Source organism: Sphingobacterium bambusae, assembly GCF_033955345.1.
Lineage (GTDB): Bacteria > Bacteroidota > Bacteroidia > Sphingobacteriales > Sphingobacteriaceae > Sphingobacterium > Sphingobacterium bambusae.
Map to the genome: position 1 here is coordinate 3,862,941 of NZ_CP138332.1, position 115,343 is coordinate 3,978,283.

Genomic DNA, 115,343 nt, shown 5'->3' on the forward strand with positions numbered 1-115,343 from the left:
TTGTGGCGGAATTATTATCAGAAAAACGGTAGTATTGTAAACGCATTTCAGGACAACGAAGAAGTTGTAAAGCTATATCAGGACAATGATTAAAAATGTGTAAACCTATTTCAGGACAAGTCAATAGAGCAAGCGGAAGTTGGGCAGTGACCCTACTTTCTGCCCCTATGCGCTGCAAACGGGGTTTTGAGTATCCTCCGGGGATACTCTGATGTGCTGGCGACAACCTAGCACTTGATTTTGGTATACTTTCAATTATACCGATTAGCTTGCTAAACAATCAGTTAGCTAATTAGGGGTTTGGCCAGCGGCATATCTTAGTAACTGCCAATAGGCCAAGTATCTTAGCACAGAGCAATATATTTTTGTTAGATTTGGTTATGGCATCACCGTATTTCAAAGCAAGAAGACCATTTGACTTTCGGCCACATCCCTATGAGATCGGAAACATCCTCGGTGCAAAGAAAGGATTTGAGGACAACCATTTCCTCGCTAAAGTCTATGATCTTGACACCGCAGATTATCGTCCTCTTTACGATTTTCACTTACAGCACTTCCAAAATACTGCGAAGGGAACAGAGGCCGTCTATTTTAGGCATATCTGGCAACTCGCCGAAGGACGTATAGCATACTTTAAAAGCCGGAACCCATTTTCTTCCGATCGGGAGAATCATGAGTATCGGATAGCAAAGCTGCATGATTTTATGGAATTTCTTCGATCCATCGACCAGTGGAACGTGCGTCCATTGGAGGAGATCATCGTAGAGCAGAACACTGCCCTTGAAAAACAGCAAAATGAAATCCAGCGCTTGCGGGAGAAGATAGCCGAGCTTGAGCAGTATAATGTGAGCCAAAAGATCATGGTGCAGGATAACCATCTTTCAACCTTTGTCGACCTGCTACAACAGCTTGCTGATCTGGAACTCCCTAACGGTCGTAAGCTTCTAAGAAGCGATCACCAAAGTCCGTTCTATAAGATGCTATGTCGGTACTTTAGTTATGACGGCAAGGACATCCCGATCAATACCGCCCGCAATTATTTCATCAGGAAAGACGCAAAAGATGCAAAAAAAGGTGTGGTCATTCCTGAGGAGAAAAAACTGTTCCAAATCGTGATGCGTCACACCGATAGCTGACCCGCTCAATCTTTGGACATGACCAACCGATCGAGATGGTCATCGGTTTGCCCTGTATTGTATCCAATTTTGTGCTGTAAACGACGCATGGGCATGATGCAAGTCTGTGCATGCGGGAAAAGCACACGATATGGATGTACACGTATTATCAAACCAAGAGCTGGAGCGCTTCAAGCGGGAACTGCTCGATGAAATCAGGTCAATGCTTAGCCAACGCACTGATGAATCTACTGCAAAACAATGGCTGCGCAGTGCCGAGGTCCGCAAGATGCTGGGCATCTCACCGGGCACGCTCCAAAACCTGCGGGTGAACGGAACATTGCCCTACCGCAAGATCGGCGGAAGCATGTTCTATGCTAGACAGGACATTGAACGGATGATGAAAGGAGGTTCTGTCAATGGCTAGGCGCACGGAAAATCCCAAACTTCTTTTTGGTCAATTTTTTAAAAGGCTAGCGGACGACGACCGCCTGCTTCCCTCGCACTCGGGACTGGTGATGGCACTGTATTATGAGGGTGGACTGCTTCCACTGGATAGTTTTCGAGCCAGTAGGCGAAAGCTTATGCGCGCATCGAGGATACGTTCGACCTCCACCTACCACAAATGTCTAGGTGAGCTGGTGCAATACGGATACATCGAGTACGAGCCCTCTTGGCATCCCAAAGAGGCCAGTAGGTTTCGGTTCATCCTTTCGGGGGAAGGGCAGCAGGATGGCTAGGATCGATACCAATGTCAAATCCATCCGCTATCCGGTGCCTTGTGATGAAAAACTAACACTTCTTGCCCGTAAGCTGAAACGTACAAAACGGCAACTGTTTATTGAAATGGTGGATTATTTCTACCGTAGCAAAAAAGATCCTGCCGACATGAACGATGAAATGCTCAAGAGTGATCTTTCAAGGATGGGCAATCGCTTAGTAGGCTTCTTTCGCACACAGGAATCAGAGCTACTTGTTCCGATACATGGTATGACGGAGGAAGTTTTAGGAAAGACGGCAGCGGTTAAGGGCGAACTGAAAAGGATCAAAGAAGAACATGCGGATCTAGCGAAATTGCTGCGCGAGAATACAAAGCATGCTGGCGAACAGCTTAAACTGCTAACGTCCATTTTCGACGGGCTGGCAAATAAGGAAGAGATGAGGGCGGGTTTCCGTAGAATCATGGAAGGGTATATTAAAGAGCGGGAAGCGCTTGGCTGGTCGCCGTCCAGTGGTAAAAAGGACGAGCTAGTGCGTCGTTTCCGTCAACAGATAGATAAATTATAGACGGGGCGAACTTATGTTTATCAACATTAGCGCTTCGGAGACTGGAAACAACAAGGGCAGCAGCAGCGCATTGGTGCAGTATCTAGAGAAGGAAAACAAAGGACGCCACAAAAGTGAACATGAAGCCTGGTTCAATGGCGGTGATCGCTCTATCCAGCCGCATCAGGTACGCATGGCGATTGACGGAAACATCTCCAAGCTTGGAAAGAACGATAGTAAGTTTTTCCTGATAAACCTCAGTCCGAGTAGCAAGGAGCTTGCCCATCTGCTAGCCGTCTATGGAGAGGATGGATTAAGGGAACAGCTTAAATCCTTTGCCGAGCGAATGATGGACGAGTACGCCCGTAATTTTAAACGTGCGGGTGTTAAAAGTTCCGCTGACCTGCTCTGGTTTGCCAAGGTGGAAAACCACCGGTATTACCGCCATACCGATAAAGCGGTAAAAGAGGGAATCAGGAAGGTTGGGGATATCAAGGAAGGAGTACAGACCCATGTTCAGATCATCGTCAGCCGGAAGGATATTACAGGCCGTATCAAGCTAAGCCCGCAGAATAACTCCAAGGGTAGTAATGCAGCACACTCCGCAAAGTTGGGACAGTTCGATAGAAAGGCTTTCAAGCAGTCGGGAGAAGATGTCTTTGATGCCATGTTCGGTTTCCAGCGTAATCTAAAGGATACGGTGGCTTATGCTTCGGTCATGAAGAACGGAAGTATTGCGGATAAACTGGATATGTTTGCCAGTTATGACTTATGGAAGCATTCCGATGCAAACGATCAGCAAATCCGGCAACCAGAAAGGGATGATCTATCTTCAAGGTCAACTGCAACGGGTAACATGCAGAGAGAAGAAGGTTCAAGAAGTGTGTTTTCGGACTTCGGGTTGAACATTCAGGTAGATCAGATCGTGCCGGAGGAGGAAAAGCGAAAACGTAGGATCAATAAACGATAATAGTCCTATTTCTTTATTTATCCAAAACAAAACGGTGCGACTTCTTGCAAGCGCACCGTTCTATTTTACTTATCAGGATAAACCTATTTTTCTTCCTTTAGTTTCTTAACCTCCAAGGTTAGATCCAATACTGCTCGGCTTAGCTCCGCAATGGACTGCGTTTTGGCTCGATCTTCCTCAATAAATTTTTCTAGTAATGCCATCATCTTATCAGCACCATCATTGTTGAACGTCGGTTGTGAATGTTGACTAGAATTCGTTGAATTATCATTAAAGACATGAGAATGTTGAATGTTATAAATAACGTTTTCATCCTTAAAGGATTTGACAAAATCTGGCGTAACACCCAACGCTAATGCCAATTCCTCCAATAGGGGCTCGTCAAGTGCGATCATATTTTCAAAATCGGAAATGCGCTGCTGGGAATACCTGCTGCGGCACATCTGTCCGAAAGCTTCCTGTTTGATCCCCTGAATCTCGCGAATACGCTTGATGTTATGGCCTATATGCATCCTGTCGTCTTTTTCCCTAAAAGTAGTGTTCATGGTCGATGAAAATTAAGGTCTGGTATCTTACCGGTAAATCGGTGCATAACCACACCAGTTAAGTAGCAATATTCAAATAACTTTGGTATAAAGTTACACAATATCACGGCAAAAGCCAAAGCTCCATGAACAGAAGACTGGTATCCTGATCAAATCTAAAGGTGGAATGTGGATCGCACAGGAAATAAACGTAGGTTGATCGGCTCTCGGACATGGCACGCCCAGCGGATGTTTCGGATATAAAACTAAAACGCCATGCAGCACCTCGAGCAAGATCAAAGCTACATCACTCGCCTAAGCGAAAGGGAAATCCTTGATCCCTTTGCTGTGCTCCATGCTGAGTTCTGCGAGCACCCTACCGTGATCACGTACCTTGATAAGCTTTTCGATATGGTTACCATTACGGTAAGAAAAGGCTACTGGCGAATGTACGATAGTCCCGCCACTCTCTACCGAAGCTACCTCAGCATCGTAAGAGTTCTGGAAGCGGGCTGGTTGATCTCCAAAATAATGTCGGGCTATAAGGATATAGCAAAAAAATCCCTTCCCTTCGAGTTTCGCTACCGCGATAGTAGCTTTGGTAAATACCATGACGATAATGCGCAATATACCTTTTTCCGAGGGTGCAAACATACTTCTTGAAGGACTCTATAAGGAGGAGAACGCCCTTTTTGGTTACCGAGCCGATCTATACCGTATGTTCTTTGAAGGACTTGAGCCTAGCGAATATATGTGGTTTGGGGAATTCGACCGCCTTTCTTCGTGCCTGCTCGACGAATTGGAGGCGCTAATCTGTCTGCTTCATCATTTGTATAGCAGTGGCTACTATCGAATTATTTCTAAAAGCAACAAGAAGTTGCTGGAAGAAGAATTGCTGTCTGTTCAAGAACGGCAGGCTCGATACCTCTACCAAAAGTCGTTTAATCTTCACAAACTGAAAACGGAATCTTCCTCCAAGCAGGAACTTTATGATCCTTTGGCAGCAGTGCGCAGCGCGCTTGCCAAGAAAGATTACTGGAAAACTCATGGCGAGCCGGGCAACATGTTGCTGAGATTTGATGATCTGTTATTCTTGTTGGAATATTTTCATGATTACCTGTCCCGATCAAAGATCAGGGGAATGGACATGAATGACAACTGGAATTATCCGGATCGTTTCCACTCGGAAATATACCATCATACGGGTAGGAATCTGGCCAATCCACTTCGCTATCTTAATGAGCAGTTTTCCCAAAGAAATCTTGAGCAGTGGCGATCGCTGCTGGACGCTTGCCTTGATGCTGTATTGGACAATGCTATTCCAGATTCAAGGGAAATAGGGCATTACAGTGAGCTTCTTGAGTTTCTTTCCGTACTGATTGCCCTAATCGACATAATAGAATACGAACCTTATAACGATCCGCAGGAATATGAAGAAAATAACTATTGACGCCCAAAGTACTGCCGATCTACAACAGATCATCTCCATGCTAACAGCACGATGCAAGATCGATCGCATATTTATGAATGTGTACACTGTTGTAAGAAATCCATCCTATGAGCTGGTTGTGCTGCTTTCCAACAGTGAGCATAAAACGAGCGGAGAGCTTGATCCGCAGATCAGCGCCCTGCTGCGTGATTTTCCAAGATTTGCCCATGTCAGCTTTACAGCCTATCAGGTGAAGAGTCGGCTGATCGAGGGTAACCTGTTTCTTCATTGCTGCTGTAGTCCCGAGAAATTGGTCTACAGAAATCCTGCTTCCAAATTTCAGCTCTATCCCGAGAAACACGCTATGCAAGAAACGCTGGAAAACGTGGCTGCTCTTTTTGACCGTGAGAACCATAAGGTTAGCGAGTTCATTGAAGGCTACCGATATTTTCTGCAACGCGGCTCGCTCACGCATGCGGGATTTATGATGCATCAGGCTTTCGAGCTACGTTATCGCTGCATGGAGGTGCTCATTATGGGCAAGGAGCGCGTTACCCATTCTGTCCGCTCGCACCACCGCCACCTATTGGTCAGATCGGTAGCGCTTGGTGCTGTTTTTACCGAGGGGCACGATAGGGATGAGCAGCTCCTTGACCAGTTGGACAGTTTTTACAAGGCTTCGCGCTATGAAGATGATCTTGAAGTTGATGCAGGGTTATTGGAAGAGCTGAGATCAAGGATGGACAGCTTTATGCAGATCAGTGAAGATATGTACAGGCGGATGGTTACGGAATATAGCGAACCGATGAAGAAACTATCCGTAAATAATGAAGAGGAAAGAGTAATAGGAAATAGGGACGATCAAAATTTAGAAAAAGCTGTGCAGATTGACACGCCTATGGAAGTACCTGCGGTCGATCTAGATGAAACAGCGTCCGCTGTGGTACAACTGCTCGCAAGCTCCATAGATAGCCTGCAATACATCTACCTTTTTGGCCATCGGTATCAGCGATTTACCGAAAAGGGCATAAATGTTAGTGTGCAAAGAGATCAAAAGCATTATGATCTGCTAATCGTTTCGGGGAGCGATATACGGCCGCAGGTAGGGAAGCTTACAACCGATGTCTTGGCCATGCTAGGCGCAACGGTACAAATCCTTGCATTTACCAAGGCGCAGGTCAGCGAAGAGCTAAAGAAGAACAGTCCATTTTTTCATCAGGTTATCCGGCATGCTTCGCCAATCTTTCAGCAGGTAGGCGAGTTAGCCGATTGGCTATTTCACGATAGACTTGGCGTTCGGTCGGACGAGGAAGTGAAGGAGGCGCTGAGCCGATACTGGGACAGGGAAGCAAACGCAAACGGCTTCTACAATGGGGGACATGCTATCGACTGTCTAGAGGAGAGTGGTGTCAAGGTGCTTTTATACAATCAATCCATTCAGCAGATATGCCTTGGTCTTTTAGAATACTATTTTGGATATATACCATACTCGTACAGCTTTAAACACATCTATACGCTTTGCTCTAGTTTCTGGCCGTTTCTTCGGAATGTCTTTCCACGGTCATCGGCAGAAGAAACAATCCTTTTCGATGATCTGTGCAATGTGGTAAAGGATACGCTGTATCGCGGTCGATCCGAGATAGGATGGGAAGAGCTGAGACGCTACGATAGTCGTTGCAACCATATTGTAGAGACCTGTAGCGATATGGTTCGTGAAGAACTGAAAAAGTAAGCGAAACTAAGCTACAATTACAGAGTGAAAAGCAATCTTAAAAACCGAAGGGCATCGAGCCTTTCGGTTTTTTTGTTACAAGCAACGGATTAAGCGCAAAGTTACTTCGCCAGCTTGGCATGCGCCCTCCCTCCAAAATCCAGCGCACACAATAAAAATCTCACAAAATGGGTATCCGCAGAAAGAGCGGAACCTCCTTCGCTTCGCCATTTTGATCGATTTTTCTTTTTGCATGGCAAGCTCTTGTCTCGTCAAGGGTTGGCGTTAATCAATTTTTTGTTCCATTTAAATTTTTATGCCATGAAAAACAGATCAATCGCCAACGAACTACGTGTTTCCTACTACAGAAATGAAAAACTATTGGTAGAAGACTTCAAACACGTTAACAGCTCCAAGCTAATGGATAAGGTATTCCGAAAGATATGGAATACGGATGAACTGGATGTGCGGGAAAGCTTTTACGCAATTTTCTTTAACAATAGGCTTGATGTTGTTGGTTACCGGAAGATTGCAGATGGAGGATTGGATAGTATTATGATTGATATTAGACTACTCATGTCCTCGGGACTGCTGTGCAATGCACTCAGGTTCGCGGTAGCTCATAACCATCCATCAGGAACGCTGAGGCCAAGCGGAGCCGATAGGGCGCTGACAAGAACGATAATTGAAGCGGGCAGTATCTTGAGTATGGAGCTTCTAGACCATATCATACTTACGACAGAGAGCTATTACTCTTTTAGGGATGAGGGAGACTTTTAATTTCGATTTCTGTCCGTGGTATCGGTAAGAGCAATTATCTAGAGTACTACACTTCCATAAAGTCTCTTTAAAATTTAATTGCTACATAGCTGTTCATCCTGAACTTTTACCTACATTTGTGCTACTGATATTAATTAACCTTATGAAATACTTTCTTATTCTACTCTGCACAATCAGCTCTGGAAATGTAATCGCACAGCGTCTCTCTGTTACAGACACTCTTCTTTATGAAAAGATGGTCGATAAGGCTCAAGCTAAAAGTTTTAAAAATGGAATGGACGTATCTGTCTATATTGCCTCAGATAAAAATATCTATGCCGAAGGTGACACGCTAGTGTTAGGTAAACCTATTGGTGAAGGTAAGAGTGCTTTTAGCAAAAAGAGAAACTACGAGTATATTTTTTATGGAAAACCCGCTGGGGCAGCTTTGACCGGTATAAGGAATGTTGAAGAAAACTTTGAGGGGTATAAGGTAACCATTGAAAAAATACAATTGAACAAGGGGGCATTGGGTCTGGAAAACTACGTTTTTATCTATGCAAAGCCTTTAGCAAATACAGATTTTACGATACTTTTCGATAAACACGTAACTATTACGATGCTGGATAACGCCATTAATAAGGGAGAGATTAAACCATTGCGTTCCACAAGACCATTGACTCGTGACGAGGCTGTAGAGTTGCTCAAGAAGAAGAAAGAGGAATATGATTTGGATGTAATTTCTAAGGAAGAGTATGAATCTTTCCGCGAGAAACTTGTTCCCCTGATCAGATCATCAAAATAGTACATGCCTACTTCTGTTTACCAAATGAAAGATCCTATCCAAAGTCTGAACAATGCCAAAGATTTAATGGTGAATGCCCTGAGTAAACTAAAAAGTGACGATTTGAGAGATACGGTAACGATTGAAATTGCATGTGAAAAGCTTGCAGCATTTGACTTGGGTTGTCAGGGGACTGAAGAGTCCAGTAAAATTTTTCGAACACTACATAATAACGGATGCAATGATTTGCCTGCGGTCTATTGGTTTGAAATTATCTCAGAACATTCGGCGCAGCAAATTCGAGAACAATATTCAGTTCTAAAAGAAAGCATTGGCACAAGAACGATCCCATCTTTTAATAAAAGATATGATAAAACCTCTAAGATATTGTATGTTGGCAAGGGAAAGCAGAACATCTCCGGTCGAATGTTTTTGCATCTTGGCTACGAGAAACAAAAGATTAACTTACAAGGCTTACAGCTTTGTCACTGGGATTATAGCGGGGTTTTGAAAGGGTTAACACTTCGTTTAAACATTGTTTACTTCCCGAAAGATTTTAGAGAAATTGTCCCTTATTTCGAGAGATCTCTAGCTAAAGATATATTACCGCTAATTGGAAGACACTTGTAAAATGTCTATCAAAATTGATCTAATTTGAAACATCAATAGAACACAGTAAAATGGAACAAAATCAATATGCAACAGAACAACCTGAAGATTTGATATAATCAAAAGGTTTAAAGCGCTAGTCCAATATCACAAAACCTTTTTTCTTTAAAGAAGGTGCAGACCAGCTTACAGTAGATGTAAATCGTCAGAAAGAGTGGACAGGCTATTTTTTTTAACTTAAAAAGTGTTTTCTTCAAAAAATCATCAGATTATGTACGTCGTTAATCTAATGTCTCTAATCTAGTTTATAGACGTACCTTTATATCACAAATAAACTTTCTAAATTATGACAGATAGCAAATACAAATTTACAGTAAATACCTCAAAAAGTGGAGTCCTAAATATAGCATTAACGGAGGGGCAAGCACTATTTGTTCTTGGAGCGAATGGTGTTGGAAAATCCACTTTAATGCATAATCTTTTTGCACAAAATTTTAATCACACTAGAAGAATTTTAGCCCATCGACAAACTTGGTTTCATTCAAATGCTATGGATATGACCGCCTCAAGTAAAAAGCAAAATGAAGCTTATATGAAGAGTTCCGACCAAAATCCAGATTCAAGATGGAAGGATGAATATTCTACTATAAGGTCATCAATTTCTATATTTGATTTGATTAATTCAGAAAATATTAGGGCTAGAGGTATTGCTGATGCGGTTGATCAAGATAATTTGACAAATGCAAAAGCCCTTTCAAATGCTCAAGCCCCATTGCAAGCGATAAATGAACTTTTAGCGTTATCTAATATATCTATTAAGATAACTCTGGGAAAAGACGAACAATTATTTGCTTCAAAAAATGGGGGTGAACCTTACAGTATTGCAGAGCTATCCGATGGAGAAAGAAATGCCCTGTTAATATGTTCAGACGTTTTAACAACGGAACCAAATCAACTTATTATTTTGGATGAACCGGAAAGACATTTACACCGCTCAATAATTTCTCCGTTATTATCTTCTTTATTCCAAAAGAGGAAAGATTGTGTTTTCGTGATTTCTACACACGACGTATTCTTGCCAATAGACCATTCAGAGGCAAGCGTATTATTATTAAGAAGTTGCCAGTGGGATGGAAAATATATAAAAGATTGGGACGCCGATTTGATTTCTGAAGCAGATGAGGTTCCTATTTCTGTTAAACGAGAAATACTTGGCTCTAAGAGGAATATTCTATTTGTTGAAGGCGAGTATGATAGCTTGGATAGGCAAATCTATTCATTAATTTATCCAAATGTTACAATTATACCACAGGGTAGTTGTACCCAAGTTGAGCGTGCAGTTGAGGGAATAAAAGGAACGGAGAACTTACATTGGATTAACTCTTATGGTCTAATCGATGCCGATGATAGAACAGAGGAGCAAATTAAAAATTTGTTCGATAAAGGAATTGTAGCGCTAAATTGCTATTCTGTAGAGGCTCTTTATTATAATTTAGAAATAATAAAAAGAATTGCAAAAAGATTTTCAGATGTATTGGGGCAAGATGAAGGCATTCTTTTGCAAAATGCGACATCAGGAATCATTGACGAACTTAAAAAACATAAAATACGGCTTTGTTCTAGGCTTTGCGAGAAACAAGTTAGAAATAACGCAATGTCAGGATTGCCCAACCATAAAAATATTCAAGAAAACGATTATTTTGAGATTAAGATTAGTCTAAGAGAAATTCGCGAAAAGGAAGAGGCATACTTTGATAAATTAGTATCCGAAGACAATTTAAACGGTTTAATTTCGCGTTATCCAATTCGAGAAACACCTGTATTGACAAAAATTACAGCAGGGCTGGGTATGAATAGAGATAAATACGAAAGTGCTGTAAGAAAACTAATAGTTGATGATGAGGGAACAAGAGAATTTTTTAAAGTATTGCTTCAGCCTTTGACGATATTGATTGATAAAGAATGAAAATTGATCCTCATGTATTTTGAATAATTATTTGTTCCAAAAGCTTATTGGATTGAAATATTTTTGGTATTTTAATACTGGAGCTCCAAAACCCAATCCCGAATGAGCATCTTCCATTTTTTACCTTTATGTTGTCAATCTAAATTTTATCAAATTCTTTCATTTTAATTTTGGATTTTCTTAAATTTGATCAATCATCCATCAAAGTAAATGAGAGTAAACAGGTGAGCGGTTCTTTAGATTTTTTTTATTTTATTGATATTTAGATATTTGCGAATGGTAGGTTGCGTCCTGCCACCCCCACAAAAAAAGCTCGACGAAAGTCGGGCTTTTTTTGTGGGCGGTAGATTCGAACCGTGGTTCGATCCGTTGGAGCTTCAGGGTTTGAGTTTGGGGGCTGAGGGGCTGAAGCAATCCTGCCACCCCGACAACACTTACGATAAGTAAATGTCAAAAACCCGCAAATCTCACTATTAAGCGGTTTTTTTTCGAAGCAGAGTCCTGCAAACAATATCAATAAAAATGTGAGCAATTAAGTAAGTCCACCTAGTGCTAAAATCCCCCAAGGCGGCTTTCGCCTCATGTCGCACACAGTCGCTATGTGGACAGCTTGAAACAAGCGACTTGGCAAAATAGCTCCTCTTTCGTATCTTAGATATGGCTAAGCTACTTCGCCAAGTCGCTGTGTCGTTATGCGGTAGCTTAAAAGACAACGCCATGAAAATGAAATTTTACATATTGACAATTTTAGCCTTCAGCTTTTTTTCTTGTTCTACAGACAAAAAGCAGACAATAGAAGATTCAAATAGTATGCTTAAACTTTATAAACGAATTGACAACCAACTTTACTATTGGGAGACTTGGGACAAAAATGAAAAAAGCGCGATAGTTCATTGGGGAATTGTTGGACAAACTGGACAAAATAGAGAAGTTAAAAGCGGACTTTTTTCAGATTTTCGTAAAGCTGTTCAAAAAGAAATTGACGAGAAACTAAAAGAAGGTTATGCAGAATTTGACGAAGACAATTACGCATTTTTAGATATAGAATACAAGGTTGACGGCTTTGGAACTGAAAAAGACTTGGACAAGCGACACCGACTTGAAGAAAAAATGGACGAAGTTTTAGGTTGGACAGGACTTGGTCATACTGACGGTTGAAGCATCGGAAGCGGAACAATGGAAGTTGGTTGTATTGTGGTTGACTTTGAGATTGCTAAAAAAGTAATTGAAGAAAAACTGAAAGACACCGAATTTGGCGACTATTCAAGAATAATAAAAATGAACAATGAATAAAAGCCGACCGCATGACATCGCATTGGCAATAGGCGGGCTGAGCGACTTCGTATCAGCGGAAGTGCAAAATTCAACTTCTGTTTTTCGTGTCAAGTTTAGTGCTAAAAATCCCGCCTGAACGCACAGTCCGAAAATGTTCACGGTCATTGTAGAGCGACACAAATTAAACAATAAAAAATATTGAAATTGGAAATAGCACAAGGAATTATTATACCAGTTGTTGCAGACTTTGTTTTAAATCCTGACGTTTTTTATGGGGACGAATTAACAGGAATTTATTTTCAGACAGAGGACGAACAATATGGACGAATAACATTTGAAAACTTAGATGCTTTAAAAATTTGTAGAGGAGAAAATTTGCCGTTTGTTAACAATTGGGAAGATGGACAAAAATATCCTTGGATATATAAAATTGAAAATTCAAACTGGCTAAAAGAACGTTTCGACTACGAGGATGAAAACTATGGTAGCTCTTACGAATTTGGTAGGAACGTGAACGAAATGCTCACAGACTTTTCGCACTATGTTTTCAAATTCCATGACCAATTTGTTGAAGTCATAGCAAGAGGATTTTGGTTTGAGCAAGACAAAACAAGTTTATTTAAAAGAGAACTTCAATTTGGACACCCATTTTTAAACTTGCCAAACAATAGTATGGAGAAATTTATTTCACACAATTTGACTTGCCAAGTAATAATGAACTCAACTCCTCAGGACAAACTTGTTGCAGACGCTAAATTTTGCTCGCAAAAGCTAATTGAATTTGCACTAGAACTTGATGGAGAAGCATCGGTGAACAATTCGCTAATATTATCATATAGAAGTGGAAAACTAATCAGCAGTTTAAGAGGATATTTTGGAAAGCAAATTGTCGAATTTGACGGTGTTGCAAAACTAGCAGACGTCCAACCCTATATTGAAAAGTACATTGGAGAAGTTTATGATAGAAGAAAAGCAATGGGGAAATAAACAATGAACAGCTAACACGGTTTTTGCGTCAGGCGGGCTGACGTACAAACTTGGAGCTTCTATTGAACTCTAATTATAAATTGAAACTTTGTGCTCTGAATCCCGCCACTTCGCCAAGCGCGCAACCGCTAGCACCGATTTTAGGACGACAGAAAGTAATGAAGGAACAAGAAATCATAAAAGCAATTAATAAGATTGAAGGAATTGGCGGGATGACCGTTAACGAACGACTTTATGTTTGCGGGCTTATGGACGAATTCGAAAACGCATTAATTAAAGATAAAGCGAAGAAAATATTAGAACTTTTGGGTGTTGACAAACCCTCAATTGATAAAATAGTAAAATAATGGAGCTATCGAACAACAACGCCAAGACTTTATTGCTTGACACACATCAAGACATTGAAGAATATGCGGACACTTTGGTTACTAATATTCTTGACAAAAGGGAGTTTAATTTTTTGACTTATCCTCCAAATTGTGGTTTGACAGAATTGGAAATTGAGGAACTAAAAAAGCTCGATAATAATGAAAATTTAAAAAATGCTTTAAGGAAAGTTATTGCGGACAATTCAGCAGGTATTGTCTTCAATATGCTAAACTTATTTGACGGAACTGGTTTTCCAAAAAACGACAATGAAGATTGGACTGGATTAAAAGTCATAGACGAAGAACCTGCTAAAAAATCCGAACCAGTTGACGACTGGTTACATGACAAATTTTATGAAACTTATTGGGACTGGAAAAAAGTAAGAGGCAACAAAAATTGGAAACTGGACACATACGAAGAATAGAAAATGGTGCTAATAAGGGTTGCCAAAAGCGAGGCTGAACGGTTTCGATTGAATATTTGTACAAGGTTTAACTTTGGTTCCTCATTGAGCTTTTGTGCTAAAAATCCCTACCATCGCCAATACATAAAACGTTAGCAGCAACCTTAACAGAAACAAGATGGACAACGAAAGAGCAAAATATATTATAGGTTACTTTTCCAACTTACTGTCAAGTGTGGAGCGAATGGCTATTAAGCATACCACTTCAACCTATAAAATTAACAACTCAACTTCTGACAATACTTCCTTGACAAAAGTTTACAGAGAAAGAGGCTGGTTGACATCCGACCAAAACGTTCTTGACCTGCTTAAAGACGGTTATGACAATTTTGAGTTAAATGTGGCAAATAGAATTTTAAACCAAGACAGCGATAAGGTATTTTTCAATAACTGCCCGAAATGTAATAAGCTTGCAAGGACACCTTACGCTAGACAATGCCGACATTGTGGACACAGCTGGCACGAATTGACGGTTGCTCAATTTAAACTCAATAGTTCCTTTCAGTTGACAGGTCGACAATTTTTCCTTTTAGGCGAGGTAACAAAAGGAGAAATTAAGCAAGGACAATTTATGGACTTGACAATGTTGGGGCTGAATAAGAAGCCGAAAATTGAAGCTGTTGAATTTACTCTAAAACGACAAGACGGAAAAGTTTGGGAGGACATTGGACTTGGGACAAACGACCTAACAGAAAATGATAAAGAGTATCTAAAAAATATAGGTTCCTTTGGGACACCATTTGACATAATTAAAGAGCGATGAGAACGATCGTTGCTAACAGGGGGGGGCAAAAGTGGGGATTTCTGCTCCGCAGACAGTTTTATAATTGGACAGATGAATGAACGTGTCAGTAAACTTCGACCGCCAATGAAGCGTGAATCAATTGCCTTCACTTCCAAAAAAAATAGAAAAAGAATGCTGTTTAACATGGATGTTAGATAACAAAGCGTTATAAGTCCCAAAGAGTAGCGTAGCTATTATGGGTGCGGAGTTATCTGTATCCGTTAACTTTGTCGTCCTTTTTGTTTATATCTTCGTATTCTAATATAACAATTAATGGATAAGAGGTTTACCGATATCATACAACTTATACAGCAATCGCGGAACAATGCGATAAAGGCGGTTAATATCGAGCTTATTACCTTATATTGGAATATAGGGACATACGTCAAACAAAAATTGTCTGTTGCCGAATGGGTGTAAAACGGTAAATGAATTAGCGGATTTCATTCAGAAAAATAATCCCGAGTGGAAAGGCTTTAACCGTGCGGGACTTTACAGAATGATACAATTCTATGAAACCTATGCCGAAACCAAATTTGTCGCCACAGCGCAGGTACAAATACAACACGCTGGAAAAACAAGAAACTAAAATTGTCGCCACAGTGGGGCGACGATTACAATAATGCTTCCAAATCTACTCGAACAAATTTAAGATGCACATTTTTCTGGACGGCAAATTCGAACCGCTTCCGTAAATCTACGATTTGTGGAAATATTATAGTAACTTTAAGCAACGCAACGGAAAATGCAACAGCGTATAATAACGTCTTTTGGAGCGATCTCCTACGGACTCTATGCCAGGACGTTGTGCGTTAGTGGCGATATAAAATGACTATAGCAAAACACATAACGACAATTTTAATAGGACTGACTTTTGCATGTTGTAACAATTCGGTAAAGAGTGTTGATACTAACAATTTACATTCCGTAGGCACAATAAAACAAGTCTCCGACATCGAAAGTTCTACTAATTATCTAAATAATTCCGTCTTTATCGGACAAAAAATAAATGACTTTCTTTCCTCGGTTCAACAACTGTATGATGTAAAAAAAGAAACTATTTTCTTGGAAGGTGATGGTTTTGATATTTACAACGTGTATGAGAACGGACAAGTATTATTTGCCGTTGAGCCAGACATTGATAAACCAGACATTGCGTGGAGAATGCGGATATATAGTAGAGAAATCAAAACTGAAAAGGGAATTGGAGTTGGCTCTACGCTTGCCGATATAAAAGCGAATTATCAAATTGAAAACATTGGAACGGAGGAAGGTTTAAATGTTCAAGTAGAAGATATTACCGTTGGTTTTCTTTTAGACGATTCGAACGGCCAGTGGGATATTATGGAAAACGAAAAAGTATTTAAAGAAATACCTATTCGAGAAATAATAATTTGGGGTACCCAAAGCTACTTGACATTAGATAAAAAAGTAAAACAAACTAACTAATTAGCAGATTAGTTCAAGTTCCAATTGAAATGTTCGATTATTTGGCCTTTAAAATTCCTTTAGCAATTTTTACAGTAACCTACTTAACGAACATAGCAATTAATGCAAAAGAAAAGACTGTTGGTAACTACTAACCATTAGTTTTGCCGAACAGGTAAGCGATGAAAAAACTGTTGAACGAATACGTATTTTGACTTATACGGCAGCATTTTTAGGTATAAAAGCTATACAAGCCTGTGGAGAACCTGCTTTTTATCTTAGAACTGCTTAGCCGATATAAATGTTTTGCAGACACGCCGGCGCAATTGCAGGCACTAGCTGATTCATGTTGCGCATGGTGGGAAGACCCCATAGCCAATGTGATCTTCCTCGATATTCACTTTATTGTCCAAAGTTCTAAAAGTCAGAAAATTTGAGAATTAGCTTTGAAGTCAGTAAAAGTCTTGCCATCATAACGATACACTCCATGTAAAGTTCCAAACAAAATAGCTTCATCATTCGCTTCCATAATTCCGAAAATCATTTCTTCATTAGTCTTTATTAGTTCAGGAAGCACCTCGTTATCCTGTAGGGAATTCTTGTTATAGCGGGAAATTGTCCATGAGCTATCGTTATTATTGGTCGGTAAGTCATTTACTAACTTTTTTTTAATGGCACTGTTTGCACTAATCCAGATGTTACCAGTTTTGTCTTCGTAAATATAGCCGACAAAACTTGTTGTATAACGTATAAATATCCCTCCGTTATAGCGCCAAAGCCCATCCTGACCACCTAGCCAAATATTGCCCAATTTATCTTCGATGATGGTGCGAACATTTGTAAAAGGCGTACCATTGTGGGTTAAAATAGTACCTGTCTTCCCATCATAAATATAAACACCAGCCTGTGTGGCCACCCAGAATTTCCCAGTTTTGTCTTCCATGATCCAGTTGACATTATTGCTGGGGAGGCCATCTTTTGTTGTAAAATTTCGAAAAGACTTTCCATCGAAACGGCTTGCCCCGCTTTCCGTGCTGAACCAAATAATCCCGTTTCTATCTTCATAGATTTCAGTAACCCGATCATTAGCTAGCCCATTTTTAGTAGTAAAATTACGAAAGGATTTGCCATCGTAGTAAAAAACACCCGAGCCGACAGAGGAGAACCAAAAATTTCCACTTCTATCTTCTAGAACCGAAAAAAAGCGAGCTGAAGTGACGCGATTTGTGATATTTGTAAATGATGTTCCATCATATCGAAAAATTCCGTCAAATGCAGCAATCCAAATATTTCCCTTTCTATCCTGCTTTATATTGCGGGTGATATTGTTTGGTGCGATGGGGATGCCATGCTTTTTTCTAGAAATAATGTCGTCTTTTGGTAGGTCTGTTTTATTTTGCCCTGTACAAGAAGTGTAAACAATAAGACTCAATAACAGGATGTAAATATTTGCGTAGATTTTCATATCTTAAACAGTTAATTCAGCGAAATTACGTTGATATATTTTAGGCCTGCGAATCAGCGGTGTAAATAAAAATGTAAACTTTGTAAATATTTCCGCATCATTATGTTTTATCATAAAAATTCCCTCTCTGGGAAACACAAATACATATTCGGATTTACATTCCTCATATTTATGGCGGTCGGTTGCTTGGCTTTTAGTATGAAAGGAATTGACGACTTTGATAGCGCTAAAAGGGAAGTTTTACTCCGAGGGATTGGGCACGAAGTGCTATTACAAACGGGGGACAGTACGTCGCGATTACTTCCTATAGAAAAGGTTGCTGAAGATGAATACCAAATTAGGTTTGAAAACGAAATTGCCTTTCAACCAGAAACTCTCGTAAATACTACAAGGCATTTGTTGGCCAAAGCTCGATTTGTAAACGATTACATTGTTAACGTTGTGAATTGTAGCAACGGCAGTGTTACTTATGGATTTGCTATATCTGGGGATAGGAGAGATGATATTGTACCATGCATAGGAAGAGAGCAACCAAGGGCGTGTTACATAATTCACATTAAGTTCCAACCGACAGGAATGAATACCGGAAAGCACATATATCTTTTAGGAGGACTACCATTTTTGGCTTGTGTTGGTTTTATTTTTGTAAGATCTGTTAAATCTCAAAGAATCTTATCTAACAATCATGCTTCCAAGATATTCACTTTTGGTTCAGTTGTTTTCGATGCGGAGAAGCAGCAATTAATAAAAAATGACGAGCCCATAGAGCTGACTGGAACAGAAACACGTCTGCTACTTATTTTTGCTTTGTCTCCTAACGAGACCATTGAAAGAAGCCGTCTCCAAAAAGAGATTTGGGAAGATAATGGTGTTATCGTGGGACGTAGCTTAGATATGTTCATTTCAAAACTTAGAAAAAAAATGAAATTTGACCCCGCTATAAAAATTGTAGTTGTACGAGGCAAAGGCTATAAGCTTGAAACTACCTCTAAAAGTTGAGCGCCATTTTAACACGTGTTTTTGTATAATATTGTCCGTTATCGCTGTTTTTAAGGATCACTAGTAAATGTTGAGCATATGAATTTCATAAAGAAATTATTGAATTTGAAACAGTCTTTACAATTTAAAGAAGACGATAAGGGGATTCACCAGCTTGGCGGAGATGTACCTTCCTCGTTCAAAATTCCTGATAACGAGTTTTTTGGCGGCTTTCAATATTTGGGATGCATAAATAATGCTGACAAATATTTTTCATGGTTGCCGTTTCCATTGCATTTAATTTGTCCAATTTTTACGGACTTTGACTATGTTTTCTTAGATTACACAAATCCAAATGAACCAAAACTTATTTACCCGACAAACTCGGCAGAAATAACAACTGCTTATGATGAATTGACTAAAGATTCTTATGTAATTTATAATAAGGCGAACTTTTCACTGGCACTATTTGACGGGGTAAATGATGAAAATGAATTTGAAATTGTGGCTCTTGCAGGTAGACCTTACTGGACACAATCCGCTGAGGCACCTAATTGCCCCAAATCAAAAAGAAAAATGCGGTTTGTTTGTCAACTTATGAGTAATGGGCCGATTACAGCTAGAGAGAAAAATTTTGAAGGAGAAAGTCCGTATTACGAAAAGCTATTTAAAGAATTGAACTTTTGGTGTGACGGAGATTTGAAGATATTCTTTGAGCCGAATTCGAAAGTCGCTTGTTATTTTATACAAAATACATAATACAGTCAACAGCAGTAATGAGTTGTAGGTGTAATTTGATATTTAAAAGATTGTAGCCCTAAATAATATTCCAAAACTTTATCGATTACGGGAACTATTATTTCGGTTGCTTCTAAATCCTGATTTTATAGTAAATAAAAGCATTCTAATAACGTTAAAAAAACCTAAATAAGGTAAAAAACCGAACGGCTCATCACGCATCTCTTTCAGTTTTGTTTCCGATTTCGGAAATAAAAACAGATATTTAGGAAATACTGCAGTATTAAATCCTAAACATTAAACCCGTCTATGAATAGAGTTGAAGCGTGGTACACCGTAGATTCCGAACAAGAGATTGATTCGCCGGCCTTACTCATTTTTCCAGAACGTATTCGTCACAATATACAACTTGCCATAGCGATGATTGGGGATGTGAAACGTCTTCGTCCGCATGTTAAAACCCATAAAAGCAAACACATCACCCAATTACAGCAGGAAGCAGGCATTCAGAAATTCAAATGTGCGACAATCGCGGAAGCGCAAATGCTTGCAGATTGTGGTGCGGAAGATGTTTTGTTAGCCTATCCTGTGCAAGGTCCGAAAGTTGCAAGACTGCTGCGTCTTATACAGCAGTATCCGCAAACGCGCTTTTCAACCTTGATCGATGCGGTTTCTTCGGCTAAGGAAATTGCGCGCATGGCAAACGAGTTGAACCTTTCTGTGGATGTTTTTGTAGATCTCGATTTGGGCATGGGACGCACAGGAATATTACTCGGCGACGAGGCACTGGCTTTATACCGTTTTGCGGCAAGCACGGAAGGATTGAACTGTCGTGGTTTTCACGGCTATGATGGTCATGTTCGTGATTTGGAACTTGAAAAGCGAAAAATACGTTGTGAGCATTCATTAAAGTCAATTTTGAAGATGACTGCGGTATTGCAAGCAGAAGGAATTGCAAAACCCGAGCTTGTGATGGGAGGTTCGCCTACTTTTCCGGTGTATGTTGATTATCCGGAAGTAGAATGCAGTCCGGGCACGTTCGTGCTATGGGATAAGGGGTATACGGATTTATTGCCAGAGCAGCATTTTCTACCAGCCGCCGTATTATTAGCGCGTGTTGTCTCTATTCCCGCAGAAAATCATCTCTGTTTGGATCTGGGCTATAAAGCCGTTGCTTCCGAAAACCCCTTGGAAAATAGGTTTTTCTTTTTGAATGCAACCGGTATCATTGCTGTAGGTCAGAGCGAAGAACACCTCGTTGTTCGTCATCGCGCCGAAGAGATATATGCTATTGGCGACATTTTTTACGCCTTACCGGTACATGTTTGTCCGACGGTAGCTTTATACGATGAGCTGTATGTTGTGAACGATGGTCAATTGACAGCAACTTGGCAAGTAGATGCTCGCGGCAGGTAATTGTCAAACACAAAAACGCATACTAACTTTTTTCACTAACACACATTTCTTTCGCAGCCTAAACCGTGAAAGAGCAAAAACAACCCTAATAACGATTATTTTATGAAGAGACTATTTTTTATTTGTTTATCCATCTTTTTTCTATCGCCTTGTTTTGCACAAAATGATTTGGTAACCGATGATGAATCGAGTAGCTACAATCTTAACAAACCCGAACGCATGGAGTGGCTGCGAAATACTGGAGCCGGATTATTTGTCCATTTTAGTGTGGATGCGCAATTAGGCATTGTTATCAGTCACGCCTTGGTGGGTGCATCAAAAGAATTTGAGCATAAATTTTTTGAGGAGTTACCTAAAACGTTTAACCCATCTCGTTTTGACCCGCAGGAGCTTGCCATTTTAGCAAAACTTGCCGGCATGAAATATATTGTGTTTACCACAAAGCACCACAGCGGTTTTTGCATGTGGGATACAAAAACTACCGCTTTTAATATTATGAATACGCCCTATGGGAAAGACTTGCTAAAAGAATATGTCGATGCGACGCGAGCAGCAGGTTTGGGCGTTGGCTATTATTTCTCTCCGGAAGATTTCCTGTTCCTACGTGAACATCAAATTCCGATTAATAGACCGGCTCAGCCCTTGACACCGGAACTAGCCAAAGCCTATGATGCATACACAAGACAACAGTGCGAAGAACTCTTGACCAATTATGGGAAAATTGACGTTTTGTTTATCGATGGTGATCCGAAAGAAGTTGTAAAAGAAGTGAGTTGGCGCTTGCAGCCGGATATCTTGATTACGCGCGGAGCCATCAAAACACCGGAGCAAGTGTTGCCGGGAACGCAAATTGATGAACCCTGGTTATCGTGTATTACGATGGGAACGGCTTGGCAATATCAACCAACCAACGATCGCTACAAATCGGGTACCGAATTGCTGCAATTGTTAATTGAAGCCCGAGCGAAAGGAGGATCCTTGTTGTTAAATGTCGGGCCTAAGCCCAATGGGGAACTTCCTATCGAACAAGAAGAGCGCTTACGCGAAATGGCAGCTTGGCATTTCGTGAACCGGGAAGCTATGGATAGCGTACGTGGGTGGGTGGTTAGTCATGAGCAAAATATTTGGTTTACCGCAAAGAACGATAGGAAAACGCTGTACGCGATTGTCACAGAGGCACAGGACTGGAAAGAAGGAACACGGCAGAAATTTTTAATTCAATCGGCAAAAGCAACAGCGAAAACATCGGTAAGTGTTTTAGGGCAGAATAGTGAGGTGATCGAATATAAAAGCGATGACGTAACATGTTATTTTGAACAGACGGCTCAAGGTCTTCAGGTTTCGGTGGTTAAAGCGCAGCGCCTTTATGATGATCACCGTTGGCCAAATCCCGTCGTTATTAAAATCGATGGCGTAGAACCTGTGATCGATCGTGCTGTAAATGTGGAAACGGGAGCAAGCGAAACAACTGCAACAGGAGTAAAACTGGAAGGTATGGTGCATGATTTCGATGGGAAAGCAAGTAAAGCTTACTTTTATTACCGTCCTTATGCCGGCCAAGTGGAAACATTATATGCAGGCAAATGGTTGAAGACCAAAGAGGTCGCCATTGCCAAAGATGGAAAGTTTCAAATTGTCGCTCCTGAACTGAAAAAAGGGCAACAATATGAATACAAAGCCGTCGCTATTCAATCTGGATTATCTGTGGAAGCCGAAAGTAAAATTTATAGAGGTAATTAATGGAGAAATTTATCTGTTTAATCTATTGTCTCGCTACCCTTGGTTTCTTAAGTGCGCAGGAAGCCCGGATTTTGCCTAAGCCGGAGCAATTCTCGCAAGGAAAAGCGTACCTAGATTTTGGTAATACGCTTACCTTTGATTACGCAAAAGCCAATCTATCTGCGGACGCGATCCGTCACTTAGAAAACAGTCTTCCAAAAGCTATGGACCTGCATGTCGAAAATTACAAGGAGGCGCAGATCATTCAGTTAGTTATAGATACCAATCGTTTTGCGACAAAAGAAGCCTATAGCTTGCGCGTTGACTCAATAGGAATCCTGCTTACTGCTTCCGGCGAAGCCGGACTATTTTACGGCATACAGACCTTTGTACAGTCCATAGCAGCCGTAGATGGCGAGCAAGCGAAATGGCGTATTCCGCATATGAAGGTAGAAGATCAACCACGTTTCGACTACCGAGGTGCCATGTTGGATGTTAGTCGGCATTTTTTTAGTATCGATCAATTGAAGCAGTGGCTGGATATATTGGCCTATTTTAAAATCAATACCTTTCATTGGCATTTGACGGATGACCAAGGCTGGCGCATAGAAATTAAGAAGTATCCGGAACTGCAAAAGAAGGCAGCCTATCGCAACGGAACGTTGATTGGTCACAAAAAAGAACTCCCACATCGTTTCGACGGGAAACGTTACGGCGGCTATTATAGCCAAGAAGAAGTAAAAGACTTGGTGGCCTATGCACGCTCCAAGCAAATTACCGTTATTCCGGAGATTGAAATGCCCGGACATGCACGCGCAGCACTGTCGGCTTATCCACAGTTAGGTTGTACCGGAGGCCCGTATGAAACCGCCATGTTTTGGGGTATTTTTGATGATGTCTACTGTGCAGGGAAAGAAGAAACGTTCGCCTTTTTAGAAGATGTGTTGTCTGAAGTCATTCCATTATTTCCCGGTCAATATATTCACATCGGAGGCGATGAATGTTTGAAAGATAAATGGCGTGTTTGTCCGCATTGTCAAAAGCGGATCGAGCAAGAGCATTTAAAAGACGAATTTGCATTGCAAAGTTACTTTATGCAACGCATCTCCGATTTTGTCAACAGCAAGGGCAAACGCATTATCGGATGGGATGAAATTCTAGAAGGCGGCTTGGTGAAAGATGCAACGATTATGAGTTGGACAGGAGAAGAAGGGGGGATTCATGCGGCAAAAGCAGGGCATGACGCGATTATGAGTCCGGAAAAATATGTCTACTTGGATTATTATCAATCGTTAGCGCCCGAAGAACCGCTTGCAGCAGGGGGCTACACATCGTTAGAAAAGATTTATACCTATCAACCTGTTTCAGCGGTGCTATCTGCGGAAGAAGCAAAGCATATCATAGGTGTACAGGCAAATCTTTGGAGCGAGTATCTGGATAGCGAAGACCAAGTCGAATATATGCTATTTCCGCGCATACTTGCGCTTGCAGAAATCGCTTGGACAGGCGGTAAGCAGAAAGATTTTGCGGATTTTGTAACACGCGTACAAAGCTTTTATCCGTTTTTTAAAGCCGCTGATATTCACTATGCGGATGTGCTCTCCGATGTAGAGGATAGCATAGCTGTTGATGGGAAAGGGCGGCTAAGCGTACAGCTTAAGACCGCAGATCCCGATCTTGAAATTCGGTATAGCACAAAAGGGACCGATTACAGTCAGTTTAGGCCCTATAAAAAAGCGGTGAGCATGAGCAAAGCCTGTACACTGTATGCACAGACTTTTCGCGCAGGGCAGCCTGTTGGACGTTTGCATACACGGAAGATTAATTACAGTTTAAGCACGGGACGCACCGTTGTTTTGGCAAGCGAAACCCATGGCAACTATAAAGTCAATCCAGCGGTGCTCAGCGATGGAAAGCAAGGTACGAGCCGTTACAATGACGGCGCTTGGATTGGGGCTTCAGGCGGTGATGTTCAGGCTACCGTGGACTTGGGACGTGTTTGTGCAGTTTCTGAGGTAGAAACGTATTTCCTTAACTATGTTTGGCAAAAGATGTGGTTGCCAACGACGGTGCAGATTTTGGTTTCTAGGAATGGAAAAGATTACGAAACAATATTCGAGGGAAAGCCGCAAGGTTCCAATGGAATTAATGCATTTAAGGCTAGTTTTAGAAAGACAAAAGCACGTTTTGTACAAATTAAAGCTGTAAATCAAGGGAAGATTCCAGCCGGTTATTATGGAGCGGGAGGGAAGCCTTGGTTACTGCTAGATGAATTGTCGGTTTATTAAACGAGAAGCATATGACTATATTGATACTGTTTGCCTGTATTGCCTTGCTGATTATCTTAATTAGTTACGCACGGCTACACACTTTTATCTCTTTTCTATTGGTGTCTATTTTGGCTGGTTTTCTTTTGGGATTGCCAACAGAAAAAATTGCTCCGGCTATAGAAAAAGGGATCGGCGATATCTTGGGCGGCTTATTGATCCTCATCACCTTTGGAGCCATGTTTGGTAAGGTGGTTGCCGAAAGCGGCGCAGCACAGCGTATTGCGGAAGTGATGATGAAGCTCTTTGGCGAAAAGAACATGCAGTGGGCAATGGTGTGTATTGGTTTCGTGATCGGGATACCGTTGTTTTACGGAATCGGCTTCGTCTTGATGGTGCCGTTGATCTTTACCGTTGTCTATCGTTATAAATTGCCGGCCGTGTATATCGGTCTGCCTATGTTGGCAGCATTGTCCGTTACGCATGGTTTTTTACCGCCACATCCCTCTCCGGCAGCGTTGGTTGTTCAATTTGGCGCCGATATGGGGCTTACGCTGGCTTATGGTTTTACGTTAGCTATTCCCGCAATTGTTCTTGCCGGGCCTGTTTTTTCAAAATACCTGAAAAAGATGCCTAGCGAACCTTTGGCAACATTCACGGCAAAAAGTATACCGTCGGAAGCCTTACCCGGAACGTTCAATAGCTTCTTTACAGCCTTGCTGCCCGTGTTGTTATTATTGTTAGTAACCGGAGCAAGCATGCTTTGGGGCGATCAGGCGCAATTCGCAACCGTTTTGTCATTTATTGGCGCGCCGTCGGTTGTATTGCTAATTGCCTTTGGATATGCCTTAGTGACCCTCGGCCTATTACGCAAGACCGATATGGCTACCTTGATGCAATATTGTGTGGAGGCGTTAAAAGATGTGACCCCCATCTTATTAATCATTGCCGGATCGGGCGCTTTGAAGGAGATTTTAACAGCAACATCCGTCGATCAGGAAATTGCGGATAAATTACAAGGGTTACCATTAGATCCGTTAATTTTGGGTTGGTTGATGGCCGCGCTCATCCGGGCTTGTGTAGGCTCTGCAACAGTCGCCGGATTGACGACGGCCAGTATGGTTATTCCGCTGATGGAGCAGGCCGGAACAAATCCTAACCTGATGGTGTTAGCGATCGGTGCCGGAAGTCTGGCTTTTTCACATGTGAATGATGCCGGATTTTGGATGTTTAAAGAGTATTTCAACCTTACGGTGAAAAATACCTTTCTCAGTTGGTCCATTATGGAATCGCTGGTGGCTATTATCGGCTTGATCGGTGTACTCATCATCAACTATTTTTTAATTTAAAAACATATTACAAGAACATACAACTATGGAAAATTTAAATGCAGATGAACGTTTTGAAAAATTAGGATTGTCGTTGCCACCAGCGCCAGCGCCACTAGGTGTGTACAAGCCTTACCTTATCGACGGGAAATATCTTTACCTCTCCGGACACGGGCCTGTGCAAGATGATAAAAGCTTGATTATCGGACGAATCGGTGAGGCGTTCAATCAAGAAGAGGGGAAATTGGCTGCACGTCAGGTTGGCTTGACGATGTTATCGACCATCAAAACGAATTTGGGAAGCTTAACGAAGGTGAAACGCGTGATCAAAGTATTGGGGATGGTAAACTGTACTGCAGATTTTGAAAGACATCCGTTTATTATCAACGGTTGCAGTGAACTGTTTGCACAGGTGTGGGGCGAAGAAAACGGAATTGGCGTGCGTAGTGCTGTTGGTTTTGGCAGCTTGCCAGATAATATTCCTGTAGAGATCGAAGCCTTATTCGAGTTAGTATAATTATCTCTTGGCTATGTTTATCATTGATGCACATCTTGACCTCAGCATGAATGCTTTGGAATGGAATCGCGATTTAACGCAGCCTGTTCACGCTATAAACGCCCGCGAATCCGGTTTGACCGATAAACCGGATCGCGCTAAGGCGGTGGTTTCCCTACCGGATTTGCGTCGTGGCAAGATCGGTTTGGTGGTGGCGACGCAAATCGCCCGTTACGTGACCCCCGACAATACATTGCCGGGTTGGCATTCGCCGGAACAGGCTTGGGCGCAAACGCAAGGACAACTCGCTTGGTACAAAGCGATGGAAAAAAAAGGAGAAATGGTGCAGGTTAGCGATCTGCAAACGCTAAATCAACATATCGCCCTTTGGGAAGATGACAGCGTAGCCGATGCAGACAAACCGATTGGCTATATCCTCAGTTTAGAAGGTGCGGATTCTTTCGTTACGCTGGATAATCTTCACGAAGCTTACGCCAGTGGCTTGCGTGCTGTTGGACCTGCGCATTACGGTCCGGGGCGTTATGCACAAGGCACTGATGCGACAGGTTTCCTAGGCGAGCAAGGGAAAGCATTGCTGCGAGAAATGGAACAGCTTGGCGTTATCTTGGATGCTACACATCTTTGTGATGATAGTTTTTGGGAAGCTCTCGATCATTTTAATGGAGCGGTGTGGGCAAGCCATAACAATTGCCGCACTTTGGTCAATCATAATCGTCAATACAGCGATGAGCAAATTCTCGCATTGATTGATCGCGGTGCTGTAATTGGTGGTGCCTTGGATGCTTGGATGATGGTACCTAACTGGAAACGCGGCATCTCTACGCCGAAAGAGATGCATTGCAATCTGGAAGTCTTAGTCGATCACCTCGATCATATTTGTCAGCTTGCCGGAAATGCCAAGCATATTGGTATCGGTTCTGATCTTGATGGAGCCTTTGGCCGTGAGCAATGCCCGTATGATCTAGAGACCATTGCCGATTTACAGATCCTCGTCGATCTGCTAGCTCGAAGGGGTTACACGCCTGCAGATATTGAAGGCATTATGCACAAGAATTGGCTTGATTTCTTAAGGAACACTTGGAAAAGTTAGTGCGTTTTTTCTATGCATAACAAATGAAAAGTTGTTTATAAAACAAAGGGTTATCTTGTTGTAGATAGCCTTTTTGTTTTATATTGATGACCAATTAAAACGGTAAGCCGTAGAAAGTAGTACAGCTGATGCTGGCCAATAATTGAAGGTTTTAATTGCTCATCTCGTAGAAGGTCAAAACGACGCTCAGTTATTCCTAGCCAAAAGAACGAAAATAGCCATGCCGCACACTAGAATAGCGAAATTTATGGAAGCAAGTCCGTACCGAGTTTTATACAACAAATAGAAGGCTTCGAAGAGCAGATACAATCCTTCGAGAAACAAAATCGTTACGGCAATAAACAACCACAATTTGATATCCATGCCGCTGTTACCACCACCTGTGTTGGCCTGCAGATTCTGAAAAGCTAAAATAAGGAGGCCAACTAGGCCGATTAACACGCGAGGTAAAGTATGTAAAAGCATTGCGTTATCATAGAAAATCTAGAATCTTTACACTTAAAACTTCAGGGCATGCAAGGCACCACGACCTTCCTTAACCATCGGCACGATCGTCGGGCATATGATAAGCTTTTCCTTCGGGTCGAAAACACCTTTCCCACCTATCTGCCATTGTTGGTTTTTCGCGAGCAGGAACGCTAATCTTTCATTAACTGTCAACCCCGACAGCGTATAGTAATCGATATGTTCAACTTCTTTGCCCTTGGTTTCCCGAAATATACCATCGATCTTGACGCCGTTTTGCTTTTCATAGATGTCGATAAATGCAACATTTTGTGCCGAAAGGACATGCTTTTCATCTCTCGGGCAGCATACCGACCCATACTGCTCTTTTCGGTAAACCGTCAAGGTGTCTTTGGAAGTAGCGGCGTCTTTATAGCTAAATTGTGGATGTTCATCGCCCGAAATGTAATAGTCATCGATTTCGGTTTTTCCGTCCACACGCCTGAAACGGTAGTAGAAGTTAGACGTCGCCGGCTCCAATACGATGCCATTCTTCAGCGCATCCTCCGTTACCTTGCTGTAAAGCTCCCAATCGGGGATGATCAAAATAAAGGCATCTAATTCTGGGAAAAAGCCGTCCGGATTTTTAAACAAATCTAGCGGAATGTGTGCGCTGATAAAAAATACCGGTACCACATCTTTTGAAAAAGGAAGAGACTGGTTGATTAGATAAAAGCCATCTTGCTCTGCCGTGTTCTCATCATCAATCATCATTACCTCTGTAAATTCACTGCCTAGCCAGTCTGGGCGTGGCGTGCTTTTAAGCGGCGGCTGATAGGCGTTGGAACTGCAGCTGTAGATGACACAACTGCTGAGCAATATAAGCGTGATAATAGCGATCTTTACCATAAGACAAAATTGGTGTTAGCGATAACAGCTGATATACATTTAGCGCTTTCCGACATTCGGATGATTCGGGTTTTTGCCGGAAGCACCGCTAAAGATCATGGCTAAGCCCGTAATGCCTAGCAAGATAATGAGCGCGGAAAAAGCGATTTTGGCCACTTGGCTATAATCTACCGGAAACCAAGCCCAAAGGTAGTTTAGACTCAGCAAGCAGACGGCTAACAGCGACAGTATGAAAAGAGCGATAATGAAATATTTCATATGCTTTGTAGTTACAAGTTTTCTAAATATTCTTTTTTCTTCTGATCGAATTCTTCCTGCGTAATAATACGCTCATCTAACAGCAATTTAAGCTTTTGTAGCTGCTCGATAGGGTCAGCTGTTTTGGCAGGTGAAGTGACATCGTCTATCGATTTGCTGAACAAATTACCCATGCTGAGTCCCGCACCCAAAGCGGCTCCTGCGCCTGCAACACCGTTTTCATTTCTTGCAGCGTCGCGTAGTGCCCGTAGTTTTTCCAGTTGCGCGTAGCTGAGTCCTCCTTCGGCGGCAGCCATGGCATCTACCGTCACGTCGGCAACGCGGCCAATTCGTTCTTCAGTTTCCGCATCAAAACTATTGCCCTCCAATCGAAAGTCTGTGATGCGCAGCCCTAGCTTTTCAAATTCCGAGATAAGCTGCGCATGTATTTCCGTGGTGATTTTTTGAAGCTGCGTGTCTATTTCCGTATAGGGTAATTTTTGCGTCGCTAGATAGGTGATCAACAGTTGGGGAATGCGCGACTGGATGGTATCGCGGAAAGTATCTGTGCGCAATTCGTTCGTCGAGCCGACTATTTCGGTAAACAGCTTGTGTGGGTTGTCGAGCTGATAGGAAAAGTTTCCGAAGGCACTCATTTTCACCGGAATTTTGTAGACGCTATCTACGTATTTTATCGGTGATGAAGTTCCCCAACTTTGGTTTAGCACCGCTGCTTTTCGGTAAAAAAACAGGCCTACCTTATGCTCACTTTCAAAAAGTTGCATCACCTTAAGCAAGGACGTGATAAAAGGCAGATTATCCGTTTGGATCGTGTAGGTTCCGGGCTGATCCAGTACGTCGGTTACTTTTCCTTCGTACACCAAGATACAGCCCTGGCCGGGCGCAACGATCAGCTTGCTGGCATTTTTAATTTCATCTGTTTTGGCAGGATACCGCCATAGTAGGATATCCGTTTGCTGTGGATTCCACTCGATGACGGTGGAAAGCTGTTTCTTAAAAAAATTAAATATGGACATGAGGCGTTCTATTTAAGTTTAAAATGATCTAATTCAATCTCTTTGACGGGCTTACCATCCTTGTCGTTAAGTAAAATGAATTTACGAATGCGGGGTGATCCAAAATTATATACATACAGACCAATTCCATCTTTATACAGACTGATATCGTCAAATTCAGCTTTTACCGCTTCCGGTTTGTAGGTCCAACGTATTTCTCCTGTTTCCGTGTCTATTTTTTGGAGCAAGGGAACATTCTCTGGGTTGGCATTTGGAAGCACCTTGATGTATAGCCTATTTTCCTCTTGGTACATGATATGGGGATCAAAATACGTTCTTCCCGGCGTGAGATCTTTATAGCTGCTTACTCTTTTATCATGATAGCTGAAGAGTGATTTGTATGTGGAAAACTTATCTCTATCGTGATCTGTAATGTCATTCCATTCAGCCCTATACGGAAGCCGGATGGGATAGCCTGTTTTTTCTTTATAAGCGTATTTTATCAGCTGGATCGGCTCCTTAGGGTAAGCAGAGCTTTCTTCGGAGAATACATAGTAATTCTTTTCTTTTGCATCGTTGGGTAGTGTGCTCAGTTTCTCTGCGTCAGCGTATCGCTGATCTCGATCGGCATAGATTCTATTGGCGATGGGGAAATAATCATATTCTTTACCATCATTGGCCATAATCTGGAAGCCGTCGCCATAGAGCTCTCCCAGAAACTTTATAGTTGCCAATCCTGAAGCAAGTTCCGGCTTACTCAGCAACATCTTCTCGGTAACATCCAGCAACTGGTTATTTTTCTTGTCCAGTAAAAACAACCTATTGATTTTGTCGGCAATAAAGTATATCGAACTGTCTCCGAACTGTCTAAAATCCAATGTAGGATATTCATTCCAGTTTGTTGCAGGCTTCTGTTCATTCACCATGCGATCGTCTATAGGATCATAAAAGAGAAACATAACTTCCGTTTTTTTATCGCCATAAACCCCGTAAGTTCTTTCTACTGAGAATAGTATCTTGGGTCTGCCGTCAGATCCCGTATACACCATTTGATCCCAAGGGCGATCGCTGTATTTATTGTCGTCATTGACGGTAGGACTGGAATTGGGGCTAAAGAGAAATTGAGAGAAAAGCAGGAAGAATGCCAACACAGCAGCAACAATAGCAATTGTAATATTCTTCTTGTTAAGCTCTTTGTTTCCGACGGTTCCCGTATTCCGATGGTTGTGGTTGACGTTGATATTAATGTCGTCGTTATCCAAAAAATACTCGGTATCGCAGTGGTTGCAGATGTAATGATCTTCCTTGATGGATTGCTTTTTGACACTTCCACATTGCGGACATTTTAAAGCGGTTACTCGTTTTGCCATAGGTGTAAATTGCTATTAAAGCGCTAACAAAGACTAATTATAAGGGAATCGATCCAGTAAAACGCAAAGCAGTTACAATCCGTAAAAGGAGCTTTTATATTCGCCAACTCTTAGTAGCTTTTGCCTTTCTTTCTTGTTGCGAACAAGCCTTCTTTTAACGGCACAGGTTGAACAGTTTGATCGCGTTTGCGGGTATGCTTATGGAAGCTTGATGAGTGAAGGTTTTTTGTCTAGCACGCGGTAGCGATATTTATTGCCATTTTTGTCGATAAAGTCATAGTTAAGGCCTTCCGTTTTTGGTGCTTTCTGAAACGACGGCGCATCCACATCGTTCAAGATACGATCTCCAACGTATACATGCTGGGCATCCTTGGCTACCGCATAATGCAGCACCTCAAACGTCGAAGGATCTGCATCTGGTAGCTGCATTTCGTTGTGAAAAACATGGACGGCATCTTTTGCCCAAAAGTGCAAGGGCGAGGACTTCTCCAAAACTTCAAAAGTTTTATAGTTCACATTGGCAGCGCCAAATGGTCTACCTTTATAGATAATTTGCGCATCTACACGTAAGGTTGATGGATGCAGCACCTCGACATCCTTGGCGGGGAAAATCTCCATTTCCCGCAGTCCGATCTGTCGGTCTCGCTCATAATACAATAACCTGTTTCGATCTAGCAGTAGATAATGCTCGGTGAGAAGTGTAGCTTTGGCAAAGCGGTATGTTAAGGGGAGCAACGATTTGCTGGCTATGACGTAAGCGCGGGCGCTGTCTTCTGCAAAATAACGGCTTCGTATGGAGAATGTTTGATAATCTAACTCGACAGGCACATTTAGATAGAAATAATGCGCTTTGTCTTTTGCCCAATAGCCTTCGCTTTCATCTATCTTTTCGTAGCTCTCTGGGTCGGCTTCCGGAATTACTGTCAACTGCTGTTTAGCACAGGTTGCGCTTACTCCAACAAGATTGTTGCTATAGTACACATGGTTTTTATCCATTGGTATGTTGTTTTTTAAACGGAATGTGGCCAAATCCACCATAGGTTGTGGACATCCTTGGTAGAAGATGTTTGATTTGTCGCGAGCGTAAAGACCTTCGATCACGGCGAAGCTTGCGATATCTGCATCCATCGCTCGTGAACCACGTTCAAATGCGTTTCCGCCGGGAATAAAATAGAGCTTATCGCCTTTTGAGTAATAGTGATCCGATAATGTACTGACTTGTTTTTTGCAAGCTAATAGACCAAATAGCATAAAACAGCTGGTAATTATTTTAAAAATTACATGCATTCCCATTTCCTCATTCTTGAAAATACGTTTTAAATTTCTGCGCTTGCACATCGTAAACGATTGCTAGCACAATATCTTCCGCCGTTAGCACAATACCTGCTCGCGGTGCAGGCACAAACTCGCGGCTGTTCATGTAGATCTTCGCATCTTTCTTAAATGATCGAATACGCATTTTGTCGGCGTAGTTCTCTGCAAAAGCGATGTAGGGCTGTTGCGTGATTTTGTTCATGCAGAGAATCAGCAATCTGCTGATCTGCTTTTCATTATTATCCACGATGACGGCAATATCTTCCATACCATCTTCGTCAAAATCGCCAAATGCAACGGCAGATTTCGCGCGCGCTTCATTCTGCGTCAAGCTGTAGGTATTTCCATCGCTGTAATTGTCGTCCACTAAGATTTTCTTGACGCCTGAGGACAACGTGGCAAAGGGCGCTAAAGAGAAGTTGCTTCTGTACTTCTCGAACCGATAATCCTCGATCAGCAGATCGGCCTGCAATTTTTTCAATGATTGTTTTTTTTGATCTCCGGTTCCAACCATCAGTACGGCCTTGAACGCTTCGTCCGACTGGCTATCGTCTACCCACACTTTTCTGCCAAATGTTAAGCTTAGGGCCGCCAGATCTTTGGAGGATCCAATAATTCGATAGGCGCGCCAAGGTTCATTGTCACCATCATAAGCGATTGGTAATTTTTTAGGGACAATTAAAGAATCTTCCTTCGGCAAGCTATCGTTCTCGCTAGTGTTCTGCGGATTTTTATCGTCATGTTTGGTCGAGTCGGGCTTTACCGTAAGCGCTGTCGAAACGGCATGTTGCTTCCTAAATTCAAAGAAGCCATAGGCTGCTAAGCCAAGCAGCGCGATCGCCAAAATAGCGTATATCAGCAATTTTGATCCGCTGTTATTTGTTGTTTCTTTCTTCATAATGGGTACTTTCCTTGTCTACATCTTCCTGCTGAATCATCTCCAACGTTTTGTTTTTGATCGTATCGTTCGGAATTCTTACCACAAATTTCTTTAATAAAGGGACTGCAAGCTTTTGTTCCTCTACATTGGGGAAGTTTGCCCGAAAAGCATCCAACATATTCATGAGTAACACTTTTATGCCCGGAATGGCCTTGAATTCCGCATCGCTATAGGTCGTTTTGCCGGCAAAAAGACCATCGAAATAAGCCAATAACTTCGTGGTTTCGCCAGTTTTTTCCACGTGGCCCCGTTTTTTGTATGCCGCTAGGTACAGATGTAGTGCCGATAAAAATTGAAGCTGTTTAATCTCCACTTCCGTATCACCTAAATCCTTATTTTCTAAATAGCTTGTGCTAAGTTGGTAGGTGTTTTCATAATTATGCAGTGCATGAAAATTGAATCGTATCTCGTCATAGATGTTCGGATCGTTTACCCAAGCGCGAAACACCTTGTTGCACGTTGTGCAGTCAAGTTTATACGTTGTACAATAATTGTCTGCACGCGTGAATGCATGGAGCATATCCTGGCGGAACATGACCATAGGATGCAAGTGCTTTACCCGCACGACCTGACCGATGATCTGATCTTGCTTATCGGTATCGCTCGTAGCACTTAATAAGTGGAGCGAGGCATGTAAAAAATTGTTTCGCTCATCTTTAATAATCAAGGGTACAAAATCGTCACGCTGATTGTAATGGTCGAAAAACGCGACATAATGACGAACGGCATCTTCGAAGTTTTGTTTTCCATAGTAGGAGCGCGCATAAAGTGTTTCGAAAGCATAGTGCAGTGCACCAGTTTCCGCATCGTCCATCAATTTCAGGCAATTGTCATAGCGGCTCAAATTCTGCGCCATGGAAGCCGCATTCCACAAGCGGCTTTGCGATGTGTTGTCCATGTAATAGGCCTTCACTGCCGTCTCAAAAGCTTTTTCATCATCGTTGAGATGTGAATAGGCCGCCGAAAGATTGGAATAGTACATCGCCATTTTTGGCTTATCGTTTACATCGCCATACAAAGTCGCTAAGCGCATCTTCTCTCTTGCCTGTTCATATTTCTGTTGGTGGTAGTAGCTTAATCCACATTGTGTGAGCAGGTAGGTATTTTTATAGTCTTTTTCCAGTAACTCTTCGTACAGCTGCGCGGCTTTTTCATATTCCTTGTCCACGTAGCACAATAGGGCCTTGCTGGTTTTGGCTTCTGTTTCATTTTCCTGCGCATGCACATACAGGCCACAGAGTAGCAGGTAGAACATGCTCATCAACTTCATAATAGAAATCACTTTTTTCATTTCGGTTCCTTTCCGCTCAACTTGAAAATTAAACCATATTTTATGGAAAGTGTTTTTTGTTTATGATTCGCAAACGCATATTTACAATATGGGTGTTGACGGTGGGCGTCGCACACTTTGCTTTTTTGTTTGCTCGCCCGCTGTTATCCGCTAGAAATGCTTAATAATTTTATAACATCAAATTCATCCTACTCCCCACCGTTTTTCGATAATTTTGCTGCGATTTTCCATATTAACCGATAGCAAAAGCAGCTAAGATGGCACAAAACGTAAACGAGAAAGAGGATATCCACCAGTTGATAAGAGGTGACAAGAAAGCCTTTGATCGCTTGTATCAGCAATATCATAAGGCCGTTCATGCAAACATTTTGAAATTGATTAAAGATTCCGGTATTGCTGAAGACATCCTTCAAGACGTTTTTCTGTCACTATGGCAAAACAGATTTAAATTTGATGGTAAAGAATCGGTCGGGGGTTGGCTGTTTGTGGTTAGCTATAATCGATCATTAAACATGCTGCGCAGTAAACTAAAGGAATCTATAGAGTATGTAGACAGTTATCCTGCGGAGCCGGTGGCAAGCAACGATGCGATGGAAACAGAGGCCAACCACCTATTACAGCTAACGCTGCTCGAAGAAGCGGTGGATAATCTTCCTGCTAGGAAAAAAGAAGTTTTCAAACTTTGCCGCTATGAGGGGCGCTCGAAAGCGGATGTTGCAGAGCTGCTAGGCATAAGCCAACAATCCGTGGCCGACTACCTTAAACAGTCCAACGTAGCCATACGTGAATATGTCAATCAGCGGTATCCCCGTTACGCAGCCCATACCTTGGGCATGTTGCTGTATTTTTTGACCTAATAATTTCTTTGTTTTTTATTAACAATAAGTTAATCTAAAAAGGCATCACCATTCCCCTTTGTCTGGGTATTTATCCTAGATGAAGGAACAAATAGGTAAACGGATTGCGAGCTTTTGGAAAGGGGTGCTCTCAAAAAAAGAGGAGCAGAGCCTGCTTGAGGATATACGGGTAAACGAAAGCGAAATACAGGAAGATCTCCAAAGAGTCTTTGGTGCCGATCCGAAAGAAGATGAACGCCTGAGCGAGGAAGCATATCAAAAATTGCTTGACAAGATTTATGATAGGATGGATGCTCCTGTGCATATGGAGCGGCCGGCAGCTAGACTACGCAACTGGTCCATTGCAGCGGCGATGCTGTTAGCGGTTTCGTTGGGCTTATATACCTTTGTCAGCCAAGAAGAACGTCTCGTTCATCATGCGCATCGCACAGCTTCTACCTCCAACGATACCTTAAAACTTGTTAATGACCTGCAACACGACCAACAGGCAGTCCTATCAGATGGTTCCACCGTTATCCTATCCTCCGGAAGCTCGCTGAGCTATACCAAAACTTATGGCGTATCCAATCGGACACTACACTTAAAAGGACGTGGACGTTTTAAAGTTGCCCACGATACTACTCGTCCTTTCGTGGTATGGGCAAATGGGTATACAACGACGGCACTTGGAACAGATTTCACGGTAGACACACGGCAGGATGATAGGCTCGATATTTATTTGCAATCTGGTAAGATCGTTGTTGAGGCCACGCCGGCGGCCAAACTGTCTATGGAGAAGAAATACCTGCTACCGGGAGATAACTTACAAATTCTGACGGAGGTTGGTGAGGTTATCATGAGCAATCCACAGCAAAGATCTTTACCAATCAAGAAAACAGTCCCTGCGCAGCGAGCCGCTGTGGAGGAGGTAATGTCCTTCCAAGATACACCACTCTTGGCAGTTTTTGATTCTATAGGGCGCAAAAAAGAAGTGCGCATTTCCTCCAATGCAGACGAGCTGGCAGGACTTACATTCACTGGTGAATTTAAAAGCAGCGAATCGGTAACCTCCATTATAGGCATTGTATGTCAGATGAACGGACTCCATTTTACGGAGACAACCGACGGTGGCATCATCGTATCCAAGGAGGTTGAACCTTTGCCTTCACCATTAAAAGAACAGAGTAATAAAACAAACAAATAGAGAGATGAAAAAAAGAAACATTGTCAGGAATGTTAGATTAGCCCTGAGCGGTCTCGCGCTGTTCGTCGCAGCCACCGCTTGGGCACAGTCTAGTGGGCAGCTGCGTGGAACCATCATGGATAACCGCGGGGTAGCCATACCGGGCGCAACCATACAACTTCTTGATGGAAATGGAAAAGCCGTAGCTCAGGTTTCTACGGATGTTAAAGGTATGTTTACCTTTGGAGACGTCCAAACTACAGGAAATTACCGCCTCAAAGTAAGTATGATGGGCTACCAGCCCTACGAGACGGCAGCAAAGCAAATGAAGGAAGGAGAGAGCAACTCCATGCTTATCCGTTTGAATGAGGAATCCTCTGAACTTAGTGAAGTTGTTGTTGTAGGTTATGGACAACAGCGTCGAGGAGATCTGACGACGGCGGTAAGTTCGCTACCGAACGTGAGCACGCAGGTAGATCGCCCCGTGACCAACCTCGGCGATATGATGCAGGGAAATGTGGCAGGAGTCACCGTCATGTCTGCAGGTGGCGATCCATCACAAAATCCGAAAGTGCTTATTAGGGGTATGAACACCTTGAACGATAACGAGCCTTTATATGTGGTCGATGGTATGCCTTATTACGGTGGACCTATCAATCCGAACGACATTGAGTCCGTGAATATCTTGAAAGATGCTGCTGCGGCGGCCATATATGGGGCTCAGGCTTCTTCTGGAGTAATCGTGATCACCACAAAAAGTGGTAAATCGGGTACGCCGAAGTTGAATGTAGACCTTTACCGCGGCTGGCAAAATGCAAGCAATCTGCCTTCTGCTTTAAACGCAGAACAATATGCCAATGCCTATAATACAGCCTATGCAAATGATGGCCTTGCACTGCCTCCTGCACATAATGCGCAGCAAAACCCATGGGGACAGGTAACGCGTACCAACTGGATGGAGGAAATCTTTCAGACAGGCGATATCTTGAACGCGAACGTACAGCTTTCCGGGGGAGGAGATAAGGCTACATATAGCTCGTCTTTTGGCTATCACGACAAAGAAGGTTTGTTGCTCAATACCGGTTACAAGCGTTTTACCTATCGGATAAAGTCCAATTTTGACCTTACCGACCGTATTGCTGTTGGCCAGAACTTCTATGTGAACCACACCACGACGCGCGGTACCAATACCGAAAGTAGCTACAGCGGATCGATCATCAATGCGATTTACATGAATCCGGCTGCTCCGGTGTATGATGAAAATGGTCTGTTCCACGGTACTGTGCCGCAAGATCTTGCCGGATTTTCAAGCGCCTATGGCGATACATACAACCCCGTAGCTTTGCTTAAGAGACCTTCTGTCAACAATCCTACACTTAATTTGAATGGGAACGTATTTGCATCTATAAAAATTATGGACGGACTTTCCTTTAAATCGAATTTCGCGTTGAACATGAGGCGCTATTCCTACAAACGTTTTGATCCCAAGATCCCGGAGATCGGGCGTGCGAATGGCAACAACTACTTGACGCATGAGGAACAACGCGAAAATCGTTGGATATGGGATCAACAGTTGAACTATACGAAGAGTTTCGGGCTCCATAACGTAGATGCCGTTGCGGTATATTCTGCGCAGAAAGCAAGACACGACCAATTTTATGTGCAGGCCATGGGATTTGTGCGTGAGGAGGGCTGGAACCAATACATCGGAAATGCAGCGCAGATACCACAGCTACCAACCAGTGCGGTGTGGGAAGATGCATTGACCTCGGCCATTGCACGGGTAAATTACAACTATGGCAATCGCTATTACCTAGGGGCTAGTGTTCGTCAAGATCGTACCTCGCGGTTGTCCGAAAAGTACCGTTCTGATGTTTTTCCTTCCGTTTCTGCAGCTTGGAAAATTTCCGCTGAACCCTTCTTTAGCAGTAGCTTTATCGACGACCTAAAAATTCGCGGATCTTGGGGACAAATTGGTAATATTCGGTCTGTAGAATATTATGCATACAACCTACCGCTAACCACTAGTCAGTCTACACCACTGGGGTCAGGCAATACCTTGGTGCGCCACTATGCCATGACCAAACAGTTTAATCCAGACATCGTGTGGGAGCGTACAGAATCGCTTGATATTGGTTTAGACGTTATGCTCTTCAAGAAATTGAGCATAAATGCTGACTATTATCGGAAGACGACACTTGGTATGATTCAGGAAAATGAAGCTAATCCGCACATCGGACTAGAAAGAGGATCGACGGCCAACGTGGGGGATGTATTAAACAAGGGTTTTGAATTTGGTGCGCGTTACAATGATACGTTTGGCGACTGGACCTTGGGATTAAATGCGAATATAGGATTCAACGAAAACGAGCTGAAGGATTTGGACGGCTACTTTAACGATTTCATTGCCCACAGTTCGCATGTCCGTGGTGTACTGTTACCTTATCGGTCGACAGCAGGGCAGCCACTCTATTCTTATTACATGGTTCCTACTGCGGGCATTTTTGCATCAGATGCGGAAGCTGCAGCATATAGGAATGCGAATAATCAACCTATACAGCCTCAGGCAAAAGGCGGCGATTTACGCTTCGTGGATACCAATGGAGATGGAGTGATCAATGATAGTGATAGGCAGTATATGGGGAGCGCCATACCTAAATTTACCTATGGTTTCTCTGCAAACGTGGCTTACAAAAACTTTGATCTAAGTGTGCTTACCTATGGCGTTGGTGGAACTAAGATTTTTAATGGATATAAGTACACGGCATTTAATGCAGGACTACAAGGTTACAACTTGGATGCGCGTGTGCTGGACGCTTGGACGCCCGAAAATACCAATACGACGATCCCGCGCCTAACACGCGAAGACCCTAATCGTAACTTCGGTACGGTATCCGACTGGTATCTAGAGGATGGTGATTACTTCCGTATTAAGAACATAACGGTAGGTTACCGTATTCCTGAATTGTTGGGAAAATTGCAATCTAGGGTATATTTCTCTGCGGAGAACCCCTTTACCTTTACCTCTTATTCCGGGATAGATCCTGAAGTTGGTGATATAGGTCTAGATGTGGGACGCTATCCATTGGCCAAAACGTTCACCGTAGGACTCAACGTTAATTTTTAATAAATCAATAGAGAAAACATGAAATTCAATAGATATATAGCTTTAGCCCTTTTCGGTCTGAGCATTAGTACGCAGTCATGCAATAAGTCGTTCACCGATCTAACACCACAAGGGTCAACAACAGATGCCGCCTTTTGGAATTCAGAAAGCGATGCAATTGCTGCGGCCAATGGACTTTACGAACATTTTAGCGACGATAATATGTTTGGTCGTGGTCTATTCTGGTTCCTCAACGCATCGGACGATATGGTCACCGGGCGTACGGATGCAGGCTCTGCTGCAGTACGGAACTTTACCGCAACGGGTACGGAAAGCCGTATCAACAGTATGTACAAGAAGTTTTATCAAATTATACAACGGGCCAATACCATCCTGACCAAAGTACCGGCCATGCCGATCGCTGATGATGTTAAGAACCGTGTGTTGGGCGAAGCCTATTTCATGCGCGGTTACGCATACTTTTATCTTTCACAGTACTATGGAGACCAACGTGCGGGCGTGCCGATCGTGACGGAGGAGAATATGGAGCAATTGCATTTTGACCGCCCATCGCATGTACGTGAAAATTTTGAACAGATACAGGCTGATCTACTCCAAGCTGCGGAACTGTTACCCTTGGTGACGACCTACGGTGCGGCAGACCTCGGTCGTGCCAACAAAGATGCCGCCTATGCCTACCTCGCGAAGACCAATGTGCAGTGGGCGCGTTACGATCAAGGCAAATGGGCAGAGGTCGTCAAATATTGTGATATGGTGACGAATTCAGGATCCGGTCGAGCATTAATTGATACCGACAAGCCGCTAGAGGATTTCGCCAGTGTATTCTTTATAGAGAATAACTATTCGTCAGAGTATATCTTTTCCGTTGTCTCCAATCGGACGCGCGGATCAATCCTTCCTGGTGTCTTGTTTGAAAATACCGGATATGGTATGTACAATGGTTGGGGTTACTTTCATCCTACGCTAGAGCTCTATAATTCCTTCGAGGAAGGCGATCCACGCCGTTCAGCTACCATCTTGGCATTCGGCGATACGTATACGCTTTTTGGTCAGGAACGAAAATATTACTCGGCCAATTCGCAGACGGGTTTCCAGTTCAATAAATATATGCATCCGTTCCGTACACCGGCATCGCAGCACCTGAACCCCAGTGGGGATTATCCTACCTCTGATCTGAACATCCCCTTGGTAAGGTATGCCGATATCCTGTTGATGAAGGCGGAAGGCTTGATCCAACAAGGTCAAAATGCGGATGTAGAAATAAACAGGGTGCGCAACCGTGCTGGCCTAGCAGCTATCCAGGGTGCGGATATGGATGACCTTAAGCAAGAGCGCCGTTCTGAATTTGCAGCGGAATATACAGATAGGCATTCGGACCTTGTACGCTGGGGTGACGCGCAGGCCGCTTATGCCAAACCGGCTACAGGGAGGATTCATGCCGATAAGACCAAGCCGGAATCGACTTTTACGGTGAGCGAAGTATGGAGTGCACGTAACTTTAATCCAGCGATCCACCATGTGTGGCCAATCCCGCCGCAGGATTTAAGTAATGCAAAAATTGCACAGAACGAAGGTTGGTAATACTGTAATCTATATAACAATTTCATAAGAGGATGACTTTTCGTCAAGCATATGCTTCGATGAAAAGTCATTCTCTTTACGGAAGATTAATAAATTTCTATTGGATCAATATCAGATGATTAGAATGAAAATAAGACTTATATCGATCTTGCTAGGGACACTTCTCTGCACTCCAGTTTGGCTGTTGGCCCAGCAAGCGGATATGCACTATCGTTTCGAGCAACTGATGTTTGGAGAGAAACAACCGATGTCCGTACCTGTAAGAGGACACAGCCATAACGATTACGAGCAAGCGATTCCTTTTTTTGCAGCTTATCATGCGGGGATGGAGTCTATCGAGATCGATCTTTTCTTACATAGGGATAGCTTGTATGCCGCGCACGACAGAACGAAGATAAAACAGGGGCTTACACTCGAGGATACCTATATGCGTCCATTGGCCAAGCTCTTCAAAGAAAATGGAGGTAAAGCTTTTGCCGATGAAACGAAGCAATTGCAGTTGCTGTTGGACTTTAAAGAAGACTACAAAAAGCTCATGCCACCGCTGCTGGCGTTGCTGGAGAAATACCGTTTTATGGTTGATCCACAGATCACAGCGCAGCCTGTGAAGATGGTGATCAGTGGCAATATGCCTCCCGTCAGCGAATTCGAGAAATTTCCCGCATGGATTTATTTTGACGGGCGCCCTGGCATAGCATACACTGCCGAACAGCAAAAGCATGTAGGCATGATCAGTGACGATCTAAAATCATATACCACTTGGAATGGCAAGGGCGTTCCTTCACCTGCTGCCATGCAGAAAATAAAGCGAGAAGCTCAGCATGCAAAAATGATCGGTATTCCATTTCGTTTATGGGGGACGGCAGAAAGTCCAAATACTTGGCTTACGTTAGAAAAAATGGGTGTTACTTGGCTTAACACGGACTATCCTGTTCTGTTGAAGGAGTATTTGGATCATCTTGCTTCTAGTCGTTATAGATCCTCAAATACGTACGATGTGTATCAGCCTACCTATGTGTCTGACGGACGATCTGCGCATGGGGTGAAAAACGTGATCTTATTAATAGGCGATGGAATGGGGATGGGGCACATACAGGCGGCTATCTCCGCAAATAAAGGTCTGGCAAACATGAGTCGGATGAAACATATCGGTTTTTCTTTTACCAGTTCCCTTAGCCCGGGTAATACAGACTCTGGAGCCGGGGGCTCAGCCATAGCCACCGGTCAAAAAACCTTTAACGAGCAGCTCAGCGTGGACAGCAGCGGGAATGCGCTACCACGAATACCTGCTATTCTTCGTCCCTTGGGCATCCGTACAGGAATTATTACAACAGGCGACCTCTCTGATGCCACACCGGCGGCATTCTACACCTCGCATAAAGATCGCAATGCATCAGAGGCGATCAGCGAGTCGCTAATGCACAATGAAGACACTGATATCTTGATAGGCGGAAAACCTGGTGCATATCAAGATGTGGAAAAATGGAAAAAATTGGTCGCTGGTTTAAAGCGTAATAATTTTGAGCTGCCCGATACGAAACAGGAATTTAGCGCATCAAAATCGGAAAAATCCATTTACTTTCTGCCCGACTCCCTCACTCGGCCAGTAAAGGACGGACGCGGTCCTATCCTGAGCGAAACCTTGATCGCTACAATCGAAAAACTCCAAAACCGTGACAAAGGCTTTTTCATCATGGCCGAAGGCGCGCAGATCGATTGGGGAGGACATGCGCGAAACATGGAATATACCTTAACAGAAACGCAGGATTTTGACAGGGCAGTAGGCGAAGCATTGCGGTTTGCTGACGAAGACGGAAATACATTGGTTATTGTATTGGCTGATCACGAAACGGGAGCGTTATCCCTTATTGACACGGACTGGCAATCGGGATACGTACAGGGTAACTTTGCATCCAACGATCATAGTAGCATGGCGGTGCCCGTGATGGCTTACGGTCCCGGAGCGCAGCTATTTACGGGGTTCTTTCAAAATACGGCTATATTTGATCGTATTTTAACCCTCTTTCGCAAATAGGCCACGGAGGAGAGGGCGGAAAAATCCCAATGCTCTTCATCTTTGGGATTTTTCTTGCAAAAGTGGATTTCTCCCAGCACATGTGTCTACCGGAGAGGTCAAACGGGGAGCTCCTGACCGCATACAGGAAATCAATGTCCTCTTACTTTATTATTCATTAAGGTATCAATTCCTTGTTGTTGCCTTACATCGTCTCATCTGCAAAGATCGACAAAGCAACATACCCGATCAACAAAGTAAGGACAAGCAAAAGAAAGCCCATGAGGCACATCAATAAACGATCATCAGCCCTCAACATCTCCTTGTCGACAATCAGGTTGCAAGAGGAGTTTTTCACAAATCTAACAGGCTTCATCAATATCCTGTTCTCAAACTTCATCTAACGAATGCTACGTAGCATTCGTTAGATGATAGTGCAATTAATTTATGTGAAATATATTGTTATGAAAGAGTACGTTGTCACAATGATAGGCTCAAGCGTAACAGACAACTTGAAGGTGCTCCGTGCCAATTTTTACCCTGTTCTTGCTTCAACGAATACGATCGAAGGACTACCGTTGCTTAAATGAATAAAAAAAGCATATGAAGAACCAAAGGAGTCATCCATCAGCTAAAACCTGTTACACAGCAAGGTGCAGTTTGCAGTTGTCGACGGAGCAAAAATATCCGACAGCAAGAAAAAAGCATCCGACAAGAAGAACAAATTGGTTGACAAGGAGAAGTTGATGCTTGTTCAATAAGCGATTTTCGGCGACGATAGACGAATGTTACGTAGCATTTGTAACCGCAAACAGTGAAAAAAGTGGACTGAAAGGTTTTTAAACGAGGATTTCTTGCAAATAGTGACGGGTACCGAAATGCGTTTAAGCACGTTATTTACCTGTCCGTGATTTTCTTTTAAACGTCTGCGCGATTTTTTGAAAGACTGCCGTATATTTTTCAATATCATTTTTGGCATATCCCATCGCTATGAAATGCTTTTGATCAGATTTTGCAATTTTTAGATCAGAATAGACAATTTTCCAATAGGTATGAATTGCTATATTTATGCTGTGCTGATTCTAACCAATCACGACAATCGCTAACCATAACTATTTTTAAATTGTAAGCCTTCTGGTCCTTGGACCAGATACCTGATAAACCTAAATAAATTCATATGCAAAGATCGAAAGAAAAGTTGCTTTTGTTTATGCTTCTTCTTCTTGCTCCTGCTCTCGCCTTAGCGCAGAAACAGGTGACTGGGGTTGTTAAGAACGCAAGCAATGGAGAGCTTATGCCCGGAGTAAGCATCCTCAAAAACCGTGTATCATCCGTGGTGACCAATGAGAACGGAGAGTTTGAAATTATGGCCGTCGTTGGCGATAGCCTTACCTTCACTTCGGTGGGCATGAAACAGCTCACACAGGTTGTTGATCAACGGAACATATTGGAAATCATGCTGTACGAAGACGATAGTTACATCGACGAGGTTACGGTAGTTGCTTTTGGTACACAGAAGAAGTCCTCTATCGTGGGTGCGGTCACAACGGTCAATGCGGCCGACCTGCGGATTCCGGCATCCAACCTGACCGGTTCGTTCGCTGGCCGTATCCCGGGCGTGATTTCCTACCAAACTTCCGGCGAGCCCGGCGCGGATAACGCGCAGTTTTTTATTCGTGGTGTTACCACATTCGGCTACCAAACCTCACCGTTGATCTTGATCGACGGTTTTGAATCGACCACCGATGTGCTGGCCCGTATCCTGCCGGACGATATCGAGAGCTTTTCGATACTGAAAGATGCCTCGGCCACGGTGCTCTATGGTGCGCGTGGTGCAAACGGTATCATCATGATCACCACCAAGGCGGGGCGGGAAGGGCCTGTGCGCATGAATGCGCGGGTGGATGTCAACACGGCGTCGCCAACGAGGATGGTCAATATGATCGACGGGGTGAGCTACATGCAATTGTATAATCAAGCGCGCATTACGCGCGATCCCGTGCTGGGCGGCTACTACTCCCAACAAAAAATACAGTCGACCATAGATGGTGAGGATCCTATGATCTTCCCAAATGTAGACTGGTTCAACACCTTATTCAAAACATCCACCACCAACTACAAGGCCAACGTGAACCTATCCGGTGGGGGACAGGTGGCCACATACTATGTATCCACGGGCTACGACAAGGAAACCGGGCTCCTGAAGGTGGATAACCGCAATAACTTCAACAACAATATAGACATCAATAGGCTTTTCATCCGATCAAATGTGATCCTGAAGCTCACCAAAACGACTACCCTTGATACCCGTATCCAAGGGCGCTTTGATCGTTACACCGGCCCATACGAGTCGGCCAGTAATATCTTCCGGATGATTATGAACAGCAACCCCGTCGATTTTCCGGCCGTCTATGCGCCCGATCCGGCGAACGCCTTCACCAATCACGTCCTTTTTGGGAACACCTCGGTAGCAGGCAATCTAAAAACAAACCCCTATGCCGAAATGGTACGTGGCTATGAAGATCGGGACGAAAGCAGTATTGTGGCACAGGCCACGCTATCGCAAGATCTTGGTTTCCTTACTGAAGGGCTGCGCGTTCAGGGTAAGGCATCTGTAAACACCTGGAGCAAGTATGCCAGCCGACGAACTTACTTCCCTTTTTTCTACGACCTCGAATCCTACAATCAAATTAGCGGCGAATACACCCTGTATCCGCTGAATCCCACTACAGGACAGGCTTATCTTGGCGATGTAATTCCGGTTCGGGATGCCAACGGGCATTACTATTTTGAAGTCAGGCTTAATTGGAACCGAACTTTTGGATCGCATAACGTAGGTGCCATGACCGTGGGCATGATGGAAGAAAAGCTGCTAACCGCTGGCAATAGCACCTCCATCTATGAAACGCTACCCGAACGTAATATGGGTAACTCTGGTCGTTTGACCTACGATTACGACAATAGATACTTCGCCGAGGTGTCCTACGGCTTCAATGGTTCAGAGAAGTTTACCGGCCAAAGGCGGTTTGGATTCTTTCCTTCTTTTGGTGCGAGCTGGATGGTTTCCAACGAAAAGTTTTGGGAGCCGCTCCGAAGCGCCATCAGCACCTTGAAGGTGCGTGGTACCTGGGGACTTGTTGGTAACGATGCCATTGCAGGCAGGGCGGATCGTTTCTTTTACCTCTCGGATATATCCTTGGGTGGAGGTTCCTACCGTTGGGGAAATAGCTTTATGAATTCCTACAATGGATTCAACGTAAACCGATATGCCAACCCAGATATCTCTTGGGAACAGTCTGAAAAGATGAACCTCGGCCTCGAAGTGAACTTTATGAACGAGTCGCTGAAATTTGTCGGTGATTTCTTTCGCGATGTACGCAGCAACATTTACATGAACCGAGAGAACTTTCCTGCCTCCGCCGGTTTGGAGGCTAGCGTAAGCGGCAACGTTGGTAAAGTGAGCTCGCAGGGCTTTGATGGATCCATCGACTACCAAAAGTCTTTTGGATCTGACTTTTGGCTATCCGGCAGGGCCAATTTCACCTATGCGGTTAACAAGCTTTTGGAATTGGATGAGCGTGATTACCCTGATCAATACCTTAAAAGGCAAGGACATAACATCAACCAGCAATGGGGCTTGTTGGCCGAGCGTCTTTTTGTTGATGCGTATGAAATAGCAAATTCTCCGCGGCAGGATTTTGGTGAATACATGGCTGGTGATATCAAATATAAGGATATCAATGGCGACGGTGTGATCAACGATAACGACCGTATTCCGATGGGATATCCCACCGTTCCAGAGATACAATATGGTTTTGGGATGTCCATGGGGTATAAAAGCTTTGACTTTTCATTCTTCTTTCAGGGCAACAAAAATGTGTCCTTCTTTATCAATGCCACTGATGAGTCTAACGCCTCCAACGGTTCCTATGGTATAGCGCCCTTTGCCAATAGAAGGAACGCACTATCCATTATCGCCGATGATTACTGGAGCGAAACAAATCCGAATATTCATGCCTTTTGGCCACGTTTATCTACGGAACCGATCAACAACAACACCCAGCAGTCTTCTTGGTGGATGCGTGATGGTTCTTTCCTGCGGCTTAAATCCTTGGAGATTGGTTTCAGCCCGAAAACACTCAAACGTATCGGGATAAACCCCGGAAGCCGGATCTATTTCAGCACCGAGAACCTCTTTGTGCTGAGCCCTTTCCAATTGTGGGATCCAGAAGTCGGGCGCAATGGCCTTGGCTACCCGCCGAACCGACGATTTAACGTAGGGATCCAATTAACGTATTAATCATTAAGAACCATGAAGATGAGAAAGACCGCATATATCATACTGGCAAGCATCCTGATGCTGTGCTCTTGCAGCAAGTACCTGGATGTGGTGCCGGATAACACATTGAAACTAGAAGATTTATTCAATCTTAAGATTGATGCCTATAATGCGCTAGCGAAGGTATACAGTTATCTTCCTAATGACGACAAAACCCATGTGACCTCTTGGACGCTGGGCGATGAGTGGGTGGGGCGATTGGATCTGAATAACAATAACGGAGACCTACGCGCCATGCGTATCATGCGTGGGTTGCAGTCGCAAACCTCGCCGCAGTTGGGACTTTGGTCGGGCACTGAAGGTGGTAAGCCGCTTTATGAAGGGATGCGCCAGGCAGACGTTTTCCTGATGAATATCGATAATGTGCGCGACATGTCGGATGGGGAGAAAGCCGACTGGAAAGCGCAGGTTAAATTTCTGAAAGCCTATTACGCTTTCCTGCTTGTGCAGCGCTACGGACCTATCGTGATCCCCAAAACCATGGCCTCGCCGGAATCCACGAAGGAAGAGCTGTTTCTGCCGAGAACAAAAGTAGAGGACTGCTTCACCTTTATCCTGGATTTGATGAACGAAGCCATCCCTAATTTGGTGGAACGTGCCACCTCCAATAACCTTGGACAGGTAGATCAAGTCGCTGCCAAGGCCATTAAGGCGCGCGTTTTAGTGTTCCGTGCGAGTCCATTTTTTAATGGTAACCAAGAGTATTTTGGCGACTTTATGGACAAAGATGGGCAACCATTTTTCCCAATTCAGGAAAATAGGGAAAAATGGAAGGAGGCTCTTGATGCACTAAACGAATCCATCGCCCTTTGCGAAACCAACGGTTTAAGGCTGTATCATTACGAGCGAGAACCTTATATCTACGACCGACCAGCATTTGAAGCCAACAATCAACGCATGAAGACGCTCTATGACCTGCGCATGGTGGTGGTAGACCCTTGGAACAATGAGTTGGTATGGGGAAATTCCAACTTAGATTATTATAACTCCGGCGAGTTGGCGCATTCCAGTAATATTCGTTTGCCCGAGGGCTATGGCGATGGGGTGGTCAACTCCTCCAGCTTCTCTTGGCAATGGATGGCCGCCACCTACAAAATGGCCGAGAAGTACTATACCGAGAATGGCCTGCCCATCGAAGAAGACCTGAGCTACGATGCGGTGAACAAGCATGAGATCATACGCACCCCCGGATTATTGGATCCGTCCTACACCCCATGGAACGGTTATATGCAGCCCGGGGCGGAGACAATTAAGCTGTATATGAACCGCGAACCGCGATTCTATGCCAATTTGGGGATCACAGCGGGGTATTGGCGGGCACATGCTGTCCGAATCAACACGATGATGTTTGGCAACTCCCATGGGGGCTACAACTCTTCCCAGCATACCACGGACTTTATGGCCACAGGGATTGGTACCCAGAAGTTGGTGCATCCCGAGTCGCAGTCTGGGGCTTGGCAACGAACTATAAAATTTCCATACCCTATTATCCGTATGGCGGATCTTTACCTGATGAAAGCTGAAGCGCTCAATGAATACAGTGGGCCATCGCAGCAGGTTTACCAGGAGATCAATAAAGTAAGGCAGCGTGCGGGCATCCCGAATATCGAAACCGTATGGGCTGATGGCTCCTTGGCGCGTAGCGTAAACAAGCATACGACGAAAGAAGGGCTTCGCGATATCATCTTGCAGGAGCGCAGCATTGAGTTTGCCTTCGAAGGTATTCATTTTTGGGATATGTGGCGCCACAAAAGGGCTACTTCCGCCTTCTCTGCCCCCGTGTGGGGATGGACACACACGGGCACGACAGCCTCCACATTTTTTGTGCTGGAGGTGAAGCAGGAACGACGTTTCACCATCACGGACTGCCTATGGCCTATCAGCCTGAACGAAATGAACACCAACGGACAGCTTGTGCAAAACCCCGGATGGTAAGGATCAACAGTTGAACCATAAATCAAAATGACGATGAAATATATACCTATAAATCCCCTATATATCCTGCTTACTTGCTTTATGCTGCTTTCTTGCGAGAAGCTCGATCGCTTCAAGCCGAATAGCGATGATGGAAATCCGCCGGGTATGGTCACCCTGAAATCGTATAAACCGCTCTTTGGCGGTGCACGATTCTTTTACAATATACCCAACGATGAAGACCTGATGAGTGTCGAAGCTGTATACACGACGCCGGCAGGAAAATCTTTTACCTTCGCTGCCTCCTATTTTGTGGACTCGTTGGATGTTTATGGTTTTCCCAGTAGCGATGCGTACAATGTACAGCTATTTGCCGTAGATCGGGCAGGTAACCGTTCGCAAGCCTTGGATGTATCGGTAACCCCGTTGGAACCCGCATTTAGCCGCGTGGCGAATTCGCTGGAAGTAAAGCCCGGGTTTAGTTCGTTCTTTCTGGACTGGACGAACGAACTCAAACAGAACATCAATGTGTATGTTGATTTTACCTTTAACCAAGATGGCGCCTCCCGCACCTTGACGTCCGTTTTTTCTTCCAATTTGGAGAAAGATCGTCGCTTCGTCAACGACTTGTTCCTGCCACCGACTGAACAAGTGGGGGTGAAGGTTCGTGTTGAGGATATGTATGGTAACATCACAGAGACCATCGATAAGGGAAACATCTCCCTCTTTGAGGATAACAAAATTCCGAAGGCGGGGTGGCAGTTGCCCAACGCAAACGACTCGATCGGCGGCGTGCCTATGGTGTTCGGTAACGCGCTGGAAGGACGTAATCGGTATGTCATCGATGATATGATCGACCGTGGAGATAACCTCAATTTTCTGCATACCGGCAGTCGAGGAAGAACCGGCAGGACCAGCGATGGAAATATGCCTTGGAACTTTATCATCGACCTCGGTGCACACTATGAGCTGAGCCGTATCATTACCGTGCAACGGCACTCGGGCGGATTGGCTAACATCAATCGTGGACAGTATTACCGCGACGAGAACGTGGGACTCTATAACATGTATATCTGGGATGATGCCAGTAGTTCTTGGGAGTTTGTATCGCAAAGCAAAATTTTGGTTCCGCAAGGTTTAACGGAACTGGAGTTTGTGAAGACGGGCGAAGCCGGCGACATGGCTTATATGTATCCAGATGAACCGGCCTACACAAAGCCTACACGTTGGTTCAGGTATGAAGCGGTGAAAAGTTTCAACGGAAATTATACGCTCGAAGATGGCAATTGTTTGTCAGAAATCACGCTGTACGGAAGAAAAACGAATTAAAAAATAACCATGCTAACAAAGAAAATAAAGGTTATGAACAGTCTGTCAAAAAATACAATGCTGTGCCTGGGGATCCTCAGTATACTGAGCTTGATATCGGCATGTAAGGGTATGTTTGATAATATCGACCCTTATGCTACGGAAGTGATCTATCCGGGCAAGTATGATACGATCACGGCTAAAATAGGCTTTGAACGGGTAGAGCTGGATCTGCTTAAGGCTGGCCGAATCCCGTCTAGCCAAATATCGCTGGGGAAATCCTCCAAAACGGTGATCGAATATGATGGTAAACAAATGATTATCGATTCACTGGTGTCGTGGATCAATGTGCCCGATATGAAGCAGTCTAAGCTATACCGCATCCGCGTGTATACACTGGACGAGTATGAAAATAAATCGGTTCCGCAAGAGATTGCGGTGATTCCCTACACGTCGAGTGATCTCGCCAATCTGGTGGTGGCTTCCCCTCGTGTGCTGACTTCGCCCAATGCTGTTGTCGTTGACTGGACGACTTCACTCTCATCCATTCTCTTGGATTACCGCAGTCTCGAATACGAGTACACCGACCAAGATGGGAAAACAATAAAGGGTACGCAGGGTGCGCGACCACGGATTTTTGCGGCAAACCTACAGGCAGGCCAGCCATTCCAATTAAAGATGACCCATCATGTCACGCCCAAAGTTAATGGTGTGCCTATATTGGATTCCCTAGCGGTCTCGATGCCATTGGATATCACCATGCCGACCTCGTCTACGGTGTTCAATCCGGCAGAACGCGATATTTTGGCAGCAAATGGTATAAGCGTGTTCACCGCGGACGGTGTAGCTTCCTACAAGAAACTCTACTTCCCAGTGCACACGAACACCTTGCAGGATTTGTTTTACTTCCCGAATATCGAAGAACTTGACCTCACGGGAGGCACCTTGTTTCCGCTAAAGACGCTAGACTATAATAGAAATGATATCGTGAAGACGATTGGCGGCGGTACTTATTTGCCCTTCATTCGGAAAGTATCACCGATATCGAATGAAAATGCGCAGACCATGGTGGATCTCCTGAATTTGGGATTCATCAAGAAAATAAAATACGTGCCTAATTCATTGGGGATCGATCATCTTTTAAAGCCTTTTGATGAAAAAGGAATCGTGGAGTGGGTCACAACGCCCGATGAATCCTTTATCCCGATGAATTTCTTTTTGGATGGAAAAGTACAGGATGCAACTGCCTGGGCGCTCGATATCGTAAATCCTGCAACTTCCCATCCTGCGGGAACGAATATTGTCAATCCGCTTCGCGTGACAATGAGGAATAGAAGTGGTTCCTTCGCGTTTGTGTTGCCGAAAGAATACCGGTTTAACATAGCCGAGTATCGCTACCTGAAGTTTAAAGTGTTTATGCCTGCCAAATCAACATTTGAAGGTATTTATGCACCTTATCAGCGCCTTTGGCCCCGTTTTATGAATTATATGTGGGCATTCCCAAGTGAGAGTTCTTTTAGTCAGGAACTATGGCAACCAAATGCCAACGACTACAGAATTGCGGATGCAAACCTCGAAAAATGGACCGATGTATCGGTAGATTTATCGTCTCGTGAGAGCGCACATAACCGCGTGGTCGTGATCAATATTGGCGGTGAACCGTCGTTGGATTTTAAGCCACCGGTCGATATGGTTTATTACTTCTCCAACTTTAGGTTTTCGAAGTAATAGGCTTGATTTTAGGCAGGCTGCGGTGCCAAAAGTTCGGCACCGCAGCCTTCTTTTTTTATAGTGCTCAGCACAGACCTATATCTGTTGCGGTCATGCTTTTTATGTTCGCTTCTATTGAAGTAAATCTTTTAAAGTGTCGAGTTGGAGGTTGGAAAGGGAGTTGACCGTTTTTTCGTCATAGCTTCCATCAGGTTTCAGTAATAGATAGGAAGGAAAGCCGCCCATATTGAACATGGTCATTAACTCGCTTATAGCCTTCGAGTCTACAAATAGATGCGTGCCCGGTTGCTGTATTTCCAGCACTTTATTCTTCCATTGTTCTTCATCCGAGCCGCCTGATGTACAGAGGTAAACAAATTCTACAGGCAGGTTAGAAGCCTTTGCCTCTTCTTGCAGTTTCTTTGCATAGGGCATGGCCTGTATGCAAGGGACGCACCATGTCGCCCAGATATCGATTAGAACCAGTTTGTTGGCATAGGCTGATCGAAGGTCTTTTAAAAGCGATTCGCCAGTCTGCTGTGGGCTACGGTAAAGCGATATGCCTGTTTGCGTTTTAATGCTTAGGCTACCCAAGGAGCTGCTGAGGGGCTTTTCTACTGTTGCTGAATGACTGATGGAATCAATCTGTGCTATTTTTTTTCTCAAGCTCGTCAGCTGTTCACTAAGGTAATCGCGCGACCAGTCGAAATGAAGAGAGGGGCTTATGGCTTCGTAATGCTGTGTCAAGTGCTTTAAGTCAGGATGTCCCATATAAAGTTTCAGCAGATCAGCATACGCTGCTGGCAACGTTTCATCATAATATCTCGCAAGTGTTTCCAAATTAGATGTTTGTTTCGTCGCGCTGAATCCAACTTTTTTTAAATATAAACTCAATACTCGCAGATATGAATACGTATCGTTGGAAATGGCATACACGGGAGCGAGGATCGCTGGCGTGTCAATAAGGGGCTGATCGTGCCTTAGAAAATAGGCTATTTTCTTCGCATAGTAAGCCAGCGTACTTTCACCTGTTATTAACTCCCTATGCTGGTTTCCGTAGCGAGCGAAAAATCTCTCCATTTGTTCATTTTGTAGCTTAAATAGACTGTCCAGCCCTGAAAGATATGTTGGCCTGTTGATGTCGAGAGCTTCGATTTGGGTCGGTATATCAGGTGTTTGTTCGCGCTGAAAAACAATGTATTGGTTTATTAAACGATTTTTATCCGCATCTTTACCGCCGAAGTCTACGCCGTCGCCGATCCAATAAACGAAATTTTTCTTCAGCTTTTCCAAGTCAAAAGTCAATGTCAGTTCTTCATTAGCCATCAGGCACAGCCGGGCATAGTCGCCCAAGGTAAACCATATCTGCCGATTGGGGAGGCGCTCGTTAAGTACAATTTGGAAGGATCCGTTTGCATCGGGCCTAATTTCGTAGGACGATTGGATAGGTTGACCGATATGTACCAAGCTGTATTTTATGCGTATGTTGGCCATTTCCTCCGCTGAAGCATGTATAATCTTACCACGGATGGTCGGTTGCGGTCTGGAGGCATAGTGCTGTGCAAATTCCGGATCGGTAATGGCTGCTGTGTCGCTATTTTGCTGTGCCAGCAGAAGCATGGGCAGCAAGGCGCAGATTAGGTACGCGGTTAGTTTTTTCATGGCTTGATGATGTTCTTTAAGGCGTTAAATATATATTCTTTTTTTTGTCGTGCTATAGGGATAATAAGGCCTCCATGCATGTGTATTTGCGGTGACTGCCCCTTGCTGAGCGATAGCAGGTAGCTCGGATTGATGAGGTGGCTTTGATGTGTGCGCAGAAAGCCGTATGGACTCAACAGCTCGTCGTATTCTTTCAGCGTTTTACTGATGATGATACATTCGCCATCGAGGAGGTGTATTTCCGTGTAATTGTTGTCGGCTTGGCATCGCACAATCGATGAAACGGCAATGTAACGTGTCTCTCTTCCTGTTGGTAACGCTATTTTATGATCATCGGACACTTTGTTCAAGTTTTGGATGAGGTTTTCAAGATTGGCATTCCTTTTCTTTTCCTTTACCTTGTGCATGGCTTTCGCCAAGGCATTTTCCAACTCGGTAAAGTTTAATGGCTTCAAGAGATAATCCAATGCGGAGAACTTGATGGCCTGTATACCAAATTTATCATAAGCCGTCACGAAAATAACTTCAAAATTCCGTTCACCAAGCTCCTGCAGGAGATCAAATCCGTTCTTTTGCGGCATTTGTATGTCGAGGAAGATAAGTTCGGGCTGTCGTTCCTTAATCAGTGCTACCGCCTCATCAGCATGACAGGCTGTGCATAGCAAACGCATACTATCCGCATGCTTGCTGAGGTAGTCTTTAAGTACTTCGATATTGTTTGGCTCATCATCCACGATGAGGTAGCTTATGCGTTGATCAGGCATGGTTAATCCAATTTGAAATGCTTATCGTAATTTTTGTATTTCCGGGTTGGGAACTGATCTGCATACGGAAATCATTTTCCGGGTAGAGTTGTCCTAATAATAAAAGACGTTCGCGCGTCAAGCGTAGTCCGTAACCACTTTTGCTCGGTGGGGAGCTTTCTGTAAAGCCCATGCCATTATCTGCTACCGAAAGCAGCAGCGATTGCTCTTGTTGTTCGAAGCTGACGACAATCAAGCCCTCGAGGCCTCTTGTAGCGATACCGTGCTTCACGGCATTTTCTACCAAGGGCTGCAATAGGAATGTGGGGATTTCGACAAGATCACTGTGCACCGTTAGCTCGTTTTTTATTTGGTAGTGCATACCAAACCGGAGCTGTTCCATCTTCAGGTAATCGTCCAGCAATTGTATCTCTTGGCTGAGCACATTCATCTGTTTTTCGGCATTTTCCAAGCTGGCTCTTGTCAAAGATGAAAACTTACTGAGGTAATAGTTTGTGGCTTCGAGCTCGTTCTTCTGGATCAAGTTTTGGATGGAGTTGATAGCATTGAACATAAAGTGTGGATTTAGCTGTGCTTGAATGTTCCTGATCTGCAGGCTGGCCGATTGTCGTTGCTGTTCCACCTTTATTAGTCGCCTGCGGGCGCTGAAGCGCATAAAGAAAAATAACAAAGCGACGATTCCGATAAAGATGATTAGTACGATCCAAAAGGATTGGCTGTGTACAGATTTGGGCGGAACGATATGGTATGCTATACGCAAAATATCGGCATCTGTATACTTGCGCAGGTGACCACATTTGTGGATCAACAGTTCATAGTCGCCTACGCTATTGAAATATTCTTTGGGGACTAAGTATCTGTTTTCTTGCGTCCACCACTCCAGTCCAATTGTATCTCTTTTGTTATCGATGGTTCGGATCAGGTTAATGGAATAGGGTGTTGTTTGATGGTTTGCAAAGGTCAGCTCCATGCCCTGCAAACTGTCCTTTTCGAATTGCATGGCCAAGGGTGCGTCCGTGCGTCCGGTATTTGATAGCATGTAGTGCTTATTGAGCTTCGGATCCAGTAGATTAAGGTAGCCATACGCTCCAATTCCGGAGGCGGTAATTTGTTCCAATACAGGCTTTTTGTTTTTGCGCCAATCTATCAGATATCCCTCCCGAATGCCTACCTGCTTTTTATGGCGCACCTCCACCATAATCAACTTTTCAGGATAGTTGAAGGTTCCGATGGCCGCAAAGGGCACTTTCGCACCATATTTCATGGAGAGCGCCGGAATAGGGGACCATGGAATCAGCTCGACGCTATCATTTTCTACGATCCGATAAACGAAATCTTGTAGATTGTTTTTATTGATGCCCATAGCGATGATTGTCGCGTCCGAACTATCGGGGATTAAGTAGCTGTGGTATGTTTTCGAGATATTTTGGACGTTGGCACTGAAGTAGTTTTTTAGTTTCGGATGAAGCTTGATGCCCAAGATAATTGGGGAGTTTGGGCGGTAATCTAGACCTTTTCCTGGCAGCTTAACGCTGTTGTCTAGTTTCTCGAAGATATGCCAGATATATTTATCGGACGTACTCAACGTGATTTCATTTCGTACCATCATGCGGGAATCGGTATAGACAGCATGAAAATCGAAGTTGTCGCCGAAATAGTAGTCGTTTCCTTCGGAGTCTTGCGCTCGCGCAACAAGTAAGGGTAATAGCATGATTAATAATAGTATTCGCTGCATTCTTTAGGGCTTATAGCTCGAAGATGCTTAAATAAATTGAGATGTAAAACAGCAATGAGCAATTGGGATACTGTGGCGAGTATTTGGAAGAATAAGGGGCTAAGGGAGGCATTCAGATAAACCTAGCTTCGCCAATGGCGCGGATTGGGCAATGTTGGAGTGGTAGGATAAGCTTATGTTGCTTACATATCTATACATATTGATTTTTTTATTAATTTTGGATTGGCATACGGGATCGTTCGCTACCAATAATTTATCCAACAATGGCAAAACACCTTATATTTATTACCTGTTTATTATTCGCGTTTGTATTGTCGAGTTGCCAAAACAAAAACAAAATCAACGGCCATTGGCAAGAAATACCAGATCATGTTGGCTGGATAAATGACTTTGAGGATGTGTTGAGCGCTGAAGAGGAGACGAATTTAACGCAGTTGGTTAAAAACTATGAAAAAGGAACCAGCGTAGAGATAGCTGTTATCACCATTCCTGCTACAGCAGTGGAGGCAGATAAGTTTGATGACTTGGTACTGCGTATTGCAAATGAATGGGGAGTAGGCAAAGCCGAAAAGAACAATGGGATCCTAATTGGCATATCCAAGGGGCACAAAACGATTCGAATCTCGAACGGATATGGAATCGAGAAGGTACTGACCGATGAACAAACGAAAGACATTATTACTGATTTTTTTATACCGAATTTCAGGAAAGGCGATTTTTACAACGGTCTGTCCAATGGAATTGAAGCGTTGATCAAGGCCTTGAATGTGGAGAAAAATGCTGTAGGTGCGATTGTGTATCAAAACCTCAATTTCGAACTGGGTAAATCTTCATGAAAAATAGCAAAGATGATAGAAGCTAGATACCTATTTTTATGAAAAACTTAAATACGAACCAAAAGATTGGTCTGTCCAAAAGCATGAAAAAAGATTTGCTGATTAGAATGCTTGTGATTTGGTTTGCTTTTTTTTTGCCGGTTGTTGAATTTGTTCGGAAATATATCTCGTCTCCCGGACCGATAGACTTCGCATTTATGGTAACTGTATTCAGTTACGCACTTTTATTATTGTTGTTTTATCTATTTCTTACATCCTTTTTTTCGAACTGGGCAATTAGGCTGCAGGAAGAAGGTATTGTAATAAAATTCCTCTCTATACCTCAACTAATTCGGTATAGCGACATCGAAGCCGTTGGAGTGGTTGTTTTTAAACGGCGTCAATGTATGCAGCTGACATTATTGGCGGATGCCAAGCTATCTGCTGTGGCAAGGCTGTTGAAATTTCGTTTTGCTAAAACCACGAAAGGTGGTCAGCGAGCCATTCTTCTTAATCTTGCTGATTATAAGATGGAACCGCAACTGTTGGTGAAGCTGATCAGCGATGCGGTGGCTCAATTAAGAGATACAACACAAACGAGGGATAGAGAGGAGGACATATAGCCGATCTGTTTAAGCCAAGTTGGTAGGTGGTGGAAGCCGAATAAATATTTTTTTCGTAAGTTACTGTCGTAAAACACATCGCTATCTACTAACAGAAAAATACACGATATGCTGAAAGCTATTATTCCTAAACTCCCGATGCGCGATAAAGCTGCCACAAAAGCTTTCTATATCGAAAGCCTTCAATTCAGTGAAATTGGCGATTACGGGGATTATCTATTGATCCGAAAGGATAATATCGAGATTCACTTCTTTTTATTTGAAGCGCTTGATCCAGTTCAAAATTATGGACAGATTTATATCCGTGTAGCGGATATACGAACGCTCTACCAAGGCTATTTGGATCGCGGTATTTCCATACATCCGAACGGACCTTTAACAATAAAGCCCTGGGGGCAACAGGAGTTTTCCTTGCTCGACCCAGATAATAATTTGCTCACTTTTGGAGAAAGCAGTTAGCAAGGGGTTGCAAAATGCAACCCGGCAGATATATGTTTCCACTATTTGTAGTTCCTTCTGGTGAGTATTTTTTTAATTAACTGAATTATAGTTTTTTATATATTATTTTTCTTTAATTCATTTACTGCATGATCCACAGCTCTTGCTGTTAACGCCATATAGGTTAGCGAAGGATTTTGACAAGCAGAAGATGTCATGCAAGCGCCATCGGTCACGAAAATATTCAGACAATCCCAGACTTGATTCCACTTATTTAACACCGAGGTCTTAGGATCCGTCCCCATGCGCGCCGTGCCCATTTCATGAATCCCGTGCCCGATAGCATGCCCACTATCCCAGCCTCCTATGTTTTTCACACCGGCCTTTTCCAACATTTCTTTCAACTCATGTTGTATATCTTTACGCATCTTCCATTCATTGTCCTTCAATTCCGCATCCATCGCCAATATGGGCAGTCCCCATTTGTCCTGCTTGGTTTTATCTAATGAAATTTTATTTTCATGGTAGGGAAGTATCTCGCCGAAGCCTGTCGCACCTACGCTCCAAACACCGGGCTCTGTCAATGCATCTTTGAAAGCGCCTCCTAAACTCATTTCTGCAACGCTCCTGCTCCATCCCTCCCGATTTGCACTGCCTTGATAGCCAAATCCGCGAAGGTAGTCTCTTTTGTCACCGGCCAAATTCACAAACCTCGGAATGTAAAAACCATTCGCCCTTCTGCCGTAAACATATTTATCTTCATAGCCTTCGATAATACCGCCCGCACCAACGTTGTAGTGATGGTCCATTACGTTGTGTCCTAGTTCGCCACTTGAACTTCCTAATCCATCGGGCCAAACATCGGTTGCAGAATTAAATAATATCCAAGTGCTGTTGAGTGCTGACGCGCATAGGAAAACAATTTTGCTTTTTATTTCGTAGGTTTTGTTGTCTTCGGTATCCAGAATCTCTACACCTTTAGCCCTCTTGGTAGCTTTATCATATAAGACCTTTGTTACCAATGAATAGGGGCGAATGGTTAAATTCCCCGTTTTCTTCGCTGCGGGAAGTGTAGACGATTGCGTGCTAAAATAGCCTCCAAAGGGGCAGCCTTCCCAACACCTGTTTCTATATTGGCAGTTCACCCTTCCCTCAATGGGCTTCGTAAGGTTTGCTACCCGTCCGATAATCAGGTGACGCTTCGAATCATATTCTTTTTTGATCCGTTCGGCCATATCTTTCTCTACGCAGTTTAACTCCATTGCTGGCAGAAACTGTCCATCCGGAAGATGCGGTAAATGCTCTATCGATCCGCTTATTCCGGCAAACTTCTCCACATAATCATACCACGGAGCCAAATCTGCATAGCCAATGGGCCACGGAACCGCGATTCCATCCTTTTCATTGGCTTCAAAATCCATTTGACTTAACCGATACGACTGCCGACCCCATAAAATAGATCGCCCCCCCATGCGGTAACTACGCCACCAAGTGAATGGTTTTATTTCCGTGTAGGGATTGTCCTGTTCGTTGGCCCAACCATCCATCACCACTTCTGAAGCAGCCCATCCACGATGTATGGCTGGATATGTCTTCTTTTGCTCGATTGTGGTTTTGCCGCGGTGGGGAATCTCCCAAGGATCTTTGTTAGCCGTTTTGTAGTCCTTGACATGATCGTAAGGACCGCCTCGTTCCAATAATAGCACTTTCAATCCTTTCTCACACAGTTCTTTTGCTGCCCAACCTCCGCTAATACCGGATCCAACGACGATGGCGTCATACGTGGTGTTTTCCATAGTTTAGTTTATAACGTTTCGTTTATAATGTAATCGTATCCTGTCGAAAGCTTTTCGTTTCCATGCTACATGACGGTGCAATTATCAAACTACTTGTTGAAACAAGTCAACCGGTTGCATTAAGTTTCAACTGACGATTTTCAGCACGATTAATGAATAAATTTTCGTTTAAGACTTATAATATCAGTTCTCAATTCCCTTACGCAGGGATCCCTACAAGCAATTTAAGTAGAACAATGATAATGTTTTTTTTTGAAAATATCCTTGTCTAGTGAAGCTTACTTCATTTGTATCTTTTGCGTAGCTATCTCTGCAGCCGCGTTGTAATTTCTTTGCACATTTCGAGTGGTTGGCGAGGTCAGCGTTTGGCAAGGAAGTGCTGTTGAATAAGTGCTAGCGATGAAAGCCACCTTAGAAAGCTCAAAGAACAAGGTGTCAATTCCCTAAATGATGTGTGAAAGGACGGTAACGTTCTCCCCACCGTTGTGGTCGATGTATCAAGCCGTCTATTGATTTTCTTCTTTATTTTGGTACCATTCGATTAGGCTAAGCTTGTAGTCGTCTGGATGTGTTCCGGAATCAAAACGGACCAGCTTTTCATTTTCAAAAGTGAAAAATTTGTAAGACGTTTTGGCGTGGTACGTTCGGTATATGGTAGTGCCTTGGTCTGTTGCAAAAACCATTTGCGCTTTATTTTGTTCGTTGAAGTCTTTCTCCGACATCCCCATCGTAAATACCGGTTCAGTGCCAAAAAAGAAAGAGGATTTACAACTCATTATGGTCATTACCAAACAAAGGATAGCTAATTTTCTCATGTATGTCACAGTGATTGTTACTGGAGAAAAAATACAATATAAATCAGAAAATACCAAATTTAGCGTAACCCGTTAACGAAGCCTATATAACCATTAAATTTTTCACACAAACGATTGCGTTTATATCGCTGTTGATGTGGCGCTTTTTTCTAACTAATATTGCTTTCAGCGATCTGTTGGAAGAAAGTGGGCTACCGGTAATAGTAACTGCGCAATGTTGGCGCATACCGGCCTAACGAATTCTAGGCAGGGCTGATACTGATAAAGCCAATGTGTGATGATTAAAGCTGTTCATAATGCCAGTAGGCGCACGTTTTTGCGATCCTTATCCATTTTTGGTGGATTATTTATCGCGAAGCATAGTGCTGCTGCTTTGGAAGGTGATCGACAGCATGCGGAATCTTTTTCCGTTGTTGCAGGGCCCTATCTACAAACCAATTTTGGAAATGAGATGTGTATTCAGTGGATTACGAATGCAGATGCCCACAGCTGGGTAATGTATGGTAGTGATCCCGAAGATCTGCATCTAAAAGCTACAGGCAATCCCGAATTGGGTTTGCTACCATTGGGGCAGATACATCGCGTGACCTTACGCAATCTAGTGCCCGGAAAAACGTACTACTACCGCGTGGTATCGAAAGAGGTATTGGACTTTCAGCCCTATAAGCTTAGTTATGGCGATACGTTGAGCAGTGATGTATACCAGTTTGTAAACCAAGATGTGGCTAAGTCGAAAGTTTCTTTTATTGTGCTGAATGACCTTCATGAAAAGTCCGGCGCTATCGAACGAATGCTAGCTTTGGATGCTGGCAAAACGAGAGACTTTGTGTTTTTTAATGGCGACATGTTCGATTATCAGGTGGATGAGCCGCAACTGCTTGCCGGCCTGCTCCAGCCGATTAGCAAAGCTTTCGCCAGCAACGTTCCCTTACACTATGTTCGCGGCAACCACGAAACTCGTGGCGTTTTCGCCAGATCGATCGCCAAATATTTTAAGCATATAGGCTATACAGCCTTCACATTGGGGCCGGCGCGATTTATCGTATTGGATACCGGAGAAGACAAGGTCGACAGCCATCCTGTGTATGGCGAGGTGGTGGATTTTGATGGCTATCGCGAGGAACAGGCGCAATGGTTCGCACAAGAAATGCAACAACCGGAGTTTACCAAGGCTGCATTTCGAGTAGTATTGATGCATATCCCGCCTTTCTACAGTGAAGACGAACATGGGTCTGTGCATTGTGCGACATTGTTTAATCCTTTGTTCAACACCGCACAGGTAGATTTAGTGCTTAGTGGACATACCCATGTCCATAAAATTCATGCCCCCAATCCTGAGATACACCGCTATCCCATTATTATCGGCGGCGGTCCGCAAGATGGTGAAAGGACGCTCTTGCGCGTTGATATTTCGCAAGAGCAATTGGATGTAGAAGTGTTGAACGATAGCGGAAAAAAGATTTCCGAATATCGGATAGATCGTCACTAGCTATTTCTAGCTCAACGAGGTTTCTTCTTGAAATACATCACCAAATCTGCGGAATGTCTCCACGGCCGTATCCACGGCGACAACCTTGTCCAGCTCGTATTTAGGGAGGCTGTTCAACGATTCGGTAAAAGAATGCCACATCTGTCCCGAATTTTCACCGTAGCCGCTGAAGAAGGAGAAGCCGCGGGTAATGCCCAACTTCTTTAACATCTGTACGATGTAGGGGCCACCCATGATGGATCCCTCCAATACATAGAGGGCACCCATAGCCTGTAGCTCGTTCGTCACGGAAGGAGCAGTCGCCGCAGGGAGATTGCTAAGATCGCCGCCCAACTCTTGGATATCCGCTTTAATATAAGCGGAGTTTCTTCGTTCTTGGTGATCTGGGAGGGTGTTCGCCGTAATGTAAGGGGCAATTGCTCGCTCCACGGCAGAAAAATAGGCATAGAAGCAGCGGAGCAGTTCAAGATAGTCCTGCTCTGTTTTGATGTGCTTGATGCGCATGACGACTTTCTTTTCGGTGTCCTGATGTCCGGTTTTGGTGGCTTTTTTTATGCTGTTGCTTAATAAATTCATGGCAAATTGTTTAATGTTTATGTAGTGGCGGCTGTGCCACAATAGGAATAAATGCAGGAGCTGTCGAGCGCTTGGTCGAGGGGCTGTTCATATTGAGGGATCTTGCTACACTGCCGCGCGGCGTAGCAGATTTATCGTCCCCTTGGATAGCGGCGAGGACGGCCTTCAAGGCCGGCTCAGTTGGGTTGCCCTGATCTCCGTTTGCTAATCCGGGTACCGAAATATCGGGCTCCATGCCGTTATAATAATCGCCCCAACCCTCGGCATTATGCAAGCTGAAACTGGCGAGGTAAAGGCTGTATTGGTCAATATGTATCGGGAAAAAGCCCACAGGCTTGCCATAGCTGCGCTCGCCCACCAGCACACAGGCTACATAGGGTTTAAGTGCGCTGATCAACAGCTCAGCTGCGGAAGCCGTTGTTCCTGAGACGATGAAGTATAGCGTTCGCAGCGATGTAAGGCTACCTTCCTTGCTGAAATAGACGCTGTTTGCTTTTTCTGAATAATCTACATCAGCCATTGTTGCGGAGCGTCCTTGGTATTGCACCGGCTTGCCCGAGCTGTCCAGGTAAGGTTGAAACTGCAATATTCGAGCGTTCGCATTTTGTAGGCGACTGTTAAACCGCTCGGTATACATCAACTTTCCATTAGCACTGCTGGGCGCAATGAGATTGGCTACATGGGCTGCAGTTTCCACATATCCGCCGGGATTATTGCGCAGGTCGATAATCATAATGCTTGGAGCATCCTGCGCGATAGCGGCAAACTTATTATCCAATGCTGTCTTGATATTGCTAAGCAATGGAAAGCCGTTTAAGGCTAAGTAGGCAACTTTCGTCGTACCCACCTCAAAGTTGCTGGAAGGGCCCAGTGTTTCTGTGCCTGTTAAGGTACTTGCTGCTAAAAGACCGCTACTGCCCGTTTTGGTCTGGATGGAGGAGTAGCGCGGTGCCCAAGCATCATCTTCTAGCTCGTAAGGCTTGTTTTTACTGGGATTGACGGCGTATTGCGCCATGTCGAAGAGCTCCTGTCGGTACATCTCGATTTCGGATAGTGCACTGTTTGCGTAGCGTGTACGCGGCGAAAACTGTGCGTAGCTAGGCAAGCTATTGTGCCATAGATACACTTGCCGTGCATATAGAAAAATAGAGTCCAACGTCAGTTCGTTACGCGAACCTGTGCCGGGTGATAACTGCTCGTCTTCGGTGTGAGGTGCAGGATCATCTTTTTCGCAACTGCTTAGCGCAACGAGTCCGAAGAGAAGGCAGAAAAGAGCTATTCGTTTCATTTCGCTAGTTTAGGTAAAAGACCTTACTTTTTTGTTGTTAGATCCGTGCTGCCTTCTTCCGTGATATAATATTTGAAAGAGATAAAGCCGCGTTTGGTTTGATAATCTTGTGGCGTAGGCGTGGTTAATGCTCCTTTATAGATGGAGATCATCTTGAATTTTACGTAGCGACCGTCGGTCAGTTTATAGACGGCTAAGTGTTCCGGAATAGGTGTAAAAGTAATTAAGTTGTTGTCATTTGAATTTTCGCTAACAGCCCAGATGTTATATTGTTCTGCAGCAAGGGCAGCCGTGTTAACTTGAAGAGAATAACGGTGTGTAAACACACTCTCCTCCGGAACAGTTTCTATAGCATCAAAATCACCGCGAAGATAGGCGACGCGGTTGTCTCCCTCCAAAGGGTCTTCGAAATGATTATTGAATGCAAAACCATTCATGAAAATATTTGATCCGTCTTTCCCTTTAAACGCGATATCCCAATCGGTTGGACTTTTTGCCTTATCTATGGAGACAAAAGCATTACTATTAAAGTCGAAATAGGTAAAATCCGTATAGGTATGAACTTCTGTAATTGCAGCTTGATCTAAAGGATAGTCGGTTACATAGACCACACCATTTGTGTCTTGCTTGGTATATTCATTGATGATGGTGAACTCTTCTTTTTCCTCTTCCTCTGGAGCAGGAGCGTCATTTTTGCTGCAGGCACCGGTAATACATGTGATAAAAAGGCCTGCGAAGAGATAAGCTAGTAGGTTTTTTTTTGTTGTCATTGTGGTTAAACGTGATAGATTAATAAATAAGTAAGGCATCCAGCTTTTGCTGGATGCCTGTATTGCATTAGAAAGCTTGGTAATCGAAGCTATAGTAAGGATAATTTGTTGCTGCAACAGGTGCATTCGGTGTTTCGCCGGTGTACAAGCTGTTGATTTTAAACTTGAATTTTGGTGTGCCGTTTTGTAACAATACCAAGGTTCTGCCTGCTTGAGCGCTAACGATGTGCGTGGTTAGGTTGTAGTTATACCAACCATTGCCATATACCGTAGATCCTGTAGGGCGTACAACCGAATTAATACCAATAGTGTTGCTGGTTGCTGCAGTGAAGCTATCGGAAGCGGTAACCGAAGCGAAAGCTTTATCGATATAAGCTAAGGTGTATCCTCCAGTTGTACGCGCTTTAATATCACCTGAAGCAGAACCAGTAAACGTAATTTGGTAATTTGCATCGGTAGCACCATCATTCTGAGTGAAATTAAAGTAGTATGTTCCAGAGATTGCCCAAGTAGAGTCTGTCCCGCCGCCAGAAATATTGCCTTGTGCAAAGTTGCGTACAGCATAAACAGATCCGGCCCGAGATACAGTTCCCTTCGTTCCGTTTACATCTGAGTAAACTTCATAGTTTCTCGTCACGCCATCGGGGATAACGATAGCCGATTCATTTTGCAAAGGTAAGCTAGGATTTACCACTTCATCTTTATTACACGAAGAGAAGGTAACTAAGCCTAAAAGTACCGCTACTGCGATTTGATTCCATTTTTTCTTTGTAGCTTTGAAAGCTTTTGATTGATTGAACATCGGGATTGAAAGTTCCATGTTTTTCATTTTTTTGGTTACTTAATAACAATGAGTAAATAATAGCCATCGAGCTTTTCCTAGGCTCTTTGGCGGCCACTAGTCCGGACAGTTTTCTGCTTGCAAGGTGATTATTGTCCTGACTACTGGTTTTTTGGTTCTTGCGAACCGCTTTTTAAGCATTTGGCGCCGTGCTTAAGATCTTTATCGCGTTTTTATCGTGGTGTTTCCCACTTCTTTCTGTACGTAATATTTAAAGTTGAGGTAAGGAGCGAGTGTCTTTGTTGTTGGCTCTCTCCAGTTGGGCGCTTCCGCGGGATTATCCTTGTAAAGATTGACGATCTGTACCTTCACGTAGCGTCCGTCTTGCAAAAGAAACAGCATCGAACGGTCTTTGTATGGACGTAGTTCGTGGTTGGCAAATACATAAAAGCCCCAAGAATCGTTAGGCTCGCTTAGTCCCAAATGGTTGACGTTTTTTGTGAAATCTGCTGTGCTTGGCACCTGATCAAGTTCATCAAAAAGTGTTTTTGCCACCGTTACTTTTCCGCGGCCTGCTTGTCCATCGGCCGTGGTTGCGTTGGTATTAAAGCTGGAATTGTAAATGTTATCTACATAGAAGTGCCAAGTAGACGAGGTTTCGAACGTGTAAGCACTTAGATCGCCTGCGTTATGGTTATCACTATAGATCGGCATGCTGCTATCAAAATTAAAGCCTAGTGGTCGGTGTCCCTCCGAAGAAGAGTTGCCCACGTCAGGGCAAGGTAGATTGACAATATAGACCACTTGGAACTTTTCGTCGAGGTAGGCGTAATCATTGATCTTTTTCACGCGCGCGGGCACCCAATTCGTGCCGGCTAAAAAGCCTTCTTCTTCGGGTTCTGGCTCGACAATAGGATCTTCACCTTTCGAACAAGCTGTAAAGAACAGCGCTAGAAAGGCTATGGAAATCATGTTTTTAACAATCTTCATCTGTATCATGTTGGTTTGTATTTTTTATTCTGCTGTGCTAAAGTCTGTACTTTTATCTTTTAAGATGGTGTATTTAAAGCTGATGAAAGGAGCTTTATCATCACGGTCGGGGTCTTCTGGCTTGTTCTTGTAGAAACTGTAGATGATAACCTTCGCCCAGTTGCCTTTGGCTGTTTTGATAATAATGGGGCGCGCCATGTTGTATACCACATGTGATTTTTTAGCATTGCCGGGATACATCGTGCCATAGAAATCGTAAAAGGCATAGCCATCACCACTCCCCAGAAAATGATCCAGGTTCAGGTAGCCGTTGGAGAGTAGCTTTGCCTGCGCCGCCGCCGGGACTTCTGCTATTTTATTGTACGCTTCATCGAGGTAGCTGAATGGTATAGGTAACACTTTTGGCTTGTGCGTATTGCTGTCGTAGTATTTGCTGTCCACCTCGCTGTCGACAACCAAGTGAAGTCCGCCGCGACCGGTGCTTCCAAACCCAGGGCCTTTGCTGCCATCCTCAAATTGCACTTCGCCGTGGTTTGCCCAAATGCTGCTGTTGTAGATACCAGCAAAAGCGATGTCCCATTTATCGGTGGCTGCATATTCTTTAGGAATGGCGCGTCCGTCTTCCAAGCTGTAGTAGATCGTTTGGAAATTGCCATCGCTCGTTACGTCTTGTCCAGACATGGTTTGCGTGGTGTCGCCAGGGAGATTGTTTACGGTGTAGGTGCCACTGCTGGTTACGGTGATGGCTGGTAACTCCGGCAAGATCGGCTCGGGTTCAGGCGTTTCGCCTTTGTCCGAACAGGCGACGAAGGGTGCTAAAAGCAGGCCGCAACAGGCTATTCGAAAGGAGAAGATCAAGCTGTTGTTTTTAAATTTCGTTATCATCGTTTTAGCTATACAGTTATTGATTATCTTGTTTTTAGGTTTGTGCTTCCATCCTCCTGCACAAAAAAGCGGAAGGTGAGGTAAGGGGCGGGCCAGTGCAGGTTGGTGACTACCGGCGGGTTTCCTTGATACACATTGATCAGCTCTAGCTTGGCATACTTGCCTGTGGCTGTTTTCAGTATGAATGTTCGTCCTTTAATTGGTACAGCCAAGTGGGTATTGAGGCTGTAGTTATACCATCCATAATTATACTGCTGGGGCCATCCTTGCCAGCCCACAAAGCCTTGGTTGTTTTCAAAATTGGCATCCTCGGGCACGATATCCACTTCATCGTAGGGTTTATCAACCTTGATGATTGCGCCTTGTCCGCTTCCACCGTAGCCCGGGCTTTTCACGACCTCGGGGTTGTTGACATAGACGATGGAGTTATAGATTTCTGTGAAGGCTATATCCCAGTCATTGGTCTTCATGTAGCGCGCCGAGTCGGCCGCATTGTTGAGCCAGATCTGTTTTTTTGTAGTGAAGCTATACAGAAAGGTGCGGAAATCACGTTTTTCTTTGCCATCGACACCATCGCCTACCGAGGCGCCGGTATCGCCTGCGAGATCTTCCACGACGGTGCTTTTCCCGTCGGCCAAATCAGGTTGTACTTCTTCTTTGCTACAGGACAGTGCCATAGCCGTAGCAAAGAATAATCCGATCAGCCATGGCGAGCGTCCTGTTCGACGTCTTGTGGAAGAAGCGTTAAGCGGTTTGTTTTTCATGTTGATCCGTATGCGTTTTATGTTCATCATTTTATCCTTTAAATAGCCGGTAGGTTAGCCCGGCGCTTAGTAATCTGCCCATCTGTCCCGGTATAAGCCGATCTACGTAGTCAAATAGATTTTCCGCGGTAAGTGTTGCCGTCAGACGGTTGTTGCGGAAGCGCTTCTCTAGCGAGGCATAGACGATTACATGAGCGGCAACCTCAATATCGTATCTGTCGTAGAATCCGTTGCTGTTGGCATCGTCAAAACCATATCGGCTGCGGAAGTTAGCACGCGCGGTTGCGGTCAAGCTCCAAGGCATGCGGTAGGTGATATTGGCATTAAGCATATGTCGAGACCTATTCCATAAACCGATGTAGTCGCTAGGAACCGATGCACGATCTGTCCCTGTTCGGGCATCGCGAATGCTGTAGTAGGGATGTCTTCCCGCGCTGATGCTATCGATGATTCCCTTGTTTTTGGTGATCAAGTATTGGTAGCCGATGTTAACATCCAATTTGGGCATGGGCGAATAGGATGCAGACAGCTCGAATCCCGTGTTGTAGGCCAGTGCAATATTTTCGAATGTATAGATTTGTTCTTGGTTTATCTTCCTTGCAATTTGAAGGGTGTTGATAAAATTCTCCTGCCGATGGTAAAACCAAGATCCTTCTAGTTTTAGCTTGTTTGAAGGGCTGTATGCCCATCCTGCGTTGAAGGATGTGGAGCTTTCGGGTAGTAGTCTGTCGGGAAGGTTACTTAACGTATATTCTTGAATATTAGATATCTCTCCCGCTGCCTGCAGATCCCGTAAACCTTGTTTGACCACCTCGGCCCCCATCACGGTGTAACCTTGCAAGGCGTTATAAAATATCTGGTAGCGTTTCTTAAAATCGGGCGCAATGAAGCCACGACCGAAACCGACTTTAAACGTTAGCTTTTCCGTTGGATGATATTGTGCACCAAAGCTGGGACTTAATTGGCCGCCATAGGTGCCGGCATGGTCATAGCGTAGGCCAGCGACAAAGTTGATGGTTTCCGATGGTATATAATCGGCTTGGGTGTAGGCAAACGCATTCCATAGCAGATCAGACTGTTCGACAGATGCGTCACGCATCTGACTCAAGTTGCCTCCTAAGCCCGATGTGAATTTGAGGCTACTACTTGCCGCGTAAGCGAACTGTTGCTCGATACGATGGTTGTATTCGTTGAACTCGTTATTGGACAGTAGGGCATTACTGTTCTCGCGCACAATATCCATTTTAGTATCAAACTGGGTGTAGTAGTAGCGAAGCATTGAGCGAAGGCCATTGCTGTAATTACTGTTAAGGTTAAGCGTGATGTTGATGTCGTCATCACGTAAGTTGTCCAAGTTGTTGTTAAGGGACGCCCCTCTGCCGAAAGCTTGGTTGTTATTCGATCTTCTGGAGTTTAAGCGTGCTTGTAAGCCTACGGTATGTATCTCATTGAGCTGATAGCGGACGCGTGACTGCAAGGTTAGGTTTTCGGTAGGGGGAATTGTTTGCCCATTCATGTACCGTCTATCGGTGTTGAAGCCATCGTTGCGGTAGTAGTTTCCGGTCAACAAAATAGAGCCGCGCTGGCCTTGGAATGGTGTTTCGCCTTCCAGCGTAGCGTCGACTAGATTGCGGGTTCCGTAGAATAGGGCGGCACGAGCCTGCGGTTCTACCGCGCCATGGCGCGTGATGATATTGATGGCACCACCGAGCGCCTCACTGCCATAGAGGCAAGAGGTAGCGCCCTTGATAATTTCTATGCGTTCGACATTGGTCACGGATATGCGCGAAAGATCAAGGTTTCCGTTATTGCGCCCTACCATGGGCTGCCCATCTACCAACACCATAATGTATTGCGAACTAAATCCCTGCATCTGTATGCCTACGGCGCGGCTTCCGCTGGCAATATCGTTGACCATGGCTACGCCGGTCTGTTCGCGTAGTACCTCATCAAGTCGGCGGCTGCCCATCAGCTCGATTTGCCGACGGTCAATAACCTTGACAGGCATGGCGCTACGTGAAACATCAATCAGATTATCAGGATTGCCCACTTTGGCCTCCACCAACACATCTTCAATGCTTTGATCGCTCGCCGCAAGTTGAATGTCCAAACGAATCGTTTTGCCTACCGCGATAGAAACCTTGATTTCCTGCGGGGCGTAGCCTAAGCTAGAAACATGCAGTTTGTAACTTCCTGCAATGATATTCGAAAACTTGAAATTTCCCGCTTCATCACTATGACTAATATGCATATCCGGCATTAACCTCAGATTTACATGAGATAATGGTGCACCATTATTGTCGGTAACATGTCCGTTCAGGTTTCCCCTTATGCCGGTCTGCGCATGTGCAGGATAAATTCCGATGGATAGTGTAAAAACCATGCTGAACAGGTATACTAGTTTTGTTAAATGCAATGTGATAATCCGTTTGTTATTTTTAATCGTTCTAAATAAAGATGTGGTACAAATATGGACATTAAGGCTTTTAACTGGTTTGTTCATTCCGTTTTATTTTTTGTTCAATCCGTTTTATTTTTTGTTCAATCCGTTTTTTCTGTCAGATTATCGCGTTGATTATTACGACCTTATTTCTTTTGTTATTTGTTTTAAGATTCTTTTTATCAATGTTTTGTGTCTATTTTTAGGCAAGCGATTATTGATTTTCAATTTGTTCAATCCGTTTTTTATGAGAAAGTTCTTCGTTTGTATTTAGATTGATTAAATGCTTTTTTTGTGTCGATTTAAAGATTAAACGTAACCGGATTGATGAAGGAATTTATCAAATATAGCAGCTCCTTTCTAGGAGGTTTTACCATAAGAATTACGGCCATCATGGTTTGTTACCTGTGCTGTAGTATTAGTGTTTCGGCGAACCCCAAGCGAATTATAAGCTTGGGGGGAGCAATTTCCGAAACGATTACAGCATTGGGGCTTGGGGCTCACTTAGTAGCCGTGGATGTGACGAGTGTCTATCCTGAGACAGTGAAGCGCTTACCTAAAGTGAGTAAAAATCGCTCGGTATCCACCGAAGGATTGATCAGTTTTCGTCCCGACTTGGTGATTGCACCACAAGGGGATGTGCCGGAAGGGATTATACAGGCTTTGCGTGGGGCGGGCATTCGCTTTGTTGCTGTTAAGCAGGAATATTCCGTGAAAGGTGCATTGGCGTTTATCCGGGAGATAGGTACCATCGTTGGCGTAAAGCAAAAGGGTGAGGCATTGGCCCTAGAAACCGAAAAGCGCATCATCAAAGCACAACAGCTGGTGAAATCCAGCAGTACGAGCAAACCTAAAGTGCTTTTCATCTATGCGCGCGGTACAGGCACCATGACGGTGGCTGGGCGCGGAAGTAATATGGATGCCATTATTTCTCTGGCCGGTGGACGAAATGCTATTCAGGAGTTCAATCGTTATAAAACCTATAGCACAGAGGGATTGGTCAGTGCCAATCCGGACGCTCTTCTTTTATTTGATTTTGGCGTACAAAGCTTGGGAGGAAAGGCGGCTATTTTGGAGATGCCCGGTGTGGCTTTTACCAACGCAGGCAAAAAAAAGCGTATCCTTTCCGTCGACGGACCGTTGATGGTCAACTTTAGTGTACGCTTGGATCAGGCCATATTGGCCCTTCATGGAGAACTGAAAAAGTAAACCTCAGTAACAGAAAGATAAATGTTGAATCGAAAATTGATATATGTGGGGCTCATCGCCGGGTTGGTTGCCGTTATTTTGGCGTCGCTGGCGATGGGAGCCATGAAAATCCCGCTAGGGGATGTTTTGGCAATTCTGGGGAGAAAAATAGGGTTTCCGGTACAAAGGCCAGTTCAGGATCTGTATGAAAATGTGCTGCTCTTTGTCCGGTTGCCACGCGTGGTACTCGGCATACTGGTTGGCGCTGCATTGGGAATTTCGGGCGCTGCTATACAAGGCATCTTCCGCAATCCGCTTGCTGAGCCTGGGCTTATCGGGATTTCGGCGGGTGCCTCCCTTTTTGCGGTGTTGGTCATCGGCATGGAAGCCTTGCTGTTCGTGTCGCTAGCCAACCTCTTAGGGCTTTATCTATTGGCTTTTGCAGCCTTTGCTGGCGCGGGGGTCGCGGCGCTGTTGGTTTATCAGTTTTCCAAAACTGATGGCAAACCCAATGTGGCCACCATGTTGCTCGCCGGCATAGCAATCAATGCATTGGCTGGTGCGCTGACGGGGCTTTTCACGTACCTCGCCGATGAGCAACAGCTCCGGACGATTACCTTTTGGATGTTGGGCAGCTTAGGCGGGGCAAATTGGCCTACGGTGGTGGGTGTGCTTCCATTTATCGCCCTGCCGTTGATCCTGCTTCCCTTTTATGGACGAGGCTTAAACCTGTTTGCTATCGGTGAGAGCCAAGCGGAGCAGATCGGTATGAACCCCAATCGCATTAAATCAGTGGTGGTATTGCTGTCTACTTTGGCGGTGGGTGCCTGTGTTTCTGTAACGGGAATCATAGGGTTTGTGGGTTTATTAGTGCCGCATATTATCCGTCTGTTGGGCGGCGTAGACCATCGCTTGGTTTTGCCAGCTTCAGCGCTCTTGGGGGCGTTGGTGTTGACGGTCTCGGATATGTTGGCGCGCATTCTAGTCGCGCCGGTAGAACTACCCATAGGTGTAATTACAGCCTTGCTGGGAACACCGGTTTTTCTGTATATCCTATACAAAGACAAAAAGAAGATATTGAATTAATTTGCCTAGCGCAATAGTATGTTAGTGGATCAATTATGATTAGAGTAGAGTCCATAAGCTTTGAGATCAACAAGCGACATTTGTTGAAAGATATTACCTTCAGCATTCGCAAGGGAGAGATGCTCGCAATTCTTGGTGCAAATGGCGCCGGCAAATCCACCTTGATGAAGATCCTCTGTCGGGAAAAGAATCCCTCCGAGGGACGTATTATTTACAACGGCCGGGATATGAATAGCTATTCGATCAAGGAACTTGCGAATATGCGCGCCACACTTTACCAACAAAATGCCATTAGCTTGGCCTTTACCGTGCAAGAGGTGGTGCTAATGGGCCGTTATGGGAAATCAGGAAAAGCACCCGAGCTTTCTGACGAAGTCGTGCTGGAGGAAACGATGAGTGTATGTGGGATCGCTCATTTAGCCGAGCGTTCTATGCTTACCCTCTCTGGTGGGGAGCAACAGCGCGTGCACTTTGCCCGCGTACTGGCGCAGATATGGGATTGTAAGGAGGCCTTGCTGTTACTTGATGAACCCATTGCCAACATGGATATGCTCTATCAGCACCAAACCTTGGCGATAGCAAATGCTTTGACCAAAAAAGGCTTTATGGTGATTTGTGTACTGCATGAAATTAACCTTGCCGCACAATATGCCGACCGCGTTATTATGTTGAAAGGAGGGCGCAAATGGTGGGATGGAACACCGGAGGAAGTGTTTACGGCGAAGAATATTTTTTCAGCCTTTGGGGTGGATGCACAGGTGCGTATTGACCCACAGACGCTGACTACACAGATTGCACCGGTGGCGGTGCGCTTGGAAGCGACACACTTTAATTCCAGTATGGCAGCATCCTACCATCAGCTTTCACTGAAGGAGCGGATGCTGACTTATATCGAACAAAACCCAGAGAAAGCATTGTGGCAGGTGGCGGATGCCTTGGGAACACGAGAGGCAGACTTGTTGTTGATTGATCTGGGGAAAGATGTCTTTCTTTTGGGGAATGATATGGAGAAGATCCTACAGCGTATAGAAAGTCTAGGATGGGTGAAAGCAATGACCTACAATCCGCATTGCGAGAATCAACGGGAGGGGGTGTACCGCAATTTCAGCAAAGAGGAGCATGTGACACTCTTTTTGGGTGAAGATATTGACCTACGGATTTTTGCAAGCCGATGGTCACTAGCTTTGGCGGTATGCAAACCGGGAAAAGAAAGTTTGCAATTTTTTGATAAGATGGGCAAGGCGGTGCATAAAATTATGCTGACGGAAGGTAGCTACCGCGAGGCCTTTATGGAACTGGTGGCCGACTTTAAGGATATACAGCAATCGTTACCCGCTTTTGAACGTGCGACGCGCAAAGGAATGCCCGAGCGGCGGGATGCGGAAATCGATGTGGTTGAGTTTCGACGCTCTTGGGACAGCATGCAGGATACGCACGAGTTTTTTGGTCTCTTGAGACGGTATGGCATGACGCGCATGCAGGCATTGCGTTTAGCTGCCGGCCGGCGTGCCGTGCAGGTTACACTGGAATCCTTTCGGCGCACCATCATGCAATGCTCGTTGGAGAAAATACCCTTAATGGTGTTCACCGCCAATGAGGGCTGCGTGCAGATTAATACGGGCGAGCTCAAGCGTATTGACCAACAGGGCAAGTGGCTTACCTTGCAGAGCAACAGCACGGGACAGATCCGCCTAAACGAGGATGCCGTAAATTCGGTATGGCATGTGGTGAAACCCACCGCAGATGGTGATGTCAACTCGTTGGAGCTGTATGATACCGAAGGAGAGATGATTGTGCAGTTTTTTGGCGAGCGTAAGCCGGGCATTGCCGAACTGGAGAGTTGGCGCGAAGCACTGGGCCATGGCGTAGTTTAAAATGTGAACAGTATAAACCAAGATGAACGATGAAAAGACAAAAGCTAACGGATTTTCAAAAGATGGGCCACAGCGAATGGCTTATTAACCGATTACAGAACTATTGCCTTGCGCGACGCATGAAATATTCGGAAAAGAGGCTGATGGTGGCCATCAAATTGGCCGAAATAGACCGAAAAGTGGAGGCCGAAGAACTGTGGATTTTATTGAAGAAAGATGGTTACCCGATCAGTATTGCATCGGTTTATCTTAATTTAGGAGTCTTGGTAGATGCCGGTATTTGCGCAGCGGAACGCCTAACGCAAAGGCAGGCCTTGTATTTTGTGCCCGCTACAGCTTAACTTCGCTGGGCGGCATACCATAGTAACGTTTAAAGGCATTGGTGAAGCTCGCTTGGTGTTTAAAACCGACTAAATTGCCTATTTCGTACATGTTGCCTCGCTTTTCTTCGACAATCAATCGCCGGGCTTCCACCATACGCTTGCGCGTGATAAAATCGTAAATAGTAGTGCCAAAGTATTTTTTGAAACCTGTACGCAACTTGGATTCGTTCAATAGGGCTTTTTTAGCCAGCTCTTTTTGCGTAGGCGGGTTGACATAATTCTCCTCCAACAGTTCCCGCACACGATCCAGCTTTTCGATATCCTCGTCCTGTAAAATTTCTTTTTCGTCTTGAAGATATTGACTAAACTGCTCGAGCTGATACATGATAAGTTCCAGAATGCGGGCATCGGTAAACATGCGTTTTAAGTGCCCATCTTGTTTGCACTCGCGTATACCCTCGATAGAATGACGCATCTCTGGCGTTACATAAAGGTCTTCATCCGTAAAGGAGCTCGTTATGCCCTTTTCCATTTCACGCAGAAAATCCTCGTGCAGCGGCGAGGTGGTATCCACCAGATTCAGGTAATAATCTTTGGAAAGCACCACTAAAAAGTAGATGTATTCCATTTCGGCTCGTACTTCGTAAGATTCTTTTTGAGTCGGTAAGTAGCGTATATTGTGGCGGCTTCGTCCGTAGCGTGGTTTGCTTTTACTACCCGATTTCTTCTCTTTACTGAATATAAACTGGCTGGCAATGGCATCGCCTTCGATCTCGGTTTCTATCCGTACATTCTCGCTGAAGTTCATCTCGGCGTAAAGTAGGAAAAGCCCGTTAGTAGAAAGCTGATAGTTTTTCATGTCTACGGGGCTTTGCTTGATATTGACCTGTCGCTCCGATAGTCGGTGGTTGGACACAAATTTCTCCGGAAGTTCTTCCATAAAGAGGTATTCGTTGTGGTGCTCAATCTTCGCTTTGATCAACATGGTAAGTTTGCTATAATACGTTGAAGGTTTTGTTCAGCACAAATATATTATATTATTTATAAAGAATCTAAATAAGAATGTATTTATTTCAATACTTGTTGGCTTTCTCTTGAGATTGGTATTGCAGCTGAAGTAAAAGTGTACTTTTCTCGAAATAGGTTAGCGCTTCGAGCAGGTTGTCAAAGGTGGCACTTCGTAATTGACGAAATAAGGTTTCCAAATAGTTCTCCATAATTTGATAACACCAAGTGGCTAAGCCCAGCGGGATCTCCACACGAGGTACATAACGGCCTTTACTGCTCAAAGCCTTGCGCAGCGCATTGCTAATATTTTCGATCAACAGCAGATGTGCAGCTTGGTTAGCGCCTTCGTGTGTCTGATACACATCTTTCTCTTGAATTTCGTGGAGTTTTTTTAGCGTATTTTTCGCAATCTCTAGAAACGCGCTTCGGATAAGGTCGGTGTCCTGTGTCTCCCAAGTGAATATTTCTAGCAACTCGTCCACCCGGTCATTGGCAAGTTGTACCTGTCTGTCCAACAACTGAAGATCATCACCTACGATGGCATGCTGTCGCAACCTGCGGACTTCACTAAGCTTCGCAGCGAGCTCTTTACTTGCTTGGAAATAGGCGGATACTTTATCGTTCATCGTGTATTCGGAGCATGGTACAGAGAGGCTATTTAAGTCCTCCCTGTCCATACACAAATATAATGCTTTCAACACGATAGCGCAACAGCAAGTCTCGCATTATCATCTTGAAATTGCAATTTTTTGATAGAGCAAACGCCTCTTGCTTAGCGTTATGCTCGCGTTTTACTCCGTGGCATTGTTCTTCATGGCCATCAACAGGTCGTAGGCGCCCCTTTGCACCACCGGTATACCTGTTAGGGACGCCGCATCAAGAATCTCGACAAGTCCGTCACTGCTTTCACCAATCGCTACGGCACGCAGCTCAAACGAAGAGTCGCCGATTTTTACAAATACGTATTGCTTGTTTTCAAACGATACAACACAGTTTTGTGGCAGGCTATTCACTTCATAATTACGAATGGCAACGTCTGCATTGATATATGTTCCCGAGACCCATAACGGGTTCGGTTGATCCAGTCTCGCGTAGATAATACCGGCACCATCAGCATCTAAGCTGGCTACCTTATTGATAATCGTCGCCATTTTTTTGCTGTCTGGCGTACCGTTGGTATATGCCGCTATTTTCTGGCCATTTTGTAGCACAGGAAGATCCTTCTCAAAGGTATTCAGCTGCAAAATCAATCCACGCGGGTCAATCAACTCACAGATAATATCTGTCGGTGTGACGTACTGTCCGGTATTGACCAATACTTTACTTACCGTTCCTGTAAAAGGTGCGTAAATATTGATCGTCTGCTGAATATTGTTTGCATCCAGTGTATAGGGGTCTAGGTGCAGCAGGCGTAACTTTTGTTCCAACGCACGTAGCGTAGCACTTAATTTTTGAAAGTCTGCGCGCGCTGTTTGGAGTGTTTTCTCGCTCGTAGCTTGCTGTGTGTTGAGTTTCTGTTGGCGGTCGAAGTTTTCTTTCACCGAGATCCAATCGGCTTTAGCCGTGAGGTAGTCCTGTTGCAATTGGATGAGCTGCATATCGGCGATCGTGGCCAGCACCTGACCTTTGCTAAACTGTTGGCCCGCAATAATATGCAAAGTCTTTATATGTCCGCCCAGTACACTCGAGAGTGAAGTCAGGTGCGTTGGTGTTACCGATACCTTCCCCGTCAGCAAAATATTCTTTTGCATAGCTTTACGCTGGAGGGAGGTCGTGTCCAGATCAATCGTTTGCAGTTGTTCAGCCGATAAATGAAGTATGGCATGGTCTATACTGTCTGTTGCGTTTGCAGTTTCGTTGTTTTGCGCGGTTTCTTTCGCCGGTTGTTGGCAGGAGCTAAGCAAGAGACTAGTCCCAAAAAACAAAGCGATGAAGATAGAGTTGTATGTAGACATGATATGGTTATTTAGAAAAAAGATAATGTAATGAAATACTGTATTGATTAAGCAATTGCAGGGCATCAATGTACTGCGATTGGATGGCGACTGCCTGATTGGTCAAAATCACCCAATCCAGGAAATTGATCTCCCCAGCATTCAGTTGATTTTTTGCTGTTTGCAAAATTTGTGTGGCGGCGGGTAATTGCTTCTGTCGGTAACTGGCAACAATAGCAGCTTGTCGCGTGTATTGTGCTTCCAATTGTGCAATCTCCGTAAGTTGTTCCGCTTCTCTTTTTTGGAGTCGCGCTTTTTCCAGATCCACCTGTATTTTGGCAGCGTCTGCCATAGCATGCTGCGATTTCGTAAAAATAGGAATCCCTACGCCCAGCTGTACCGAGCTAAAGCGGCCATTGTTTACGCTTTTCATACTTTGGTTGTTGTACGCGACCATGATATCGGGCAGAAACTTGCTTTTCTCCAACTTTTGGTTGGCCGTAGCTACCTCAACTTGTTGTTGCAGGAGTTCTAACTCGGGGTGTAGGCCGACTCTAGAATCTGTGCTAAACGGTGTATCAACCGTAAGGGAAGATGCATAAGGCGTATAGCGTTCCGTCGTTTGCAGTAGTAAGGCAAATTGCAGTTGGTTTACTGCAGCTTGTTGTTCCAACTGCTCCAGCTGTATCGCAATTTGTTCGCGCTGCACCTTGGCGGTCGACTCTTCCAGTACGTTGGCTTCGCCCGCGGCTAGGCGCAGGCTGGCTTTTTCCGAAAATTCTGTATATAGGCTATCCGTGTAGCGCAGCAATTTCCTTTTTTCGTTGAGTAAAAGCAGCTCATAAAATACAGTGGTCACCTCGCGTTTTACCTGCGCGGCTGTGAGTTGCTGCGCCAAGGTCGCGCTTAGCCATTGTCCATCAAGCAGACTTTTGCGGCGGGCATATACCGTGGGGAAGCTAAACCGTTGCGAAACGCTCCATAGATTGTCATTGTCTAAGGCATTGATTTTACCATACTCGCCGCTAACCTCCGTTTGCGGGATATCGAGGTAACTCGCCGTCAAGCGTTTTTGGATCTCGCTATTTATGGCGCTGTTGCGTACGGCTAGATTCTGCTTTTGCGCTAGCGTTACCGCTTCGGTTAGGCTGATGGTCTCCTGCGCCGGTGCTAGCGTTACACCGCTTAGCGACAATAGCAAAACAGCAAGCGCTTTCTTCGACCATTTCAGTTTTGGTTTCTTCAAGTGCTCAAAGAGTACATAGAGAATTGGCAAGACAAATAAGGTTAAAAAGGTCGCTAACATCAGTCCGCCGATCACGACGGTGGCGAGAGGCCGTTGTACCTCTGCCCCGGAGCCATTGCTCAGTGCCATCGGCAAAAATCCAAGCGAAGCTACAAAGGCGGTCATTAGGACGGGGCGAAGACGTGTTTTGGTACCGCTCACCACAATACGGGTGGTATTGGTCAGGCCGTGGCCCTTTAACCTATTAAATTCAGAAATCAATACTATGCCATTTAATACAGCAACCCCAAAGAGCGCAATAAAGCCTACACCTGCACTGATGCTGAAGGGCATATCTCGGAAGGCTAGAAAGTAAACACCACCAATGGCCGATAACGGGATGGCCGTATAAATCAATAAACTGTGTTTCACCGACCCAAAAGCAAAGAATAAAAGCAAGAAAATTAAAATAAGCGATACCGGAACTGCTACGCCCAAACGTGCTTTTGCTTGGTTCAGGTTTTCAAAGGCGCCGCCGTAAGCGATTGTATAGGTCTTGGGTAGGTTGAGCTGTTGCCCTACTTTTTCTTGTAGCTCTTCAACGATGCTTTGCACGTCCCTGCCGCGAACGTTAAAGCCCACAACGATGCGCCGTTTGGTGTCTTCTCGCTGAATTTGATTGGGGCTACTTTTCAATTCGATCTGCGCCAACTGATGCAGAGGTATTTGCACTCCTGATGCGGTAGCAATCAGGAGGTTTCGGATATCACTCATACCGCGTTTTTGCTCCTCTTTTAAGCGAACCACAAGATCAAATCTACGCTCACCCTCATAAACGAGCCCTGCACTTTGTCCTGCGAAAGCCATATTGATGATTTTGTTGGCCTCCGCAATTTTGACATGATGTTGCGCAAGCGCTGCGCGATTGAAGGTGATAGCCACTTGTGGTACACCAACAACGGGCTCGACGTATAGGTCCTGTGCACCCGGAACCTTACTGATGATCGCCGCTAATTGATCCGCATAGTAGGAAAGGCTATCGAGATCTTCTCCGTAAATCTTACAGACCACATCTTGGCGAGCGCCTGTCATGAGTTCGTTGAAGCGCATCTGTACCGGAAACTGAAATCCTGTGGTCAATCCGGGAATGACCTGCAGCGCCTTGCTCATTTTTTCCGAGAGTTCGGGGAATCCTTTGGCTGATACCCATTCCTTTTTCGGCTTTAAGACGATGATCATATCGCCCGCGTCCATCGGCATTGGTTCTGTAGGGATCTCGGCACTACCAATCTTGGTTACTATTTTTTCTACTTCTGGAAAATTAGTCAACAGGATATTGGCAGCCTTGGTGGTCACTTCTTTTGTTTTTTCGATATTGCTTCCCTGCAAGATGCGCATCTCCACGGCAAAGTCTCCTTCCTCTAAAGATGGAATGAATTCACCACCCATGCGTGATAAAATAACGACCGCACCTGCAAAGAGCGCTAAGACAACGATAATAATTGTTTTACGGAATTTCAATGCGTTAACAAGCATCCCACGGTGAATTCCTTCAACTTTAGCCATGGCACGATCGGCAAAATTGGGCTTCGTTTTCTTTTTGCGACTCAGTAATACTGCACTCATCATGGGGATGTACGTGAGAGATAGGATAAAAGCACCTACCAAAGCGAAGGCTACTGTTTGCGCCATAGGTTTGAACATTTTGCCTTCGATACCCTCTAGGGAGAATATGGGCAAATAGACAATGAGGATAACGATCTGTCCAAATACCGCACTATTTACCATTTTACTTGCCGCGCCAGTCACCTCTTTGTCCATTTCTACTTTACCGAGCTGATTGCCCAGTCCGAAATGTTTCTTATGGGCCAGCTGATGCAAAACGGCTTCTACAATAATGACGGCACCATCAACGATCAATCCGAAGTCGAGAGCACCGAGGCTCATGAGATTGCCACCCACGCCGAACATGTTCATCATGATCACTGCGAACAACATGGAAAGTGGAATCACGGATGCAACTAAAAATCCTGCGCGAAAATTTCCTAAGAAAAGCACGAGGATAAAGACCACGATAAGCGCGCCTTCGGTGAGGTTAGTTTTGACGGTGCCAATGGTGTTGTTTACCATTTTCGCCCGATCAATAAAAGGCTCGATAACAACACCTTCAGGTAGGGTTTTTTCGATTTCTGCAAGCCTTGTTTTTATTTGCTGAACGACTTTATTAGCATTTTCTCCTTTGAGCATGAGGATGATGGCACCAGAGACCTCGCCTTTATCGTTGAAAGTCATCGCGCCATAGCGCGTGGCAAAGCCTTCGCGAATGTCAGCTACGTCTTTTAGCAGCACCGGTGCACCCGCTTGCGTCTCGGCGACGGGAATAGATTCGATGTCGAGGATAGAACCCACGAGCCCTTCACTTCGGATAAACAAGGTCGACTCTTGTTGTTCAATATATGCGCCACCGGTATTCTGGTTGTTTTGTTCCAAGGCATCGAAGACATGGTTGATGCTCAGGTTTAAAGATTGTAGTTTCTTTGGGTTGATCGCAATTTCGTATTGTTTCAATTTGCCGCCAAAGCTGCTGACCTCGGCTACGCCGGGTGTACCCAGCAGTTGCCTGCGTACCACCCAGTCTTGAATTGTGCGGAGCTGCATTTCATTATAACGGTGCTCATAACCTTCTTTCGCACGCACGACATACTGGAATATTTCACCCAAACCGGTGGAAACGGGACCTAACTCGGGGACGCCGATGCCTGCCGGAATCTGCTCTTTTACCGCTTGTAGGCGCTCGGTTACTTGTTGGCGTGCCCAGTATACATCTGTAGCATCGTCAAACACGATGGTGACCAGCGATAGGCCAAAGCGGGAAAAACTTCGTGTTTCAGTGATGCCACTGATATTGCTGCTGGCATGTTCGATAGGGAAAGTGACGAGGCGCTCGATATCTAGGGCTCCGTAGGAAGGAGCTACCGTGATCACCTGTACTTGGTTGTTGGTGATGTCGGGCTGCGCATCGATAGGTAGTTTCTTTAGCTCGTATAGACCAAAGAGGATAAGTCCTAATGTAAATAGGACAACAATGAGTTTGTTCCGAACGGAAGACTCAATAATTTTATTAAGCATGATAAGCGTCTTGTCAAATGATTAAAATACATAGCATCGCTCCTCGTTTTGCGTAAGAACGTCTATGGTTTGTTATCTTAAGTCAATTAACAAAAGCGGGGCGGCTGGAAAATGGGAGAGAGGTAATTGAAGCAGTGGCCGAGCTGATAATAGCATGTATCCCTTTCGGCCGGAAGGATGGAAACATTTGGAAGCTCAACCGTAATGTTATCGGGGACATTGGCTAGAACCATCATCACCGGCGTGCTTTTCATGAAAGGAAGTTTCATATCAGTATCCCAGTCTGCATCTTTTTCATGACCACCATAGTGGTGCACGACAAAATCCAAGAGATCGCCTTGGTATTCTGCATAATGCTCAATAAGAATAGGCAATTTCAGCAACTCAATAAGATGCGTCGTGGCCAGTAGATACATGGCAGAAAATAATATAGCAATATTTCTGATCATTCCTTGTTGTCCAAAAATAGGCGATTAATCCTATTGAAGCAAAGGAATGATCAAAAAAAATAAAATGTGTAGCGCGTTAATAGTGCGCTTATGCTTCTTTCGCATTCACAATGAGATAAGCGCGTACCAATTGTCCGTCGCGATCGTTTAATTTTGCTTTTGGAATCATCCGCTTAAGCGTATTGTTCCATTGTTCGGGCGTGCGGGTTTCCGGTTCTTTTTGTTTGTGGCATTTTGCGCAGTTGTTGGTAAATAGCACTTTTCCTTCGGCAATCTCGCTTTCGCTGTATTTGGCAAGAATCTGTTCTTTGTTTTCCACAGGTAGCGAACGGATAACCTCACTGGCTTTCGGAAAACAACCTACAAGCATAGCGACCCCTAAACCGACTATGATGCTCGTTTTTAGTTTTTTCATGATCATTTTTTACATTAATACTCTTCTCTTTTATAAAACAGAAAACCTGAAAGATTTGTTTGTGCTTGGCGATAAAAATCGGTGCTTCTGCAGATGATCTCCTTTTTGGATTAGGCCTTGACCTAAAAAATGCACATTATCTGGAAAACATTTTTCCTCTTTTTTTATTTTAATAAAGTCCGTCCGGTTGTTTGATTGTTGAACAGGGGCATAAAAAGGTATTAGCGTATGTTGCTTAAAGGAAAGATTTCGGTTTTAGATTTTGTAAAAACTATTAGATATGATTTAGTTGCTATCACGGCATTTAGCGTCTTTGTTGGCTATTTGGATACGCAGCGTTTTCTAGCATCAATGGTTATTCCGTTGGCGTTGGTGGCGATAGTGGGAACAGCGATTTCTCTGCTCTTGGCCTTTCGGACGGGGCAGGCCTACGACCGCTGGTGGGAAGCTAGAACGGTATGGGGAGCAATCGTGAACGATTCTAGAACATTCTTGCGCCAGCTACGGGAATTTTTGCCCGATGGTGAAGACCGAGAAATCCGACAATTCATTGAGCGGCAGATTATTTGGAATTTCGCGCTGAGTGAGTCCCTAAGACGTTTGCCTTTTTCTTCGCGGGTGAGGCAATATATTGATTTGGAAGGAGTGAAAGATGCTAATGTGCCGAATGCGCTTTTGCTCAAACATGGCTTGCAACTCAAAAAACTCAATGCTGAGGGTAAGCTAACGGAATTTCGGCAAGTGCAATTGGATACTACCTTAACCAAACTATGTGACTCCATGGGACGGTGTGAACGTATTAAAAACACAGTTTTCCCCGTTTCTTACAGTACGCTCATTCACTTTTTGATCTATCTGTTTGCGTTCTTGTTGCCTTTTGGTCTGGATGATAATTTCCCCCTTATTGAGGCCATATTAACGGCAGGAATTCCGATAATCTTTATTGTTATTGAACGTACCGCAATTCTAATGCAGGATCCTTTTGAAAATGGACCGATGGATACGCCAATGACAAATATCAGCCAAAATATTGAATTTGTTTTAAGGCAACAGCTGGGCGATGATGTAGAAAAACCAGCGCCCACTGATCCGAATTTTTACTATATGCTCTAATCGAGCACGCTATGGTTCGAGCATCCTGTTAAAAAACCGGATTGCCGTGTTGCACAAGTCCCTTCACATCAGCAATTCTTGCTATGGCTTCTGCCGAGCAGCTGGCATCGACCAGTACAAAGCTAGCCTCGTCGCCGGCCTTTGGCCATTGCTGTTGGCCGCTATCGTTTAATGGGAGTACTCCTCTAGTGGCTATCTTTAAACTTCTCGATAACGCGAACTCGGTGACGTAACCGTAAAGCTGGGCTGCAAGATTCGCTTTTTGAAGTACACTTCCTGAACCGAAGGTGTTCCAATGATCGATGATGCTATCGTTTCCCGTTAGTACTTCCACGCCATGTTTACACAGGGTAGGGATAGGCATGATGGTACGCCCAAAAGGTATGGTGGAGATAATGCCAATTTTTGCCTGCCCCAGCGCTTCGGCAGTACGTTCCAGTTGAGCTCCGTCCAAATGAGCCAATATGAAGCTATGGCTAAGATATGTTTTGCCCTGTAGCACAGGATTCTCCTGCACCTTTTTGATGAGGTATTCGACCGTTTTCAATCCCGATTCACCGCCTTCATGAAGATGTATATCTATTCCTTTGCCATGATCCAAGGCCAACTGCACCGTAAAATCTATGGTTCGCTCGATATTGCCATCGATCGAATAAGGATCTAGCCCTCCAATGAAATCAATATCCATTGTTGCAGCTTCTTTCATATACGAGCGGGAGTCCGTGTAAAAGAGTCCATGTTGAGGGAAAGCCACAAGCTCTGCTTGGAAGCCATCTTTTTTTCGTTCAAGCGCTCGTTGTAAGTTTTTCAGTGAATCCAACTTTGAGGTAGGTTCAATGTTAACATGGCTCCTAGCGTAGCCGCTGCCTTTGGATTGGAGCAGTTCGATCAGCTTTTCGGCATGCTCGGTGGATGATTGGAGCATCTTAGGCAGGAGTTGTTGTTCTAAGGCGATCATACCTTTTACACCTCCTTGCCGCGGGCGAACGGCTTGCCATTGGCCGCCGAAGAATGTTTTGTCTAGGTGTATATGCATATCATGAAAGGCGGGCAAGGCAAGCGCGCCTTGCGCGTCGATAGCCTGATCGTCGTTGACGTTTGGAAGGATGGCTTTGATCTTTCCATCAGCAATTTCCAAGGTAAACGTTTCCGTTTTTGTGCCGATAACCTCGTCGTTTTCGTAAATGAAGCCCGTTTCCAGACGTACGTTCTTGATCCGGTAGGATGAGGAAGAGGCGATTCCTCTCTTAGCTTTGGCCGATGCCAAATAGGGACTACTTGCCATCATGCCGGCCGCTGCAAGACTGGTTTGCCAAATAAAATCCTTACGGGATAGGGCGTTTTTTGCTTTCATGCTGTATCTGTTAAATTGAACGATACAAACATAGCTATCTTCGGCAGATGTCCTGTGTAGCGATTATCTCAAAGCTTGTACGGTTTATAGTTTTTACCGTATACACTCCTGTGCTGTGCTGGAATCGGTAGATCTTCTAATGCAGATTTACTTGCCCAGTTAACAAATGCAAAATGGCCGGAAATCGTTCCGGCCATTGTTATGCTTCCTGCCTTCTGCAGTCTTGTGAAGCGTCGTCGATCAGTATTTTATTTATTTCATGCTGATCTTGGCAAAGCCCGATACGGCTCCACCCTCGCTGACATCGAAAAGTTTTGTAGCGCTATTGTTGCTTTGGTTGTACTCATAGTATCCATTGGTGCCGCTATTTTGCGTTGAGGCTCGCAATAGAATTTTACCATCGACTTCGGTAACAGCATAAGCTGCACCAGGATTATTACCCGTAGGGATGCCGGTAATTTCTGCAAAAGTCTTTGAAGCGACATCTACGCTGTAATACTTCCAAATATCGGCTGAATTGATATTGCCGTTTGGACCTCCCGTTAGACTTGCCGTGTTCAGGGTTAGGATTAATTTGCCATTATGGGCGAAGACGTTCACAAATTTACCATTATCCTCGGCTCTAAAGTCTGAAAATTTCAACTCCCAGCTTGTGTCGATGACCGTTTCGCTAGCTTTGATGCGCACGATCTTGGATTTTCCACCGAGCCCTTGAGGGCTTACCCCCTGGGTCACGATATAGAGGTCGCCGTTGCTGTCGAAATCATACATTTGGTTTTCGTTGATGTAGGCGATACTTCCCGTGCCTTCAATGGAGATCGTTTTTTCGTAGGCACCCGTCGCGACATCGATCACGGCAATATCGATATTGGAATAAAAGTCGTCGAAGAAACCAGCTTGCGTGGTAGCTACTTTGCCGTAACCGATATTGGCAAACAACTTTCCATTTTTGATGGCCAAAAATTTCTGACCTATAGCTCTAAAAACAATGCCGCTTTCGTTGGCGCCGCGCAGGTTGACCTGTGTGGCAAAATCCAATGATCCGGTATTGCTCATGGTTGTAGGATTAAATTTCTGAATTTTTAAAGGCTCTGCCGCATCCCAATAGAAGCCCGTGGTTTCGTTATGGATGACGAAGTTTCCTGTTCCATAGCGCTTTGCTGCTTCGGTGGGGTTCTTGGAGGTAATAAACTGCCCTGAGGTTACCGTGCCATCAGCAGCAACAGAGAGTTTTTCTATGCCTTGCGTAGCGTCGGCACTGCGAAACATCTTGAATATCCAGTTCCCATATACACGCCAGCCTGCCGCACCGCGGTTGGCGACCAGTGATTTTCCACCGACAACATTGCTTATGCTGCCGCTGGGGAACGCATCAAACGTACTCACGTAACCGCCGCCATATTGCTGCGTCCTATCGGAGACCGTCATCAATACATATTTGCTGCTATTTTCTTCCGTAGGAGGCGTCGGATTGTCGTCGCTGCTGCACCCCGCAAATAGGGCGCTTAAACTGATGATTCCAAGGATAGTATAAAATCTTGTTTTCTTCATATCATTGATTTTTTATGGATTTAATGTGGTATGTTAATTTTAAATGGAAACTACGGCCAGGACGCTGGATTTTGTAGTAATCATAGAGCTTGGCATTCATGATATTCTTCACTTCCGCACCCAAAATGAGATTTGTGGCGGGAAATACATAATTGAACCCCGCACTCCATAAGCTTTGGTCGGGCACGAGATCTTTGATCGGCACACGGGAGTCTCCAAATATGCCCAAGAAGCCCTGTGGCTCTTGATCCTTTGGTATTGGTACGAGGTAAAACTCGCGGATGAAGTTGTAGTTGATATAGGGTTTTAGAACATCCCGTTGGGTGAAGACATGGTGAAAGGTACCAGTAGCGCCAAGGTTGGCAAAGAAGTAGGGCGTATTGCGTTGCCGCGTGCCCTCTGTCCATTGGTATATCGCCGATCCAACATCGGTCATCCTGTTGTCTTGCCAGGTCATGTTTCCATTGACCTCTACATTCTTCAAGAGCTGATAGGTTAAGTCCATGTCGAATCCATAACCGCGGATGCTATCCAAGTTTTGATACTGCGCAAAGGGCGACTGTATAGGCACCAGCATAATCATTCCAGAAGTCTTGCGGTAGAAGGCGCCAAATTCGGCGGCCATCTTATTTCGCGCATAGCGGTATCCCAAATTCACATTGAGGCTGCGCTCCGGTTTGAGATTGAAATTTGGGGCACGGGTGTCGTTGTTTCCGAATAGTTCTTCTGCAATAGGCAGGCGGTTTGTTAATTCGGCAGAAGCGCGAATAAAACTGTATGCATTGATCTGGTATTTCAACGCGTTGCCGATTCCCCAGTTGTTATCACTCGCCTTGGTAAATTTACTGATGTCGGTATCATTGGACAGGAAGGCATTGATGCCTTCCGAGGTGAAGCTGAAATGCTTAACAAACAATTGGTTGCTCAACCTGCTGTCCAACCATTTTGATTCCCAAGATAAGCCGACAATGGTTTTTTCATAGCTCGCTCTTCTACTCAGGATGTCTACGTCGGTGCCTGCAAAACGAAATCCATAAGGGTCACTACCTATTCTGCTATTTCTGTTGTAAACAATATTCGCCTCGAGTTGATTCCTTTCATTAATCGCGTAACCTATGTTTGTTCGCGATAGGATATTGGTAAAGTCGATATCGGAAAGGGAAGGGGTAGGCGTTTCACCAACCTGATCGCCTGCTCTGGGGATAAAGTTGCCATACCAATCGTAGGTGCCCCGGACGGTGTCGGTGCGGTTTCGCTGCGTATAGCTATACGAGACAAACTGGTCAAGCCTAAGTTTCTCGTCAAAGAATGATTTCCGATAGCGCAATGCAGGCACTACACCTTTGTTCTGCAATGTCGCTGCCCCATACGGATTGGTCATCAATGCCGGATGTTGCGACTCGCGGTCGATACCATAGGCCGCCACAGAAAAACGAAGTTCATCTGCCCAGCGCTTATTTCTTAGACCGAAGTAGAGCTCGGCAAATCCGTGTTTATAAGCATTATGAAACAAAGGTACCGTAACGGTGTCGTAATTGGCGTTTGCGTTGGTGACCTCTACATCAGCCTTGTAGTTGTTGTCGGAATAGTTGTAAAAGGCATCAAGACCAATAAACTTTTGGTTCTTCTTGTCGCTGCTGTAGAAAGATAGGTTTGCAATATGCGTATTGAAGGATGCTATTTCATAAGATGCGTTGAGCTGTGTGCCGGCATGTTGGGATGTGACCAGATTAACGGCACCACCGAGGGCATCGCCTCCCAAGGAAACAGGTACGACACCTTTGTAAACTTCCACACGGTTCAATAGATTCAATGGAACGTTGTTAATACCATAGCCGCCGCCGAGGTAGTCTAGTGGTATCCCGTCTCGGAAGTACTGTACCGAGCTTCCCTGAAAGCCATTGATTGACACATCTACGGCGTTGCCTAGACCGCCACTTTGCCGAATACGAATACCCGCCGATCGGTTCATCAGCTCGGCCAAGGTAGCCGGTTGCTGCGCCACCGCACGCGTGTCGATCACGATGGCACGGATGGGCTGTTCCTTCACCTGCTGGGTAGCGGATTTCCCGATGACACTGACCTCGTCGATAAGCCTATCCGCTGGTTCCAGATCAATGCTTAGCTGCTGCTCTTGACCGGTAACCTGAATGGTGTCGCTAAATGTTTTAAATCCTACCGCCGTGGCAACGAGGATGTACTCGCCATGCCGAACATCTGAAAAATAAAATGCACCGCTTTCATCGGTCTGGCTAGACTGTAAGCCTAAAACAATGGTTACGCCCGGTATCGCAGTACCCTTTCCACGCACCTGCCCGCTGACGGTCGATCCTGTTTGCGAAAAGGTAGTTTGTCCAGTTAAAGTAAATAGTAATAAAAGCGCGATGCTTAAAATGTTAATGCGCATGGTCAAGATTCTTATTCGGTTTTGCTTCAAAACTGCTTGCAAAGATAATCTTATTTAGATTAAATTTAATTAATTCTTGTAATTTGTTTAGAATCTATCTAAATTAGTGCCGCGCTAGCGAATGGATGTCAAGCATTCGGGCGCCAATCAAACAATGAATCAGAACGACAGGCATCAGGTACGTATAGAGGTTATCAACAATTGCGACAGCTTTATTGGTGAGCGCTGTTACCTGACCGGTAGTTTCAACAACTGGGTGGCTGATGATCATTTGATCGGTGAGTTGCCGGCGAAAGGCGAAGCGTTTAGCACCATCATTCGCGACGTGCGTCCGGGTGAACTGGAGCTGAAAATCAACCGCGGAAGTTGGGATAAACTGCAATCTACCCCAGAAGGAAAGTTGCCTTTGCCTTTTAGTTTTCAGGTTAATCACGACTTGGAAATTTCGTTAACCATCGATGCTTGGCGAGATGAATTTCCGAGTTCTACAGCAAGCGCACAGGTGAAGCTATTGGATGAAAATTTCTACTTTCCTCATCTAGATTGCTACCGGAAGGTATGGATTTACTTGCCGAAAAGCTATGCAGAAGGCGATCGTTCTTACCCAGTATTATACATGCACGATGGGCAGCATCTTTTTGACGAGGCTACTTCGGTAGGACGTGCCGGACCGGTGGAATGGATGGTGGACGAGACGATTGATGCCCACGAAGGGCAGGTGTTGGTGGTTGCTGTCGATCATGCGCCGACCTACGCTGAACGGGAAACTGAATTTTTGATGCATCCGAAACCCGAAGTGCCCGTTGTAAAAGGAGAGGCCTACCTGAAAGATATTGTTTCCGTCTTGAAACCTTACGTCGATAAACACTACCGTACAAAATCCGATCGCGACCATACGGCCATGGTAGGAAGTTCGATCGGCGGTTTGCTGAGTCTATATGCTGCGCTAAGCTACCCGGAAACCTTCGGTACCTTGGGAATCTTTTCTCCTTCAATATGGATGGATCGTACGGCGCTCTATCAGATCAGTCAAGAACGTTTGGAACGATCTAAAGCGGCATTTAAGGGGATGGACTTTTACCTCTATGTTGGTGGCCGTGAAAAACGGATGGATAGCCGGGGTAAGCACGGGAATATGTCGCGCGACTTACAGGAATACGCTGATTTCTTAAAGGAACATGCCACGATAGCTATGGAGTTGGATATTGATCCGCATGGGAAACACGGCGCACAGGCTTGGCAACAGGCCTTTTCACGCTTTTACCTGTTTTGGCAGGAAAAGATTAATAATTAGCATTTTTTACTAATAATATAACAATATGCGTATGTTCAATCCAAATTTTGAAAAAAAGAATAGCCTTAAAATGATACTGGCCATCACGGCAATGGGCCTACCATTCATGCATGCTTCGGCGCAGCAGGTAGATAAATCATCACCAGCAGGGAAAGGCGTGTACGAGTCTGCCTTCAACGCGAAGGATGGACATGTATACGTAACAAGTGCAGGCTCTAGGAACGTTCCCGGAGGCGCTTTGTACAAAATCAATCCAGCGGATCTTTCGGTAGTAGACAGCATCTCGCTGAAGGAGAATCCTCCTTATGGCATTGCTATAAACAGCAAAACACAAGTGGCTTACACCACCAACACCCGTACGAATTCAGTAAGCGCTGTTGATTTGAAAACAGGGAAGGTTTTGGCAACTATCAATAGTGGTGCGGAGAAATCACACACGCGTGAGGTCTTGGTAGATGAAGACAATAACTTGGTGTACGTGACCGATGTGGGCGATCCGAGCAGCATTTGGGTAATCGATGGAAAAACAAATACCTTCTCGCACCTTATTCCTGATTTGGGGAAAACAGCAACCGGTATGGCCTTCGCGAAATCTAAAGATAAATTGTATGTGACCGTTATGGGAACCAACTCTATTGCGGTGATCAACACAAAGACTCGTAAGATCGAGAAATCATTCGCTTCGGGTGGCGAAGCACCTATCAATATTGCGAGCGATGGCAAACGTCTTTTCGTGACCAACCAAAAATCAGGAACGGTGACGGTGTTGGATACGGAGGGGAACTTGCTTAAAAGTATTGAAACCGGCGCTGGTGCCATCGGCTTAGCCTATGACGGTGTTAAGAATCGCATCTACTCGGCCAATCGCGGAACGGGAACAACGACCGTCATCGATGCAAAAACTTATGCCGTGTTAGCTGATTTGCAAACGGGATCTGCACCCAATCACGTGCGGGTAGACCCTAAATCGGGAGTAGCCTATGTGGTCAATAAAACAAAAGGTGGCCGTCCAGTAGAAGGACAGGCACCAGTGGTGGATACCAATGGTGACACCATCACTAAAATTAATTAATAATCCGTTAGTGTAATCTGGAGTTGTTTCTGGGCGGAAACAGTATGCCCTGTTTCCGTTCCCAGGACGGCTTCCCTACCTCGGTTCTTCTGGAAGCTTCATCTACGATGACGTTTTGTGAAGAGTTAGCTTGAGCAAGAGAGGTGCTCAATGGTAGGATGGGAACACAAACGTCTAGGAAGAGATAATTTTGAATAGTTATAGAAGTCGTATCGGTATACCGTTAATCGCTGTGTGCAGCATCCTGCTATTAGCGTGGATTTCGTTGTTTACAGGTGTTAAGGATATTCGATTTTCCGAGCTTTACACCGATAGTGAAAAACTGCTGTTTTTTGTCATCAGCCGCATACCACGAACCCTATCCTTGGTTTTGGTGGGAGCGGGAATGAGCGTTGCGGGTTTTGTCATGCAACAGCTTTCCCAAAACAAATTTGTTTCGCCTACTACTTCGGGGGCGTTGGAAGCCGCAAAAATGGGTATTCTCTTTTCCCTGATTTTTGTGCCACAGGCATCCTTAACGCTGCGTATGGTTTTCGCGTTGGTCTTCACCTTTTTGTCGGCATTTCTCTTTATCCTTTTTGTGGGAAAATTGCGAATGCGAAGCACCGTTTTCATTCCGCTGGTAGGGTTGATGTTTGGGAGTATTCTAAGTGCGATAGCTACCTTTTTCGCCTATCGCTACGGTATTGTACAAAATACACAAGAATGGCTGCTGGGCGATTTTTCATCGGTAATACAGGGTCAGTATGAGACCGTTTACGTTATTCTACCGGCTGTGCTGTTGATCTATATTTATGCAGAGCGGTTTACTATTGCTGGTATGGGCGAAAGCTTTGCCAAGAACCTGGGATTATCCTACAATAGCATTGTGCAGATCGGCCTATTTGCGGTTTCCTTAGTGGTGAGTGCTTCGGTTGTTACCGTGGGCGCTATCCCTTTCGTGGGCTTAATTATTCCTAATTTGGTAAGTATCTTCGTGGGCGATAACCTTAGAAAAGCCTTGCCCTTGACCGCTTTTATTGGGGCTGCTTTCCTGTTGAGTTGTGACATCGTTGGTAGGCTAATCGTGTTTCCCTACGAAGTACCTATCGGCATGACTGTAGGCATCATTGGAAGCATCGTATTCTTGGTGATGATCTTAAGGAAGAAGTAGATGAAGATGTACTATAAATTTCTGATGATCCTATTGCTGCTATTCGTCGTGGCAGGTCTGTTTATGTTCTACGACGTTGGTGCGAACAGCAATTATGTACTCAGCAAGCGCGGCATTCGTTTGGCGAGTATGTTGGTGGTGGGGATTAGTGTTGCCTTTTCATCTGTCATCTTTCAGACCTTGACGAACAATCGTATTCTAACCCCTTCCATTATGGGGTATGAAGCGATTTTTATTCTTTTCCAAACTATCATTGTCTTTCTTTACGGCGATAAGGCATTTAAAGTGATTTCCCAGCAGGAAAACTTTTTTTATGCGGTGTTGCTGATGTTGGTCTTCTCGGTCGTCATGTATTTGCTGATGTTCGGCAAGCAGAAGCGCGGTATGTTTTACCTGTTACTGACGGGCATGGTTATGGGAACTTTGTTCCAGACCTTGAGCCAATTTATGCATGTGCTGATCGATCCAAACGAGTTTTCGATTGTGCAGAACTTTATGTTCGTGTCCTTTGCGAAAATGAATACCAAGTTGCTGAGTATGGCCAGCATAACCATGCTGCTCACAATTGTGTATGCGCTTTATCATGCCAGGTATTTGGACGTAATTGCGTTGGGAAGGGAGCATGCTATCAATCTAGGGCTGGATTACAATAAACTGGTTCGTCGCTTTATGTTGGTCATTTCCTTGCTTGTGTCTGTATCTACTGCGCTGGTCGGGCCCATCACGTTTTTGGGGATATTGGTAACCAACCTGACCTACGAACTATTCACTACAAGAAAACATCGATGGATGCTATGGATTTGCAGTGTTATTGCTTGTCTTTGCTTAGTGTTAGGGCAATTTCTCGTGGAACACGTCCTTCGTTTTTCTACGACGGTCAGCATTGTTATTAACTTTATTGGAGGTGTATACTTTATGTATTTAATATGGATATCGCGGAAAAAAGTAAGCTAAGTTTTGAACATATTGAAAAGCGATATGGGAAGAAAGCTGTTTTGAAAGGACTTTCCGGACAGATTCCCAATCGAAAGATCACATCCCTCATTGGGCCAAATGGAGCGGGAAAAAGTACGCTGCTATCCATCATCAGCCGACTGTTGAAGCAGGATGGTGGAGATGTTTTTTTTGTTGACAAGCTGCTGCATGCCTACAAGGGTGATGAGCTTGCTACGCAATTGTCCATTCTGAAACAGTCTAACCACCTCGATTTGAAGTTGACCGTGCGCGACTTGGTTTCCTTCGGCCGTTTCCCTTATTGTAAAGGGCGCTTGAAAGATGAAGACTGGGCAAAGGTGGATGAGGCCTTGGCCTTCTCGGCATTGACGGATCTGCAGCACGCGTATATTGATGAGTTAAGTGGTGGTCAACGACAGCGAGCCTTTATAGCCATGATCATTGCCCAAGATACCGAGTTTATCCTGCTCGACGAACCATTAAATAACCTGGATATGAAACATGCTGTGCATGTGATGAAAACCTTGCGCCGGTTAGTGGATGAACTGGGAAAGACCGTTATCATCGTGATCCATGAAATCAATTTTGCGGCGCAGTATTCGGATCATATCATTGCGTTAAGGGACGGCGAGATTCGCTATGACGATTGCACCGATAAGGTGATCCAAGCCCCCATACTACACGAAATTTTCGATATCGACTTTGATATCGTGGAGCGAAACAATAAAAAAATATGTAATTACTTTAATTTATAAATGATGCAACAAATAACATATAATTTGGGAAAAGCATTCCTGTTAGCACTTTGTATACCCTTGTTTTTTAGTGCTTGCCAGTCGGCGACTACTAACGGAGAGGCAGCACAAGACTCTACCGAAGTGCCCCATAAATTGGGGACGACTAAGATACCGGTGCATCCTGCTCGTATTGTGGTGTTGGATATTGGCGCCTTGGAGACCCTGCACGAACTAGGCGTAACACCTACGGGTGTACCCAAAAAGTTCATGCCCGATTATCTTGATCCGATTAAAAATAATCCGGATGTAGCGGATGTAGGATCGGTAATCGAGCCTGATTTCGAAGCCATCAGTGCGCTGAATCCGCAACTTATCTTGATGTCTACGCGTCAAGAACGCTTTTATGATGAACTTAGCGAAATTGCACCGGCCATTTTTATCGGTACAGACAATAAAGACTACATCCCTTCTTTTATCCACAACACGCAGCTATTGGCCAAGATTGTAGGTAAGGAAGAGCTGGCGCAGCAGAAGATCGATTCGCTGCAGGTTCAGATCAGCAACGCACAGGAGAAATTTAAAGCTGATCCGAAAAAAGGATTGTTCATGCTGTTTAACAATGGACGTTTCAGTGCTTTTGGAAAGGGATCGCGTTTTGGGTTTGTGCACGATGTACTAGGCATTAAGCCGGTGATGGATTTGACCGATGAGTCGGTGCATGGTCAACGCGTGTCAAACGAACTTATAGCGGAAGCAAACCCAGACTATCTTTTTATAGTCGATAGAAATGCTGCTGTGGTGGGACAGAAGGCGGAGAAATCTGATATGGAAAACGCATTGATTAAACAAACGAATGCCTATAAGCAAGGAAAGGTTTTCTATTTGGATCCCAATGTATGGTTTATCTCGGGCGGTGGGTTGACCTCCGTAGAGCTAATGGTCAACGATATTGTGAAACTGTTTAATTAAGATAGATATGGAAAAGCCAATCATAGCAAAACATGTTTTTGAAGTTGTTGCCAAGGAGTATGTAACCCCACACTATATCCGCGTATGGTTGCAAGGTGAAGGGGCAGCTGACTTTAGCCAATGTACGCCCGGCGCGAACAACAAGATATTTATTCCCCCTGCGGGCGAGAAAAATGTACAATTTGCAGCTTTCGATGCGACGAAAGGAGAATGGGTGATGCCCGATGAACAGGTAAAGCCTATCGTGCGCACCTACACGCACCGAGGCATGTCGACAGATAAGAAACAGATTATTATTGATTTCGTTAATCATGGCGATAATGGACCTGCATCAACGTGGGCTAGGGCTGCCGCGGTTCATGATCAGTTGGGCGTGGCGATGAAGATTCGGGAGACGACGCTTTGTCCTACCGATGTACAGTGGTATTTCCTAATCGGTGATGCCACCGCTATACCGGTGATGAGCTGTATCTTGGAAAGTCTGCCTGCTTCGGCGAAAGGCATTTGCCTTATCGAAGTGCCGACGGTGGAAGATATCCACCCTGAGGTGAAGCATCCCGGTTTTACGGTACAGTGGTTGTTCAACGAACATCCCGAACAGGGAAGTTTATTGGCCGAGGAGGCTAAAACACAGTCGATTCCTACGGATCTTTCACACTTTGCGTACATCGCCTGCGAGTATACTTCTGTTAAGAACCTTCGTCACTATTTCCGTGAAGAGCTACATTGGACAAACCAAGATATGTATGCCTTTTCGTATTGGAAAGCTGGCGTGGCGGAAGATAAGTCTGCGCAAGACCGTCGGGAAGAGAAAACGGGTGCCGCGTAAATCGTAAAAAAGATTTACCTTGTGCGGGATAAGCGAGCGAAATACTAAAAAAAGAAAACGATATGAACAGGGGCATAGCGACGCGCGGAGGAACCGAACGATCATGGATCTTGATCCACCTCTTCGCTTGGCTATGCTTTTTGTCTTTTCCCTTACTTTTTGTGAATCAGGATGCCGCGGCAGCATGGACAATGCTCAGTCGCGGAACCTTTTGGTTTTTTGCGCTTTCTTTTATGCTAGCCTTTTATGGTAATGCCTACCTTTGGATCCCATACGTGATGGACAAACGCAGGTATGTGCTCTATGGCTTGTCTATTGTGTTGCTTGCTGTGTTGTTCGGCTATTACCTCAAGCCGTTTGATCGCTTAATGCGTTTTTCCAATACGGTCGAACGACCTTTACAGCTGCCCCATCCACCATTAGTTGAGATGCGTCGAGATGTCGATTACCCTCGGCCGGCAAAACCCCCATTGCAGCCTAGCATTGGCGCCCCTGGACAACGTATCGATGTTGCCTCCTTGTATATCTTTTTGTTGGTCATCGCATTGGGCTCTCTTTTTCAGGTAAGCCAACGCTGGATGCTCGCGCAGCGCAAGGTGCAGTCGGCAGAGCAAGAACGTATGCAAGCTGAACTGTCCTTTCTTAAGGCGCAAGTACATCCACATTTTTTGTTCAATACATTAAATAATCTCTATGCGCTGGCATTGACGAACGACACTGCCTTGGCGGGCAGCATTTATAAGCTGTCCCAATTGATGCGGTACTACATGGACGAGCGAGGCCGCGAAAAGGTGGATGTACAGGTGGAAATTCGAGCTGTGCAAGACTTTATCAGCCTGCAGCGTCTGCGTAGTGGCGAGCAATGTCTCATCGTGGAGCAGTATGAAGGCATGGAGCATGTGAAAGAAATACATCCCTTTATCTTGCTGCCTTTTGTGGAAAATGCATTTAAATATGGATTAAGCATAACCGAGAACTGTAGCCTTTTCTTCGGGATATCCCTAACATCGGAGAGCTGTACGCTAGTGGTGAAAAACAGTATTCCAACGCATAAATCCGAACAATATCGAAGCGGAACAGGATTAAAAAATACCCGTCGTTTGTTGGAGCATTTTTACCCCGATCGCTTTGATCTCGCTATTCAGGAGCTGCCGAGTAGTTTTGAAGTAAAGCTATTATTGTATATTTAAGGATGCTATCTTGTATTGCCATAGATGATGAACCGTTGGCGCTGCGTGTGATCGCAGCCTTTGCTCAGCAGCATGCTCATTTATCGTTGCAGGCTAGCTTTGTTAATCCGTTGGAGGCAAAGGCCTTCTTGGACAAGAATCCAGTTGACCTTTTGTTTTTGGATATCGATATGTTGGAAATCAATGGGTTGGAATTTGCGAAAACCCTATTGCCAGCACCCATGCTTATTTTTACCACGGCACACAAGGAATTTGCCTTGGAAGGTTTCGAGTTAGATTCTGTGGATTATTTGCTTAAACCTTTTGACTATGAGCGATTTGAACGTGCAATAGACAAAGCACAACTACGGCAACGTGCGCAGCAGGGTTATCGCCCTTATATGTTGGTTTATGCGGAATACCAACGGACTAAAGTTTACTTTGACGAAATCGAATGCTTGGAAAGCATGCAGGATTATGTGAAGATTCACCTGCTGCAAGGAAAAACTATCCTGACCTTGGCCACATTAAAGTCCATGGTTGATCGTTTACCGGCGAGTCAGTTCCTGCGCATACATCGCAGTTACATTGTTTCGGTCAATCATATCCTTTCTTTTTCCCAAAAGAAAATAGAACTTCCTCACTTCCTGCTCAATGTTGGTGACAACTATTACAAAGATGTGTTGCGCACATTGGCCGATTCATCGACACAATAGGCTTCTTCATCGGTACTTAACAAAATTTTACATCTCCTGCACGTAAACTTGTTCCATAGATAGAAGAGATAGCTATGGAAAGAAAACAATTTATCAGAACCTTGTCCCTGTTGGCATTTTCTGGGCCTATGGTTTGGGCCGCCTGTAAAAAGGACGATGAAGTGGATCCAACAACAGATACCGGCACGGACGTCGATGTTGACAGCAGTTGCAGTGTTACACCGACAGAAACTGAAGGGCCATTCCCGACAAAGACACCATCTTCTTATGTACGTTCGGATATCCGAAAAGGGGATGGGCTGGGCGTGGATATGGACGCCGTGATTACCATTCTCAATGTGAACGCCAATTGCGCCGTCTTGGCAGGAGCACTGGTTGATATTTGGCATTGTGATGTGGCGGGCAACTATTCACAATATGGTGGAACACAGATGCAATCCAGCAACTACCAGTCGGTTAACTGGTACCGTGGACGTCAGGTGACCAATAGCGAAGGAAAAGTAACTTTCCAAACCGTTTTTCCTGGTTGGTACCAAGGTCGCTCCACGCATATCCATGTACATGTGTATGACGCTACGGGGAAATCACTTTTGGTAACGCAAATAGCTTTTCAGGATAGTCTTTGTGTGAGCGTCAACAGCAATGGATCTGCATATGGTTACACAAAAGGCACGTCGGGGTACACCTACAACGCCAATGACAATGTATTTGGTGATGGCGTAGATAAGGAGATGTCGACGGTAACGGGTTCGTTAACCGATGGCTTCGACATGCAAATTGATATTAAGGTGAACGCATAGCGTTTGGAAAGAGGCAAGATGGAAGAGGTTAGGATCTACACAGCAGAACAACGCGGAGAAACGCTGGCGGAGGCGGGAATAGTGCGGAGCACATTGAATTACGAAGGGTATGTTTCTGCTCATCGTGGGCCGATCGATATATTGCGGCATGTCAATGAATGGGTAGCGGAGGAAGGAAAGACAATAGCGCTGTCGGTTGAAGCAGATACGGTTACACTGCTGATTCCTTTGCTCGATGGAATTCTGGTCGAAGTGGACGGAAAGAAGGAGCAAGTGTTGGTTGGGAAAGTATTTGTATGGAAAGCGCAGGAAAGCAAGCCTTTGTTGGTACATGCTCTTGCGAAATCGGAGGAGCCTTTCGCATTCCAACAGATCGTTTTTACTTCCCCGATTGTGAGAAACTCATTCGGAACACAGTATGGCTTACCAATTATTGATCCGGAGGCGAAGAATAAAATGTTGCCCGTGCTGGCCGATTCCTCTTTGCCCTTTCAACTGTATGTCGGTGCTTTCCTTGGCAAAAGCGAGTTCAACCTCGGGAGCGTGGCTGATAAAAATCATCACTTTGTTATCGCCTTGGACGGTACGTTTGAAGTAGAGGAAAGACTTTTATTTACTGGCGATAGCCTCGCCTTGGAAAATTACCCGCAGCTTGCTGTGGAGTGTCTCTCCTCAACGGGAATATTACTCGTGCTAGAATTTTAGACAGCAGCTATCAACCTATCGTGGAAGGGATAGATTCACGTAAGCGCTTGCGATATCGCAACATGTTTAAAAAATGTAGGTGTTTTTAGATAATTTCTTGTGGAATTGGATATTTCTGATATTTTTCTTGAATAATATGGTTGTCGTTGTTTATTGTTTTAACATATTGAAATTTTGCAAAAATTTAATCGTTTTGTAGAGCTTCGGTAGATGTTGCCGAAGAGATCTGCAACATTTTTTGATCTTTAACAAAATCACATATGTTCGAGCATATTGAAATGTACCTTGGGGATCCTATTTTGTCTTTAATGGAGCGCTATTTACAGGATGAACGAGAAGAGAAAGTTAACTTAAGCATCGGTTTGTACTATGACCAAGATGGTCAGGTACCCATGTTGGAGACGGTGCGCCAAGCGAAAGAGATTGTGCACAGCAAAGTAGAACAGAAAGCGTTGTATTTGCCGATGAGTGGATCGCCAGCATACTGCGAACAGGTGCAACAGCTTATTTTTCCCATGTTTAGCGAGCTCGAACACGGCAAAAACCGTATTGCTACGATACAGACGCTTGGTGGGTCGGGAGCCTTGAAAGTAGGCGCTGATTTTCTAAAACGGTGGTTTCCTCAGGCATCCGTGAGGGTGAGTGATCCCACATGGGAGAACCATATCACGTTATTTGAAGGAGCCGGTTTTCCGGTCTACAAGTATCCCTATCTAAACGCACAGAATGGGGATGTTCATATAGAAGGGATGCTCTCCAATCTAGATTCGCTGCCACCTCAGACTGTTGTGCTGTTGCATCCCTGCTGCCATAATCCAACCGGTGCAGATCTTACGCCCGTACAATGGGATGCGGTGATTGCGATATTGCAACGCAGGCAACTTATTCCGTTCTTGGACATGGCCTACTATGGCTTGGGTCAAGGGCTAATGGAAGATTTATATGTTGTTAAAGCGCTGTTTGATTCCGGTATACGTTTTTTACTGAGCACCTCCTTTTCCAAAATTTTTTCACTTTACGGCGAGCGCGTGGGGGCTTTATCGGTGGTTTGCACCAATCCGGATGAAGCTAGCCGTGTTTTGGGGCAGCTGAAAGCTACCGTGCGAAGAAACTATTCAAGCCCACCGATGCACGGTGCGTTGCTTGTGCAAACGGTGCTTGGCGACGCCCAACTGCGGGTACAGTGGCTAGGTGAGCTGACATCTATGCGGCAGCGGATGCGTGCGATGCGTGAAAAATTGTATCAGCTGATATTAGAAGGCGGCGGGGCGGCTGCGCGTTACGCTTTTTTGTTGAATCAGCAGGGGATGTTCAGTTATACTAACTTTTCGGCTCGGCAGGTGGATGAGTTGCGACGTGAGTTTGGAATTTATTTGATTGCTAGCGGGCGCATGTGCATTGCTGGACTTAATGACGGAAATGTTCAACGGGTTGCAGACGCCATGTTAGCTGTGGAGCAGGTGTATGATTTGGAATTGGTGTAAATATAGCGATATATCGACAGCTTACTCTTTTACAAAGCTTTACTTGGACTTGATGCATAACAAGTGCAAAGTTTGTAACTTTGCGCTCGATTTGAGGTGGGCGTTCAGCTAAGTATGCAAGAAGCAGATATTTGCGACAGTCTATCAGAAATAATAAACAGAATACATTTGTTGAAGAAAGAATTATCAAAGATAGCACGGGTACTGAAAGCTCTGTTAGCAGAACATGGTGTGGAAGCCATGCGTACAACCTTAACCGGGATGATTCCTGCGGTGGTCATTGCGCTGACGATAGGCTTGGATTATGCAATTCCTTTTGTCATTGGAGCATTGAATGCGTCGATGACTGATTTTCCGGGCTACAGACAGGAAAAATTGCAGGCGGCAGCTTGGGGGATTGTCTCTGCGGTATCGACGAGTCTCTTGATCGGTTTTTGCCTTGGGAATACGCTACTGTTGATTCCCCTTATTGCGTTTCTCGGTGCATTCTTTACCTTGTTTAATGCCTTAGGACCACGTATTGGCATGGTGGGGACAACTTCCTTGTTTCTCATTGCCTTCGTGATGGGTTTGAAACCTGCGCATGTTCCACAATTTGCTGCGTGTGTCGGCGCGGGTACGGCTTGGTTTTATCTGATCAATATCCTTCATACGTCGTTCGATCCGCTTTGGGAGTTGCGGAAGGCTATAGCCAATGGCTATCGAACAACGGCATTATTGCTACGTGTCAAAGCTTCTTGCTACGATGAAACGGTGCCGCTCGATCAGCTGTATCATCGTGTCGCCGCCATCAGCATTAAGTTGGCCGATCAGCAGGAGACCGTCCGACACCTGTTGTTGCGGGAACGACGTCATCTTAGGCGCGAAGGTACAAAGGCATATTCCTTGTGGTTGCGAGCCTATGTGCTGATGGATCTCTACGGTATGGTTACGGCGCTGGATCACGATTATGAACAGATCAGGGAGCGCTTAGCGCCTATCGGCGCACTTGCAACCGTACGGCAACTCGTGTTGTTGATTGCTGACGGCATGGAAATGGCGTCGCATCGGAAGGGAGCATTAGCTGTTGATTTTCAACAATTAGAACAGCGAATTACCGCGATGCTGCAGCAATTGCAAGCACAACAGGATACACAAGAAGGGGAGTCCTCCGCGATGTTGGCCGGTGCTATGGCCAATGCGCGCACCTTTCTAGCTTCGATGGAGCAGCTACGAAACGGGCAAGGTGACGAATTGATGGAAGAGTTTTATGCTCATAGCTTGGATTTATCGGGCTTTCTTCCTCCTCTATCTTCGGGATTGCAGGATCTTGTCAAGCATGTACGCAGCTATTCGCCTCTGTTTATGTTTGCCATCAGGATGTCGGTCTTGTTTCTTCTTGGTGGTTTGCTCGGCGAGCTGCTTTCGGACATGAAGTATACCTATTGGATTCTCATTACGATTATCGTCGTGGCAAGACCCAGTTACCTACTTACGCAACAGCGAAATAAGGAGCGTTTACTGGGCACCCTGGGCGGCGTAGTTCTTGGCCTCTCCATTATCTTCCTTTTTCCAAATACCTATGTGTTGTTGGTGTTGATCAGCATCTTGCTTTTCTCTTTCTTGCTGTTCAATAAAAGGTATTACATGGTTAGTGTCTTTTTTATCACAGCGATGGTCATTGTGGCGTTACATCTGCACGATGACACTTGGACAGATGTGATGCGGAATCGGGTTTTGTTCACCTTATTGGGATGCGGGCTTGCGCTGTTGGGCTGGTTTTTGGTCCCCGTGCGGCACAAAGCCAATTTGGCTCCTTTGGCATTGCGGGCTATGCAAACCCAGTATACTTACTTTGAAGCTGTGAAAGGTTATGTGGCCTCGGGAGTGAAGGGCGAACGCTATGAGATACGCTTGGCTAGAAAGCGAGCCTTTTTGGATTTAACGAAGCTGTCGGATGCCGTTTTACAGTCGCAGCGTGAGCCAGGAAGTGATCGTCAACTTTTAAGCAGAGGATCTTCATTGCATATAGACCTTTACCGTTTACACGCCATGATCTCTGGTTTGTGGATACAACATAATCAGGATGTTTTAAAAGGTGATCATACGGAACTGTTGGAGATGAATAGAACGCAACGTATTCAGAATTTCTTCGATTCCTTGAGCAATCGTTTACAATAATAGTTTTCGTTCTAGTCTGCTATAGAGCAATTCTTGAAAGCAGATGAGCTAAATAATCAAAAAGCGTATCCTCATTACTAAACAATGAGTGTACGCTTTCTTTATGTTTCTGGAAGGCCTTTCTACTTTATGCCTAGCAGTTGGTATATCTTTTTCGCAATCTCGCTGTTGTCGACAAAGCCTTGAAAGTGTTCCGCGCCAGGGCCGTAAGCTGCTAGCGGCACCGGAATACCCGTATGGTCGGTTGTCGCAAAATTGCCCAGCACATGCCCGCTCTTTTGGTTGGCATCCAGCACAACAAGTCCTCCTGTTTCATGATCGGAGGTCACGATCACCAATGTTTCTCCATCTTGATCCGCATAAGCTAACGCTTGCCCCACCAACTTATCGAAGCTGAGGTATTCCGTTACCGTAAATGGCATGGAGTTGCCGTGACCACCGCCGTCAATTTTGGCTTCCTCTACCATTAGGAAAAACCATGTTTGCCGCCGCGTTGCTGCAGGAAATCTACACTTGGCGCAAAGGCATCTTCAATTAGCCGGTAGTCGGTCTTGATTTTTTCTTGCCCAGCACTCAGTTTGTCCCATTCGCGGCTCACCTTATCTTCTGCAAAGACGATCACACGTGGGGCTTTAGTTTTTCGGAGGGCTTCGACACCATCCTTAATCGCAAATCCCTTCCCCTTCAGTTGTTTAATCAAGCTGCTATCCGCCTTGGCGAAAGCTGGATGAAAACCACCGACCACCAAGTCTAATTTACTGTCCAAAAGATCCTGTGCAATACTGTCGGAGAGATCTCGCTCGTTGACATGTGTGTAAAATGCCGATGGTGTTACTCCCGTTACGCGATCATTGGAAAGAATACCGCTAGCCATTTGTATTTCCGCCAGTCGATCGGGGATATTGGTAACGGCAAGGCCTAGCGTGTCGACACCGATATATCGGTTTTTTGTTTTGACGCCAGTGGCTAGCGCGCTGCCGCCGGCAGCAGAGTCGGTATGGTAGTTGTCGGTTGATCCGGTGTACAGATAGCCCGTGTAGGGCATCTGAAGTACATTTAACTGACCTCTGTTGGCAAGTGCCGCCGCCCACAGCTGCGATAGGCCAGCGCCATCGCTGATGAGTAAGATCACGTTTTTCGGTTTTTTCCCGATCGCATATTGACGTGTAGACTGGTAAGGTTTGTAGGGTTGTTGCTCTTGATAGCTAACCTGATCGTAGCTTTGTAGAAATCTAGATACTTCATGAGGTTTGTCGGTATTGATGTAGTCGATGCCGATCTTGATCCATTCATACCAAGCTGTTTTGGTATCGGGCGAAGCCCAAAAGCGTATTTTCTTGCCCAGTTGATGTACGGAATCAACGGCAATACTCACTTTTTCTAGGTCCGCATCGGTCAGTCGACCGAGGCCATTCCATTTTGTAAAAGCAGGAAATGGCGCGCTGAATAGCCCGATGCGTGCCAGCTGCTCCTCGTTGTACACCTCACCTAAATCGCCGTCGAAAAAGAAAATGTCGTCAAAATTCTTAAAGTCGACAGCTTTGGGTTTGCGGCCGCTGATAACTAGTTTTACTGCTTTTGGGTTGTTACGACTATCAAAAAGAGCACGATGGGGCGCTAGTTTTTTTGTTAATACTTGGAGTATTTCCTTGCCGTCAGTTTTTGGGTCGATCAACAATTGTAGTTGACCTTGTTTCGGATAGAGGTAACCATCGCTACTTGTAGCGAAAGCATCGAGGATAGGGGCTAGATACAGTTTATCAAAAGTGCGCGAAGCCGTGATTTCTTGAGGTTCATGGGCGACGTAAAGTTCTCCATCGCGCAAATATAGATCAACCTCAATGGAACCGAAACCTAAGCCATAGGCTTGGGTAAAAGGATTGTTGCGTGTGTAGTCATTATGGGAATGCGCATTGCCGAGATAGGCTTCCGGACGTATTTGAGCGGAAGCTGATAGACTTGAGAGCAGGGTGATACCGAGAGATAGGATACAAATATGGTGTTTCATCGTCATGGAATTATCGATTGGGAATGATGTAAATGCAATGTGCGATGGCAAATATCGATTCTGTAGCATACAAATGTATAGGAATATTGTTAACTGAATATTAGTTATAGGTAAGCTTTGAATGAATAGTTTACAATATTAAAATTATATTTGAATATGTACATTCCCAAACGATTTAATATAACCGAAGAATCCATCAAGATTTCGCTAATGAAGAGTCAGAGTTTTGCCTGTTTGGTGACACAGCATATGGGACGCTCGATGGCTACCCACCTCCCATTCGTCATAGAGGAGCAAGGCGAAAGGCTGTATTTGGTTTCGCATATGGCGAAGGCAAATGAACAATTGGCTCATCTTGACGGAAAGGACTGTATGGTTATTTTTACGGGGCCGCATGCCTACATTTCTGCACAGCATTACGATAAAATTGAGTCGGTGCCTACATGGGACTACGTTGCGGTGCATGCCTATGGAAAGGCAAATGTCATTCATGATCCGATAGACAAGGTTGCAAGTCTAGAGGCGATGATTCAGTCTTATGAACCTGCCTACCAGAAGCAGTGGGAAACATTATCCGCATCGTTTAAAGCAGGTATGTTAAAAGGATTGGAGGCGTTTCGGATAGAGGTTGCCGAGCTACAGGGGCAGGAAAAGCTCAGCCAAAACAAAACGTCGGCAGAGAAAGATCGTATTGTGGGTAGCTTGTCGAATAGCTCCAGTTCGGAAGACAGGGCGCTGGCAGATTATATGCGGGCGTACAAACAACGGGAAGATATATAAACATGATGACGATTCTTAATCGCCGTCATGTTTATCCATATGTAAGTTTTCGTTGCAGAATACATTACTTGCTAGCGCAAACTGATGCGCTTGGGATTCGAAAAAATGCATCATATATCCAGCTGTATTTGGAAAAACAATGAGGTCGCCGACTTGCGGATACGTAGCGAACTGTATTTTTCGTTTCAGCAAGAATTCTTGCTCTAAGCAATATCCACCGACGAGGTAACCGCTTACAGCTTCCTGTTGTTCTGTAGATTGATGGGTGATGTGTATGGGATCCAATAGAAAATCGGCGCTGGAACTTTTCATTTGCGTGCGGTTCATTTCCAAGCCTACCAAGAGATTACCTTCGGTATCTTGCTTCCTAAATACAATACGCGCGACGGTAATGCCGGCCTGATCGAGTAAGGAGCGACCAGGCTCGATACATAAGGTTAAGTTGCGCGCCTGAATCAGTTCGTGAATGGGCTTATCGTAGGGAACAGCTTGGCTCGTTAAAATTTGTTCCAAGAAAATTCCTTTTGCTTGTTCGTTGTGGTATGGGTATACCGTTGGTTCGCCATATAACTGTCCGTTGATGAGTGTCATGCCCAACGGATCATTTTGGTAGGTTAGCGCGCTTCGTTGTCCCAATACCGCCCTTTTTAATTCTTGATGAAACGTGATCCACTCTTCTTTGCGCTCTAGATAGTTAACCAAATAGCCGCCTCCGATGTCTAGCTGTTGGCAAGATATGCCTTCCGCTGCGAGCTTATCTATCAAATCAATACATTGCACTATTGCTGCCGCACGTTGATCGATGGAATAGCCATTCAAATGGAAGTGGAGGCCGTTAAAAGCCAAGAAAGGATGGTCTTTGATCTGTTCGGTTAGAATCCTATAGGCTTCAGTTAAGGAAAATCCAAAACGCGTTGGTATTTTTTCATCTTCCATAAGGAAGCCTCCAACGCGTATACTAATGGTCGCTGGAACCTCGTTTGCGCGGACGATACTGTCCAACGATTCATACTCGTCCATATTGTCGATAATGATGGTCACATGATGTTGGACGGCAAGTTCTAGTAAAGGGATATTTTTTATCGCCGCCGTCAGGATCAAATGGTCGCCGGAAATTCCGGCTTCCAAGCATTGCTGCATCTCCTTCAGACTGGCTGTATCTACACCTTCTCCTGCTGCCGCGGCAACTTTCGCAAAGGTCAAGCATTTATTTGCTTTGCGCGCAAAGTATATTTTATGCTTTAGGCCGTAACGTTCGAAGATCGTTTGATACTCGGCTATGTTTTCTCGGAAGGGCAGTACGCTTTGTATATTGACTGGCGAATTCTCTTGTTTAACGGTTTCCGCTAAAAGATCCTTGTCGTGCAGTAGCTGCTGTATCCATGGATGTAGTATCGGCGTAAGTGAAATATGTTTATCCTTGGCTGTAGCTTTCATGTAGTGCGTTTTTTTGTTTATGTAAGAGCTGTTGAATGATTGATTTGGCCCAAGGTGAAGCGGTATCATTTCTTTTTCGGGATAACGAATCGTTGTCTAAAAGAGTTCCTTCAGTAGCGGTACCATAAAAGAATAAGGGGGTGTCGGACGTAAGAGGCGTAGTAATCGCTTGTCCCGATTTGTGCAACGCAGGCCCACCTGACTGATAGCCATCGTTGTCGAAGGGCTGGATCAGTTTGTTTTTTAGAAGAGCGTTGTGTAGCGCAGAGTTCGCATCTTGCAACTTGCCCCGGGCAATGCGCGCATCGATAAGGTAGTTGACCGCGAGTTGGCTTTGTTGCGTATTTATCATAAACTGCTGCTGTGCATCATCGTATGTAATGGTTTTTAACGGCGCATTTGCAAAGTGTACAATTCCCGCTTTCGCCAGTGCGACAACTTTCTTCATGTTTTCCACAGGTGGTCCAAAACTTGTTCTGCAAAAGGCACTCCATAAATTGTGCTCCAGCATTGCTTGGCTTTTGCCGGTGAGGCCACCATGTGCGTATATCTCACCAATCAGCGGCGTAGCTTCTCTCCACACAGCGGAGGCCGCCAAGATCGGACTGTGCAGTTCCCCGAGTTTAGCTTGCGCGATAGCATCCTCTAAAAAAGAGAGAACGGCATTGTTTTGATCTTTTGCATAGGCAATTTGTGGAAACAGCAAATCTTCTAAGTGGAAAATTTGCGCTTGGTCTAGCGTATGCATGTACTTTGTAACCTCATCTTCATCGCGACTACTTAACAAGGTACTGTAATAGGCAAATTGCGCTTCTTGGCGCAGCAAAGGATATATTTCGGTTTCAAAATCTATTTTTCGCCCTTGATTTGTCTGAGCCAATCCCTTCAAATAACGACTTGTCTGCTCACGCAGCTGATACCTATTTTCACCGTAAATAGGTCCCCGAGGTAGAATAGGGATATTATTTCGGCTACAAGCGTAAATATGAGGCTCTGTGCCTGATGCAATGTATTCGCCATTTTCGTTAAATTGGCCGCCACGTCCTTCCGTTAGTTGCAGAACGACGTCGATGAAGGTGAGTCCCAGTCCGATCACGCCTACTGGTTCATCTGGGGGGATAGCATTCAATTTCTGTACGGGATAGGCACTGTCAAAATAATTGTCGAGCTTAGGCTCTGCATGTATGTTTGCAAGCAGTGATTTGTTATGGTAGCAATGCCCCGTGGCCAATAGCAAATGCTCAACCCTAATGCTCCCCGGTTTATCATCAATCATTATTTCAAAAAGACCTTGATAGGCTATGTCCCGAACGCGGCTCACAACGAACCTTAGGCCGATCGAGGTAGGTCTACTCGCTAAAAGCGCTTTTAATTGATCTTGAAGGTAACAGCCGACAAGCGCGCGTGACGCATAATCTGTCGGGGCTACCTCGGTTTCAATACGCTTGTTTTTCTGAATCCACTGCCTAAGATTAAGCTGTTCAGCAACTGCCGTATTGCAATCTTCCCGATTCCATGCGTCAATGTTTCCGACGCAGTAGTTGATAAGTAGGTAATTCGGTTGGTCAACTTGGTAGTTTGGACCACAGCCAAAATCGGGACTTTCGTTGAACCAATAGACGACTATGGGCTGCTGCAAGGTCTGCGCTTGCACTTGTGCAAAAAGCCGCTCCAGCGCATAGAAGCCTTTTGGCCCGCCACCTACGATACCAAGGTATGTCACCTCGTCCGTATAAGACGGTTGGAATACATCGTTAGATTGCTCTATTAAGTCCTGCAGATTTTTTTTTGCGCCCTTTGCAGCTGCACAGATATGCTCATTCTTCCAAATCATTGCTTATAGTTTTGCTGGAAAATGCTTGTTGACCCAAGCTTCGGAATAAATGCTGTCCAAATAACGTTCCCCGTTATCGGGGATAATGGCGACCACCGTTGCGTCCGCTGCCATTTTGGGGAGATATGTTTCTATCGCTTTGACTACGGCGCCTGAAGATCCACCCGCCAAGATGCTCTCCCGATCGAGTAAATGTCTGCAGCCTCCTATGCAATCCTCATCCGAAACATGCACCACATCGTGTACTTGTTGGATCTTTAGGAAATGCGACTTTCGGCTTGCGCCCATACCCGGTATTAGCCGCGCCTTTGCCTGCTCTTTAAAGATCACACTACCTTCGGCATCTACAGCGATGATCTTAGTGGACGCGCCAAAGGTTTCTACGGCATCGGCAAAACCACGCAGGGTACCACATGTGCTGGTCGGTACAAAAAGGTAGTCGGGCGCCATGCCTAAATCGTTAACAATTTCGGCGAACGTTTGTTGGTGAGCCGCCGGACTATCTAAATTATGGTATTGATCGGGCCAAAAGCTGTTCGGAATTTCGTGCAGCAGTTCGTTGACCTTTTGCAAACGGGTGTTAAGATATCCACCATGTCCATCATGTTGATCTACTTTGATGATTTGTGCCCGAAATGTAGATAGTATTTTTTCTGCCAATGGGTTGATATGCGGATCTGTAACCAAGATCAATGGAAGCCCATAATAATGGCAAATGCGGGCGAGGCCTATGCCCATATTTCCCGAGGTGGATTCAATAAGCACGGTGTCTTTTTTGATTTTCCCTGCGGCAATCGCTTTGCGCACCACATGCAGAGCAGATCGATCTTTTATGCTACCACCGGGATTCAAAAGCTCTAGTTTTCCAAAGATGGCCACGGCAGATTGAGGGAATAGCCTATCAAATTTAACCAAAGGGGTATTCCCTATACAAGACAGTATGTTGTTAGCTTGTTGTTTGCGTTGCGTTAATTGCATATGTTGTGTTCTAGTGCGTGCTATGCGTATTTTGCGAAGTAACCTCAACATCTTTTACATTGGAAATTGCTCAATGCTTGATGTTTTATTTATTTTCTCGCTAAATTTGTCGCTATTGTAGAACATCATCTGCGGCCAATAGTTCAAGGCCAGTCCCTATTAATATTTTCTGAAAACTTTACGTTCCCGCTTAATGAGTAGTACTATGCAATATTATGTGATTACCGGTGGTCCCGGTGTTGGAAAAACAACCCTAATTGAAGGATTAGAATCTTATGGATTCGAAACTGTAGCCGAAGATGCTCGAGCGTTGATAAAAAGCGAGATGCAAAAAAATGGAAATGCCCTACCTTGGGCAGACAAGCGGGGCTATGCTATTCGTATGTTGGAAGCGAGTATCCGTAGTTACAAGAATGCGGGACCTACAACCGCAAATAAAGCGGTTTTTTTTGATCGAAGTGTTGTTGATGCGTTGGGCTATGCTACGATGGAAGAGATTTCGTTGCCGGCTGCCTTAATAACGGCGGCTAAGGAGTGTCGATACCACAAGCAGGTTTTTATTTTGCCTCCATGGGCAGAAATCTATCAGACGGATACGGAGCGTAAACAGCATTGGTCAGAGGCCTTGCACACATTCGACTGCTTGAAAGAAGCCTATCTCCAGCTCGGCTACGAGCTGATCGAAGTGCCCAAAGGAACACTGGAAGAGCGTTGTCGATTTGTGCTCGAGCAGATTGTAACCTAAGGGAAACTAGATTGTCTCCTGAACGGGCTGATGTACCGTTGCTAGATCTTCTTTGGCGGCGATGTAACGTTCGGCCTCTAGTGCAGCCATGCAGCCTGTGCCAGCGGCGGTGATAGCTTGCCTAAATTGATGATCCTGCACGTCGCCGCATGCAAATACACCGGGTATGTTGGTCTTGGTAGAATTTGCTTGGGTAATGAGATATCCAGCGCTATCCATGTCCAGTTGATCACTGAACAAAGCGGTGTTGGGTTGGTGTCCTATGGCGACAAAAAAGCCAGTCACGGCCAAAGTTCTGCCTTCTTCTTCTTTCTCCCTGTCGAAGGTACGAAGTCCTGTAACTCCAGTTTGATCGCCTATGATTTCTAGCGTTTCCGTGTTAAAGAGCACCTCTATGTTCGTTGTTTTCATGACGCGATTTACCATGGCCTTGGAGGCGCGGAACTCGTCACGGCGGACCAACATATATACCTTGCGGCAAAGCTTAGCCAAATAGGTTGCCTCTTCCGCTGCGGTATCACCCGCGCCAACAATGGCCACATCTTGTCCTTTGAAGAAGAAACCATCACATACGGCACATGCCGATACACCAAAACCGTTAAATTTTTCCTCCGACGGTAAGCCTAGCCATTTTGCGGTGGCTCCAGTAGCAATGATCACCGTATCGGCGGTGAAGGTTTTGGTTCCATCGATCTCCACTTGGTGCACGCCACCCTCCTTCGAAAACAAGACCTTAGTGACATAACCAAAACGAACATCCGTACCGAAACGTTCGGCCTGCAATTTCAGATCTTCCATCAACAGCGGGCCGGTAATACCCGTTGGATATCCTGGGAAGTTGTCCACTTCGGTCGTCTGAGTTAGCTGTCCGCCAGGAACGATACCTGTATACATGACAGGATTAAGGTCGGCACGCGCTGCATAAATTGCGGCCGTGTAGCCCGCAGGCCCCGATCCAATAATAAGGCATTTGATGTGTCCCACGTATTCGTTATATGTCATGGCGAATGTATTGCTTACTCGTTCTTGTTTTTGCAAAACTAATGTATGTGAACTTCTGACTTATGTATTTTTTGAACTTTCGAATATTTAATGGATTAGTGGAATATATGAAACTGAGTATCTGATAAATTTATTGTTAAATGTATCATATTTTGTTTTTTTTACGGAAATAGGATGCTTGTGTTGTGGATAATATGTTTTGTAGCAAGATTTGTAAAAATATATTTAGCCTTTACATCGATTTGTTTAACGATAGATGAGTGGGTTAGGTATCAGCCTGTATCAAAAACAAAAAAAAATAAAAATATGAAAAAACTAGGTTTATCCATCGTGTTGCTGTTGATGCTTGTAACAGCAGGTACCGCGCAGATTTATAATCCGGTAAAATGGTCTGTTGCATCGAAAAAGCTGAGCAGCAAAGAAGCTGTCGTTTTTATTAAAGCTACTATCCAGGAGGGCTGGCACATTTATGGGCTTGACGTTCCCGAAGGAGGCCCAATAGCTACTACTTTTACTTTTAGTCCTTCGAAAGAATATACATTAAATGGCAAAGTTGCGGCTCCTGCGCCCAAAAGCAAATATGAAAAGGATTTTAAGATGAATGTACCTTACTATCCAAACGAAGTGACCTTTCAGCAGAAAGTCAAATTGGTTAAGGGGCAAACGACTGTAAAAGGAACGGTAGAATTTATGGCTTGTGATAAATCACAGTGTCTGCCGCCCGATGAATACAATTTTAATGTAGCCATTAAATAAAGATATATACATTCGGCGGCTTGAGGTTGCCGTATGGGGGAAAGCTGATCCTTTCCAAAAGAAAATACCATACTAAGGTATTGTTGTTTAGTTAGTAAAAATAAGGCTGCCTCGCCCGAGTGCAGCCTGTTTCATTTATGGGAAATTTTTTTTTGACCAATGTCGATCTCTGTATATTTTTTTATATCTTCGGGAAGTACAATTTCGTTATGAACAGAAAAAAAGTTTTGTCCCCTCCTGTAGTATAAACGTTTCTTACCATCTGTAAGAGATATAAGGATAGCGAATCCGCTATCCCAGAAAGTCTATTATTAAATTTTATTACAGAAGTTCCCGCTTTGAACAGGGGATAAATACATTTTTATGAAAAAGTCATATCTGCTTTTGCATATTGCCATATTGTTAGCTGGTTTCACCGGTGTTTTTGGAAAGTTGATCACGTTGAATGAAGGAATGTTGGTTTGGTATCGCGTTCTTTTCTCCAGTATCATGCTCTTCTTTCTCGTCAAAGGATTAAGAATTCGGGAAGTCCCAGATATCAAAACGCGCTTTGATATCGGTAAAGTAGGTTTGTTTATTACCAT

General features: G+C 44.6%; 101 protein-coding genes (1 of these 101 only partly in view). 61 read left to right on the top strand and 40 right to left on the bottom strand.

The window, feature by feature from the left end; all coding sequences use genetic code 11:
• Positions 1 to 380: 380 nt before the first annotated feature.
• The 5 genes from SCB77_RS16065 to SCB77_RS16085 all read left to right on the top strand — a co-directional run bounded on the left by SCB77_RS16065 (position 381) and on the right by SCB77_RS16085 (position 3,351).
• Complete coding sequence (locus SCB77_RS16065) at positions 381 to 1,136, top strand: hypothetical protein (protein ID WP_320183012.1); 756 nt, start codon at positions 381 to 383, stop codon at positions 1,134 to 1,136.
• A 202-nt stretch (positions 1,137 to 1,338) separates the two neighbouring features.
• A complete protein-coding gene (locus SCB77_RS16070) occupies positions 1,339 to 1,542 on the top strand; it encodes a helix-turn-helix domain-containing protein (protein ID WP_320183013.1) in 204 nt (67 codons plus the stop codon).
• The gene (locus SCB77_RS16075) at positions 1,535 to 1,855 is read left to right on the top strand and encodes a hypothetical protein (protein WP_320183014.1); all 321 of its coding nucleotides are present in this window, start codon (positions 1,535 to 1,537) and stop codon (positions 1,853 to 1,855) included. Before SCB77_RS16070 ends, SCB77_RS16075 begins: the two co-directional genes overlap by 8 nt.
• Positions 1,848 to 2,402, top strand: a complete 555-nt coding sequence (locus SCB77_RS16080; protein WP_320183015.1) for a BfmA/BtgA family mobilization protein — start codon at positions 1,848 to 1,850, stop codon at positions 2,400 to 2,402. Before SCB77_RS16075 ends, SCB77_RS16080 begins: the two co-directional genes overlap by 8 nt.
• Positions 2,403 to 2,415: 13 nt before the next feature.
• Positions 2,416 to 3,351 carry a DUF5712 family protein gene (locus tag SCB77_RS16085; protein WP_320183016.1) on the top strand — a complete coding sequence of 312 codons (936 nt, stop codon included), beginning with the start codon at positions 2,416 to 2,418 and terminating at the stop codon, positions 3,349 to 3,351.
• An 83-nt stretch (positions 3,352 to 3,434) separates the two neighbouring features.
• On the opposite strand, the gene SCB77_RS16090 is transcribed toward SCB77_RS16085, so the two are convergent.
• Together SCB77_RS16090 and SCB77_RS16095 are read right to left on the bottom strand one after the other, a co-directional pair.
• On the bottom strand, positions 3,435 to 3,896 hold the full coding sequence (locus tag SCB77_RS16090) for a helix-turn-helix transcriptional regulator (protein WP_320183017.1): 462 nt from the start codon (positions 3,894 to 3,896) through the stop codon (positions 3,435 to 3,437).
• Positions 3,897 to 4,190: 294 nt separating this feature from the next.
• Entirely contained in the window at positions 4,191 to 4,487 is a 297-nt protein-coding gene (locus SCB77_RS16095; protein WP_320183018.1) for a hypothetical protein, read from the bottom strand.
• On the opposite strand from SCB77_RS16095, the gene SCB77_RS16100 reads away from it, so the two are divergent.
• The 13 genes from SCB77_RS16100 to SCB77_RS16160 all read left to right on the top strand — a co-directional run bounded on the left by SCB77_RS16100 (position 4,486) and on the right by SCB77_RS16160 (position 16,460).
• A complete protein-coding gene (locus SCB77_RS16100; protein WP_320183019.1) occupies positions 4,486 to 5,325 on the top strand; it encodes a hypothetical protein in 840 nt (279 codons plus the stop codon). The two genes, SCB77_RS16095 and SCB77_RS16100, sit on opposite strands and share 2 nt — an antisense overlap.
• Positions 5,306 to 7,036, top strand: coding sequence for a HEPN domain-containing protein (locus SCB77_RS16105; protein ID WP_320183020.1), 1,731 nt, complete (start codon positions 5,306 to 5,308; stop codon positions 7,034 to 7,036). The genes SCB77_RS16100 and SCB77_RS16105 overlap by 20 nt, the downstream gene beginning before the upstream one ends.
• 300 nt (positions 7,037 to 7,336) lie before the next feature.
• On the top strand, positions 7,337 to 7,795 hold the full coding sequence (locus SCB77_RS16110; protein WP_320183021.1) for a JAB domain-containing protein: 459 nt from the start codon (positions 7,337 to 7,339) through the stop codon (positions 7,793 to 7,795).
• Between the two features lie 142 nt (positions 7,796 to 7,937).
• A complete protein-coding gene (locus SCB77_RS16115; protein WP_320183022.1) occupies positions 7,938 to 8,579 on the top strand; it encodes a hypothetical protein in 642 nt (213 codons plus the stop codon).
• A 24-nt stretch (positions 8,580 to 8,603) separates the two neighbouring features.
• Complete coding sequence (locus SCB77_RS16120) at positions 8,604 to 9,188, top strand: hypothetical protein (protein ID WP_320183023.1); 585 nt, start codon at positions 8,604 to 8,606, stop codon at positions 9,186 to 9,188.
• Positions 9,189 to 9,513: 325 nt separating this feature from the next.
• Positions 9,514 to 11,133 carry a DUF4435 domain-containing protein gene (locus tag SCB77_RS16125; protein WP_320183024.1) on the top strand — a complete coding sequence of 540 codons (1,620 nt, stop codon included), beginning with the start codon at positions 9,514 to 9,516 and terminating at the stop codon, positions 11,131 to 11,133.
• A 657-nt stretch (positions 11,134 to 11,790) separates the two neighbouring features.
• On the top strand, positions 11,791 to 12,291 hold the full coding sequence (locus SCB77_RS16130; protein ID WP_320183025.1) for a WGR domain-containing protein: 501 nt from the start codon (positions 11,791 to 11,793) through the stop codon (positions 12,289 to 12,291).
• 321 nt (positions 12,292 to 12,612) lie between these two features.
• Positions 12,613 to 13,395 carry a hypothetical protein gene (locus SCB77_RS16135; protein ID WP_320183026.1) on the top strand — a complete coding sequence of 261 codons (783 nt, stop codon included), beginning with the start codon at positions 12,613 to 12,615 and terminating at the stop codon, positions 13,393 to 13,395.
• A gap of 158 nt (positions 13,396 to 13,553) precedes the next feature.
• Positions 13,554 to 13,742 (top strand): hypothetical protein, encoded by a 189-nt coding sequence (locus SCB77_RS16140; RefSeq protein ID WP_320183027.1) that lies wholly within the window; start codon positions 13,554 to 13,556, stop codon positions 13,740 to 13,742.
• Complete coding sequence (locus SCB77_RS16145) at positions 13,742 to 14,188, top strand: hypothetical protein (protein ID WP_320183028.1); 447 nt, start codon at positions 13,742 to 13,744, stop codon at positions 14,186 to 14,188. The genes SCB77_RS16140 and SCB77_RS16145 overlap by 1 nt, the downstream gene beginning before the upstream one ends.
• A gap of 157 nt (positions 14,189 to 14,345) precedes the next feature.
• Positions 14,346 to 14,990 carry a hypothetical protein gene (locus SCB77_RS16150; RefSeq protein WP_320183029.1) on the top strand — a complete coding sequence of 215 codons (645 nt, stop codon included), beginning with the start codon at positions 14,346 to 14,348 and terminating at the stop codon, positions 14,988 to 14,990.
• A gap of 294 nt (positions 14,991 to 15,284) precedes the next feature.
• Positions 15,285 to 15,431 (top strand): DUF1016 N-terminal domain-containing protein, encoded by a 147-nt coding sequence (locus SCB77_RS16155; protein WP_320183030.1) that lies wholly within the window; start codon positions 15,285 to 15,287, stop codon positions 15,429 to 15,431.
• Positions 15,432 to 15,839: 408 nt separating this feature from the next.
• Entirely contained in the window at positions 15,840 to 16,460 is a 621-nt protein-coding gene (locus SCB77_RS16160; protein WP_320183031.1) for a hypothetical protein, read from the top strand.
• A 403-nt stretch (positions 16,461 to 16,863) separates the two neighbouring features.
• Here SCB77_RS16160 and SCB77_RS16165 read toward each other — a convergent pair whose 3' ends face one another.
• Entirely contained in the window at positions 16,864 to 17,904 is a 1,041-nt protein-coding gene (locus SCB77_RS16165; protein WP_320183032.1) for a ligand-binding sensor domain-containing protein, read from the bottom strand.
• A 198-nt stretch (positions 17,905 to 18,102) separates the two neighbouring features.
• Here SCB77_RS16165 and SCB77_RS16170 point away from each other — a divergent pair, with 198 nt between their 5' ends.
• The 8 genes from SCB77_RS16170 to SCB77_RS16205 all read left to right on the top strand — a co-directional run bounded on the left by SCB77_RS16170 (position 18,103) and on the right by SCB77_RS16205 (position 27,957).
• Complete coding sequence (locus SCB77_RS16170) at positions 18,103 to 18,903, top strand: winged helix-turn-helix domain-containing protein (protein WP_320183033.1); 801 nt, start codon at positions 18,103 to 18,105, stop codon at positions 18,901 to 18,903.
• Between the two features lie 78 nt (positions 18,904 to 18,981).
• On the top strand, positions 18,982 to 19,641 hold the full coding sequence (locus tag SCB77_RS16175) for a hypothetical protein (RefSeq protein ID WP_320183034.1): 660 nt from the start codon (positions 18,982 to 18,984) through the stop codon (positions 19,639 to 19,641).
• Positions 19,642 to 19,929: 288 nt separating this feature from the next.
• Positions 19,930 to 21,036, top strand: coding sequence for a D-TA family PLP-dependent enzyme (locus SCB77_RS16180; protein ID WP_320183035.1), 1,107 nt, complete (start codon positions 19,930 to 19,932; stop codon positions 21,034 to 21,036).
• A 102-nt stretch (positions 21,037 to 21,138) separates the two neighbouring features.
• Complete coding sequence (locus tag SCB77_RS16185; protein ID WP_320183036.1) at positions 21,139 to 22,776, top strand: alpha-L-fucosidase; 1,638 nt, start codon at positions 21,139 to 21,141, stop codon at positions 22,774 to 22,776.
• On the top strand, positions 22,776 to 25,043 hold the full coding sequence (locus tag SCB77_RS16190; RefSeq protein WP_320183037.1) for a beta-N-acetylhexosaminidase: 2,268 nt from the start codon (positions 22,776 to 22,778) through the stop codon (positions 25,041 to 25,043). Before SCB77_RS16185 ends, SCB77_RS16190 begins: the two co-directional genes overlap by 1 nt.
• Positions 25,044 to 25,054: 11 nt before the next feature.
• On the top strand, positions 25,055 to 26,371 hold the full coding sequence (locus tag SCB77_RS16195; protein ID WP_320183038.1) for a gluconate:H+ symporter: 1,317 nt from the start codon (positions 25,055 to 25,057) through the stop codon (positions 26,369 to 26,371).
• Positions 26,372 to 26,396: 25 nt separating this feature from the next.
• Positions 26,397 to 26,867, top strand: a complete 471-nt coding sequence (locus tag SCB77_RS16200; protein WP_320183039.1) for a RidA family protein — start codon at positions 26,397 to 26,399, stop codon at positions 26,865 to 26,867.
• Between the two features lie 13 nt (positions 26,868 to 26,880).
• Positions 26,881 to 27,957 (top strand): dipeptidase, encoded by a 1,077-nt coding sequence (locus SCB77_RS16205; RefSeq protein ID WP_320183040.1) that lies wholly within the window; start codon positions 26,881 to 26,883, stop codon positions 27,955 to 27,957.
• Between the two features lie 186 nt (positions 27,958 to 28,143).
• On the opposite strand, the gene SCB77_RS16210 is transcribed toward SCB77_RS16205, so the two are convergent.
• From SCB77_RS16210 to SCB77_RS16245, 8 genes are all read right to left on the bottom strand, one after another.
• Positions 28,144 to 28,422: a hypothetical protein gene (locus SCB77_RS16210; RefSeq protein WP_320183041.1), complete on the bottom strand. Its 279-nt coding sequence runs from the start codon at positions 28,420 to 28,422 to the stop codon at positions 28,144 to 28,146.
• Between the two features lie 33 nt (positions 28,423 to 28,455).
• Positions 28,456 to 29,310: a hypothetical protein gene (locus tag SCB77_RS16215; RefSeq protein ID WP_320183042.1), complete on the bottom strand. Its 855-nt coding sequence runs from the start codon at positions 29,308 to 29,310 to the stop codon at positions 28,456 to 28,458.
• A gap of 39 nt (positions 29,311 to 29,349) precedes the next feature.
• A complete protein-coding gene (locus tag SCB77_RS16220; RefSeq protein ID WP_320183043.1) occupies positions 29,350 to 29,568 on the bottom strand; it encodes a hypothetical protein in 219 nt (72 codons plus the stop codon).
• 11 nt (positions 29,569 to 29,579) lie between these two features.
• Positions 29,580 to 30,584, bottom strand: a complete 1,005-nt coding sequence (locus SCB77_RS16225) for an SPFH domain-containing protein (protein WP_320183044.1) — start codon at positions 30,582 to 30,584, stop codon at positions 29,580 to 29,582.
• Positions 30,585 to 30,592: 8 nt separating this feature from the next.
• Complete coding sequence (locus tag SCB77_RS16230; protein ID WP_320183045.1) at positions 30,593 to 31,933, bottom strand: Rcat domain-containing protein; 1,341 nt, start codon at positions 31,931 to 31,933, stop codon at positions 30,593 to 30,595.
• A gap of 198 nt (positions 31,934 to 32,131) precedes the next feature.
• The gene (locus tag SCB77_RS16235; protein WP_320183046.1) at positions 32,132 to 33,184 is read right to left on the bottom strand and encodes a DKNYY domain-containing protein; all 1,053 of its coding nucleotides are present in this window, start codon (positions 33,182 to 33,184) and stop codon (positions 32,132 to 32,134) included.
• A 46-nt stretch (positions 33,185 to 33,230) separates the two neighbouring features.
• Positions 33,231 to 34,145, bottom strand: coding sequence for a hypothetical protein (locus tag SCB77_RS16240; RefSeq protein WP_320183047.1), 915 nt, complete (start codon positions 34,143 to 34,145; stop codon positions 33,231 to 33,233).
• The gene (locus SCB77_RS16245) at positions 34,123 to 35,478 is read right to left on the bottom strand and encodes a tetratricopeptide repeat protein (RefSeq protein ID WP_320183048.1); all 1,356 of its coding nucleotides are present in this window, start codon (positions 35,476 to 35,478) and stop codon (positions 34,123 to 34,125) included. Before SCB77_RS16245 ends, SCB77_RS16240 begins: the two co-directional genes overlap by 23 nt.
• 257 nt (positions 35,479 to 35,735) lie before the next feature.
• Between SCB77_RS16245 and SCB77_RS16250 the strand changes: the two genes are divergently transcribed.
• The 5 genes from SCB77_RS16250 (at position 35,736) to SCB77_RS16270 (ending at position 44,240) form a co-directional block, all read left to right on the top strand.
• On the top strand, positions 35,736 to 36,335 hold the full coding sequence (locus SCB77_RS16250) for an RNA polymerase sigma factor (protein ID WP_320183049.1): 600 nt from the start codon (positions 35,736 to 35,738) through the stop codon (positions 36,333 to 36,335).
• A 79-nt stretch (positions 36,336 to 36,414) separates the two neighbouring features.
• Complete coding sequence (locus SCB77_RS16255; protein ID WP_320183050.1) at positions 36,415 to 37,518, top strand: FecR family protein; 1,104 nt, start codon at positions 36,415 to 36,417, stop codon at positions 37,516 to 37,518.
• 4 nt (positions 37,519 to 37,522) lie between these two features.
• A complete protein-coding gene (locus tag SCB77_RS16260; RefSeq protein ID WP_320183051.1) occupies positions 37,523 to 40,624 on the top strand; it encodes a SusC/RagA family TonB-linked outer membrane protein in 3,102 nt (1,033 codons plus the stop codon).
• Between the two features lie 18 nt (positions 40,625 to 40,642).
• The gene (locus SCB77_RS16265; RefSeq protein ID WP_320183052.1) at positions 40,643 to 42,205 is read left to right on the top strand and encodes a RagB/SusD family nutrient uptake outer membrane protein; all 1,563 of its coding nucleotides are present in this window, start codon (positions 40,643 to 40,645) and stop codon (positions 42,203 to 42,205) included.
• A 124-nt stretch (positions 42,206 to 42,329) separates the two neighbouring features.
• On the top strand, positions 42,330 to 44,240 hold the full coding sequence (locus tag SCB77_RS16270) for an alkaline phosphatase (protein ID WP_320183053.1): 1,911 nt from the start codon (positions 42,330 to 42,332) through the stop codon (positions 44,238 to 44,240).
• Between the two features lie 184 nt (positions 44,241 to 44,424).
• On the opposite strand, the gene SCB77_RS16275 is transcribed toward SCB77_RS16270, so the two are convergent.
• Entirely contained in the window at positions 44,425 to 44,619 is a 195-nt protein-coding gene (locus SCB77_RS16275) for a hypothetical protein (protein WP_320183054.1), read from the bottom strand.
• 777 nt (positions 44,620 to 45,396) lie between these two features.
• Between SCB77_RS16275 and SCB77_RS16280 the strand changes: the two genes are divergently transcribed.
• The 4 genes from SCB77_RS16280 to SCB77_RS16295 all read left to right on the top strand — a co-directional run bounded on the left by SCB77_RS16280 (position 45,397) and on the right by SCB77_RS16295 (position 53,508).
• On the top strand, positions 45,397 to 48,519 hold the full coding sequence (locus SCB77_RS16280) for a SusC/RagA family TonB-linked outer membrane protein (protein WP_320183055.1): 3,123 nt from the start codon (positions 45,397 to 45,399) through the stop codon (positions 48,517 to 48,519).
• A gap of 18 nt (positions 48,520 to 48,537) precedes the next feature.
• Positions 48,538 to 50,493, top strand: coding sequence for a RagB/SusD family nutrient uptake outer membrane protein (locus SCB77_RS16285; RefSeq protein WP_320183056.1), 1,956 nt, complete (start codon positions 48,538 to 48,540; stop codon positions 50,491 to 50,493).
• A 33-nt stretch (positions 50,494 to 50,526) separates the two neighbouring features.
• Complete coding sequence (locus tag SCB77_RS16290) at positions 50,527 to 51,801, top strand: DUF4959 domain-containing protein (protein WP_320183057.1); 1,275 nt, start codon at positions 50,527 to 50,529, stop codon at positions 51,799 to 51,801.
• Between the two features lie 111 nt (positions 51,802 to 51,912).
• On the top strand, positions 51,913 to 53,508 hold the full coding sequence (locus SCB77_RS16295; protein ID WP_320183058.1) for a DUF4998 domain-containing protein: 1,596 nt from the start codon (positions 51,913 to 51,915) through the stop codon (positions 53,506 to 53,508).
• 114 nt (positions 53,509 to 53,622) lie between these two features.
• On the opposite strand, the gene SCB77_RS16300 is transcribed toward SCB77_RS16295, so the two are convergent.
• Genes SCB77_RS16300 through SCB77_RS16310 form a run of 3 tightly spaced genes read right to left on the bottom strand, consistent with a single transcriptional unit; the run spans position 53,623 to position 57,627 of the window.
• Complete coding sequence (locus tag SCB77_RS16300; protein ID WP_320183059.1) at positions 53,623 to 55,152, bottom strand: TlpA family protein disulfide reductase; 1,530 nt, start codon at positions 55,150 to 55,152, stop codon at positions 53,623 to 53,625.
• Positions 55,149 to 55,916 carry a LytR/AlgR family response regulator transcription factor gene (locus SCB77_RS16305; protein WP_320183060.1) on the bottom strand — a complete coding sequence of 256 codons (768 nt, stop codon included), beginning with the start codon at positions 55,914 to 55,916 and terminating at the stop codon, positions 55,149 to 55,151. Before SCB77_RS16305 ends, SCB77_RS16300 begins: the two co-directional genes overlap by 4 nt.
• Positions 55,909 to 57,627, bottom strand: a complete 1,719-nt coding sequence (locus SCB77_RS16310; protein WP_320183061.1) for a sensor histidine kinase — start codon at positions 57,625 to 57,627, stop codon at positions 55,909 to 55,911. The genes SCB77_RS16305 and SCB77_RS16310 overlap by 8 nt, the downstream gene beginning before the upstream one ends.
• A 287-nt stretch (positions 57,628 to 57,914) precedes the next feature.
• On the opposite strand from SCB77_RS16310, the gene SCB77_RS16315 reads away from it, so the two are divergent.
• From SCB77_RS16315 to SCB77_RS16325, 3 genes are all read left to right on the top strand, one after another.
• On the top strand, positions 57,915 to 58,487 hold the full coding sequence (locus SCB77_RS16315) for a TPM domain-containing protein (RefSeq protein ID WP_320183062.1): 573 nt from the start codon (positions 57,915 to 57,917) through the stop codon (positions 58,485 to 58,487).
• Positions 58,488 to 58,570: 83 nt separating this feature from the next.
• Positions 58,571 to 59,089, top strand: a complete 519-nt coding sequence (locus SCB77_RS16320) for a hypothetical protein (protein ID WP_320183063.1) — start codon at positions 58,571 to 58,573, stop codon at positions 59,087 to 59,089.
• 108 nt (positions 59,090 to 59,197) lie between these two features.
• Positions 59,198 to 59,548 (top strand): bleomycin resistance protein, encoded by a 351-nt coding sequence (locus SCB77_RS16325; RefSeq protein WP_320183064.1) that lies wholly within the window; start codon positions 59,198 to 59,200, stop codon positions 59,546 to 59,548.
• Positions 59,549 to 59,643: 95 nt separating this feature from the next.
• Here the strand turns inward: SCB77_RS16325 and SCB77_RS16330 are convergent, their stop codons facing one another.
• Together SCB77_RS16330 and SCB77_RS16335 are read right to left on the bottom strand one after the other, a co-directional pair.
• Positions 59,644 to 61,323, bottom strand: a complete 1,680-nt coding sequence (locus tag SCB77_RS16330; RefSeq protein ID WP_320183065.1) for a GMC family oxidoreductase — start codon at positions 61,321 to 61,323, stop codon at positions 59,644 to 59,646.
• 506 nt (positions 61,324 to 61,829) lie between these two features.
• A complete protein-coding gene (locus tag SCB77_RS16335) occupies positions 61,830 to 62,138 on the bottom strand; it encodes a hypothetical protein (RefSeq protein ID WP_320183066.1) in 309 nt (102 codons plus the stop codon).
• Between the two features lie 277 nt (positions 62,139 to 62,415).
• On the opposite strand from SCB77_RS16335, the gene SCB77_RS16340 reads away from it, so the two are divergent.
• Positions 62,416 to 63,627 (top strand): FN3 domain-containing metallophosphoesterase family protein, encoded by a 1,212-nt coding sequence (locus tag SCB77_RS16340; protein WP_320183067.1) that lies wholly within the window; start codon positions 62,416 to 62,418, stop codon positions 63,625 to 63,627.
• Between the two features lie 6 nt (positions 63,628 to 63,633).
• On the opposite strand, the gene SCB77_RS16345 is transcribed toward SCB77_RS16340, so the two are convergent.
• From SCB77_RS16345 to SCB77_RS16380, 8 genes are all read right to left on the bottom strand, one after another.
• Positions 63,634 to 64,203, bottom strand: a complete 570-nt coding sequence (locus SCB77_RS16345; RefSeq protein ID WP_320183068.1) for a biliverdin-producing heme oxygenase — start codon at positions 64,201 to 64,203, stop codon at positions 63,634 to 63,636.
• Positions 64,204 to 64,213: 10 nt separating this feature from the next.
• Positions 64,214 to 65,491, bottom strand: coding sequence for a S41 family peptidase (locus tag SCB77_RS16350; RefSeq protein WP_320183069.1), 1,278 nt, complete (start codon positions 65,489 to 65,491; stop codon positions 64,214 to 64,216).
• 23 nt (positions 65,492 to 65,514) lie between these two features.
• Positions 65,515 to 66,261, bottom strand: coding sequence for an HmuY family protein (locus SCB77_RS16355; RefSeq protein WP_320183070.1), 747 nt, complete (start codon positions 66,259 to 66,261; stop codon positions 65,515 to 65,517).
• A 67-nt stretch (positions 66,262 to 66,328) separates the two neighbouring features.
• A complete protein-coding gene (locus SCB77_RS16360; RefSeq protein WP_320183071.1) occupies positions 66,329 to 67,081 on the bottom strand; it encodes a hypothetical protein in 753 nt (250 codons plus the stop codon).
• A gap of 183 nt (positions 67,082 to 67,264) precedes the next feature.
• Positions 67,265 to 68,041: a hypothetical protein gene (locus SCB77_RS16365; RefSeq protein ID WP_320183072.1), complete on the bottom strand. Its 777-nt coding sequence runs from the start codon at positions 68,039 to 68,041 to the stop codon at positions 67,265 to 67,267.
• Positions 68,042 to 68,056: 15 nt separating this feature from the next.
• The gene (locus tag SCB77_RS16370; RefSeq protein WP_320183073.1) at positions 68,057 to 68,917 is read right to left on the bottom strand and encodes an HmuY family protein; all 861 of its coding nucleotides are present in this window, start codon (positions 68,915 to 68,917) and stop codon (positions 68,057 to 68,059) included.
• A 23-nt stretch (positions 68,918 to 68,940) separates the two neighbouring features.
• Positions 68,941 to 69,711 carry an HmuY family protein gene (locus tag SCB77_RS16375; protein ID WP_320183074.1) on the bottom strand — a complete coding sequence of 257 codons (771 nt, stop codon included), beginning with the start codon at positions 69,709 to 69,711 and terminating at the stop codon, positions 68,941 to 68,943.
• Between the two features lies 1 nt (position 69,712).
• The gene (locus SCB77_RS16380; protein WP_320183075.1) at positions 69,713 to 72,064 is read right to left on the bottom strand and encodes a TonB-dependent receptor; all 2,352 of its coding nucleotides are present in this window, start codon (positions 72,062 to 72,064) and stop codon (positions 69,713 to 69,715) included.
• Between the two features lie 384 nt (positions 72,065 to 72,448).
• Between SCB77_RS16380 and SCB77_RS16385 the strand changes: the two genes are divergently transcribed.
• From SCB77_RS16385 to SCB77_RS16400, 4 genes are read left to right on the top strand one after another with little or no spacing between them, the layout of a single operon-like run.
• Positions 72,449 to 73,330 carry a heme/hemin ABC transporter substrate-binding protein gene (locus tag SCB77_RS16385; RefSeq protein ID WP_320183076.1) on the top strand — a complete coding sequence of 294 codons (882 nt, stop codon included), beginning with the start codon at positions 72,449 to 72,451 and terminating at the stop codon, positions 73,328 to 73,330.
• 21 nt (positions 73,331 to 73,351) lie between these two features.
• Positions 73,352 to 74,395, top strand: a complete 1,044-nt coding sequence (locus SCB77_RS16390) for a FecCD family ABC transporter permease (protein WP_320183077.1) — start codon at positions 73,352 to 73,354, stop codon at positions 74,393 to 74,395.
• A 35-nt stretch (positions 74,396 to 74,430) separates the two neighbouring features.
• Positions 74,431 to 76,269 (top strand): heme ABC transporter ATP-binding protein, encoded by a 1,839-nt coding sequence (locus SCB77_RS16395; RefSeq protein ID WP_320183078.1) that lies wholly within the window; start codon positions 74,431 to 74,433, stop codon positions 76,267 to 76,269.
• Positions 76,270 to 76,298: 29 nt separating this feature from the next.
• A complete protein-coding gene (locus SCB77_RS16400; RefSeq protein ID WP_320183079.1) occupies positions 76,299 to 76,610 on the top strand; it encodes a transcriptional repressor in 312 nt (103 codons plus the stop codon).
• Here SCB77_RS16400 and SCB77_RS16405 read toward each other — a convergent pair.
• The 6 genes from SCB77_RS16405 to SCB77_RS16430 all read right to left on the bottom strand — a co-directional run bounded on the left by SCB77_RS16405 (position 76,600) and on the right by SCB77_RS16430 (position 84,752).
• Positions 76,600 to 77,577: a helix-turn-helix transcriptional regulator gene (locus SCB77_RS16405; protein ID WP_320183080.1), complete on the bottom strand. Its 978-nt coding sequence runs from the start codon at positions 77,575 to 77,577 to the stop codon at positions 76,600 to 76,602. The genes SCB77_RS16400 and SCB77_RS16405 overlap by 11 nt on opposite strands.
• An 88-nt stretch (positions 77,578 to 77,665) precedes the next feature.
• Positions 77,666 to 78,226, bottom strand: coding sequence for a hypothetical protein (locus tag SCB77_RS16410; RefSeq protein ID WP_320183081.1), 561 nt, complete (start codon positions 78,224 to 78,226; stop codon positions 77,666 to 77,668).
• Positions 78,227 to 78,391: 165 nt separating this feature from the next.
• The gene (locus SCB77_RS16415; protein WP_320183082.1) at positions 78,392 to 79,555 is read right to left on the bottom strand and encodes an efflux RND transporter periplasmic adaptor subunit; all 1,164 of its coding nucleotides are present in this window, start codon (positions 79,553 to 79,555) and stop codon (positions 78,392 to 78,394) included.
• Positions 79,556 to 79,562: 7 nt separating this feature from the next.
• Positions 79,563 to 83,888 (bottom strand): CusA/CzcA family heavy metal efflux RND transporter, encoded by a 4,326-nt coding sequence (locus SCB77_RS16420; RefSeq protein WP_320183083.1) that lies wholly within the window; start codon positions 83,886 to 83,888, stop codon positions 79,563 to 79,565.
• 86 nt (positions 83,889 to 83,974) lie between these two features.
• Complete coding sequence (locus tag SCB77_RS16425; protein ID WP_320183084.1) at positions 83,975 to 84,337, bottom strand: hypothetical protein; 363 nt, start codon at positions 84,335 to 84,337, stop codon at positions 83,975 to 83,977.
• 88 nt (positions 84,338 to 84,425) lie between these two features.
• Positions 84,426 to 84,752 carry a c-type cytochrome gene (locus SCB77_RS16430; RefSeq protein ID WP_320183085.1) on the bottom strand — a complete coding sequence of 109 codons (327 nt, stop codon included), beginning with the start codon at positions 84,750 to 84,752 and terminating at the stop codon, positions 84,426 to 84,428.
• A gap of 228 nt (positions 84,753 to 84,980) precedes the next feature.
• Between SCB77_RS16430 and SCB77_RS16435 the strand changes: the two genes are divergently transcribed.
• Positions 84,981 to 85,865 (top strand): bestrophin family protein, encoded by an 885-nt coding sequence (locus SCB77_RS16435; RefSeq protein ID WP_320183086.1) that lies wholly within the window; start codon positions 84,981 to 84,983, stop codon positions 85,863 to 85,865.
• Between the two features lie 28 nt (positions 85,866 to 85,893).
• Here SCB77_RS16435 and SCB77_RS16440 read toward each other — a convergent pair whose 3' ends face one another.
• The 3 genes from SCB77_RS16440 to SCB77_RS16450 form a co-directional block, all read right to left on the bottom strand.
• Complete coding sequence (locus SCB77_RS16440) at positions 85,894 to 87,219, bottom strand: amidohydrolase (protein ID WP_320183087.1); 1,326 nt, start codon at positions 87,217 to 87,219, stop codon at positions 85,894 to 85,896.
• Positions 87,220 to 87,471: 252 nt separating this feature from the next.
• Positions 87,472 to 88,770 carry a hypothetical protein gene (locus SCB77_RS16445; RefSeq protein WP_320183088.1) on the bottom strand — a complete coding sequence of 433 codons (1,299 nt, stop codon included), beginning with the start codon at positions 88,768 to 88,770 and terminating at the stop codon, positions 87,472 to 87,474.
• Position 88,771: 1 nt separating this feature from the next.
• Positions 88,772 to 91,177, bottom strand: a complete 2,406-nt coding sequence (locus tag SCB77_RS16450) for a TonB-dependent receptor (RefSeq protein WP_320183089.1) — start codon at positions 91,175 to 91,177, stop codon at positions 88,772 to 88,774.
• 154 nt (positions 91,178 to 91,331) lie between these two features.
• Between SCB77_RS16450 and SCB77_RS16455 the strand changes: the two genes are divergently transcribed.
• From SCB77_RS16455 to SCB77_RS16515, 13 genes are all read left to right on the top strand, one after another.
• Positions 91,332 to 92,471, top strand: a complete 1,140-nt coding sequence (locus tag SCB77_RS16455) for an alpha/beta hydrolase (RefSeq protein ID WP_320183090.1) — start codon at positions 91,332 to 91,334, stop codon at positions 92,469 to 92,471.
• A gap of 31 nt (positions 92,472 to 92,502) precedes the next feature.
• On the top strand, positions 92,503 to 93,543 hold the full coding sequence (locus SCB77_RS16460; protein WP_320183091.1) for a YncE family protein: 1,041 nt from the start codon (positions 92,503 to 92,505) through the stop codon (positions 93,541 to 93,543).
• A 190-nt stretch (positions 93,544 to 93,733) separates the two neighbouring features.
• Positions 93,734 to 94,696, top strand: a complete 963-nt coding sequence (locus tag SCB77_RS16465; RefSeq protein WP_320183092.1) for an ABC transporter permease — start codon at positions 93,734 to 93,736, stop codon at positions 94,694 to 94,696.
• Positions 94,697 to 95,650 (top strand): iron chelate uptake ABC transporter family permease subunit, encoded by a 954-nt coding sequence (locus SCB77_RS16470; RefSeq protein ID WP_320183093.1) that lies wholly within the window; start codon positions 94,697 to 94,699, stop codon positions 95,648 to 95,650.
• Positions 95,623 to 96,405 carry an iron ABC transporter ATP-binding protein gene (locus tag SCB77_RS16475; RefSeq protein ID WP_320183094.1) on the top strand — a complete coding sequence of 261 codons (783 nt, stop codon included), beginning with the start codon at positions 95,623 to 95,625 and terminating at the stop codon, positions 96,403 to 96,405. Before SCB77_RS16470 ends, SCB77_RS16475 begins: the two co-directional genes overlap by 28 nt.
• Entirely contained in the window at positions 96,406 to 97,356 is a 951-nt protein-coding gene (locus SCB77_RS16480; protein ID WP_320183095.1) for a siderophore ABC transporter substrate-binding protein, read from the top strand. It begins immediately after the preceding gene.
• Between the two features lie 7 nt (positions 97,357 to 97,363).
• Complete coding sequence (locus SCB77_RS16485; RefSeq protein WP_320183096.1) at positions 97,364 to 98,185, top strand: siderophore-interacting protein; 822 nt, start codon at positions 97,364 to 97,366, stop codon at positions 98,183 to 98,185.
• Positions 98,186 to 98,247: 62 nt separating this feature from the next.
• On the top strand, positions 98,248 to 99,375 hold the full coding sequence (locus SCB77_RS16490) for a sensor histidine kinase (protein WP_320183097.1): 1,128 nt from the start codon (positions 98,248 to 98,250) through the stop codon (positions 99,373 to 99,375).
• 2 nt (positions 99,376 to 99,377) lie between these two features.
• Complete coding sequence (locus SCB77_RS16495; RefSeq protein ID WP_320183098.1) at positions 99,378 to 100,070, top strand: LytR/AlgR family response regulator transcription factor; 693 nt, start codon at positions 99,378 to 99,380, stop codon at positions 100,068 to 100,070.
• 74 nt (positions 100,071 to 100,144) lie between these two features.
• Positions 100,145 to 100,870 (top strand): dioxygenase family protein, encoded by a 726-nt coding sequence (locus tag SCB77_RS16500; protein ID WP_320183099.1) that lies wholly within the window; start codon positions 100,145 to 100,147, stop codon positions 100,868 to 100,870.
• Between the two features lie 18 nt (positions 100,871 to 100,888).
• Positions 100,889 to 101,575, top strand: a complete 687-nt coding sequence (locus tag SCB77_RS16505; protein ID WP_320183100.1) for a hypothetical protein — start codon at positions 100,889 to 100,891, stop codon at positions 101,573 to 101,575.
• A gap of 260 nt (positions 101,576 to 101,835) precedes the next feature.
• On the top strand, positions 101,836 to 103,059 hold the full coding sequence (locus SCB77_RS16510; protein WP_320183101.1) for an amino acid aminotransferase: 1,224 nt from the start codon (positions 101,836 to 101,838) through the stop codon (positions 103,057 to 103,059).
• A gap of 168 nt (positions 103,060 to 103,227) precedes the next feature.
• On the top strand, positions 103,228 to 105,219 hold the full coding sequence (locus tag SCB77_RS16515) for an FUSC family protein (RefSeq protein WP_320183102.1): 1,992 nt from the start codon (positions 103,228 to 103,230) through the stop codon (positions 105,217 to 105,219).
• A 122-nt stretch (positions 105,220 to 105,341) separates the two neighbouring features.
• Here the strand turns inward: SCB77_RS16515 and SCB77_RS16520 are convergent, their stop codons facing one another.
• Positions 105,342 to 105,686 carry an alkaline phosphatase gene (locus tag SCB77_RS16520; RefSeq protein WP_320183103.1) on the bottom strand — a complete coding sequence of 115 codons (345 nt, stop codon included), beginning with the start codon at positions 105,684 to 105,686 and terminating at the stop codon, positions 105,342 to 105,344.
• Positions 105,686 to 107,227 (bottom strand): alkaline phosphatase, encoded by a 1,542-nt coding sequence (locus SCB77_RS16525; protein WP_320183104.1) that lies wholly within the window; start codon positions 107,225 to 107,227, stop codon positions 105,686 to 105,688. Before SCB77_RS16525 ends, SCB77_RS16520 begins: the two co-directional genes overlap by 1 nt.
• A 156-nt stretch (positions 107,228 to 107,383) precedes the next feature.
• Here SCB77_RS16525 and SCB77_RS16530 point away from each other — a divergent pair, with 156 nt between their 5' ends.
• Complete coding sequence (locus SCB77_RS16530; protein WP_320183105.1) at positions 107,384 to 108,007, top strand: FMN-binding negative transcriptional regulator; 624 nt, start codon at positions 107,384 to 107,386, stop codon at positions 108,005 to 108,007.
• Between the two features lie 15 nt (positions 108,008 to 108,022).
• Here the strand turns inward: SCB77_RS16530 and SCB77_RS16535 are convergent, their stop codons facing one another.
• Genes SCB77_RS16535 through sbnA form a run of 3 tightly spaced genes read right to left on the bottom strand, consistent with a single transcriptional unit; the run spans position 108,023 to position 112,256 of the window.
• Positions 108,023 to 109,444, bottom strand: a complete 1,422-nt coding sequence (locus SCB77_RS16535; RefSeq protein WP_320183106.1) for a Y4yA family PLP-dependent enzyme — start codon at positions 109,442 to 109,444, stop codon at positions 108,023 to 108,025.
• Positions 109,422 to 111,278, bottom strand: coding sequence for an FAD/NAD(P)-binding protein (locus SCB77_RS16540; RefSeq protein ID WP_320183107.1), 1,857 nt, complete (start codon positions 111,276 to 111,278; stop codon positions 109,422 to 109,424). Before SCB77_RS16540 ends, SCB77_RS16535 begins: the two co-directional genes overlap by 23 nt.
• A 3-nt stretch (positions 111,279 to 111,281) precedes the next feature.
• Positions 111,282 to 112,256 carry a 2,3-diaminopropionate biosynthesis protein SbnA gene (gene sbnA / locus SCB77_RS16545; protein ID WP_320183108.1) on the bottom strand — a complete coding sequence of 325 codons (975 nt, stop codon included), beginning with the start codon at positions 112,254 to 112,256 and terminating at the stop codon, positions 111,282 to 111,284.
• A 193-nt stretch (positions 112,257 to 112,449) separates the two neighbouring features.
• Between sbnA and SCB77_RS16550 the strand changes: the two genes are divergently transcribed.
• Entirely contained in the window at positions 112,450 to 113,001 is a 552-nt protein-coding gene (locus tag SCB77_RS16550; protein ID WP_320183109.1) for an AAA family ATPase, read from the top strand.
• A 6-nt stretch (positions 113,002 to 113,007) separates the two neighbouring features.
• Here the strand turns inward: SCB77_RS16550 and trxB are convergent, their stop codons facing one another.
• Positions 113,008 to 114,003, bottom strand: a complete 996-nt coding sequence (gene trxB / locus SCB77_RS16555; protein ID WP_320183110.1) for a thioredoxin-disulfide reductase — start codon at positions 114,001 to 114,003, stop codon at positions 113,008 to 113,010.
• A 180-nt stretch (positions 114,004 to 114,183) separates the two neighbouring features.
• On the opposite strand from trxB, the gene SCB77_RS16560 reads away from it, so the two are divergent.
• Both SCB77_RS16560 and SCB77_RS16565 read left to right on the top strand, forming a co-directional pair.
• Positions 114,184 to 114,759 carry a protein-disulfide reductase DsbD domain-containing protein gene (locus SCB77_RS16560; RefSeq protein WP_320183111.1) on the top strand — a complete coding sequence of 192 codons (576 nt, stop codon included), beginning with the start codon at positions 114,184 to 114,186 and terminating at the stop codon, positions 114,757 to 114,759.
• A gap of 363 nt (positions 114,760 to 115,122) precedes the next feature.
• Positions 115,123 to 115,343, top strand: the beginning of a protein-coding gene (locus SCB77_RS16565; protein WP_320183112.1) for a DMT family transporter. Its footprint extends 679 nt past the window's final position; only the first 221 of its 900 coding nucleotides appear in the window; it begins with the start codon at positions 115,123 to 115,125; the stop codon falls past the right edge of the window.

Coding starts and splice junctions, on each gene's coding strand:
- SCB77_RS16065 (WP_320183012.1), top strand. CDS start 381: ATGGCATCACCGTATTTCAAAGCAAGAAGACCATTTGACTTTCGGCCA.
- SCB77_RS16070 (WP_320183013.1), top strand. CDS start 1,339: ATGCTTAGCCAACGCACTGATGAATCTACTGCAAAACAATGGCTGCGC.
- SCB77_RS16075 (WP_320183014.1), top strand. CDS start 1,535: ATGGCTAGGCGCACGGAAAATCCCAAACTTCTTTTTGGTCAATTTTTT.
- SCB77_RS16080 (WP_320183015.1), top strand. CDS start 1,848: ATGGCTAGGATCGATACCAATGTCAAATCCATCCGCTATCCGGTGCCT.
- SCB77_RS16085 (WP_320183016.1), top strand. CDS start 2,416: ATGTTTATCAACATTAGCGCTTCGGAGACTGGAAACAACAAGGGCAGC.
- SCB77_RS16090 (WP_320183017.1), bottom strand. CDS start 3,896: ATGAACACTACTTTTAGGGAAAAAGACGACAGGATGCATATAGGCCAT.
- SCB77_RS16100 (WP_320183019.1), top strand. CDS start 4,486: ATGACGATAATGCGCAATATACCTTTTTCCGAGGGTGCAAACATACTT.
- SCB77_RS16095 (WP_320183018.1), bottom strand. CDS start 4,487: ATGGTATTTACCAAAGCTACTATCGCGGTAGCGAAACTCGAAGGGAAG.
- SCB77_RS16105 (WP_320183020.1), top strand. CDS start 5,306: ATGAAGAAAATAACTATTGACGCCCAAAGTACTGCCGATCTACAACAG.
- SCB77_RS16110 (WP_320183021.1), top strand. CDS start 7,337: ATGAAAAACAGATCAATCGCCAACGAACTACGTGTTTCCTACTACAGA.
- SCB77_RS16115 (WP_320183022.1), top strand. CDS start 7,938: ATGAAATACTTTCTTATTCTACTCTGCACAATCAGCTCTGGAAATGTA.
- SCB77_RS16120 (WP_320183023.1), top strand. CDS start 8,604: ATGAAAGATCCTATCCAAAGTCTGAACAATGCCAAAGATTTAATGGTG.
- SCB77_RS16125 (WP_320183024.1), top strand. CDS start 9,514: ATGACAGATAGCAAATACAAATTTACAGTAAATACCTCAAAAAGTGGA.
- SCB77_RS16130 (WP_320183025.1), top strand. CDS start 11,791: ATGGCTAAGCTACTTCGCCAAGTCGCTGTGTCGTTATGCGGTAGCTTA.
- SCB77_RS16140 (WP_320183027.1), top strand. CDS start 13,554: ATGAAGGAACAAGAAATCATAAAAGCAATTAATAAGATTGAAGGAATT.
- SCB77_RS16145 (WP_320183028.1), top strand. CDS start 13,742: ATGGAGCTATCGAACAACAACGCCAAGACTTTATTGCTTGACACACAT.
- SCB77_RS16150 (WP_320183029.1), top strand. CDS start 14,346: ATGGACAACGAAAGAGCAAAATATATTATAGGTTACTTTTCCAACTTA.
- SCB77_RS16155 (WP_320183030.1), top strand. CDS start 15,285: ATGGATAAGAGGTTTACCGATATCATACAACTTATACAGCAATCGCGG.
- SCB77_RS16160 (WP_320183031.1), top strand. CDS start 15,840: ATGACTATAGCAAAACACATAACGACAATTTTAATAGGACTGACTTTT.
- SCB77_RS16165 (WP_320183032.1), bottom strand. CDS start 17,904: ATGAAAATCTACGCAAATATTTACATCCTGTTATTGAGTCTTATTGTT.
- SCB77_RS16170 (WP_320183033.1), top strand. CDS start 18,103: ATGAAAGGAATTGACGACTTTGATAGCGCTAAAAGGGAAGTTTTACTC.
- SCB77_RS16175 (WP_320183034.1), top strand. CDS start 18,982: ATGAATTTCATAAAGAAATTATTGAATTTGAAACAGTCTTTACAATTT.
- SCB77_RS16180 (WP_320183035.1), top strand. CDS start 19,930: ATGAATAGAGTTGAAGCGTGGTACACCGTAGATTCCGAACAAGAGATT.
- SCB77_RS16185 (WP_320183036.1), top strand. CDS start 21,139: ATGAAGAGACTATTTTTTATTTGTTTATCCATCTTTTTTCTATCGCCT.
- SCB77_RS16190 (WP_320183037.1), top strand. CDS start 22,776: ATGGAGAAATTTATCTGTTTAATCTATTGTCTCGCTACCCTTGGTTTC.
- SCB77_RS16195 (WP_320183038.1), top strand. CDS start 25,055: ATGACTATATTGATACTGTTTGCCTGTATTGCCTTGCTGATTATCTTA.
- SCB77_RS16200 (WP_320183039.1), top strand. CDS start 26,397: ATGGAAAATTTAAATGCAGATGAACGTTTTGAAAAATTAGGATTGTCG.
- SCB77_RS16205 (WP_320183040.1), top strand. CDS start 26,881: ATGTTTATCATTGATGCACATCTTGACCTCAGCATGAATGCTTTGGAA.
- SCB77_RS16210 (WP_320183041.1), bottom strand. CDS start 28,422: ATGCTTTTACATACTTTACCTCGCGTGTTAATCGGCCTAGTTGGCCTC.
- SCB77_RS16215 (WP_320183042.1), bottom strand. CDS start 29,310: ATGGTAAAGATCGCTATTATCACGCTTATATTGCTCAGCAGTTGTGTC.
- SCB77_RS16220 (WP_320183043.1), bottom strand. CDS start 29,568: ATGAAATATTTCATTATCGCTCTTTTCATACTGTCGCTGTTAGCCGTC.
- SCB77_RS16225 (WP_320183044.1), bottom strand. CDS start 30,584: ATGTCCATATTTAATTTTTTTAAGAAACAGCTTTCCACCGTCATCGAG.
- SCB77_RS16230 (WP_320183045.1), bottom strand. CDS start 31,933: ATGGCAAAACGAGTAACCGCTTTAAAATGTCCGCAATGTGGAAGTGTC.
- SCB77_RS16235 (WP_320183046.1), bottom strand. CDS start 33,184: ATGCTATTTGGTCTATTAGCTTGCAAAAAACAAGTCAGTACATTATCG.
- SCB77_RS16240 (WP_320183047.1), bottom strand. CDS start 34,145: ATGAAGAAAGAAACAACAAATAACAGCGGATCAAAATTGCTGATATAC.
- SCB77_RS16245 (WP_320183048.1), bottom strand. CDS start 35,478: ATGAAAAAAGTGATTTCTATTATGAAGTTGATGAGCATGTTCTACCTG.
- SCB77_RS16250 (WP_320183049.1), top strand. CDS start 35,736: ATGGCACAAAACGTAAACGAGAAAGAGGATATCCACCAGTTGATAAGA.
- SCB77_RS16255 (WP_320183050.1), top strand. CDS start 36,415: ATGAAGGAACAAATAGGTAAACGGATTGCGAGCTTTTGGAAAGGGGTG.
- SCB77_RS16260 (WP_320183051.1), top strand. CDS start 37,523: ATGAAAAAAAGAAACATTGTCAGGAATGTTAGATTAGCCCTGAGCGGT.
- SCB77_RS16265 (WP_320183052.1), top strand. CDS start 40,643: ATGAAATTCAATAGATATATAGCTTTAGCCCTTTTCGGTCTGAGCATT.
- SCB77_RS16270 (WP_320183053.1), top strand. CDS start 42,330: ATGAAAATAAGACTTATATCGATCTTGCTAGGGACACTTCTCTGCACT.
- SCB77_RS16275 (WP_320183054.1), bottom strand. CDS start 44,619: ATGAAGTTTGAGAACAGGATATTGATGAAGCCTGTTAGATTTGTGAAA.
- SCB77_RS16280 (WP_320183055.1), top strand. CDS start 45,397: ATGCAAAGATCGAAAGAAAAGTTGCTTTTGTTTATGCTTCTTCTTCTT.
- SCB77_RS16285 (WP_320183056.1), top strand. CDS start 48,538: ATGAGAAAGACCGCATATATCATACTGGCAAGCATCCTGATGCTGTGC.
- SCB77_RS16290 (WP_320183057.1), top strand. CDS start 50,527: ATGAAATATATACCTATAAATCCCCTATATATCCTGCTTACTTGCTTT.
- SCB77_RS16295 (WP_320183058.1), top strand. CDS start 51,913: ATGTTTGATAATATCGACCCTTATGCTACGGAAGTGATCTATCCGGGC.
- SCB77_RS16300 (WP_320183059.1), bottom strand. CDS start 55,152: ATGAAAAAACTAACCGCGTACCTAATCTGCGCCTTGCTGCCCATGCTT.
- SCB77_RS16305 (WP_320183060.1), bottom strand. CDS start 55,916: ATGCCTGATCAACGCATAAGCTACCTCATCGTGGATGATGAGCCAAAC.
- SCB77_RS16310 (WP_320183061.1), bottom strand. CDS start 57,627: ATGCTATTACCCTTACTTGTTGCGCGAGCGCAAGACTCCGAAGGAAAC.
- SCB77_RS16315 (WP_320183062.1), top strand. CDS start 57,915: ATGGCAAAACACCTTATATTTATTACCTGTTTATTATTCGCGTTTGTA.
- SCB77_RS16320 (WP_320183063.1), top strand. CDS start 58,571: ATGAAAAAAGATTTGCTGATTAGAATGCTTGTGATTTGGTTTGCTTTT.
- SCB77_RS16325 (WP_320183064.1), top strand. CDS start 59,198: ATGCTGAAAGCTATTATTCCTAAACTCCCGATGCGCGATAAAGCTGCC.
- SCB77_RS16330 (WP_320183065.1), bottom strand. CDS start 61,323: ATGGAAAACACCACGTATGACGCCATCGTCGTTGGATCCGGTATTAGC.
- SCB77_RS16335 (WP_320183066.1), bottom strand. CDS start 62,138: ATGAGAAAATTAGCTATCCTTTGTTTGGTAATGACCATAATGAGTTGT.
- SCB77_RS16340 (WP_320183067.1), top strand. CDS start 62,416: ATGATTAAAGCTGTTCATAATGCCAGTAGGCGCACGTTTTTGCGATCC.
- SCB77_RS16345 (WP_320183068.1), bottom strand. CDS start 64,203: ATGAATTTATTAAGCAACAGCATAAAAAAAGCCACCAAAACCGGACAT.
- SCB77_RS16350 (WP_320183069.1), bottom strand. CDS start 65,491: ATGAAACGAATAGCTCTTTTCTGCCTTCTCTTCGGACTCGTTGCGCTA.
- SCB77_RS16355 (WP_320183070.1), bottom strand. CDS start 66,261: ATGACAACAAAAAAAAACCTACTAGCTTATCTCTTCGCAGGCCTTTTT.
- SCB77_RS16360 (WP_320183071.1), bottom strand. CDS start 67,081: ATGGAACTTTCAATCCCGATGTTCAATCAATCAAAAGCTTTCAAAGCT.
- SCB77_RS16365 (WP_320183072.1), bottom strand. CDS start 68,041: ATGATACAGATGAAGATTGTTAAAAACATGATTTCCATAGCCTTTCTA.
- SCB77_RS16370 (WP_320183073.1), bottom strand. CDS start 68,917: ATGATAACGAAATTTAAAAACAACAGCTTGATCTTCTCCTTTCGAATA.
- SCB77_RS16375 (WP_320183074.1), bottom strand. CDS start 69,711: ATGATGAACATAAAACGCATACGGATCAACATGAAAAACAAACCGCTT.
- SCB77_RS16380 (WP_320183075.1), bottom strand. CDS start 72,064: ATGGTTTTTACACTATCCATCGGAATTTATCCTGCACATGCGCAGACC.
- SCB77_RS16385 (WP_320183076.1), top strand. CDS start 72,449: ATGAAGGAATTTATCAAATATAGCAGCTCCTTTCTAGGAGGTTTTACC.
- SCB77_RS16390 (WP_320183077.1), top strand. CDS start 73,352: ATGTTGAATCGAAAATTGATATATGTGGGGCTCATCGCCGGGTTGGTT.
- SCB77_RS16395 (WP_320183078.1), top strand. CDS start 74,431: ATGATTAGAGTAGAGTCCATAAGCTTTGAGATCAACAAGCGACATTTG.
- SCB77_RS16400 (WP_320183079.1), top strand. CDS start 76,299: ATGAAAAGACAAAAGCTAACGGATTTTCAAAAGATGGGCCACAGCGAA.
- SCB77_RS16405 (WP_320183080.1), bottom strand. CDS start 77,577: ATGTTGATCAAAGCGAAGATTGAGCACCACAACGAATACCTCTTTATG.
- SCB77_RS16410 (WP_320183081.1), bottom strand. CDS start 78,226: ATGAACGATAAAGTATCCGCCTATTTCCAAGCAAGTAAAGAGCTCGCT.
- SCB77_RS16415 (WP_320183082.1), bottom strand. CDS start 79,555: ATGTCTACATACAACTCTATCTTCATCGCTTTGTTTTTTGGGACTAGT.
- SCB77_RS16420 (WP_320183083.1), bottom strand. CDS start 83,888: ATGCTTAATAAAATTATTGAGTCTTCCGTTCGGAACAAACTCATTGTT.
- SCB77_RS16425 (WP_320183084.1), bottom strand. CDS start 84,337: ATGATCAGAAATATTGCTATATTATTTTCTGCCATGTATCTACTGGCC.
- SCB77_RS16430 (WP_320183085.1), bottom strand. CDS start 84,752: ATGAAAAAACTAAAAACGAGCATCATAGTCGGTTTAGGGGTCGCTATG.
- SCB77_RS16435 (WP_320183086.1), top strand. CDS start 84,981: ATGTTGCTTAAAGGAAAGATTTCGGTTTTAGATTTTGTAAAAACTATT.
- SCB77_RS16440 (WP_320183087.1), bottom strand. CDS start 87,219: ATGAAAGCAAAAAACGCCCTATCCCGTAAGGATTTTATTTGGCAAACC.
- SCB77_RS16445 (WP_320183088.1), bottom strand. CDS start 88,770: ATGAAGAAAACAAGATTTTATACTATCCTTGGAATCATCAGTTTAAGC.
- SCB77_RS16450 (WP_320183089.1), bottom strand. CDS start 91,177: ATGCGCATTAACATTTTAAGCATCGCGCTTTTATTACTATTTACTTTA.
- SCB77_RS16455 (WP_320183090.1), top strand. CDS start 91,332: ATGAATCAGAACGACAGGCATCAGGTACGTATAGAGGTTATCAACAAT.
- SCB77_RS16460 (WP_320183091.1), top strand. CDS start 92,503: ATGTTCAATCCAAATTTTGAAAAAAAGAATAGCCTTAAAATGATACTG.
- SCB77_RS16470 (WP_320183093.1), top strand. CDS start 94,697: ATGAAGATGTACTATAAATTTCTGATGATCCTATTGCTGCTATTCGTC.
- SCB77_RS16475 (WP_320183094.1), top strand. CDS start 95,623: ATGGATATCGCGGAAAAAAGTAAGCTAAGTTTTGAACATATTGAAAAG.
- SCB77_RS16480 (WP_320183095.1), top strand. CDS start 96,406: ATGATGCAACAAATAACATATAATTTGGGAAAAGCATTCCTGTTAGCA.
- SCB77_RS16485 (WP_320183096.1), top strand. CDS start 97,364: ATGGAAAAGCCAATCATAGCAAAACATGTTTTTGAAGTTGTTGCCAAG.
- SCB77_RS16490 (WP_320183097.1), top strand. CDS start 98,248: ATGAACAGGGGCATAGCGACGCGCGGAGGAACCGAACGATCATGGATC.
- SCB77_RS16495 (WP_320183098.1), top strand. CDS start 99,378: ATGCTATCTTGTATTGCCATAGATGATGAACCGTTGGCGCTGCGTGTG.
- SCB77_RS16500 (WP_320183099.1), top strand. CDS start 100,145: ATGGAAAGAAAACAATTTATCAGAACCTTGTCCCTGTTGGCATTTTCT.
- SCB77_RS16505 (WP_320183100.1), top strand. CDS start 100,889: ATGGAAGAGGTTAGGATCTACACAGCAGAACAACGCGGAGAAACGCTG.
- SCB77_RS16510 (WP_320183101.1), top strand. CDS start 101,836: ATGTTCGAGCATATTGAAATGTACCTTGGGGATCCTATTTTGTCTTTA.
- SCB77_RS16520 (WP_320183103.1), bottom strand. CDS start 105,686: ATGGTAGAGGAAGCCAAAATTGACGGCGGTGGTCACGGCAACTCCATG.
- SCB77_RS16525 (WP_320183104.1), bottom strand. CDS start 107,227: ATGAAACACCATATTTGTATCCTATCTCTCGGTATCACCCTGCTCTCA.
- SCB77_RS16530 (WP_320183105.1), top strand. CDS start 107,384: ATGTACATTCCCAAACGATTTAATATAACCGAAGAATCCATCAAGATT.
- SCB77_RS16535 (WP_320183106.1), bottom strand. CDS start 109,444: ATGAAAGCTACAGCCAAGGATAAACATATTTCACTTACGCCGATACTA.
- SCB77_RS16540 (WP_320183107.1), bottom strand. CDS start 111,278: ATGATTTGGAAGAATGAGCATATCTGTGCAGCTGCAAAGGGCGCAAAA.
- sbnA (WP_320183108.1), bottom strand. CDS start 112,256: ATGCAATTAACGCAACGCAAACAACAAGCTAACAACATACTGTCTTGT.
- SCB77_RS16550 (WP_320183109.1), top strand. CDS start 112,450: ATGAGTAGTACTATGCAATATTATGTGATTACCGGTGGTCCCGGTGTT.
- trxB (WP_320183110.1), bottom strand. CDS start 114,003: ATGACATATAACGAATACGTGGGACACATCAAATGCCTTATTATTGGA.